The organism is Micromonospora sp. NPDC023633, from assembly GCF_040640035.1.
GTDB lineage: Bacteria > Actinomycetota > Actinomycetes > Mycobacteriales > Micromonosporaceae > Micromonospora.
On sequence record NZ_JBFABB010000015.1, the window covers coordinates 1 to 93742 of the forward strand.

Annotated in this window: 85 protein-coding genes, 2 tRNA genes and 1 pseudogene; 30 read left to right on the forward strand and 58 right to left on the reverse strand. The window is 73.5% G+C overall.

All coding sequences use genetic code 11. From position 1 onward, the window contains the following. A partial coding sequence (gene cydC, locus AB0G13_RS06890) for a thiol reductant ABC exporter subunit CydC (protein ID WP_357870008.1) occupies window positions 1–1760 on the forward strand: 1760 nt, incomplete at its 5' end. Between the two features lie 91 nt (window positions 1761–1851). Continuing rightward, window positions 1852–2511 (forward strand): permease prefix domain 1-containing protein, encoded by a 660-nt coding sequence (locus AB0G13_RS06895; RefSeq protein ID WP_357870010.1) that lies wholly within the window; start codon window positions 1852–1854, stop codon window positions 2509–2511. A 53-nt stretch (window positions 2512–2564) separates the two neighbouring features. On the opposite strand, the gene AB0G13_RS06900 is transcribed toward AB0G13_RS06895, so the two are convergent. After that, on the reverse strand, window positions 2565–2903 hold the full coding sequence (locus AB0G13_RS06900) for a helix-turn-helix transcriptional regulator (RefSeq protein WP_357870013.1): 339 nt from the start codon (window positions 2901–2903) through the stop codon (window positions 2565–2567). A gap of 118 nt (window positions 2904–3021) precedes the next feature. On the opposite strand from AB0G13_RS06900, the gene AB0G13_RS06905 reads away from it, so the two are divergent. From AB0G13_RS06905 to AB0G13_RS06915, 3 genes are all read left to right on the forward strand, one after another. Continuing rightward, the gene (locus AB0G13_RS06905) at window positions 3022–3972 is read left to right on the forward strand and encodes a DNA primase (RefSeq protein WP_357870017.1); all 951 of its coding nucleotides are present in this window, start codon (window positions 3022–3024) and stop codon (window positions 3970–3972) included. Between the two features lie 40 nt (window positions 3973–4012). Next, on the forward strand, window positions 4013–6529 hold the full coding sequence (locus AB0G13_RS06910; protein ID WP_357870020.1) for a transposase: 2517 nt from the start codon (window positions 4013–4015) through the stop codon (window positions 6527–6529). A 129-nt stretch (window positions 6530–6658) separates the two neighbouring features. Then, window positions 6659–7882, forward strand: a complete 1224-nt coding sequence (locus AB0G13_RS06915) for an ABC transporter substrate-binding protein (RefSeq protein ID WP_357870023.1) — start codon at window positions 6659–6661, stop codon at window positions 7880–7882. Window positions 7883–8191: 309 nt separating this feature from the next. Here the strand turns inward: AB0G13_RS06915 and AB0G13_RS06920 are convergent, their stop codons facing one another. From AB0G13_RS06920 to AB0G13_RS06935, 4 genes are all read right to left on the reverse strand, one after another. Beyond that, window positions 8192–8785 (reverse strand): ATP/GTP-binding protein, encoded by a 594-nt coding sequence (locus AB0G13_RS06920; RefSeq protein WP_357870025.1) that lies wholly within the window; start codon window positions 8783–8785, stop codon window positions 8192–8194. A 1-nt stretch (window position 8786) separates the two neighbouring features. After that, window positions 8787–9164, reverse strand: a complete 378-nt coding sequence (locus AB0G13_RS06925) for a DUF742 domain-containing protein (RefSeq protein WP_030329021.1) — start codon at window positions 9162–9164, stop codon at window positions 8787–8789. A gap of 96 nt (window positions 9165–9260) precedes the next feature. After that, a complete protein-coding gene (locus tag AB0G13_RS06930; protein ID WP_067370442.1) occupies window positions 9261–9665 on the reverse strand; it encodes a roadblock/LC7 domain-containing protein in 405 nt (134 codons plus the stop codon). Beyond that, a complete protein-coding gene (locus AB0G13_RS06935; RefSeq protein WP_357870028.1) occupies window positions 9662–13165 on the reverse strand; it encodes a nitrate- and nitrite sensing domain-containing protein in 3504 nt (1167 codons plus the stop codon). Before AB0G13_RS06935 ends, AB0G13_RS06930 begins: the two co-directional genes overlap by 4 nt. Before the next feature lie 277 nt (window positions 13166–13442). On the opposite strand from AB0G13_RS06935, the gene AB0G13_RS06940 reads away from it, so the two are divergent. Continuing rightward, a complete protein-coding gene (locus AB0G13_RS06940; RefSeq protein ID WP_357870031.1) occupies window positions 13443–13964 on the forward strand; it encodes an ATP-binding protein in 522 nt (173 codons plus the stop codon). A gap of 18 nt (window positions 13965–13982) precedes the next feature. On the opposite strand, the gene AB0G13_RS06945 is transcribed toward AB0G13_RS06940, so the two are convergent. The 3 genes from AB0G13_RS06945 to AB0G13_RS06955 all read right to left on the reverse strand — a co-directional run bounded on the left by AB0G13_RS06945 (window position 13983) and on the right by AB0G13_RS06955 (window position 15773). Continuing rightward, window positions 13983–15062, reverse strand: a complete 1080-nt coding sequence (locus tag AB0G13_RS06945; protein ID WP_357870033.1) for an adenosine deaminase — start codon at window positions 15060–15062, stop codon at window positions 13983–13985. Window positions 15063–15228: 166 nt separating this feature from the next. Further along, window positions 15229–15642 carry a PPOX class F420-dependent oxidoreductase gene (locus tag AB0G13_RS06950; protein WP_357870036.1) on the reverse strand — a complete coding sequence of 138 codons (414 nt, stop codon included), beginning with the start codon at window positions 15640–15642 and terminating at the stop codon, window positions 15229–15231. Beyond that, window positions 15639–15773 (reverse strand): hypothetical protein, encoded by a 135-nt coding sequence (locus AB0G13_RS06955; RefSeq protein WP_357870039.1) that lies wholly within the window; start codon window positions 15771–15773, stop codon window positions 15639–15641. Before AB0G13_RS06955 ends, AB0G13_RS06950 begins: the two co-directional genes overlap by 4 nt. A gap of 59 nt (window positions 15774–15832) precedes the next feature. Here AB0G13_RS06955 and AB0G13_RS06960 point away from each other — a divergent pair, with 59 nt between their 5' ends. The 5 genes from AB0G13_RS06960 (at window position 15833) to AB0G13_RS06980 (ending at window position 21366) form a co-directional block, all read left to right on the forward strand. Continuing rightward, the gene (locus tag AB0G13_RS06960; protein WP_357870042.1) at window positions 15833–16306 is read left to right on the forward strand and encodes a MarR family transcriptional regulator; all 474 of its coding nucleotides are present in this window, start codon (window positions 15833–15835) and stop codon (window positions 16304–16306) included. A gap of 111 nt (window positions 16307–16417) precedes the next feature. Further along, window positions 16418–18607: an MMPL family transporter gene (locus AB0G13_RS06965; RefSeq protein ID WP_357870045.1), complete on the forward strand. Its 2190-nt coding sequence runs from the start codon at window positions 16418–16420 to the stop codon at window positions 18605–18607. Beyond that, complete coding sequence (locus AB0G13_RS06970) at window positions 18604–19821, forward strand: sensor domain-containing protein (RefSeq protein WP_357870047.1); 1218 nt, start codon at window positions 18604–18606, stop codon at window positions 19819–19821. Before AB0G13_RS06965 ends, AB0G13_RS06970 begins: the two co-directional genes overlap by 4 nt. Beyond that, the gene (locus tag AB0G13_RS06975) at window positions 19809–20453 is read left to right on the forward strand and encodes a response regulator transcription factor (RefSeq protein ID WP_357870050.1); all 645 of its coding nucleotides are present in this window, start codon (window positions 19809–19811) and stop codon (window positions 20451–20453) included. Before AB0G13_RS06970 ends, AB0G13_RS06975 begins: the two co-directional genes overlap by 13 nt. A gap of 1 nt (window position 20454) precedes the next feature. Beyond that, window positions 20455–21366, forward strand: a complete 912-nt coding sequence (locus tag AB0G13_RS06980; protein ID WP_357870053.1) for a putative RNA methyltransferase — start codon at window positions 20455–20457, stop codon at window positions 21364–21366. Window positions 21367–21375: 9 nt separating this feature from the next. On the opposite strand, the gene AB0G13_RS06985 is transcribed toward AB0G13_RS06980, so the two are convergent. From AB0G13_RS06985 to AB0G13_RS07045, 13 genes are all read right to left on the reverse strand, one after another. Next, entirely contained in the window at window positions 21376–22056 is a 681-nt protein-coding gene (locus AB0G13_RS06985) for a DUF4272 domain-containing protein (RefSeq protein WP_357870056.1), read from the reverse strand. 109 nt (window positions 22057–22165) lie between these two features. Beyond that, window positions 22166–23446, reverse strand: coding sequence for a thymidine phosphorylase (locus AB0G13_RS06990; RefSeq protein ID WP_357870058.1), 1281 nt, complete (start codon window positions 23444–23446; stop codon window positions 22166–22168). 136 nt (window positions 23447–23582) lie between these two features. After that, complete coding sequence (locus tag AB0G13_RS06995; RefSeq protein WP_357870061.1) at window positions 23583–24290, reverse strand: cytidine deaminase; 708 nt, start codon at window positions 24288–24290, stop codon at window positions 23583–23585. Between the two features lie 63 nt (window positions 24291–24353). Next, window positions 24354–25256: a hypothetical protein gene (locus AB0G13_RS07000; RefSeq protein ID WP_357870064.1), complete on the reverse strand. Its 903-nt coding sequence runs from the start codon at window positions 25254–25256 to the stop codon at window positions 24354–24356. Window positions 25257–25496: 240 nt separating this feature from the next. Then, window positions 25497–26777: an ABC transporter permease gene (locus AB0G13_RS07005; RefSeq protein ID WP_357870067.1), complete on the reverse strand. Its 1281-nt coding sequence runs from the start codon at window positions 26775–26777 to the stop codon at window positions 25497–25499. A 3-nt stretch (window positions 26778–26780) separates the two neighbouring features. Next, a complete protein-coding gene (locus AB0G13_RS07010) occupies window positions 26781–28112 on the reverse strand; it encodes an ABC transporter permease (RefSeq protein ID WP_357870070.1) in 1332 nt (443 codons plus the stop codon). After that, window positions 28109–29740, reverse strand: a complete 1632-nt coding sequence (locus tag AB0G13_RS07015; RefSeq protein ID WP_357870222.1) for an ABC transporter ATP-binding protein — start codon at window positions 29738–29740, stop codon at window positions 28109–28111. The genes AB0G13_RS07010 and AB0G13_RS07015 overlap by 4 nt, the downstream gene beginning before the upstream one ends. Before the next feature lie 169 nt (window positions 29741–29909). After that, window positions 29910–30977, reverse strand: coding sequence for a BMP family ABC transporter substrate-binding protein (locus tag AB0G13_RS07020; protein WP_357870225.1), 1068 nt, complete (start codon window positions 30975–30977; stop codon window positions 29910–29912). A gap of 277 nt (window positions 30978–31254) precedes the next feature. Next, the gene (locus tag AB0G13_RS07025) at window positions 31255–31596 is read right to left on the reverse strand and encodes a hypothetical protein (RefSeq protein ID WP_357870072.1); all 342 of its coding nucleotides are present in this window, start codon (window positions 31594–31596) and stop codon (window positions 31255–31257) included. Window positions 31597–31649: 53 nt separating this feature from the next. Further along, window positions 31650–33461 (reverse strand): glycoside hydrolase family 13 protein, encoded by a 1812-nt coding sequence (locus tag AB0G13_RS07030; protein WP_357870075.1) that lies wholly within the window; start codon window positions 33459–33461, stop codon window positions 31650–31652. 143 nt (window positions 33462–33604) lie between these two features. Further along, the gene (locus tag AB0G13_RS07035) at window positions 33605–34414 is read right to left on the reverse strand and encodes an ABC transporter permease subunit (protein WP_357870227.1); all 810 of its coding nucleotides are present in this window, start codon (window positions 34412–34414) and stop codon (window positions 33605–33607) included. A 113-nt stretch (window positions 34415–34527) separates the two neighbouring features. Beyond that, entirely contained in the window at window positions 34528–36168 is a 1641-nt protein-coding gene (locus tag AB0G13_RS07040) for an ABC transporter permease subunit (RefSeq protein ID WP_357870078.1), read from the reverse strand. Next, a complete protein-coding gene (locus AB0G13_RS07045) occupies window positions 36168–37421 on the reverse strand; it encodes a maltose ABC transporter substrate-binding protein (protein WP_357870080.1) in 1254 nt (417 codons plus the stop codon). Before AB0G13_RS07045 ends, AB0G13_RS07040 begins: the two co-directional genes overlap by 1 nt. Before the next feature lie 200 nt (window positions 37422–37621). Between AB0G13_RS07045 and AB0G13_RS07050 the strand changes: the two genes are divergently transcribed. Both AB0G13_RS07050 and AB0G13_RS07055 read left to right on the forward strand, forming a co-directional pair. Further along, window positions 37622–38710 (forward strand): LacI family DNA-binding transcriptional regulator, encoded by a 1089-nt coding sequence (locus AB0G13_RS07050; RefSeq protein ID WP_357870083.1) that lies wholly within the window; start codon window positions 37622–37624, stop codon window positions 38708–38710. Between the two features lie 302 nt (window positions 38711–39012). After that, window positions 39013–40647, forward strand: a complete 1635-nt coding sequence (locus AB0G13_RS07055) for a glycoside hydrolase family 13 protein (protein ID WP_357870086.1) — start codon at window positions 39013–39015, stop codon at window positions 40645–40647. A 308-nt stretch (window positions 40648–40955) separates the two neighbouring features. On the opposite strand, the gene AB0G13_RS07060 is transcribed toward AB0G13_RS07055, so the two are convergent. The 7 genes from AB0G13_RS07060 to AB0G13_RS07090 all read right to left on the reverse strand — a co-directional run bounded on the left by AB0G13_RS07060 (window position 40956) and on the right by AB0G13_RS07090 (window position 46300). Then, window positions 40956–41396 (reverse strand): hypothetical protein, encoded by a 441-nt coding sequence (locus AB0G13_RS07060; protein ID WP_357870089.1) that lies wholly within the window; start codon window positions 41394–41396, stop codon window positions 40956–40958. A gap of 47 nt (window positions 41397–41443) precedes the next feature. Further along, window positions 41444–42121 carry an SRPBCC domain-containing protein gene (locus tag AB0G13_RS07065; protein WP_357870092.1) on the reverse strand — a complete coding sequence of 226 codons (678 nt, stop codon included), beginning with the start codon at window positions 42119–42121 and terminating at the stop codon, window positions 41444–41446. A gap of 49 nt (window positions 42122–42170) precedes the next feature. Continuing rightward, window positions 42171–42539, reverse strand: coding sequence for a GntR family transcriptional regulator (locus AB0G13_RS07070; RefSeq protein ID WP_357870095.1), 369 nt, complete (start codon window positions 42537–42539; stop codon window positions 42171–42173). A 14-nt stretch (window positions 42540–42553) separates the two neighbouring features. Beyond that, window positions 42554–43477, reverse strand: coding sequence for a YihY/virulence factor BrkB family protein (locus AB0G13_RS07075; protein ID WP_357870098.1), 924 nt, complete (start codon window positions 43475–43477; stop codon window positions 42554–42556). Window positions 43478–43610: 133 nt separating this feature from the next. Further along, window positions 43611–44168 (reverse strand): 2'-5' RNA ligase family protein, encoded by a 558-nt coding sequence (locus tag AB0G13_RS07080; RefSeq protein ID WP_357870101.1) that lies wholly within the window; start codon window positions 44166–44168, stop codon window positions 43611–43613. A 47-nt stretch (window positions 44169–44215) separates the two neighbouring features. Then, the gene (trpS, locus tag AB0G13_RS07085) at window positions 44216–45241 is read right to left on the reverse strand and encodes a tryptophan--tRNA ligase (RefSeq protein ID WP_357870104.1); all 1026 of its coding nucleotides are present in this window, start codon (window positions 45239–45241) and stop codon (window positions 44216–44218) included. Window positions 45242–45274: 33 nt separating this feature from the next. Beyond that, complete coding sequence (locus tag AB0G13_RS07090) at window positions 45275–46300, reverse strand: hemolysin family protein (RefSeq protein ID WP_357870107.1); 1026 nt, start codon at window positions 46298–46300, stop codon at window positions 45275–45277. Between the two features lie 175 nt (window positions 46301–46475). On the opposite strand from AB0G13_RS07090, the gene galE reads away from it, so the two are divergent. After that, window positions 46476–47459: a UDP-glucose 4-epimerase GalE gene (galE, locus tag AB0G13_RS07095; RefSeq protein WP_357870109.1), complete on the forward strand. Its 984-nt coding sequence runs from the start codon at window positions 46476–46478 to the stop codon at window positions 47457–47459. Further along, on the forward strand, window positions 47456–48616 hold the full coding sequence (galK, locus tag AB0G13_RS07100) for a galactokinase (protein WP_357870112.1): 1161 nt from the start codon (window positions 47456–47458) through the stop codon (window positions 48614–48616). Before galE ends, galK begins: the two co-directional genes overlap by 4 nt. A 33-nt stretch (window positions 48617–48649) precedes the next feature. Here galK and cysN read toward each other — a convergent pair whose 3' ends face one another. From cysN to AB0G13_RS07145, 9 genes are all read right to left on the reverse strand, one after another. Then, on the reverse strand, window positions 48650–49978 hold the full coding sequence (gene cysN / locus AB0G13_RS07105; protein WP_357870115.1) for a sulfate adenylyltransferase subunit CysN: 1329 nt from the start codon (window positions 49976–49978) through the stop codon (window positions 48650–48652). Further along, complete coding sequence (cysD, locus tag AB0G13_RS07110) at window positions 49978–50889, reverse strand: sulfate adenylyltransferase subunit CysD (RefSeq protein WP_357870118.1); 912 nt, start codon at window positions 50887–50889, stop codon at window positions 49978–49980. Before cysD ends, cysN begins: the two co-directional genes overlap by 1 nt. An 80-nt stretch (window positions 50890–50969) precedes the next feature. Then, window positions 50970–51803 (reverse strand): inositol monophosphatase family protein, encoded by an 834-nt coding sequence (locus tag AB0G13_RS07115; RefSeq protein WP_357870121.1) that lies wholly within the window; start codon window positions 51801–51803, stop codon window positions 50970–50972. Between the two features lie 121 nt (window positions 51804–51924). Continuing rightward, window positions 51925–52515 carry an aminoacyl-tRNA hydrolase gene (pth, locus tag AB0G13_RS07120; RefSeq protein ID WP_334562609.1) on the reverse strand — a complete coding sequence of 197 codons (591 nt, stop codon included), beginning with the start codon at window positions 52513–52515 and terminating at the stop codon, window positions 51925–51927. Between the two features lie 106 nt (window positions 52516–52621). Continuing rightward, entirely contained in the window at window positions 52622–53311 is a 690-nt protein-coding gene (locus AB0G13_RS07125) for a 50S ribosomal protein L25/general stress protein Ctc (protein WP_357870125.1), read from the reverse strand. A 384-nt stretch (window positions 53312–53695) separates the two neighbouring features. Then, complete coding sequence (locus AB0G13_RS07130; RefSeq protein ID WP_357870128.1) at window positions 53696–54676, reverse strand: ribose-phosphate diphosphokinase; 981 nt, start codon at window positions 54674–54676, stop codon at window positions 53696–53698. A 55-nt stretch (window positions 54677–54731) separates the two neighbouring features. Further along, the gene (gene glmU / locus AB0G13_RS07135) at window positions 54732–56309 is read right to left on the reverse strand and encodes a bifunctional UDP-N-acetylglucosamine diphosphorylase/glucosamine-1-phosphate N-acetyltransferase GlmU (protein ID WP_357870130.1); all 1578 of its coding nucleotides are present in this window, start codon (window positions 56307–56309) and stop codon (window positions 54732–54734) included. 32 nt (window positions 56310–56341) lie between these two features. After that, a tRNA-Gln gene (locus AB0G13_RS07140) sits at window positions 56342–56412 on the reverse strand. Between the two features lie 45 nt (window positions 56413–56457). Continuing rightward, window positions 56458–57213 (reverse strand): helix-turn-helix domain-containing protein, encoded by a 756-nt coding sequence (locus tag AB0G13_RS07145; protein ID WP_357870133.1) that lies wholly within the window; start codon window positions 57211–57213, stop codon window positions 56458–56460. A gap of 133 nt (window positions 57214–57346) precedes the next feature. Here AB0G13_RS07145 and AB0G13_RS07150 point away from each other — a divergent pair, with 133 nt between their 5' ends. Continuing rightward, window positions 57347–58303, forward strand: coding sequence for an acyl-CoA desaturase (locus tag AB0G13_RS07150; protein WP_357870137.1), 957 nt, complete (start codon window positions 57347–57349; stop codon window positions 58301–58303). Window positions 58304–58532: 229 nt separating this feature from the next. Continuing rightward, window positions 58533–59222: a TetR/AcrR family transcriptional regulator gene (locus AB0G13_RS07155; RefSeq protein WP_357870230.1), complete on the forward strand. Its 690-nt coding sequence runs from the start codon at window positions 58533–58535 to the stop codon at window positions 59220–59222. A gap of 13 nt (window positions 59223–59235) precedes the next feature. On the opposite strand, the gene AB0G13_RS07160 is transcribed toward AB0G13_RS07155, so the two are convergent. The 7 genes from AB0G13_RS07160 to AB0G13_RS07190 form a co-directional block, all read right to left on the reverse strand. Further along, on the reverse strand, window positions 59236–59712 hold the full coding sequence (locus AB0G13_RS07160; protein ID WP_357870140.1) for a DUF4383 domain-containing protein: 477 nt from the start codon (window positions 59710–59712) through the stop codon (window positions 59236–59238). A 241-nt stretch (window positions 59713–59953) separates the two neighbouring features. Further along, on the reverse strand, window positions 59954–60409 hold the full coding sequence (locus tag AB0G13_RS07165) for a DUF4383 domain-containing protein (protein ID WP_357870142.1): 456 nt from the start codon (window positions 60407–60409) through the stop codon (window positions 59954–59956). 112 nt (window positions 60410–60521) lie between these two features. Beyond that, entirely contained in the window at window positions 60522–62327 is a 1806-nt protein-coding gene (locus AB0G13_RS07170) for an ABC-F family ATP-binding cassette domain-containing protein (protein ID WP_357870144.1), read from the reverse strand. A gap of 260 nt (window positions 62328–62587) precedes the next feature. Continuing rightward, on the reverse strand, window positions 62588–63544 hold the full coding sequence (locus AB0G13_RS07175) for a 4-(cytidine 5'-diphospho)-2-C-methyl-D-erythritol kinase (RefSeq protein WP_357870146.1): 957 nt from the start codon (window positions 63542–63544) through the stop codon (window positions 62588–62590). Further along, on the reverse strand, window positions 63541–63681 hold the full coding sequence (locus AB0G13_RS07180) for a hypothetical protein (protein WP_357870148.1): 141 nt from the start codon (window positions 63679–63681) through the stop codon (window positions 63541–63543). The genes AB0G13_RS07175 and AB0G13_RS07180 overlap by 4 nt, the downstream gene beginning before the upstream one ends. Window positions 63682–63690: 9 nt before the next feature. Beyond that, window positions 63691–64560, reverse strand: coding sequence for a 16S rRNA (adenine(1518)-N(6)/adenine(1519)-N(6))-dimethyltransferase RsmA (gene rsmA / locus AB0G13_RS07185; protein WP_357870151.1), 870 nt, complete (start codon window positions 64558–64560; stop codon window positions 63691–63693). Window positions 64561–64615: 55 nt separating this feature from the next. Next, window positions 64616–65536 carry a TatD family hydrolase gene (locus tag AB0G13_RS07190; protein ID WP_357870155.1) on the reverse strand — a complete coding sequence of 307 codons (921 nt, stop codon included), beginning with the start codon at window positions 65534–65536 and terminating at the stop codon, window positions 64616–64618. Window positions 65537–65624: 88 nt separating this feature from the next. On the opposite strand from AB0G13_RS07190, the gene AB0G13_RS07195 reads away from it, so the two are divergent. Both AB0G13_RS07195 and AB0G13_RS07200 read left to right on the forward strand, forming a co-directional pair. Then, window positions 65625–66851, forward strand: a complete 1227-nt coding sequence (locus AB0G13_RS07195) for a hypothetical protein (protein ID WP_357870233.1) — start codon at window positions 65625–65627, stop codon at window positions 66849–66851. 98 nt (window positions 66852–66949) lie between these two features. Further along, a complete protein-coding gene (locus AB0G13_RS07200; protein ID WP_357870158.1) occupies window positions 66950–67801 on the forward strand; it encodes an alpha/beta hydrolase in 852 nt (283 codons plus the stop codon). A gap of 67 nt (window positions 67802–67868) precedes the next feature. Here AB0G13_RS07200 and metG read toward each other — a convergent pair whose 3' ends face one another. Then, window positions 67869–69671, reverse strand: a complete 1803-nt coding sequence (gene metG / locus AB0G13_RS07205; RefSeq protein WP_357870161.1) for a methionine--tRNA ligase — start codon at window positions 69669–69671, stop codon at window positions 67869–67871. A 149-nt stretch (window positions 69672–69820) separates the two neighbouring features. Between metG and AB0G13_RS07210 the strand changes: the two genes are divergently transcribed. Then, the gene (locus tag AB0G13_RS07210; RefSeq protein ID WP_357870163.1) at window positions 69821–70843 is read left to right on the forward strand and encodes a hypothetical protein; all 1023 of its coding nucleotides are present in this window, start codon (window positions 69821–69823) and stop codon (window positions 70841–70843) included. A gap of 39 nt (window positions 70844–70882) precedes the next feature. On the opposite strand, the gene rsmI is transcribed toward AB0G13_RS07210, so the two are convergent. After that, window positions 70883–71731, reverse strand: coding sequence for a 16S rRNA (cytidine(1402)-2'-O)-methyltransferase (gene rsmI, locus AB0G13_RS07215; RefSeq protein WP_357870166.1), 849 nt, complete (start codon window positions 71729–71731; stop codon window positions 70883–70885). Window positions 71732–71815: 84 nt separating this feature from the next. On the opposite strand from rsmI, the gene AB0G13_RS07220 reads away from it, so the two are divergent. Both AB0G13_RS07220 and AB0G13_RS07225 read left to right on the forward strand, forming a co-directional pair. Further along, entirely contained in the window at window positions 71816–73534 is a 1719-nt protein-coding gene (locus AB0G13_RS07220) for a phospholipid carrier-dependent glycosyltransferase (protein WP_357870168.1), read from the forward strand. Window positions 73535–73980: 446 nt separating this feature from the next. Next, window positions 73981–74634, forward strand: a complete 654-nt coding sequence (locus AB0G13_RS07225) for an HNH endonuclease family protein (RefSeq protein WP_357870171.1) — start codon at window positions 73981–73983, stop codon at window positions 74632–74634. Between the two features lie 45 nt (window positions 74635–74679). Here the strand turns inward: AB0G13_RS07225 and AB0G13_RS07230 are convergent, their stop codons facing one another. Continuing rightward, the gene (locus AB0G13_RS07230) at window positions 74680–74949 is read right to left on the reverse strand and encodes a hypothetical protein (RefSeq protein WP_357870173.1); all 270 of its coding nucleotides are present in this window, start codon (window positions 74947–74949) and stop codon (window positions 74680–74682) included. Window positions 74950–75087: 138 nt separating this feature from the next. On the opposite strand from AB0G13_RS07230, the gene AB0G13_RS07235 reads away from it, so the two are divergent. From AB0G13_RS07235 to AB0G13_RS07245, 3 genes are all read left to right on the forward strand, one after another. Continuing rightward, window positions 75088–76200 carry a crosslink repair DNA glycosylase YcaQ family protein gene (locus AB0G13_RS07235; RefSeq protein ID WP_357870176.1) on the forward strand — a complete coding sequence of 371 codons (1113 nt, stop codon included), beginning with the start codon at window positions 75088–75090 and terminating at the stop codon, window positions 76198–76200. Further along, window positions 76193–76849 carry a 4'-phosphopantetheinyl transferase superfamily protein gene (locus AB0G13_RS07240; protein WP_357870179.1) on the forward strand — a complete coding sequence of 219 codons (657 nt, stop codon included), beginning with the start codon at window positions 76193–76195 and terminating at the stop codon, window positions 76847–76849. The genes AB0G13_RS07235 and AB0G13_RS07240 overlap by 8 nt, the downstream gene beginning before the upstream one ends. 208 nt (window positions 76850–77057) lie before the next feature. After that, window positions 77058–78164 (forward strand): hypothetical protein, encoded by a 1107-nt coding sequence (locus tag AB0G13_RS07245; RefSeq protein WP_357870181.1) that lies wholly within the window; start codon window positions 77058–77060, stop codon window positions 78162–78164. A 99-nt stretch (window positions 78165–78263) separates the two neighbouring features. On the opposite strand, the gene AB0G13_RS07250 is transcribed toward AB0G13_RS07245, so the two are convergent. After that, window positions 78264–78980 carry a hypothetical protein gene (locus AB0G13_RS07250; protein WP_357870184.1) on the reverse strand — a complete coding sequence of 239 codons (717 nt, stop codon included), beginning with the start codon at window positions 78978–78980 and terminating at the stop codon, window positions 78264–78266. 240 nt (window positions 78981–79220) lie between these two features. Here AB0G13_RS07250 and AB0G13_RS07255 point away from each other — a divergent pair, with 240 nt between their 5' ends. Further along, complete coding sequence (locus AB0G13_RS07255) at window positions 79221–79766, forward strand: M23 family metallopeptidase (protein WP_357870187.1); 546 nt, start codon at window positions 79221–79223, stop codon at window positions 79764–79766. A gap of 204 nt (window positions 79767–79970) precedes the next feature. Next, window positions 79971–81326 (forward strand): glycosyltransferase, encoded by a 1356-nt coding sequence (locus AB0G13_RS07260; RefSeq protein ID WP_357870190.1) that lies wholly within the window; start codon window positions 79971–79973, stop codon window positions 81324–81326. Window positions 81327–81960: 634 nt separating this feature from the next. On the opposite strand, the gene AB0G13_RS07265 is transcribed toward AB0G13_RS07260, so the two are convergent. Together AB0G13_RS07265 and AB0G13_RS07270 are read right to left on the reverse strand one after the other, a co-directional pair. Then, a complete protein-coding gene (locus AB0G13_RS07265) occupies window positions 81961–82947 on the reverse strand; it encodes a hypothetical protein (protein WP_357870193.1) in 987 nt (328 codons plus the stop codon). Between the two features lie 372 nt (window positions 82948–83319). Then, the gene (locus AB0G13_RS07270; protein WP_357870196.1) at window positions 83320–83550 is read right to left on the reverse strand and encodes a winged helix-turn-helix domain-containing protein; all 231 of its coding nucleotides are present in this window, start codon (window positions 83548–83550) and stop codon (window positions 83320–83322) included. Window positions 83551–84720: 1170 nt separating this feature from the next. Here AB0G13_RS07270 and AB0G13_RS07275 point away from each other — a divergent pair. Then, window positions 84721–85059: a tyrosine-type recombinase/integrase gene (locus AB0G13_RS07275; RefSeq protein WP_357870198.1), complete on the forward strand. Its 339-nt coding sequence runs from the start codon at window positions 84721–84723 to the stop codon at window positions 85057–85059. An 877-nt stretch (window positions 85060–85936) separates the two neighbouring features. Here AB0G13_RS07275 and AB0G13_RS07280 read toward each other — a convergent pair. Together AB0G13_RS07280 and AB0G13_RS07285 are read right to left on the reverse strand one after the other, a co-directional pair. Continuing rightward, window positions 85937–86632 carry an HAD family phosphatase gene (locus AB0G13_RS07280; RefSeq protein WP_357870201.1) on the reverse strand — a complete coding sequence of 232 codons (696 nt, stop codon included), beginning with the start codon at window positions 86630–86632 and terminating at the stop codon, window positions 85937–85939. Beyond that, window positions 86629–87078, reverse strand: a pseudogene (locus AB0G13_RS07285) (GntR family transcriptional regulator); the annotation flags it as partial. The gene AB0G13_RS07280 and the pseudogene AB0G13_RS07285, both read right to left, overlap by 4 nt. A 117-nt stretch (window positions 87079–87195) precedes the next feature. Between AB0G13_RS07285 and AB0G13_RS07290 the strand changes: the two are divergent. After that, window positions 87196–87579, forward strand: coding sequence for a tyrosine-type recombinase/integrase (locus tag AB0G13_RS07290; RefSeq protein WP_357870204.1), 384 nt, complete (start codon window positions 87196–87198; stop codon window positions 87577–87579). A 64-nt stretch (window positions 87580–87643) separates the two neighbouring features. Here the strand turns inward: AB0G13_RS07290 and AB0G13_RS07295 are convergent. After that, window positions 87644–87717, reverse strand: a tRNA-Ala gene (locus AB0G13_RS07295). 231 nt (window positions 87718–87948) lie between these two features. On the opposite strand from AB0G13_RS07295, the gene AB0G13_RS07300 reads away from it, so the two are divergent. After that, window positions 87949–88692 carry a class I SAM-dependent methyltransferase gene (locus tag AB0G13_RS07300; RefSeq protein WP_357870207.1) on the forward strand — a complete coding sequence of 248 codons (744 nt, stop codon included), beginning with the start codon at window positions 87949–87951 and terminating at the stop codon, window positions 88690–88692. A 61-nt stretch (window positions 88693–88753) separates the two neighbouring features. On the opposite strand, the gene AB0G13_RS07305 is transcribed toward AB0G13_RS07300, so the two are convergent. From AB0G13_RS07305 to AB0G13_RS07325, 5 genes are all read right to left on the reverse strand, one after another. After that, on the reverse strand, window positions 88754–89545 hold the full coding sequence (locus tag AB0G13_RS07305) for a hypothetical protein (RefSeq protein WP_357870209.1): 792 nt from the start codon (window positions 89543–89545) through the stop codon (window positions 88754–88756). A gap of 178 nt (window positions 89546–89723) precedes the next feature. Next, complete coding sequence (locus AB0G13_RS07310) at window positions 89724–90374, reverse strand: GNAT family protein (RefSeq protein ID WP_357870211.1); 651 nt, start codon at window positions 90372–90374, stop codon at window positions 89724–89726. Between the two features lie 105 nt (window positions 90375–90479). Continuing rightward, window positions 90480–91793 (reverse strand): gephyrin-like molybdotransferase Glp, encoded by a 1314-nt coding sequence (glp, locus tag AB0G13_RS07315; protein WP_357870214.1) that lies wholly within the window; start codon window positions 91791–91793, stop codon window positions 90480–90482. After that, a complete protein-coding gene (locus AB0G13_RS07320; protein WP_357870217.1) occupies window positions 91790–92752 on the reverse strand; it encodes a UTP--glucose-1-phosphate uridylyltransferase in 963 nt (320 codons plus the stop codon). Before AB0G13_RS07320 ends, glp begins: the two co-directional genes overlap by 4 nt. A gap of 9 nt (window positions 92753–92761) precedes the next feature. After that, window positions 92762–93742, reverse strand: a 981-nt coding sequence (locus AB0G13_RS07325) for a sensor domain-containing diguanylate cyclase (protein WP_357870219.1), incomplete at its 5' end; no start/stop codon positions are given.

The following is a 93742-nucleotide window of genomic DNA, read 5'->3' on the forward strand; positions in this document are numbered from 1 at the left end:
GATCTCGGGCCGCGCGGGGCCGGGCCGGCTCCGCCGAGCGGGCCGTGCTGCGGCTGGCCCGGCCGTACCTGAACCGGCTGCTCGGGGCCGGGCTACTCGCCGCCGCCACCGAGTTCGCCGGCCTCGCCCTGATGGCCACCGCGACCTGGCTGCTGATGAGCGCCGCCGGCCGCCCCCCGCTGGACCGCCTCACCGTGGCGATCGTGGCGGTCCGGGCGCTTGCGATCAGCCGGGGCGTGCTCCGCTACACCGAACGGCTCGCCGGGCACGACGCCGTGCTGCGGCTGGTCACCGACGTCCGGGCCCGGGTCTTCGGCACCCTCGCCGCCCGCCCGACGGCGCGGCAGCGCTCCGGCGACGCGCTGAGCCGGCTCGTCTCCGACGTGGAGGCGGTCCAGGACCTGCTGCTGCGGGTGCTGGTGCCGGCCTCGGCGGCGGCGCTGGTCAGCGTGCTCGCGGTCGGCGGGGCGGCGCTGATGTCGCCGGCCGCCGCCGGGGTGCTCGCGGTCGGGCTGCTGGTCGCCGGGGTCGCGCTGCCCGCACTCGCCACCGCGCTGACCCGGCGCGCCGCCGCCGAGCTGGCGCCGCTGCGCGGCGCCCTCGCCACCGACGCGGTCGACCTCATCCACGGGGCCGCCGACCTGGCCGCGTTCGGGGCCACCGGGCACGCGCTGGAGGCGGCCGGGGCACGGGCCCGGCGGCTGGCCCGGTTGGAGCGGCGGCTCGCCGCCACCGGCTTCGCGGTCGACGCGGCCGGGATGCTGGTGGCCGGGCTGACCGCCGGCGCGGTGGTGCTCGCCGCGCTCGCCGACGGCGTGGACGGGGTGCTGGTCGGCGTCCTGGCGGTCGGCACGCTGGCCGCCGTGGAGATCGCGCTGGCGCTGGTCGGGGCGGCCCGGCAGTGGACCCAGCTGCGGACCGGCCTGACCCGGGTCGCCGCCCTGCTGGACGCCCCGGCGGGTCCGGCCGCGCCCGACGGCGCACCGGTCGGCCCCGGGCCGTACGACGTGCGGTTCGAGGACGTCACCGTCCGGTACCGGGAGGGCGCCCCGCCCGCCCTGGACGGGTTCAGCCTGGAGCTGCCGCCCGGCCGCCGGGTGGCGGTGGTCGGGCCCAGCGGCGCCGGCAAGAGCACCCTGGCCGCCGTCCTCACCGGCGCGGTGCGCCCCGCGCACGGGCGGGTCACCCTGGACGGGCGGGAGCTGTCGGCGTACCGGGCCGAGGGGCTGCCCCGCGCCGTCGGGGGGCTGCTCGCCGAGGCGTACGTCTTCCACGCCTCCGTGCGGGAGAACCTGCTGCTGGGGCGGCCCGACGCCGACGAGGAACGGCTGGCGACGGCGACCGCGGCGGCCGGGCTGCTGGACTGGGTACGTGAGCAGCCGGACGGCTGGGACACCGTGGTCGGCGAGGAGGGCGGCCAGCTCTCCGGCGGCCAGCGGCAGCGGCTCGCGCTGGCCCGGGCGCTGCTCGCGGCGCCGGGTGTGCTGGTGCTCGACGAGCCGACCGAGGGGCTCGACCCCGCCGCCGCCGACGCGGTGCTCGCCTCCGCGCTGGCGGCCGCCCCGGCCGGGCACTCCGTGCTGCTGATCAGCCACCGGCTCAGCGGGCTCGCCGAGTTGGACGAGATCGTGGTCCTGGACGCCGGGCGGGTGGCCCAGCGCGGCCGGCACGCCGAGCTGGTCGCCGCCCCCGGCTGGTACCGGGACCAGTGGCTGATCCAGGAGGCGGCCGAACGCGGGTACCTGGCGCTGCGCCCCTGACCTGAGTCCGACCTCCCCCGCCCGCCGGTTCCGGGTCGGGCCAGGGTTCTCCCCGACGACGCCCGGCGGCGGCCCGTGACAGGGTGGGGCCATGCGGGGCGAGAACGACGCGACGACGGTGGAGGAACGGCTGCGGGAGCTGGGCGCGCACCTGCGGGGACCGCGCCGGCTGAAGTCGGACCTGCTGACCGAGGCGCGGCACGGGCTGCTGGACGCCGTCGACGCGTACCGGGCGGACGGGCTGCCGGCGACGGAGGCGCAGCGCCGGGCGGTGGCCGAGTTCGGCTCGCCGGCGCAGCTCGCCCCGGCCTACCAGGCGGAGCTCGCGGCGGGTGCGCTGCGCGGGCTGTCGCTACGGGTCATCGCGCTCGCCGCGGTCGCGTTCGTCGCCGGTGACCTCACCTGGCAGGGGTCGAGCTGGGGCGGCTCCCCGCCGCCGGCCGCCTACCAGCTGCTGTCGGCGTCGGTGGACTGGATCTGGGCGGTGGCGTTCGTGCTGGCCGCGATCGGGCTGCTGCGGGCCGGCCGGTCGGCGCTGCGCGGCGGTGCCGCCGACCGGGCGGTGGGGGCGGCCCTCACCGGGGTCCTCGCCCTCGGCGTGCTGGCCGGCTCGGCCCTCTTCGCGTGGTCGGTCGGCCTCTGGGACGCCGCGCTCACCTGGCCCCCAATGATCATCGGTGCGGTGGCGGCCGCCGCCGGCTATCTCTGGCTCGGCCGGGCCGCCCGCACCTGGCTGCTCGCCGCCCGCTGAGCTCCTGGGCCGGGCCGGGCCGGGCCTGGTCGGGCCGGCGCGGCCGGCGGCAGTCAGGCCGGCGTGGCCGGCGCGTCGGTGTCGAGGAACCGGCCGACGGTGGAGCGGAACTCGTGCCACCCCGACCGCTCGCCGGCCAGCGCCCGCCGGCCCTCGTCGGTGAGTTGGTACGTCCGCCGCTCCCGCCCGTTGACGGTGCTCCAGGTGCTGGCCACGTGGCCGGCCCGCTCCAGCCGGCGCAGCGCCGGGTAGATGGTGCCGGTCGGCAGGTCGAGCTGGCCGTCGCTGCGGTTGCGCAACGCCTCGATGATCGCGTAGCCGTGCAGCGAACCCTGCTCGAGCACCGCGAGCAGCAGCGCGTCGAGGTGGCCGTGCAGCGCCTGGGCCTTCATGTGTAGCAACGCTACTTGTCGGCGGCCCGGTCCGCCACCGGGGTGCGGGCACCGGTCTCCCGGAGACGCCCACTAGGGTATGTGCCCAGAGTCACTCGTCGGCGGCGGACGCCGGCGGGTGGGCAACCCGAAGCACACGGAGGTCAGCGTGGCCCGCCAGTCGCCCCAACGGCCCGACGCCGACGAGCCCGAGCTCGACGACGCCGACGCCCCGGCCGAGTCCGGCACCGCAACCGTCTCTGCCGAGGCCGCCCGCGCCCTCTGGGACGAGCTGCGGATCGACCCGGTGGAAATCGCGCTGCCCGCCGGCACCGGCTACACGCTGCGGGCGTACCGGCCGGCGCGGGAGCTGACCCCGACCGACGTCGCCGAGCGCGACCAGGACGACCCGTTCCTGGCCCGCCGCCAGGTCGTGGAGGAGGACGAGGACGACGACGAGGCCGTCGTCATCCTCGACGAGGAGGTCGCCCAGGAGTTCGCCGAGAGCGACGAGGAGGAGGCCAAGGGCCGCCGCCGCGACGCGACCGACGACGAGGACGCCGAGCCGGAGTCCGAGGACGAGGACGAGGACGAGGCGGGCGACGAGGAGGTTCCGGTCTTCCTCAGCCACCGGGGAAAGCTGCTGCTCTTCAAGACGCCCGAGTCGCTGGTCAGTTTCATCCGTTCCGGGGCGCCCAACGACCTGTCTCAGCTGGACAGCTGGAACGAACTGTCCGAACGGGTGGAGCCGGCCGACGTCGCGCCGCTCGACGAGGACATCTACGAGCTCGACCTGGTGGTGGAGAACCTCCGCGGCGGGCACGACACCTGGGACCCGACGCTGCTCATCGAGGCCGGCGAGGTGGCCCGCGACCTGGCGTACGCGCTGCGGCTGCCCGCGGTGCTGGACATGCTCTCCGCCGGCTCCAGTCTGGACGACCTGGACGAGGCGCTGCGCGCCACGGTCGACGGCGGGGTCGGCGGGTTCTTCGGTCGGCGCCGACTGAAGAAAATCGGGGCACAAACCGCAAGTCTGGGTTGGCGCACCATTGTCGGCAAGATCTCTGCGGTCGTGGACTGGCGCGACTGACCCTTTACGGGGAGCATCAGTCTCTGGCAGTGAAAGCCTTGTGTCCCGGGAGGAGGACGACGCCGTGGCGCTCGTGCGCGTGTACTGCGGTCTGGCCTCGGCGGATCCGGCCGACCGACCGGTTTCGGCCGGTTCGACGCTGACGTCCGCTGTGGTCGACGACGCAGGCCGTCTGCTGCATGTCTGCGAGATCGGCGACGACCCCGCTGGCTACGCCCAGCTGGTCGCGCTGCTCGTGGAGCGGTCGGGCGGGCCGAGCGGTGCGGCCATCGCCGCCGACAGCGACGACCACACGGTCACCTCGCTGCTCAGCGCCGCCGGTCGTCCACTGGCGATCGCCGACGACGACTCGGTCGACGACTTCGCCGAGCGGTTCGCCGACGACGACTCCCTGGAGGAGATGCAGTCGCCCCCGGCCGAGCGGCGCGCCGTCGGCCTGGCCCGCGCCCTGCAGGCCGGCGCCCTCTCCGCCGTCACCCTCCCGGCTCCTCGGGACCTCGCCGGCTACAAGCAGGTCCTCGCCGCGCACGCCGCCCTGGCCAGCGGCCGGCACTCCGCCGCCGTCGCGCTGCGGGAGGTGCTCCGCGAGCTCTACCCGGCCGCGTTGCGCGCGTACCCGGACCCGGCCGAGCCGGTCTCGCTGGCCGTGTTGGACGCGTTGCCCGAGCCCGGCATGCTGAGCGGCACCGTGGGCCGCGAGGGCGACGCCCCGGTCCCCGCCGAGGCGGTCGCGACGCGGCTCGCCGCCGACGGGGTCGCCGACGCCGACCAACTCACCTCGGCGGTGACCGCCCTGCGGGTGGCCATCAGCGAGACGCCCCGGCGCGCCACCGTCAACCGCGCCCTCACCTCCGCCGTGGCGGACACCGTGCGGCAGGCGGTCGCCTCCGTCCGGGCCTGCGACGCCGGCTGCCAGGCTCTGGTCGGCGCGCTCAACGACCGGGCCGGCACACCCGCCGCACCGGCCCCGGGGCGCCGCGCCGCGACCCGACACGGCGAGCCCCTCGGCGACGCCCCCAATCTCGCCCCCACCGGCGGCCTGCCCGGTCTCGCCGGCACCGGCCCACGTCCCCTCCGGCCCGCCGAGCTCGAGCCCGCCCCGACCGGTGGCCGGCGGAGCCGGCCCGAGCCCGTCTCCGGCCCGACGCCGCCCCCGGCCCCCCGGCCGCTCGGCCCGCCGCCGGTCGCACCGGCCCCCGTCACCCCGCCCCCGGTCGCGCCGACGCCGGTGACGCCGGCCGCAGTCGCGGGTCCCCCGATCTCCGCGCCCCCCTCGCGACCCGGGTCGCTGCCGAGCCGGATCGACGGCCCGACCAACCGCCCGGTGTCCGCGCCGCCGCCCCCGCCGCCGGGCATCACCCCCATCGCCCCGGCACAGCGGGGCACGGTGCCGCCCGCCGAGGCGGGGGAGCCGTTCCGCCCCACCCTGACCACCGCGGCGATCCAGAGCGCCCGCGCCGAGCGGCAGCGCACGGTGATCCCGCCCCGCCCGAAGACCGGCAGCGAGCCGGCCACGCCCACGGGCGGCTTCAGCGCCACCGACCTCAGCGTTCCCGTGCCCACGCCCCGACCGGGTCAGGAGTCCGCTCCCCCGGCCGCCCGGGCGGAGCCCGCTCCCCCCGGCTCCCGGGCCAACTGGCCGCTGGTCAACAACCCGGAGAACCCGGCCGACAGCTCCGCCAAGAACCCGGTCGCCGGCGCCTACGGCGACCGCGGCGGGCGCGGCGTCGACGCCCCGACCGATCCGGGGGCGGAGCGCCGGGTCACCCCGCCGTGGCTGGCCGACGACCTGCCCCAGGAGCCCCCGGTGCTGCGGCTGGTCGAGCCGCCGCCGCTGGCCGACCGCGCGCTGCGCGGCGGTACGGGCCCGGCTGCCGACGCGCAGCCCGAGACGCCCCCGCTGCGGCTGGTCGACCGTGAGGAGGCCGCGCGCAGTGGCCGGCCTGTCCCCCGTGACGAGCGGCCGGCGGCCCGTGACGAGCGGCCGGCGGCCCGTGACGAGCGGCCGGCGGCCCGTGAGGAGCGGCCGGTGACCGACTACCGGCCGACGTCCCGCGACGAGCGGCCGGTGGCGGAGTACCGGCCGGCGCCCCCGATGGAGCGCCGTCCCCCGCCCGTGTCCGACGAGGGCGACGGCGACCTGCTGATCTTCGCCCAGGCCAAGTCCGCCTGGTTCGTGGGGCACGACGACGAGTCCGACCTGGACTGGTCCACCACGGCCGACACCGGCTGGCAGGCGGCCGAGCAGGCCGCCCGCCCGGCGGTCGGTGCCGAGACCCCGGCCGGGCTGCCCAAGCGGGTCCCCCAGGCCAACCTCGTCCCCGGCTCCCCGCTGCGGGAGGAGCGGCCACTGCGGATCGTCCGCGACGCGGCGAGCCTCGCCGAGAACACCACCGGCTACTTCCGCGGCTGGCGCCGGGGGCAGGAGATCGGCGGGTTCGCGGTCGGCGGCCGGCCCGGTCGGGAGGCCGCCGGCGGCTGGGACTTCACCCGCGACACGGGCGACCGCGACGACGACCGGGAATACGAGTACCGCTCCGCCGGCTACCGCTCCTGATCGCCGGAAAACCGCCTCCCACCTGCGTGTTCCTGCCCACACCCGGATAATTTGACGCCGCCTCGCGGCGGCCGGGAGCATACCGGCGGAACAGCCGGCGGCAGGGGTCGCCGGGTGGGAAGGCGACTCATGGCGACATCGGCAACCAGCCCCTCCGCGTTCACCCGTCGCGGCCTGCTGGCCGCGACGGCGGGCACGCTCCTGCTCAGCGCCTGCGGGCGCGGCGAGGCGGGCGAGGGCGATCCCGTCAGGACGGTCGCGCCGAGTGGTCAGGAACTGCTGGTCGGGGTCAGCCTGGAGCTGACCGGTCCCGGCGCCGCCCTCGGCGTCCTCCAGCAACGGGCACTGGAGATCACCCTCGAGTCGCTCAACGCCAACGGGGTGCCGATCGGCGACCTGCGCCGCGCCGTACGGCTGGAGGTGCGGGACAACGCCGGCGATCCGGCGCTGGCGGCGCGGCAGGCCACCGGGCTGGCCCGCGACACCGGCGTGCACGCCCTGATCGGCGGCACCCTGGCCGAGACCTCGATGGCCCTGGTCGGAGTCGCGCAGAAGGAGCGGGTGCCGTTCCTCTCCCTCGCCTTCGGCGACGGGATCGTGCTGCCGCTGCCGCAGCGGACGTACGTCTACAAGATGACTCCGGACGCCGGCGACATGGCCCGACGGCTCGCCCGGCTCATCGCCTCGCAGCGGCTCTCCCGGGTGGCGCTGCTGGCCGCGGACGGCCTGCACGGCGACTCCGGCGTACGGGCGATGACAGCGGCCCTGCGTACGGCGGGGGTGGCGCTGGCCTCCCCCACCCGGCTACCCCGCACCGGCGGGGACCTCCACCGAGCGGCCCGCGCGGCGGCGGGCTCGCGCCCCGACGGGGTGGTGGTGTGGGCGACCGCCCCGGACTCGGCCGCCGCCGTCGAGGCGCTGCGCCGGGCCGGCTACGACGGGCCGGTCTTCCTCGACGCGGGCGCGGTGGCCGAGCAGACCCTGGAGGGCGGGAACGCGGCCCTCATGGAGGGCGCGTACGCCGTCCACCCGACCTCGCTGGGCGGGGCGATGCTCGCCAACACCACGATGTCCGCGTTGGACCGCAAGGAGTTCGTCTACCGCTACGTCCAGCTGCACGGCGGGTTCAGCGGCTTCGCCCCGTACGCGTCCGACGCGGTGCAGCTGATCGCCGACGCGGCGCGGCTCTCCACCAGCGTCGACCGTGGACGGATCCGGGCGTTCCTGCAGAACCAGGTCACCGAGGGGATGGCGGGGATGTACTCCTTCACCCCCATCCGGCACGGCGGCATGGACCAGGGCTCGCTCGGCGTCTACACAATCAGCGCGGGTGCCTGGACGCGGGTCTCCTGACCCGCGCCGCGGCCAACGACAGCGACCCGCTCTCCCGGCGCCGGCCCGTCGCCGCGCAGGCCGCCCGCTCCTGGTGACCCGGCAGCCTCCTCCCGGCCGTGCCGCGGGCAGAGTCCCTCCGGCCGTGACGCGGGCAGAGCCCCGCAGGCCGTGACGCAGGCGGCGCCCCGCCGGCCGTGGGGGCGCGAGAGGCCGGCGCACGGCGTGGGCGTTCGCGCCGAGGCGCGGGCGCGGTCGTCGACGCCGTGGCGCGGGCAGCGACGAGCGCCCGGTGGCGGCCGAGGCCGTCACCGGGCGCGGTCGCGTCGATCAGGCCGGCGCGACGGCGCGCGAGCGCCGCATGGTCAGCACGTACTCGACCAGCGAGATCAGCACGTGCTTCGTCGACTCCCGGTTACGGGCGTCGCAGGCCACCACCGGCACGTCGCCGGAGATCGCGAGCGCGTCCCGGACGTCCTGCGGGTCGTGGTACTGCATCCCGTCGAAGCAGTTGATGGCCACCAGGTACGGCAGCCGCCGGTGCTCGAAGAAGTCGATCGCCGCGAAGCAGTCGGCCAGCCGGCGGGTGTCCACCAGCACGACCGCGCCGATCGCGCCGCGGACCAGCTCGTCCCACATGAACCAGAACCGGGTCTGGCCCGGTGTACCGAACAGGTACAGGATCAGGTCACGGTCGATCGAGATGCGGCCGAAGTCCATCGCCACCGTGGTCGTCGTCTTGCCCGGCACCTGCCGGGTGTCGTCGACGTCCACGCCGGCGGAGGTCATGATGGCCTCGGTGGTCAGCGGCGTGATCTCCGAGACCGAGCCGACCAGCGTCGTCTTGCCGACGCCGAATCCACCGGCGATAACGATCTTCGCCGACGTCACGCGCCCACTCGGGGTCGGCGGGCGGTGCGACATGTCAGAGCCTGCGAAGTCCACTCAGCACCCTCTCCAGCAGTTCAGTGCCCACCGCGTCGTCCGAGTCGTCCAAGATGGTCGGCTCGTGGACCGCGACCAGGCCGTCCGTCGCCATGTCGGCGATGAGCACCCGGGCCACACCGAGCGGGAGCTGCATCCGCGCCGCGATCTCGGCGAGCGACTGCACACGTCCATCACACAGCGCGGCGATGTACTGGTGCTCGCGACCCTGACCGCCGTTGCCATTGGCAGCGGCGCGGCCGCGCACCGTCGTCTCGACGAGCGCCTCCAGCGCGATGTCGAGGCGGGGGCGGGTACGACCACGGGTCACGGCGTATGGACGGACCAATGCTCCGGTCGGTTCGTCACGATCGGCCATGTCGCCGCTCACCTCCCTCGCACCCGGCACCGGCTCCGGATGGAGCCCGTCGTCGTTGTCGTTGTCGCCCCGCCGACCTCACGGGTCAACAGGTCGTCAGCCCAGCATCCCCGCAGCCGCACGTGGCTGCGGGGTCAACGCGTCGCCCACCCGGTCGACCAGCAGGGCCATCTCGTAGCCGACCTGTCCCACGTCGCAGCTGCGGGCGGCGAGCACCGCGAACGACGACCCGTCCGAGATGGACATCAGGAACAGGAAGCCATTGTCCATCTCCACCACTGTCTGCAGCACCGCGCCTCCCTCGAAGCAGCGGGCCGCACCCTGGGTGAGGCTGACCAGGCCGGACGCGATCGCGGCCAGCTGATCGGCCCGGTCACGCGGGAGGTCCCGTGACGACGCGAGGAGCAGTCCGTCCGCGGAGACGGCGACCGCGTGCGCGACACCGGGTACCCGGTCGGCGAAGTTGGCCAGCAGCCAACCGAGATCCTGCGTAGTTGTCATCGTTCTTGCTCCTTCTGCCCGCTCCCGGCCACCGGGCCTGAGCCAGACTGCGAGGATTGCTGCCCTCCCGGAGTCGCCTCCGGGCTGGTCGGGTTGCTGTCCGACGGGTTCGTACGCCCCCGCTGCACGCCCCGATGGTAGGCCGAAAGCAGGCCCCGGACACCCTCCGGCGTACGCCGCTGCACCGAGGTGGTGGGCTTCTCCACCGCACCGGGCACCAGCTGCGCCATCGGGGTGCGCTTGGGCAGCCCCGTCGAGGTGGTCGCCGCGACCGGCACCTCGGTCGCCGCCGAGGCGGCACGCCACCCGTCGTCGGCCGCGGTCTGCCAACCCGTGGTCTGCTGCTGCGAGGGCCGGCGGTGACCGAAGCTGTCGGCGACGCCGGGGCGGGTACCCCCGTTGACCGTCGGTCCGTTCTCGCGCGGCGCTCCTCCGGCCGCCGGAGTGTCTGCCATCGGCGAGTTACCTGTCGTCCCGGGTGGTGTCGGCTGCACGTCCCGACCGTCGGCGTCGACCCGGTCGAACTGCTGGGTCGGTCCACCGTCGGTCGGCGTCTTCACGGCGGCCACCGCCGCCTCCTCCGACCCCGGGCGGCGGGTACGGAACCAGGCCGACTCGAGCTCCCGGAAGATCGGCAGCTCCATCGTCTCGTCCGCGTACCGCTGCGGGGTCTGGGCCGGCGGCGTGGTGGGCCGCGCCTGCGGGGCGGCCGGGGCCGGCGCCTGCGGAGCGGGGGCCTGGGTCGGCGCGCCGGAGCGCGACACCCGCGGCAGTTCGGTGGTCATGTCCAGCGCGGCGGCCAGACGCTCGGGCACCGGCGGGGTCGCCGGCTCGCGGTCCGCACCGGCGACCGGCGGCCAGGCGGGCGGCGCCGGCGTGCTCGGCCCGGGCGTGCCGGGGGCCTGACGATGGGGCAGCGGACCGTTTGGCGGGGCCGAGACGGGCGAGCCGGAGTACGGGTGACCGGAGACGGGCGACGCCGAGACCGGCATGCCGGAGACCGGCGGGCCGGACACCGGCGGCGCGGAGTAGGGCGCCGGCGGCGTCGACACCGGCGGGCCCGCGTAGGGCACGGGCGGCGCGGAGACCGGCGGGACGGAGTACGGCCGGGCCTCGGGGCTGCTGGGCAGCTGCCGCGGGACGGCCTGCTGCTGGCCCGTGGCGTCCTGGTCGTCGGACCGCCGCTGCGGCAGCGGGTCGATCGGCTGGCCGTTCGAGGTGCGCGGCCGGAAGGCCTCGCCGCCGTTGAAGCCGCTGGCGCCGGTCAGATCGGACCAGGCCGGCATGGACCGCGTCGTGCCGGCCGAGGCCGGCGTGCCGGCCCCGTTGCGCGGCGCCGGGTCGAACGGCCGGCCGCCCAGGGTGACCTGGTTGCCGGACTCGCCGGCGCGCTGCGTGGGCGTCGGGTTGGTCGGGCCGTTGCCGAGCGCCGCCAGCGCGCCGAAGGCCGGGGCCGGACCGAGCGGCTGCGGGCCGGGCGGCGGCAGCCCGGGCGACTGCGGACGGCCGGAGAGCGCCCGGGGCACGAGCACCGAGGTCGGCATGACCACCTCGGCGACGGTCCCCCGGTCGGTGCCCGGACGCAGCTCGACCTTGACGCCGTGCCGGGACGCCAGGCGGGCGACCACGACCAGACCCATCATCCGCGAGACGGCCACGTCCACCTGCGGCGGCTTGGCGAGCCGCTCGTTGAGGTCGTGGAGCTGGTCGGGGCTGATCCCGATGCCCCGGTCCTCCACGTAGAGCGACGCGCGGTCGCCGACGCGCCGGGCCTCCACCATGACGTGCGAGTCCGGCGGCGAGAAGGCGGTGGCGTTGTCGAACAGCTCGGCGACGAGGTGGACCAGGTCGTTCACGGCGTGCGCCGCGACCTCGATGTCCCGGTCGATCACCCCGAACTCGATCCGGGTGTAGTGCTCGACCTCGGACTGGGCCGCCCGGAGCACGTCGATCAGCGCGGCCGGCTCCCGCTGCACGCGGGTGGAGTCGGCGCCGGCGAGCACGAGCAGGTTCTCGTCGTTGCGGCGCATCCGGGTGGCCAGGTGGTCGAGCTGGAACAGCTCGGCCAGCCGGTCCGGGTCCTCCTCGCCGCGCTCCAGCCGGTCGAGGTGACCGATCAGGCGGTCGACGAGGATCTGCGACCGGCGGGCCAGGTTGACGAACATCGTGGCGACGGACGCGCGCAGCGCGGCCTGCTCGGCGGCGGTGCGGACGGCCTCCAGGTGGACCGCGTTGAACGCCTCGGTCACCTGGCCGAACTCGTCCTTGCTGCGCACCGGCAGCGGCTCGGCGATCTGGTTGGCGAGCTGCACCGGGGAGAGCTGACCGGTCACCTTGGGGTCACGCAGCCGGGCGACGGCCTGGGGCAGGCCGAACTGGGCGATGGAGAGGGCGCCCTGACGCAGCTCGCGCAGGGAGCGGGCCATCGAGCGGGCGACCAGGTAGGCGAAGAGGATCGCCAGGAGCAGCATGCTGAGCAGCAGGCCGGTCTCCAGGAACACCTGGCGCTGCACGCCGGAGCGCAGGTCCTCGGCGCCCGAGACGACCTCGCGGTCGATCTTCGTCTCGACCGTGCGGATCAGCTTGGCGTTGGCCACCATCGCCGCGTCCCACTCGTCCGCGTCGAACGGGGCGCCGGCGAGGCTGTCGGTGGTGGTGATGCCGTTGAGCCAGCTGTTGTAGGTGTTCGCCTCGCGCAGGTCGGGGCCGGCCACCACCTGGGCGTAGTACTCCTGCTCCGGCTGGCTGGCCACCACCTGGAAGCTCTGCAGCCACTGGCTGGAGCCGGTGCTGGTGGCGATGTACTCGTTGCGCAGGTTCGGGGTGAGCCGCTGCTGGATGAACGCCCGGTGCACCACGTCGCGGCGGCGGGACAGGAACTCCTTGTTCCGGGCGGTGGCCGTCGACGCGCGCATCTTGTCGCTGAGCTCGTTGTCGCCGGCGAGCTGGGTGGCCGAGTCGCGGATGCTGATCAGGTCGTCGATCAGGCCGTCGTACGCCTGCATGGCCGGGACGAGCCCGAGCTTGCCGTTGAAGACCTGGCTCCGGGTGCCGGGCAGGTCGATCAGCGTCTGGTCGATCTCGCCCAGCAGGGTGTCCAGGTTCGCCGGGAGGTCCTCGACCTCGGCCCGCTGCTGGGAGTACGGCCCCTTGGCCTCGTCGACGCGGGCGTTGGCCTGCTCGTACGCCTGCTTGTAGCGGGCGTTGTCCTGACCGCGCGGCACGCCCAGCAGGCGCAGCGCGTTGGTCCGCTCGTCCTGGAGGGTGTCGACCAGGTTGCCCGAGTAGCCGACGAGGTTGGCCAGGTCGCCGGCCCGGTTGGCGTTGTTGAGGGTCTCCAGGTGGTCGACCAGACCGCTGGTGCCCACGACCACCGTGGCGATGGTCGGCACGATCATGATGAGACCGAGCTTGGACCAGATCGGCATGTCGCGGAGCCGACCGCCCGGCCGGCGCAGACGCGACAGGAAGGAGCCCCCCGCCTTTGGCCGTTTGCTCACGTCACCGCCCTCGCGATTCCTGGACTGCGTTGCCCCTGGACAACGCCCAGCGGCCGACCCTGGGGGTCGGACCATCCGAGATTCCATCACGCTACCCCTGAAAGAGAAAGCCCAGGTTGGCCGCAGCCGGGGGTGTGATGAGATGTTGATGCAATTTGATAGCAATCCGTCTGGGCCGGAGTCACTGAAGGTAATGAATCACCCCCATCGCGTTGTCCTGCTCGCCGGCCCTTCCGGTTCCGGAAAGTCGTACATAGCGCAGCGAACCGGCCTTCCGGTGCTCTGCCTGGACGACTTCTACAAGGACGGTGACGACCCCACGTTGCCACGACGAAACGGTGCCGTGGACTGGGAGTCGCCCCGCTCCTGGGACGCTGCGGCGGCCGTGGAGACGATTGCCCGCCTGGCCAGGGAGGGCAGGGCCGAAGTACCGGTCTATGCGATCGATGCGGACCGTCGGGTGTCCACCCGGCCATTCGAGGTCGCCGGTTCGCCACTTTTCGTTGCCGAAGGGATCTTCGCGGCCGAGATCGTCGAGGAGTGCCGTCGACGGGGGGTCCTCGCCGGGGCGTACGCCCTGCGGCGGCCCCGAGGGGCGACCTTCGTCCGCCGGCTGGCCCGCGACCTCGCCGAGCAGCGCAAGGCGCCCCGGGTCTTGGTGCGCCGCGGCCTGGCGCTGCTGCGCGCCGAGCCGGCGGTGCTGCGGCGGCAGACCGGCCTGGGCGCCGAGGCGGCCCGGGCGGGCGAGGTGCTGCGCGCGGTGGCCGGTCTGCTCGCCGGCCACCCGCACCGCTCCTGACTGCCGCCGCCGTCCCGGTCAGCCCAGCAGCTTGCCGTACGCGGGCTTGATCACCTCGTCGATGATCTTCAGCCGCTCGTCGAACGGGATGAAGGCGCTCTTCATGGCGTTGATGGTGAACCACTGGAGCTCCTTCCAGCCGTAGCCGAAGGCGTCCACCAGCAGGGCCATCTCCCGGGACATCGAGGTGCCGCTCATCAGCCGGTTGTCGGTGTTCACCGTCACCCGGAACCGCAGGTCCCGCAGCAGCCCGATCGGGTGCTCGGCGATCGAGGGGGCGGCGCCGGTCTGCACGTTCGAGGACGGGCAGAGCTCCAGCGGGATCCGCTTGTCCCGCACGTACGCGGCCAGCCGGCCGAGCACCGGCTCCGGGCCGGCCGCGATGTCGTCCACGATCCGCACCCCGTGGCCGAGCCGGTCCGCCCCGCACCACTGGATGGCCTGCCAGATCGACGGCAGGCCGAACGCCTCGCCGGCGTGGATGGTGAAGTGGAAGTTCTCCCGCTGGAGGTACTCGAAGGCGTCCAGGTGCCGGGTGGGCGGGAAGCCCGCCTCTGCGCCGGCGATGTCGAAGCCGACCACCCCGGAGTCCCGGTGCCGCACGGCCAGCTCCGCGATCTCCTGCGACCGGGCGGCGTGCCGCATCGCGGTGAGCAGGGTGCCGACCCGGATCTGCCGGCCCGCCTCGGCGGCCAGCGCGCTGCCCTCGACGAAGCCGGCCAGCACCGCCTCGACCACCTCGTCCAGGGTCAGGTCCCGCTCCAGGTGCTGCTCGGGGGCGAACCGCACCTCGGCGTAGACCACCCCGTCGGCGGCCAGGTCCTGGGCGCACTCCCGGGCCACCCGCCGCAGAGACGAGGCGGTCTGCATGACGGCGACGGTGTGCGCGAACGTCTCCAGGTAGCGCTCCAGGGAACCGGAGTCGGCCGCCTCGACGAACCACCGGCCGAGCGCCTCGGGGTCGGTGGTGGGCAGCTCGTGCCCCACCTCGGCGGCCAGCTCGACGATCGTCGCCGGCCGCAGGCCGCCGTCGAGGTGATCGTGCAGCAGCGCCTTCGGGACCTTGACGATGTCCTCGTAACGGATTGTCGCGACCATGCACAGACCCTAGTCGGCGCCGCCGGGCCGGCCGACGGGACCGGCACGGTTCGGCGCTCGGCGCGCCGCCCCGCGCCACCGGCGGCCCGTTCCGGCCGGACGCCCCGCGTCGCCCGGCTGGAACCGCCGGCGGGTCAGGGACGCCAGCCGGAGCCGCGGGCGGGGGTCAGGGACGCCAGCCGTACACCCGGTCGACGGCGAGCCGGAGCACCAGGCGGCCGTCGGCGACCATCGCCGCCCGGTAGTCGGCCCAGTCGGGGTGCTCGCCGCGGATCCGCCGGTAGACCTCGACCAGCTCCTCGACGCATGCGTCGTCGGGCGCCGCCGCCGGCGGGGTGAGCGTGACCGTCCCCTCCGCGACCGCGTACGCCCCGCCGTCGGCGGTGGTGACGTGCAGGCTGGCCCGGGGATCGCGGCGCAGGTTGCGCACCTTGGCCCGGTCGCCGGTGGTGGAGCAGCGGATCAGGCCGGGCTCGGCGAGGAAGTCGAGGTTGGACAGCTGGGGCCGTCCGTCGCGGCGCAGGGTCACCAGCACGCCCCGGCCGCGCTCGCCGAACAGCTCCCACAGCCGGGCGGTCACGCCGTCACCCGCAGCGGGGCGGGGGCGGCGGTCAGCCGGGCCAGTTCGTCGAGCATCTCCGTGGCGGCTACGCCGAACAGCACGAGGCCGCCCAGCAGACGGGCCAGCCGGCCCGGCAGTTTGGTTGACATGTCACTCACCCTAGGGAGCATCTTGATGACATGTCAACAAGATGGTTAGGATGGCCGGCATGGAGCAACCACGCTGGCTGGACGAGCGAGAGCAGCGCGCCTGGCGGGGCTACCGGCGGATGCGCCGCCTGCTCGACCTGGAGCTGGCCCGGGAGCTGATGCGTGACGCCGGGCTCTCCGAGCCCGACTACGACGTCCTCTCCGACCTCTCGGAGACACCCGACCAGCGGCTGCGGCTCAGCGAGTTGGCCGACCGGATGCTCTGGTCCCGCAGCCGGCTCTCCCACCACCTGACCCGGATGCAGCAGCGCGGCCTGGTCACCCGCGAGGAGTGCGCGACCGACGGCCGGGGCGCGGTCGTCGTACTCACCGCCGAGGGCCGGCGCGCGATCGAGGCCGCCGCCCCCGGCCACGTGGCGGCCGTCCGCCGGAACCTCATCGACCTGTTGACCCCCGACGAGGTCGCCGCGCTGGACGCGCTGACCCACCGGGTGGTCGACCACCTCACCGGCCGGAACGGCGCGCGAGGCTGACCGTGGTGGTGCAGGCACCACCATCGGACCGGCGTACGCGCACCATCGAAGTGCCCCGTCCGGCTGCCTAGCGTCAGTGGCACACGGAAGAGCCGACGCGGGGAGTTGCACGTGTTCACGTCATTGGCCACAGCGGTGGTCCGCCGTCCGGGGCGGGTGATCGCCGGCTGGCTGCTCGCCATCGCCGCGCTGACCGCCGCCACCTTCGCCGTCTACGGGCCGGGCGGACCGCGCCCCGCCGACAGCCAGGCCGACATCCTGCCGGCCCGGTACGAGTCCGCGCAGGCCGCCGGCATCGCGGCGCGGATGTTCCCCGAGCAGCCCGGCAGCAGCGCGGTGCTGGTCGTCCGCCGGGCCGACGGGGCGCCGTTGACCGCCGACGACGGCGCCCGGATCGACCGGCTGCCGCAGGAGCTACGGGTCGCCGGCGTCACCGAGGTGACCCCGGGCGCGGTGGCCCCGGACGGGCGGCTGCGCCTGGCCGAGGCCCGCCTGGCCGGCGACGCGCACGAGGAGGCCACCGTCCAGGCGGTCGGGCGGCTGCGGGACGCCACCGACGACACGCTGGCGGGCAGCGGACTGGTCGCCGGCTGGACCGGTGAGGCGGCCGGCGCCGCTGACAGCTTCCTGCTGGACATGATCGTCAACGGCGCCATGGTGCTGGTGATCCTGCTCCTGCTGCTCGTCGTGTTCCGCAGCCCGACGATCGCGCTGGTCAACCTGTTCCTGGTGCTGCTGGTCGCGCAGGCCGCCACCGGCCTGCTCGCGCTGGGCGCGAAGGTCTTCGGGTACCCGCTGGACGCCTCCACCACGGGCCTGCTCCCGGTCGTGCTGCTCGGCATCGGCACCGACTACGCGGTCTTCCTGCTCTTCCGCTACCGGGAACGGCTGCGGGCCGGCGAGGACCGTCGGGCCGCGATGGTCCACGCGGTCGGCCGCATCGGCGGCCCGGTCACCGTGTCCGCGCTGGTCGTGGCGGTGGCGTTCGGTGCCCTGGTGCTCTCGCGGCTGGCCTCTTTCCGGGTGCTCGGGCCAGCCCTGGCCGTCGCCGTCCTGCTCATGGTGGCGGCCGCGCTGACGCTGTTCCCCGCCGTCTACTCGCTGCTCGGCCGCCGGGCGTACTGGCCGGCGAAGCTGGTCGCGACGGGCGACGGCGGAAAGCCGGGAGACGACGCCCTCGCACCGGCCGGTCCCGCAGCCCGCGCCGGCCGGCTGGTCGCCCGCCGGCCCGCCCGGGTCGTGCTCGCCACGGTTGCCGCGCTCCTGCTGCTCGGCCTCGGCGCGCTGCACCACCGGCCGAGCTACGAACTCGACGCGCTGCCGCCCGGCTCCGAGTCGGCCCGGGCCCTGGACTGGCTCCGCTCCGGACTGCCCGCCGGGACCCTCTCCCCGACCGACGTCTACCTCAGCGGCCCCGGGGTCGACGCCGCCAGCGCCGAACGGTTCGCCGAACGACTCACGGAGGTGCCGATCGTGGCGGCCCCAGCCGGTGTCGAGCTCAAAAACGGCGTGGCCAGGGTGCGGGTGCTGCTCGCCGAGCCGCCGTACTCGCAGCGGGCCATCGACGCGGTGGAGACCGGGTTGCGGCCCGCCGCGCACGCGTCGGCGCCGCCCGGCACCCGGGCGTACGTGGGCGGGGACACCGCGACCTTCGCCGACATCCGTGCCGTGCTCGACGAGGACCTCCGCCTGGTCCTCCCGGTGGCCGCCGGACTGATCGGGCTGCTCCTGCTGCTGATGCTGCGCGGACTGCTCGCCTCGCTGGGCCTCCTCGCCGCCGTCGCGCTCGGCTTCGCCGCCACGCTGGGCGCCAGCGTGCTGGTGTTCCAGGTCCTCGGCGGGCAGGCCGGGCTCAACTTCCAGCTGCCGCTGGTCGTGTTCCTCTTCGTCACCGCGATCGGAACCGACTACAACATCCTGATGGTCGCCCGGCTCCGGGAGGAGCTGCGCGCGGGACGCCCGCCCCGCGAGGCCGCCGAAGAGGCGGTACGCCGGGCCGGGCCGGCCGTCGCCGCGGCCGGGGTGATCCTGGCCGGCAGCTTCGGGGTGCTCGTCGCCTCTCCGATGCTGGCCCAGATCGGGCTCGCCGTCGCCGTCGGCGTGCTGATCGCCACGTTCGGGCTCTCCTGGCTGCTGGTGCCGGCGTCGACCGCGCTCACCGGCCGGGTGGCCTTCTGGCCCGCCCGTACCCGTCCCGAGCCGGCCGTGGCGTCCCTGCCGGCGACGGACGTCCCGACGGAGCGCGCCTCGGCCCCCACGCCGGCGGAGGGCGCCGCGCCGGCTGGGACAATGGCCCGATGAGCGGGGTGCGGCGGGCGCGGCGCGAGCTGACCGAGTTGGCTGTCGCGGCGGGGCTGTCCTGCGCGGGCATCGTGTTCGCGCTGGCCACGCTCCTCACCTCCGGGCTCAGCCTGCTCGGCGTCGGCCTGCCCCTGCTCGACCGCACCCTCGCCGGCACCCGGACGCTGCTGCGACGGCAGCGCCACCGGGTGCCCGGGCCGCCGGTCCGCTCGCCGTACCGGCCCGTGTCCGGCCCGCTGGCGGCCCGGCTGCGGACGGTGGCCGGCGACCCGGCGACCTACCGGGACGTCGCGTTCCTGTTCGCCCACTTCTTCTACGCCCCGGTCGCCCTGGTCCTCGCCGTGGGGCTCTGGCTCGGCGTCGCGCAGGGCCTCGCCCTGCCGGTAATCCACACGGTCGCCCCCGGCGCGGTCGACAACTACCTGGGCCTGCCGATCGACTCGCTGCGCAACGCCGCGCTGGCCGTGGTGCCCGCGCTGCTGGTGGGGGTGGGGGCGTACTGGCTGCCCCGAGGGCTGCTCCACCTGGACGAGGTGCTGACCCGTGCGCTGCTCGGACCGACCGCCCGGGCGGCCCTCGCCGAGCGGGTCGTGGAACTGGCCGACACCCGCGCGCAGAGCGTCGACGCGCAGGCGGCCGAGCTGCGCCGCATCGAACGCGACCTGCACGACGGCGCGCAGGCCCGCCTGGTCGCGATGGCGATGAACCTCGGTCTCGCCGAGGAGCTGCTGGCCCGGGACCCCGAGGCGGCCCGAGGGCTGGTCGCGGAGGCCCGCACGAGCGCCGGCACCGCCCTGTCCGAGCTGCGCGACGTGGTACGCGGCATCCACCCGCCGGTGCTCGCCGACCGAGGGCTCGCCGGCGGCCTCGCCGCCCTCGCCCTCGGCGCGGCCCTCCCGGTCGACCTGGACGTCGACCTGCCCGGCCGGCTGGCGCCCCCGCTGGAGTCGGCGCTCTACTTCACCGCCGCCGAACTGATCACCAACGCGGCCCGGCACAGCGGGGCGGCGCGGGTGGCGGTGCGGCTGCGCCGGGCCGGCACGACGGTCCGGCTGACCGTGTCCGACGACGGCCGGGGCGGCGCCGACCCGGAACGCGGCACCGGGCTGGCCGGCATCCGGCGGCGGCTCGCCGTCTTCGACGGCCGGGTCCGGATCAGCTCGCCCGCTGGTGGGCCTACCGTGGTCGACGTGGAGCTACCGTGCGAGTCGTGATCGCCGAGGACCTGGCGCTGCTGCGCGACGGGCTGATCCGGCTCCTCACCGCGTACGGCGACGAGGTGGTGGCCGCCGTGGAGACCGGCGACGAACTGCTCGCCGCCCTGCTGGAGCACCGTCCCGACGTGGCGGTGGTGGACGTCCGGCTGCCGCCCGGGCACACCGACGAGGGGCTGCGCGCCGCGCTGGCCGCCCGGGAACGGATCCCCGGCCTGCCGGTGCTGGTCCTCTCCCAGTACGTCGAGCAGCTCTACGCCCGGGAACTGCTCTCCGACGGCGCGGGGGCGGTCGGCTACCTACTCAAGGACCGGGTGGCCGACGTGACGCAGTTCGTCGACGCGGTGCACCGGGTCGCCGACGGCGGGATGGCGATGGACCCGGAGGTCGTCTCGCAACTGCTGGCCCGGCCGACCCGGGCCGCGCCGCTGCGCCGGCTCACCCCGCGCGAGCACGAGGTGCTGGCGCTGATGGCCGAGGGGCGCTCCAACGGCGCGATCGCCCAGCGCATGGTGGTCACCGAGAAGGCCGTCAGCAAGCACATCAACTCGATCTTCGCCAAGCTCGACCTGCGCGACTGCGACGACGACCACCGCCGGGTACGCGCGGTGCTGACCTACCTGGACGCCTGACGTGGACCCCCGCATCGTCGACCGGCTCCGCTGCCCGGTCTGCGCCGAGCCGCTGACCGAAGTCGCCACCGGCGGCGCCCGCGCGCTGCGCTGCCCGCGCCGGCACAGCTTCGACGTGGCCCGCCAGGGCTACGTGAACCTGCTCGCCGGCCGCGCCCCGCACACCGGGGACACCGCCGAGATGGTGGCCGCCCGCGCCGACTTCCTGGCCGCCGGCCACTACGACCTGATCTCGACCGCCCTCGCCGCCGCCGCGACGGCGGCCGTGGGCCACCTGGCGGCTCCCCGGCGCCTCCCGAGCGGGAACGAGGCCGGGGCGCGCGCCGACGGGGCGTACCCCCTGGTGGTGGATGCCGGGGCGGGGACGGGCCGGCACCTCGCGGCGGTGCTGGCGGCGCTGCCGGACGCGGCGGGTCTCGCCCTGGACGTGTCGAAGCCGGCGCTGCGCCGGGCCGCCCGGGCGCACCCGCGCGCGGCGGCGGCGCTCGCCGACACCTGGCAGCGGCTGCCCATGGCCGACGCCGGCACGGCCGTGCTGCTGAACGTCTTCGCGCCCCGCAACGGCGCGGAGTTCCACCGGGTCCTCGACCCGGCCGGGTCCCTGCTGGTGGTGACGCCGGCCGACGACCACCTCACCGAGCTGGTCGGCGCCCTCGGCCTGCTGCGGGTGGACCCGGCCAAGGCGGACCGGGTCGCCGAGAGCCTGGGCGGCCACTTCGCCCCGGCGGCGTCCACCGTGCACCGGCGGGAGCTGGCGCTGACCGGCCCGGAGGTCGCGACGCTGGTCGGGATGGGCCCCAGCGCCTGGCACACCGACCCGGCCGGGCTCGCCGCCCGGGTGGCCGCCCTCGCCGAGCCGGTCCGGGTCACCGTCGCGGTGCGGCTGACCGTCTGGCGCCCGGCACCACGCTGACCGCCCCGGTCAGGTGGAGAGGTCCACCTCTTCCCAGCCGGGAGGCTCGTCGTGGTACGGCCCGCGCAGCATCACCGCCCACTCCAGGGCCCAGCGGCGCTGGCCGATCGCGTTCGCGTCCACCAGCCCGGGCGGCGTCCGGCCGGCCCGCTCCGTCTCCAGGTACGCCCAGTCCAGGCAGTAGTGCAGGTCCAGCAGGGCCGCCGCGTCGGCGGGGTGCTGCGGGGCGGTGAGGATCCGGGCCCGCCACTGGCCGAAGGTCTCCCCGTCGGGGATGTGCGGCATCCGCTCCACCAGCCGCTCGTCGACCGGCAGGGTCGGGTCGAGCTGCTTGGTCAGCCCGAGCACCCAGGCCAGCGCGAAGAGCGCGTCGTGGTGCAGCACGAACGACCGGTGGTCGCCCTTGCCGCCGGTCACGAACTGGAACTCCGGCGGCGTGACCATGTCGACCAGGTGCGAGGCGAGCAGCCAGCTCATCGCCGCCTGCGGCGGCATCCCGAAGCAGCGGGCCAGGATCAGGTGCAGCACCGCGATGCGGGCCTCGATCTCCACCGTGGGGCGGAGCTCGATCTGGTCGCCCGGCTCCCACACGAGCGGGAACTGTGCGGGCGGCAGCGGGAGACGCAGCCGGGACAACTCGTCCAGGCTCGCCTCACGCACCTCCCGTGGATCGGGGGCAGGTACGGTCACGGCGGAAAATCCTGTCTGCTCGCGACGACTCGGCGCCGGTTGTCCCCCTGGCCAGGGAGGATAGCGGTCCGAGCGGGACAGCACCATGCCGCCCCGGCGGCCGCCGCGCTCAGCCGATCCGCTCGATGACCAGCGGCGTCGTGGCGGGCGCGACCGGCGAGATCCGCACCGCCCGCGCGGCGTCGTCCCGCGCCGCCGGGATCCGGGCGGCGTCCTCCGCGCGCAGCTCGTAGAGCGGGTCGCCCGCCCGCACCGGGTCCCCCGGGCGCCGGTGCAGCACGATCCCCGCCGGCACGCTGACCGGGTCCTCCTTGCGGGCCCGCCCGGCGCCGAGCCGCCAGGCGGCCACCCCCATGGCGTACGCGTCGATCGCCGCGACGTGGCCGTCCGCCTCCGCGCGGACCACCTCGACCTCGTTCGCGGTCGGCATCGGGGCGTCCGGGTCTCCGCCCTGGGCGCGGATCATCGCCCGCCAGGAGTCCATCGCCCGGCCGTCGCGCAGGGCGGCCTCCGGGTCGGCGTCCGGCAGCCCGGCCGCGTCCAGCATCTCGCGGGCCAGCGCCAGGGTCAGCTCGACCACGTCGGCGGGGCCGCCCCCGGCCAGCACCTCGACCGACTCGGTCACCTCGACGGCGTTGCCGATGGCCAGGCCGAGCGGGGTGGACATGTCGGTGAGCAGGGCGACCGTCCGCACGCCGTGCGCGCCGCCCAGCTCGACCATCGTCCGGGCCAGCTCGCGGGCCTGCTCGACGGACTTCATGAACGCGCCGGAGCCGACCTTCACGTCGAGCACCAGCGCGCCGGTGCCCTCCGCGATCTTCTTGCTCATGATCGAGCTGGCGATCAGCGGGATGGCCTCGACCGTCCCGGTCACGTCACGCAGCGCGTACAGCTTGCGGTCTGCGGGGGCGAGTCCCGCGCCGGCCGCGCAGATCACCGCGCCGACGTCCCGGAGCTGGGCGGTGAATTCGTCGTTGCTCAGCGCCGCCCGCCAGCCCGGGATCGACTCCAGCTTGTCCAGCGTGCCGCCGGTGTGGCCGAGGCCCCGGCCGCTGAGCTGCGGCACGGCGGCGCCGCAGGCGGCGACCAGCGGGGTGAGCGGCAGGGTGATCTTGTCGCCGACGCCGCCGGTGGAGTGCTTGTCGACGGTCGGCCGGTCGACCGTGGAGAGGTCGAGCCGCTCGCCGCTGGCGATCATCGCGGCGGTCCACCGGGCGATCTCCGGCCCGGTCATGCCGCGCAGCAGGATCGCCATGGCCAGCGCCGACATCTGCTCGTCGGCGACCATCCCCCGGGTGTACGCGTCCACCACCCAGTCGATCTGCGCGTCGGAGAGCACTCCCCCGTCCCGCTTGGTCCGGATGACATCAACCGCCGCAAAACCACTCATCACAAAAGATCTCTCTCGTCGTTATGGCGATACCGGTTCGCGGACCGCGCCCACCAGGGCTGGGGCCGACCGTGCCCGGCGGAGGGATCAAGCCTGACCGCCCGGAGCCGGGCACGGTCGGCCCCAGCCCCCAAGCTCAACCACCCCAGCGAACCGGTATCTCCATCGGCGGCTCACCCTCGCCGGCCCAGAAGATGCCGCCGGACGCGTCCACGACCACCACCCGGGGCGTACGGGCGAGGCCCCAGGCGATCGCCTCCGCCGCGTCGTCCCAGCTCGGGCCCTCCTCCAGCACGCCGGTCTCGGCGTCCTCGCTGTCGCCCGCGGACCGCTCCCAGTAGGCCGTCCAGACCTGCTGTCCGGCGGAGAGGTCAGGGTGCACGAAGACCGTGCCGCGCCCGCGCCAGGCGGCCAGCCGCTCCGGCACCACGGGCACCGGGGCCTCCCCGGTCACGGCCTCCAGGTCGGTCACGTCGAAGGCGTGCGGCAGCAGCTCGGCCATCCGCAGCGGCCCGCCCTTCGCCTCGATCAGGCACTCCGGGCCGCCCTGCTCCCAGAGCAGCTGGCGGCACCGGCCGCACGGCATCAGCGGCTCGCCGGTCGCGTCGACGCAGGACAGGGCCACGATCCGGCCGCCGCCGGTGGCGTGCAGCGAGGAGACCACGCCGCACTCGGCGCAGAGCACCACGCCGTACGCGGCGTTCTCCACGTTGCAGCCGACCACCACCCGGCCGTCGTCGACCAGGGCGGCGGCCCCGACCGGGAACTTCGAGTACGGCACGTACGCGTGCCGCATCACCTCGGTGGCGGCGGCCCGCAGCCGCTCCCAGTCGATCTCGGTCATTCCATCATTCTGCCCAATTCGCGCCGGTCAGGTACCGGCAGGGGCGTACCGACGGCTGCTCGGTCACCGGACGGCCAGCTCCGCCAGTTGCCCGGGGGTCACGGCGGTCAGGTTCGTCGCGCCCGCCGCCGCGTCGGCGGAGGACGCCTCCCCACCGGGACTGAGCAGCACGAGCCCACCCTCGCGACGGACCAGGTGCACCTCCTCGCCCTCCTCCGTCCGGACCCAGTGGTCGGCGCCGACTGCCCGGCACGGCTGCGGAACGGACGGTTCGCGGCCGGCGCGCCGGGAGATGTCGGCCCTCGTCGGCCCGCAGCTTCCGGGCGGGGCGAAGTCCGCCGGTAGCGGTACCACGTAGACCGACACCCAGCCTCCTCCCCGGTCCATCGTGATGGAGAGGAGCCGGCGGTCGACGAAGGCTCGGGCGGAGGTGACCTGGTAGCCCTCCACCTGCGGCACGACGAGCGGCAGGCCGACCTGGGCGAAGCCCTCGCGCAGCGCGTCCCGCCGGCTCTCCTTCCCGACCAGCGGCGCCACGAACCACGGCAGGAGCAGCACCAGGGCCAGTACGCCCCGGCCGACGAGTGGGAGGCGTGCCACCACGACGGCGACGCCGGCGGCGAACCCGGCCACGGCGAGCAGCACCACGAGCCACACCGGGGGCGGGACGGAGAACGGCCGGGCGGCCAGGGCGAGCCGGAGGGCGCCGCCCGTGAACGCCGCGCCGAGCAGGGCCGCCGGGGCCGGGCGCCCGACCTCCGTGGCCCGCAGCAGGAGCCACACGGCGGCGACCACCACCACCGGCCCGACGACCAGGGCGGGAAAGGCGAAGCCGAGGCAGGCGCCGATCGTGTCGGACTCGCAGGACTTCTGGAAGCGGACCTGCTCGTGCCAGAGCGCGGCGAGCACGCCGGCCCCGACGCCGCCTGGTATGGCGGCAGTGGCCATGCCACGGAACAACTCCATCGACGACTCCCAGGAAGGGGATGAGGCCCGACGGCCCGGGCCCCGCACAGTAGGCCACCAGCGGTAGGCGTAGCGGTTCCGGTGATGGTCCAGCAGCTCGGCGGGGCGGATGCCTCACCGAACGCGGAGACGACCGTGCCCGGCGGGTGCCTTCCCGCCGGGCACTGGTCCGATCAGGACTCGGTCTCCGGGTACGGCCGGCCGTCTGCGACCCGAGCCTGGCCTCGGGGCACGAGAGGGTCAGCCCTTGATGTACGGCTTGCCGTCGGCGGCCGGCGCCCGGACCCGGCCGACCAGCCCGGCCACGGCCAGGATCGTCGCCAGGTAGGGCAGCATGGCCAGGAACTGGTTCGGGATCACGCTGTTGATGGCGCCCAGGTAGGTGGCGAGCTGGTCGGCGAAGCCGAAGAAGAGCGCCGCGAGCAGCGCCCCCGTCGGGCTCCACCGGCCGAAGATCAGCGCGGCCAGGGCGATGAAGCCCTTGCCGCCGATCATGTTCTTGGTGAACGAGTAGAGCGCCAGCGTGTACGACGCGCCGCCGATGCCGGCGACCACCCCGGCGAGCAGCACGTTGCGGTAGCGCAGCCCGAGCACCTTGACGCCCAGCGTGTCGGCGGCGGTCGGGTGCTCGCCGACCGAGCGGGTGCGCAGGCCCCACCGGGTGCGGAAGAGCGCGATGTGGATGACCAGCACCAGCAGCAGGCCGAGGTAGAGGAAGATGTTGCCCCGGAACAGCGCCGGGCCGAGCAACGGGATGTCCGACAGCAGCGGGATCTCCCAGTTGCTGAACCGGGGGGCGCTGTTGTATTTCTGCGCGTTGGTCTGCATCAGCCGCTCGTAGAGGAAGCCGGTGACGCCGACCGCCAGCAGGTTGAGCACGATGCCCATGACCACCTGGTCGACCAGGTAGCGGATCGAGAAGACGGCCAGCAGCAGCGAGATGAACGCGCCGCCGACGGCCGCCGCGACCAGGCCCACCCAGACGTTGCCGGAGAGGCTGCCGAAGAGCGCGCCGCTGAAGGCGCCCATCAGCAGCTGCCCCTCGATGGCCACGTTGACCACGCCGGAGCGCTCGCAGAGCACGCCGGCCAGCGCCCCGAAGACCAGCGGCAGGGCCAGGATGAACGTGCCCCGGACGACGTTGACCAGCGGCATGAAGTTCTGCCCGGCCGGCGCGGCGGAGACCTGCCAGCAGAGGAACGACAGCACGAAGCCGACCAGGCCGACGCCGAGCACGAGGGTGAACCAGCGCTTCGGCAGCCCGGCGAGCATCGCGACGCCGGCGGCGACCGCGACGAGGCCGAAGAGGATCGCGCCGAGCGTGCCGTCGATCTTCAACGCGGCGCCGGCGGCGTCCTCGCTGAGGGTGAAGCGGGCCTGCTCGCCGGTGGCGAGCGCCCCGAACAGCACCGTCGCCAGCAGGCCGAGCGCGAGCAGCACGGCGCCGACCTTACGGGTGCGGGTCCAGAAGCCCTGGTCGACGGGGGCGACCGCGACGTCTTCGACAGCCATGGTGGACATGAGTTACCAGCCCTTCGCCAGGCTCGTCTGCAACCGGGCGGCGCGGGCGGCCCGGAGCTGGAAGATCGCCTTCACCAGGGCCGGCGCGGCGATGAAGATGACGATCAGCGCCTGGAGCACGGTGACCAGCTCCAGCGAGATCCCCGAGTAGGACTGCATCCGGTTGCCGCCGGCCTGGAGCGCGCCGAAGAGCAGCGCGGCCAGCGCGACGCCCCACGGCTTCACCCGGCCGAGCAGCGCCACCAGGATGCCGTCGAAGCCGATCTGCGCGACCACCAGCGGAGTCAGCGCGCTCGCGGTGGAGCCGAGCACCATGTTGGAGCCGCCGAGGCCGGCCAGGATCCCGGCGAAGACCATGATCAGGACGTACGTCCGGGTGACGCTGATGCCGGCGGTCCGCGCGGCGTCCGGGTTGGCGCCGACGGCGCGCAGCTCGAAGCCGAGCGTGGACCGGTTCAGCAGCCACCAGACCGCCCAGGTCGCCAGCACCGCCAGGATGATGCCGGCGTGCACCCGCAGCCCGTCGCCGAGCAGCCGGGGCAGCTGGGCCGAGCCGTCGACCGGCCGGCTAATCGCGTCCGTGCGGTTCGGGTCCTGGACGCCGTTCTGCACGATGATCCAGGTCAGGAAGTACGTGGCGATGTAGTTGAGCATGATCGTGTTGATCACCTCGTGGGCGCCGGTACGCGCCTTGAGGATGCCCGGGACGAAGCCCCAGATCGCCCCGCCCAGCGCGCCGGCGAGCACCGCGACGAGCAGGTGCAGGCCGGGCGGCAGCGGCAGCAGGAAGCCGGCCAGCGCGGCCAGGATCACGCCCATGACGGCCTGGCCCTGGGCGCCGATGTTGAACAGGCCGCCCCGGAAGGCCAGCGCCACCGACAGGCCGGTGAAGACCAGCGGCGCGGTGTAGGTGAGCGTCTCCGAGATCGGGCTCATCACCGCCTGGAAGCCCACCGCGTCCGGGTCGAAGACCGCGCCCTTGAACAGGTTCCCGTACGCCTCGCTGACCAGCGTCCAGCTCGCGTTCAGCGCGTCGGACGGCCGGGCCGTGATGTAGCTGTAGGTGGCCAGCACCTCGGGGTCGGACACGATCATCAGGACCGCGCCGACGAGCATCGCCAGCACCAGCGACAGCAGGGTCACCGTGAAGGTGTTCGCCGCCCAGAGGTTGTCCAGGAACAGCCGGCCCAGCGAGGGCTTCGCCTCCGGGGCCGGGCCCTTCGGGGAGGTGGCGCTCCCGGCCCGCTCGGTGTTGCCAAGCGCGGTCTGCGCGGCCTGCGCCTCGGTGGCCGGCTCCTTGTCCGGGGAGCCCGACGGGGGGTTGGGATTGGTCATGCCTCGTCCTCGTTGCCAGGGCCCTCGACGGCGGGGGCCGCCGCGGCGCCGTCGGCCGGGGTCGTGCCGGTCGTGGCGGCGGACGCCGCGTCGGGGGTGATGCCGGCCATCAGCAGGCCGATCTCCTCGCGGGGGATGTCCGGGCCGACGATGCCGATGACCCGGCCGCGGTACATCACCGCGATCCGGTCGGCCAGGCCGATCACCTCGTCGAGCTCGCTGGAGACCACCATGACGGCGGTGCCGACGTCCCGCTCCCGGATGACCTGGCTGTGGATGAACTCGATCGACCCGACGTCGACGCCGCGGGTCGGCTGGGCGGCGATGAAGAGCTTCAGCGGCCGGGACAGCTCCCGGGCCACGATGACCTTCTGCTGGTTGCCGCCGGAGAGGGTGCCGACGGGCGCGTCGGCCGAGGAGGTGCGCACGTCGAACTGCGCGATCCGCTCCTTCGCCGACTTGGCGATGGCGTCCGGCTTCAGCGCCAGGCCCTTGCCGAAGGGCGGTCGGTCGTAGATGTCGAGCACCAGGTTCTCCGCGACGGAGAACTCCTTGACCACGCCGTCGACGCTGCGGTCCTCGGGCACGTAGCCGACGCCGGCGCGCAGCACCTTCTTGGTCGACCAGCCGTTGACCCGCTGCCCGTCGAGGGTGACCGTGCCGGCGAGCGTCGGGCGCAGCCCCATGATCGCCTCGATCAGCTCGGTCTGGCCGTTGCCCTGCACGCCCGCGACGCCGAGCACCTCGCCCGCGTGCACGGTCAGGTCGATCCCGTCGACCGCGCGGATCTGCCGGTCGTCGTCGACGACCAGGCCGGCGACCTCCAGGACCGGCTTGCCGGGGGTGGCGGGTTCCTTCTCCACGGTGAGCCGCACGCTGCGGCCGACCATGAGCGCGGCCAGCTCGTCGCGGCTCGCCTCGGGGGAGGCGGTGCCGACGGTCTTCCCGCGCCGGATCACGGTGATCCGGTCGGCGATGGCCTTGACCTCGCCCAGCTTGTGGGTGATGAAGACGATCGACTTGCCGGCGGCCTTGAGCGACCGCATCACGGTGAGCAGTTCCTCGGTCTCCTGCGGCGTGAGCACGGCCGTCGGCTCGTCGAGGATGAGCAGGTCGACGTCGCGGGTGAGCGCCTTGACGATCTCCACCCGCTGCTGGATGCCGACCGGCAGGTCCTCGATCACCGCGTCGGGGTCGACCCGCAGGTTGTACCGCTCGGAGACCTCGGCGACCTCGCGCCGGGCCCGCCGCCGGTCCAGGAAGCCGGCGATGCCGCCCCGGACCTGCTCGGCGCCGAGCATGATGTTCTCGGTCACGGTGAAGACGGGCACCAGCATGAAGTGCTGGTGCACCATGCCGATCCCGGCCGCGATCGCGTCGGAGGGCCCCCGCAGCTTCAGCGGCGCGCCGTCGACCAGGATCTCGCCCTCGTCGGGCTGGTAGAGCCCGTAGAGCACGTTCATCAGGGTCGACTTGCCCGCGCCGTTCTCGCCGAGCAGGGCGTGGATCTCTCCAGGCTCCACCGTCAGGTCGATGTGGTCGTTGGCGACCAGGTCACCGAACCGTTTGGTGATGCCGCGCAGTTCGAGTCTCAGCGCAACCTCCTGGAGTGCGAAGCGATGGTGCAGCGTAGCTGCCGATGTACCGCTCGCGGCGCGGGGCCGTCGTCGGGTGGAGCGGATCGGCCGCCCCGGCGCCGTGGGGGATCCCCGCGACGCCGGGGCGGCCGGATCGTCGTGCTGTACCGCTCGCCGGCCTACCCGGGTGATCGTCTCACCGCGGGCGGCCGGCGGAGCCTCACTTCGGCTGGGCCGCGGAGGTGACGGTGACGGTGCCGGCGGCGATGTCCGCCTTCAGCTTGTCGATCTCGGCCTTCAGCTCGGCCGGGACCTTGCTGTCGAACTCGTGGTACGGGGCGAGCCCGACGCCGTTGTTGGACAGGTTGCCGAGGTAGCCCGGGGTGGCCGACAGCTTCTCGCCGTTGGCGGCCTTGACGACGGCCTCCTTGACGGCGTCCGGGATGTTCTTCTCGACGGTGGTGATGATCGCCGCGCAGTCCTGGGTGCTCTCGCAGCCGTCGACGTCCACCCAGATGGTGTTGTACTTGCCGCCCGACGCCTTGGCCGCGCCGGTGGTGCCAAGGCCGGAGCCGCCGGCGACCGGCATGATGATGTCGGCGCCCTGGGCGACCAGCGCGTCGCTGACCTTCTTGCCCTCGTCCTGCTTGACGAAGTCGTTGGTGAAGGAGCCCTTCTGGGCGGCCTTGTCCCAGCCGACGACCTTGACGGTCTTGCTCTTGGTCTTGTTGTAGTGCGCGACGCCGTCGGCGTAGCCGTCCATGAAGATGGTGACCGGCGGGATCGGCAGGCCGCCGTAGGTGCCCACCGTGCCGCTCTTGGTCATGCCGGCGGCCAGGTAGCCGGCGAGGAAGCCGGCCTGGGCGGTGTCGAACTGCATCGGGTAGACGTTGGCAGCCTCCGCCACCTTCGCGTCGACGATGCCGAACTGCTGGTTAGGGTTCGCCAGGGCGATCTTCTTGGTGGCGTCGCCCATGAGGCCGCCGACGGCCAGGATGAAGTCGCACTTCTGGTTGACGTACTGGGTCAGGTTGACCTCGTAGTCCGCCTCGGCCTTCGACGCGACGTACTTGATGTCGATGTTGTCGTTGGCCTTCTTGGCCTCCTCCAGACCCTTCCAGGCGGAGGTGTTGAACGACTTGTCGTCGATGCCGCCGACGTCGGTCACCATGCAGGCGCTGTACTTCTTGTCGCCACTGCCGGCGTTGTTGTTCTCCTCGGGAGCCTCGCCGCACGCGGCGGCGCTCAGCACGAGCCCACCCATCGCGAAGACGGAGGCAATCCGCATCCCACGCACAGAGCGCAAGACGTCTCCTTCCCATTGCACACCGCGTCCTGCACGGTGGCAGCCCTTTGAGCCGGCCTGCGCTGCGCCGCCGGCGTCCCACGTTACGGACGGGAGCGTACGCCCGCGCCCACCCACCGGCCGACAATCGTGCACGACTGTTGAGCGCCTGTTACCCCTACGTAACCCTTAGGTGGGGCAGATCACTCTCGGTGCTGGTAGGTGCGCGGGGCGGCGTCGCGGAACGTCCGATTCTGCGCGTAGCCCCCTGCCGGTGACGTTACCGCCAGAAGACGGCCACCGCCGCGTTGACCAGGGTCAACCCGACGGTTGCCAGGAAGTGCCCACGGTTGACCACGTCGCGCTTCCGGGAAAAGAACACCATGACGAAGATCAGTATGGCGAGCACCAACTTGGTAACAAGTTTCGCGGGGTCCGGCTCGTCGCCGTCCCGCAGTGGCGCGGAGAGGCCGATCCCGGTCGCCAGCATGATCACGGACCCCCACAGCATGGGTGGGTTGATCCGCAGCTTCCCGCCGACGTACTGGACGATCGCACCGCCGAGCAGCAGGGCGAAACCGATCAGATGGACGTAGCGAAGTATCAGTCTCAGAGCTTCCACGGGCACCATCCTCCCCCATCAACGACGGGTTGTAGTAGCGGGTCGGGTAGGGGTCAGGAGAGCCGCCAGGCCTGGAAGGTGGGGCCGTCCGCCGGGAGGGTGACCGCGCCGTCGGCGTCGGGGCGCAGGGCGGGGGCGCCGCCGTACAGGTTCTCGGCCGGCCGCAGCCCGGTCAGGCGCAGCGGCTCGCCGGCGGCGCGGCGGGCCAGCACCAGCACCGTGCCGGTCGGCGCCTCGCGCAGGAAGACCAGCGTGTCCGCGTCGGCGTGCAGCCAGCGCAGGCCGCCGTGGCGCAGCGCGGGCTCCGCGCGGCGCAGCGCGACCAGGGCGCGGTACGCGGCGAACGTCGAGGCGTCCCAGCTCTCCGGCCGGTGCCACGGCATCGGGGTACGCGAGCCCTCGCCGTTGGTGCCGGTCAGGCCCAGCTCGTCGCCGGCGAAGATCATCGGGGTGCCGGGCATGGTGGCGAGCAGGCCTGCGGCGACCTCCTGCCGCGCGGCGTCGCCGACCACGGTGCGGATCCGGGCGGAGTCGTGCGACCCGAGCAGCTGCCACGAGTGCGTGTACGACCGCCAGGAGACCAGCGAGCGGTAGGCGTTCATGGTGGCGAGCACCGCGTCCGCGTCCCGGCGCACCACCCCGCCCGGGGTGCCGAGGAAGTTCGGCACGGGCTGGTCGCCGTGGCGCAGCCAGGACCAGACCGGGTCGGTGAAGCCGACGTAGTTCATCGTGCCGTGCCAGCCGTTCCGGTCGAGGTCGCCGGTGTGGTCGTGGCCGTGCTCGGCCATCAGCAACGCGTCGGCCCGGGTCCGGACGACCACCTCGCGCAGCAGCGCCGCCACCTCGTGGGTGTACGCGTCGGCGCCCCGCCGCCCGGTCATGTTCGCCACGTCCACCCGCCAGCCGTCCAGCCCGTACGGCGGGCGCAGCCAGCGGCGCAGCAGCGAGTCGTCGGCGGTGGCGAAGCGCCGGCGCAGCTCGGCGCTGCCCCAGTTCAGTTTCGGCAGCGAACGGACCCCGTTCCAGGACTCGTAGTCCCCGGTCGCCCCGTCGAAGTAGTACAGCTCCCGCTCTGGCGCGCAGGAGTCGGAGGCGGCCCTGGTGAACCACTCGTGCGCGTCGCCGGTGTGGTTGCTCGTGATGTCGCCGAGCAGCCGCCAGCCCCGGGCGCGTACGGCGTCGGCGAGGCGGGCCAGGGCGGCGTCCCCGCCGAGCAGCGGGTCGACGGTGTCGAAGCTGGCCGCGTCGTAGCGGTGGTTGGAGCGGGCCGGGAAGATCGGCGTCAGGTAGACGGTGTTCACGCCGAGGCGGTCCAGGTGGTCCAGCCGCCCGGTGACGCCGTCCAGGTCGCCGCCGTAGAACTGCCGGGGGGTCTCGGGGCCCCGCCCGATGACCGGGGTGTCCCAGTCGCACGGGATCGCCCAGTCCGGCACCTCGCGGCCGTCGGCGGCGGCGGAGCGGGCGAACCGGTCGGGGAAGATCTGGTAGATCACCGCGTCGCGGGCCCAGGCGGGCGGCGGGGCGTGGGTGACCAGCTTGAAGTCGCCGTTGTCGGGCACGTCGTGGGCCACCACGCCGGCGGCGTTCAGCCAGCGGTAGCCGCGGCCGCCGGTGAGCATGAACCGGTAGTTGCTGACGGGGTTGCGGGCCTCGACGGGCACCCGCCACCAGACGTCGCCGCCGTCGGTGCGGTCGACGACCGCCTCGGTGAACCGGGGCTCGCCGTCGCCGGTGGTGCGCACGTGCACCTGCCGGACGTCGGCGCCGGCCGGCACCCGGACGAAGACGTCGACGGTGTCGCCGAGCGCGGGTTCCTGCTCGGGGACGTACAGGGCGGAGCCGTCGTGGTGCGGCAACAGGGACATGGCGGTGCCTTTCGCGTCGGTCGGACGGGGAGAGAAAGGGGTCTCCCGCCGCGGCCGGTTCCCCGACCGCGGCGGTCGATCCGTGACTGCTCCGGTGTACGTCGGACGCCGACGCCCTTGCCGCAGCGGTGAGCCGAGGAGGCTCAGCCCTTGACGGCTCCGGCGGTGAGGCCGGAGACGATGTAGCGCTGGACCATCTGGAAGACCAGCACCGTGGGGATCGCGGTGAGCAGGGTGCCCGCCGCGAAGATCCCGAAGTTGTTGTTGCGCTCCCCGGCCACCAGGCCGAACATGCCGACCGCGAGGGTCTTCGACTCGCTGTTGGTCAGGAAGACGTTCGCCATCAGGAACTCGTTGATGGTGCCGATGAAGGCGAGCAGGCCGGTCACCGCCAGGATCGGGGCCACCAGCGGCAGCATGATCCGGAAGAAGACCTGGGCGTGCGTGGCGCCGTCCATCGTGGCCGACTCGTCCAGCTCCCGGGGAAGCGTGTCGAAGAAGCCCTTCATCAGCCAGGTGTTCACGCCCAGCGCGCCGCCCAGGTAGAGCAGCAGCAGGCCCCACGGGGTGTTGAAGCCGATCGCCGGCCACAGGTCGGTGATCGTCGTGAAGATCAGGAAGATCGCCACGATCGCCAGGAACTGCGGGAACATCTGGATCAGCAGGAGCGAGAGCAGCCCGACCCGGCGACCGGAGAAGCGCATCCGGGAGAAGGCGTACGCCGCCAGCGCCGACAGGAAGACCGACGCGAACGAGGCCACCCCGGCGATGAGCAGCGAGTTGAAGAACCACCACCCGAACGCCGTACGGTCGAAGAGGTTCGTGAAGTTCTCCACCGACGCCCCGGTCGGCAGCAGCTCCGTCGAGGAGAGCGTGCCGAGCGGGTTGAGCGCGGCCGAGAGCACGAACAGGATCGGGAAGAGGCTGAACGCGACCGCCAGCACGCCCACCAGGTGACGCCAGCCGACCTGGGCGAACCACCGGTTGCGCCGCCGGCCCGCGTTGCGGTTGACGGCCGGGGCGGCGCCGGTCGCGCCGCCCGCGGCCGCAGTGCCGTGCAGCGAGGTCACGAGTACACCTCCTCCTGCTTACGGGTGCGCCGGAAGCTCACCGCCGACACCACCGCGACGATGGTGAAGATGAAGATCGACACCGCGGCCGCCAGGCCGAACTGGGCGCCCTGCGCGCCGAAGGCCAGCCGGTACGTGTACGTGATCAGCAGGTCCGTCGCCCCCGCGGTCGGGTTGTCCGCCGGGAAGGGACCGCCCTCGGTGGTCAGGTAGATCGCGTTGAAGTTGTTGAAGTTGTACGCGAACGACGCGATCAGCAGCGGGGAGAGCGCGACCAGCAGCAGCGGCAGGGTGACCGACCGGAACGACTGCCAGGGCGACGCCCCGTCGACCGAGGACGCCTCGGTCAGCTCCTTCGGGATGGCCTGGAGCGCGCCCGTGGCGACCAGGAACATGTACGGATAGCCGAGCCAGAGCTGCACCAGGATCACCGCGACCCGGGCCGACCACTCCTGCCCGAACCAGTCCACCCCGATGCCGAACAGGTTGTTGATCAGGCCGAAGTCGGTGTTGAACATGTCCCGCCAGACCAGCAGCATCGCGAAGGACGGCATGGCGTACGGCAGGATCAGCAGGACGCGGTAGAGGTTGGTGCCCCGCATCCGGGGCGAGTGCAGGGCCAGGGCGATGAACATGCCCAGGATGAACGTGCCGCCGGTGGAGCCGATGGCGAAGGCGAAGTTCCACAGCAGCGTGCCGAAGAACGGCCCGGAGATGGCCGGGTCGGTGAGCACCCGGGAGAAGTTCTCCAGCCCGACGGTGACCTTCCAGCCCTGGGCCAGCCGCTCGCCGTCGGCGGCCACGAAGGCCCCCGTCTCCTCGTCCGCCGTCCAGGTCCTGCCGGTCTCGGCGTCGGTGATGCAGTCGCAGCCCGCGTCGTACGACCGGATCGCCTTGCCCTCGTAGGCGCGGGACAGGCCGGCGGAGCGCAGCGCGCCCCCGGACGTCGGCACCACCAGGTCGGTGATCTCCTGGCTGCGGGCGCTGGCCTGGCCGAAGTTGAGCACCGTGTAGCCGTCGGCGGCGGTGACCTTGCCGCCCGGGGCCACGGTGACGTCGGCCGGGTCGAGCTGGCGCAGCCCGCCGGCGTCGCCGGCCGAGACGGTGCCGGTGCCCGGGTCGCTGACCAGGAAGACGAGCGGGCCGGTCGCCGGGTCGCCCTCGGTGGCGACGGAGAGGGCGTACTCGGTGGAGCCGGGCACCTGCTTGACCGAGGCGGTCTGGATGGCGACGACGGCGTCCTGCTTGGTGCCGCGGTGGCCGTCGCCGAAGTTCGTGAAGGCCGTGCTCGCCGTGTAGAGCACCGGGACGATCTGGAACGCGATCAGGAAGAGCGTGCCGGGGACCAGGTACTTCGCCGGGATGTGCCGGCGGGTCAGGTAGAGGTAGAAGAGTCCGGCGGTGGTGGCGGCCAGCAGCGCCAGGCCGGCCCACTTCTTCGCGTCGACGAGCGGGAAGGCCGCCCAGATCGCGATCCCGGCGGTCAGGCCGAGCAGGAGCACCTTGACGAGCAGACCCGTCACGGTGATCGGCGCGTGGTGCCGCGCGGTGCGGGACTTGCCCGGGAGCCCGGGGCCGACGGGCTCCCGGCCCGGGGGCTGTGTGGCAGCCCCCGGGCCGGACAGCGACGTGCTCATTACTTGATCTGGCCGGAGATGGTCTTGCCGGCCGCGGTGATCGTCTTGGCCGGGTCGGCGCCGCCGATGATGGCGGCCTCGGCCTTGCCGAACGGGTCCCAGATGGCGGCCATGGCCGGGATCGCCGGGAGCACCTGGCCGTTCTTGCCAGCCTCCTGGAACTTGGCCAGGTCCGGGTCGGTGCCCTTGACCTGGTCGAGGGCGGCGGTCAGCGCCGGCGGGCGGGGCTCGGCGTTGTAGAGCGCCACGGCCAGCTCGGGGGTGGTGACGTGGTTGGCCACGAACTCCTGGGCCAGGGCCTTGTTCTTGCCCTTCGACGCCACGTAGAACGCCTGGACGCCCACGAACGGCTGGGCCTCCTTGCCACCGGCGAAGCCGGGGACCGGGGAGATGTCGTACTTGATGTTGGCCTTCTTGGCGTCCGCGACGGCCCACGGACCGGAGACCAGGTAGGCGCACTTCTTGCCGGTGAACGTGGCGATCGAGTTCTCGGGGGTGATCGAGCGCTTCAGCGCACCGTCGCCCTTCTCACCGAGCTTGGCGATCTTCTTGAACGCCTCGATCGACTCCGGCTTGCCCACGCCCAGGTCCTTCGGGTCGTAGTCGCCGTTGCCGGCGGTGCCGAAGAGGTACCCGCCGGCGGAGGTGTAGAGCGGGTAGATGTGGTAGGCGTCGCCGTTCTGGCCGGACTGGAGGCAGAGGATCTCGCTGGCCTTCTTCTCGGCCTTGAGCTTCTTGCCGGCGGCCACCAGGTCCTCGATGGTCTTCGGCGCCTCGGGGGCCAGCTCGGTGTTGCGGATCAGCGCCAGGTTCTCCATGGCGTACGGCACGCCGTAGAGCTGGCCGTTGAACGTCACGGCCTTGACGGCGGTCTCGTTGAAGCCGCTCTTCTGCTCGGCGGCGAGCTGCACCGGGTCGATGGCGCCGTTCTGGACGAGGTTGCCGATCCAGTCGTGCGCGCCGACCACGACGTCCGGGCCGCTGCCCTGCTGCGAGGCGGTGACGAAGTTGGTCTGGAGGTCCTTGGAGACGGCCTGGACCTCGACCGTCACGCCGTTCTCCTGACCGAACTTCTCGGCGAACGGCTTGAGGGCGGCGGTGCGCTTGTCGTCGGCCCAGATCACCAGCTTGCCGCCGGCGGCGGCCTTGGTGGATTCCTTCGCGGCCGGCTCGTCGCTGCTGTCGCTGCCGCAGCCCGAGGCGGCGAGCGCCAGGCCGAGGACGGCGACCACACCCGCGGTACGGATGCGCATCGGTACTCCTGTCGTCATGGCGGCACGCCGGGGGAAGGGCGATCCCGCCAGTGGAAGCTCTGTAAATTTCTTGCCAACCGGCGCCTGGCGTGCTGCGCCGCTGCTCTCGCGTGTTGCGGGGACGTTAGCAAGGGGTTTCAGAGAATGGAAGGGCTTGCAAGAGTGTACGCAAGAACTTGCCCGTGAGCTAAAGTGCGCCAATGCGCGCTCGACTGTCCGACATCGCCCAACAGGCCGAAGTCAGCGAGGCCACGGTGTCGCGGGTGCTCAACGACCGCCCGGGAGTGGCCCCCGAGACCCGGCAGGCCGTACTGACGGCCCTCGATGTGCTGGGTTACGAGCGCCCGGCCCGGCTACGCAAGCGCAGCGCCGGCCTCGTGGGCCTGGTGGTCCCCGAACTCGACAACCCGATCTTCCCCGCCTTCGCCCAGGTGATCGAGTCCACCCTGGCCCAGAGCGGCTTCACCCCCGTGCTGTGCACCCAGACCGCCGGCGGGGTCACCGAGGACGAGTACGTCGAGATGCTGCTGGACCGGCAGGTCTCCGGAATAGTCTTCGTCTCCGGCCTGCACGCCGACACCGCCGCCAACCACGACCGCTACCGGGCCCTGATCGCCCGCCCGCTGCCCGTCGTGATGATCAACGGGTACGCGCCCGGCATCCCCGCGCCCTTCGTCTCCTGCGACGACGGCGAGGCCACCGAGCTGGCCGTCGCCCACCTGGTGGCGCTCGGGCACCGCCGCATCGGCCTGATCACCGGCCCGGACCGGTTCGTGCCGGTGCAGCGCCGGGTGGCCGGCTTCCGGGCCGCGATGGGCCGGCTGGTCGGCGTCACCGAGGCCGGCCTCGACGAGCTGGCCGAGCTCTCCCTGTTCGGCGTGGAGGGCGGCGAGGCCGCCGCCGCCCGGCTGCTGGACCGCGGCGTCACCGGCATCGTCTGCGGCTCCGACCTGATGGCGCTCGGCGCGATCCGGGCCGCCCGGCAGCGCGGCATGTCGGTCCCCGGCGAGCTGTCGGTGGTCGGCTACGACGACTCCCCGCTGATGGCCTTCACCGACCCGCCGCTGACCACCATGCGCCAGCCGGTGGCCGCGATGGCGGTCGCCGCCGTCCGGGCCCTGGTCGACGAGATCAACGGGCACGCCGCCCCGCACTCGGAGTACGTGTTCCGCCCGGAACTGGTGGTGCGCGGCTCCACCGCGGTCGCCCCCACCGGCGCCGCGCGACCGGCCCAGGGCGGCGCCTCGCGGCAGCGCCCGGCGCCGCCCGCGCTCGCCGTCCCGGCCTGACCGCCCCGGGGCTCCCGGCCCGCCCGCGCCGGGCTCCCGCCTGCCCGCGCCGGCCTCGCCCTGGTCCTCGCCCGACCCGGTCCTCGCCCAGCCCGCCCGGCCCTCGCCCGGCCTGGTCGCAGGGACCCCGGAAGGGCCGGCCGGACGTGAGCCGGCAGGGTGACGGCACAGCCGTCGCCATTTCTTGCGCAAGGAATGCTTGACTCTTGCAGTAACGGGCGGCATTCTGCTCAGACACCGCCCCCGCACCCGCACCGCGCCGGGTGCCGCCGTCCCGCGCCACAGAACGGGGAACGCCACAGATGACCGTCAGCAACCCCACGCCGCCGACCACCGACGACGACTGGTGGCGCTCCGCGGTCGTCTACCAGGTCTACGTACGCAGCTTCGCCGACTCCAACGGCGACGGCGTCGGCGACCTCCAGGGCATCCGCGAGCGCCTGCCGTACCTGCGCGACCTCGGGGTGGACGCGCTCTGGCTGACGCCCTTCTACACCTCGCCGATGATCGACGGCGGGTACGACGTCGCCGACTACCGCGACGTCGACCCGATGTTCGGCACCCTCACCGACTTCGACGCGATGATCACCGACGCGCACGCCCTCGGCCTGCGGATCATCGTCGACCTGGTGCCCAACCACACTTCCAGCGCGCACCCGTGGTTCCAGGCGGCGCTGGCCGCCGGGCCCGGCTCCCCCGAGCGCGCGCGCTACCTCTTCGCCGAGGGCACCGGCGAGAACGGCGATCTGCCCCCGAACGACTGGGAGAGCATCTTCGGCGGCCCCGCCTGGACGCGGATCGACGACGGCCAGTGGTACCTGCACCTGTTCGACCCGGCCCAGCCGGACCTGAACTGGCGTCATCCCGAGGTGCGCGCCGAGTTCGAGGGCGTGCTGCGCTTCTGGCTCGACCGGGGCGTGGACGGGTTCCGGATCGACGTGGCGCACGGCATGATCAAGGCCGAGGGGCTGCCGGACGTCGGGTTCAGCTCGATGACCACCGGCCAGCGTCAGGCGGAGCTGCTCGGCAAGGGCCGGCTCCCCTACTTCGACCAGGACGAGGTGCACGACATCTACCGCGCCTGGCGGCCGATCCTCGACAGCTACCCGGGCGGCCGGATGGCGGTCGCCGAGGCGTGGGCCGAGACCCCGCAGCGCCTCGCCCGCTACATCGGCCCGGACGAGCTGCACCAGGCGTTCAGCTTCGACTTCCTCGACGCGACCTGGTCGGCCGACTCGTTCCGCAAGGTCATCGACAGCGCGCTCGCCGAGTCGACCATCGTCGGCGCGCCCACCACCTGGGTGCTCTCCAACCACGACAAGCAGCGGCACGTCACCCGCTACGGCGACGGCGCCGAGGGGCTGCGCCGGGCGCGGGCCGCCACCCTGCTGATGCTCGCCCTGCCCGGCTGCGCCTACGTCTACCAGGGCGAGGAACTGGGCCTGCCGGAGGTGCTCGACCTGCCGGACGAGCTGCGCCAGGACCCGGCGTTCCTGCGCACCGGCCAGAGCCGGGACGGTTGCCGCGTGCCGATCCCGTGGAGCGGCGAGCTGGCCCCGTACGGCTTCGGGCCGGAGGGCAGCGAGCTGAGCTGGCTGCCGACCCCGGCGACCTGGCGCGCCCTCTCGGTCGCCGCCCAGACCGGCGTGCCCGGCTCGACGCTGGAGCTCTACCGCACCGCGCTGCGGATCCGTCGGGAGCACCCGGCGCTGGCCGCCGACGCGGGCGGGGTCACCTGGTTGGAGGCCGGGCCGGGCGTGCTCGCCTTCAGCCGCGCCGCCGGCGACACCGTGCTGACCTGCGTGGTCAACATCAGCGGTGCGCCGGCCCTGATCGACGGGTACGGCGCGCCGATCGCCGCCAGCGAGCCGCTCACCGGGCAGGGCTCCGGCCACCTGCTTCCGGTCGACGCGGCTGCCTGGTTCGAACGGCGCTGAGCGGGTAACCCGTCATCGACCTGGTCGTTCGTTGTGCCCCGCGCCGACGGGCGACTGGGCTACCGACCCCTTGTGGTGGGGGGTGAGGTGGCGTCGGCGCCCCCGGAGTCCGCTCCGGGGGTGCCGGCGTCCATCTGGGCGCGTGTCGCCCTCGGCCCGTCCGGGTACGCCGACGTGGGGCAGCGCGGCGACGAGGGTTTCACCGTGCTGACCGATCCTGAGGGCAACGAGTTCTGCGTGCTGCACCGGCCGCCGCGCCGCCCCCGACCGTCCGCGGCCTCGCGGCCCTCGCCCCGGCCCGGATCGGCTCAGCCGCCGCCGGTGAGCTTCGCGGCGATGCGCCCGAAGCCGGCCCGCAGCTCGGCCTCGGTGGGCGGGGCGAGCGGCTCCGCACGGTCCTGTTCCGCTGCCGCCGCCTCCAGTTCCTCGTCGATCGTGTCCTCGAAGTCGCCGTAGAGGTCGGCCTGGTCGAGCTGCGCCGCCTCGTCCTCGGCGGCGACCTGCGCCGCGGCGATCTCGCCCCGGATCTCCTCGGCCGAGAGCGCGGGCAGCAGCGGCTCGACCACCGCCATCAGCTGCTCCTCGGCGACGATCGCCTCGGCCAGCGCGAGGGCGTGCGGTCGCTCGTAGGGGCCGCAGACCACCGGCTCCCACTCGTCGGCGTCGCCGAGCGGGCCGAAGGTGATGATCCACGGCAGGCCGAGCATCGGCGAGTCGTCCGGCAGGTCCAGTGTCACGAGTGCGCCCACGCGCCCATCATGGTCCGTCACGCCGCAGACCCGGGAGGCAATCGCCCCTATTCACCGTCGGGATCCCGCCGCCCGGTCGCCGGCCGGGCGGCCGGAACGCCGACGGCGGCCTGCCACCGGGCCGACCAGACCCGGCGCAGGCGGTCGAGCCCGGCCTCGTCCAGGCCGTAGGCGCTGACCGTCAGGCTGACGGGCGAGACCGCGCCGTCGCCCAGCGGCGCGCCGGCGGCCACGGCGAGCAGCCGCTCCTCGGCGTCCACCACGATCCGCTGGCGCGGGCTGTCGTGCCACCGCTGCGTCGGGCCCGCCGCGTCGAGAACGGCGAGGGCCTGCGCCCCGGTCGCGGTGCCCGTCAGGTGCACGGTGTGCCGCCGCCCCGCCGGTGCCCGCTCCAGCAGGAAGCGCAGCTGCTCGAAGAACGCCCGCCAGCCCTGCGTGATCGCGTCCCACCCGGCGGCGTCGGCCGACGCGGGGACGGCCACCCGCAGCAGCGTCCGGTCGCCCTCGCCCACGAGCTGGAGCTCCTGCCCGGCGGCCAGCGCGATCCGGTCCGGCGGGGCGGGCTCGGCGTGGTCGACGAAGATGAACCGGATCTCGTCGGCCAGGCCCTCGTGGTCCCAGCCGAACCACTGCCGCACCTGCTCCGGCTCGGTCAGGGCCCGCCAGATCCGGTCGGCGGGGGCGGCCACCGCCGTCTCGACCAGGATGGTGTGCGCCTCGCGCATCGGTCTCCTCCTGCTGTCGTCGTCGGCGGCGGCCGGGCCGACCGCGCCGTCAGCCCGGTCGCGCCGCGTCCAACGCCGCGCGGACCAGGGCCAGGGCCGCCGCGGGCGGCACGCCCAACCGGGCGGCCTCGGCGGCGTAGTCGGCCGCCACCCGCTGCAACCGGTCCGTCGCATCATCGCGCCCGGGTGCGACGAAAGTGCCGTGCCGGCCGCGGGTCTCCAGCAGACCGGCCGTCTCCAGTTCCCGGTAGGCCCGGGCCACCGTGTTGACCGCCAGCCCCAGGTCGGCCGCGAAGCGTCGGACGGTGGGCAGCCGGGTGCCCACCGCCAACCGGCCCGTCCCGATCAGCTCCGCGAGCTGCCCGCGCACCTGCTCGTACGGCGGCACCGCCGAGCCCTGGTCGACCGAGATCCGCACGCCCGCTCCCCCACTCATCCGGCCCCGCCCGGGGCTCCGGGATCCGTGTCCGCGTCCAGGTCCACCGGCGCCGGGCCCTCCGCCAGGTCCACCACCCGACCGCGCGGGCTGGTCGCGGCCAGCGCCGCGCCGAAGAGCACCAACTGGTTGAGCAGGTAGAGGTAGAGCAGCAGCCCCACGGCGCCCGCCACCACCGTGTACGCCGGGTTCCGCTCGGTGCGCACCACGTAGAAGCGCCCGACGGTGTTCAGCAGCGTGATGCCGACCGCGACCAGCAGCACCACCGGGCGCAGCCGGGCCCGGCTCATCCGCAGCCTCGGCACCGCCACCAGCAGCAGGGTGGCCAGCACCGCGTTGACCACCACGCTGAGCACCGCGCTGACCGCGGTCAGGCCGACCGAGCCGGTGCTGCGCAGCAGGAAGCGCAGCAGCGACTCCAGGGCGTCCACCGCCGCCACCGAGACGCCGAGCAGCACGAAGATGACCAGCAGCACGCCCAGGTCGACCAGGCGGCGGACCACCAGGTTGCCGGGCTGCTGGTTGAGCCCGTACATGAGCCGCTGGGAGGAGCGGATCGCCTCCACCCACCCGATCCCGGTGAACGCCAGGATGATCAGGCCGATCACCCCGACCGTGCCGCTGCTGTCGGCGATCTGCACGGGGTCGAGGAACGGCAGGTTCTCCCGGAGGAAGTCGGCGGCTGCCGCGCTGACCTCGTCGTTGTCCTCCAGGATGGCCCCGAAGATCGAGTATCCGACCAGCGCCAGCGCGAAGACCGCGAAGAAGCCGTAGTAGGCGATCGCGGCGGCCAGCCGCCCGCCCAGCACGTCGTTGTAGAGCACGCCGGCCCGCCACAGGTGGTCGGCGGCGGACCACCGGCGGCGCGTGGCGCTGATCCGACGGTCGATGCCCGCCTCGATGCGGCCCAACACGTTCACGCCGTCATCCTCGCCGATCTCCCGCGCCCGTGCCGGCAACCGGGCGGCAGCCCGCGCCGGGCGGCGGCCGAACGGCGGGGTCGGCGTCAGCGGCGTGGCCGCCGTGGCGCTGGTGGCGCACCCGGGCGACCGCTCAGCCGCCCAGCCGGAAGTCCCGGCGCGGCTGCCACCGGGTCTGCCCGCTGTGCGAGAAGAGGGTGAACGCCTCGACCTCGAACATGGCCGAGAAGTCGGCCAGGTCCTCGTACGCCCTGTCCAGCGCCTCCGGCGCGACGTCCTGCGCGACGGTGACGTGCGGGTGGTACGGGAAGCGCGCCTCGCGGTGCAGCTCGGGGGCGGCGCGGATGGCGGCGGCGAGCAGCTCGCACTCGCTGATCCCGGCGGCCACCGCCACGAAGACGACCTGGGTCACCGGCCGGAACGTGCCGGTGCCCCGCAGGTGCAGGGTGAACGGCAGGTGGGCGGCGGCAACCGCGCCGAGGTGCCGTTCCACCGCCGGCAGCGTCGCCACCGGGATCTCCGTCGGCCCGAGCAGGGTCACGTGCGCGGGCACGACCCGCGGGTCGCCGGCCTCGACCCGCCGCCGGGTGAGCATGCCACCCCACGGCTCCGGGATGTCCACCGCGATGCCGATCTCGATGGTGTCACCGGCGTCCGGCGCCCCGTCCCTGCGATCCACGCTGTGCGTCATCCCTCCGGCCACCGACCCGTCCGCCCTCACCCGTCGCGCCGGGGGCGCTACTCGCCGCGCACCGGCGGGAAGAAGCCCACCCGCTCGTACACGGTGCGCAGCGTCGTTCCGGCGAGCGCCCGGGCCTTCTCCGCGCCGGCGGCGAGCAGCTTGTCCAGCTGTGCCGGGTCGTCGAGGTAGGTCCGGGTGCGCTCCTGGATCGGGCCGACGAACTCCCGCACCACCTCCCCGAGGTCCTTCTTCAGGTCGCCGTAGCCCTTGCCGGCGTACGCGGCGACCAGGTCGTCGACGCTCCGCCCGCTCAGCGCGGAGTGGATGGTCAGCAGGTTGGAGATGCCGGGCTTGGTCTCGGCGTCGAAGACGATCTCCCGCCCCGTGTCCGTGACCGCGGAGCGGATCTTCTTGGCCGAGCGGGCCGGATCCTCCAGCAGGTTGACGATGCCGGCCGGCGACGAGGACGACTTCGACATCTTGGCCGTCGGGTCCTGCAGGTCGGTGATCTTCGCGGTGTCCTTGACGATGTGCGGCGCGGGCACCGTGAAGGTCTGCCCGAACAGCGAGTTGAACCGCTGGGCCAGGTCGCGGGAGAGCTCCAGGTGCTGGCGCTGGTCCTCGCCCACCGGCACGGCGTTGGCCTGGTAGAGCAGGATGTCGGCGGCCTGCAGGATCGGGTAGGTGAACAGGCCGACGCTCGCCCGCTCGCCGCCCTGCTTCTGCGACTTGTCCTTGAACTGCGTCATCCGGCTCGCCTCGCCGAACCCGGTGATGCAGCCCAGCACCCAGGCGAGCTGCGAGTGCTCGGGCACCTGCGACTGCACGAAGAGCGCGCTGCGCTCCGGGTCGAGACCGACGGCGAAGAGCTGGGCGGCCGCCATCCGGCTGCGGTGCATGAGCGTCTTCGGGTCGTGCCCCGCGGTGATTGCGTGCAGGTCGACCACGCAGTAGTAGGCCTCGTGGGTGTCCTGCAACGCCACCCAGTGCCGCACGGCGCCCAGGTAGTTGCCGAGGTGGAACGAGTCGGCCGTCGGCTGGATGCCGGAGAAGACGCGGGGGCGGGCGGGAACGTCGGACATGGCGGCAATTCTGTCAGCAAGACCCGGTGCGCGTCATGACGGGCCGGCGGGTCGGCTCCGCCCCACCGGCGTCGGGGAGCCGACCTCGCGCCGTGGCTCCGGCAGGCGCCCGGCGGAGACCGTGAGCCGGGCCACCCGTCGGCCCTCCAGCGTGAGCACCCGCAACAGCCAGCCGCCGGGCGGGTCGTCGGGCCCCGCGCCGCCGTCGCCGGCCGGGCCGGCGACCACCGGCACCTCGTCACCGGCGACCGGGAGCCGGCCCAGCGCGGCCATCACGAAGCCGCCGACCGTCTCGTACGGGCCCGGCGGGAGGCTCACCCCGGTGCGCTCGGCGAAGTCGGCGAGGTTGAGCCGGCCGTCCACCACGGCGGGCAGGCCCGCGTGCACCGGGTCGGGGGCGGTGTCGTACTCGTCGTGGATCTCCCCGATCAGCTCCTCGATCAGGTCCTCCAGGGTGACGATGCCGGCGGTGCCGCCGTACTCGTCGACCACCACGGCGAGGTGGTGGCGTTCCCGGCGCATCTCGCTGAGCGCGGCGAGCACCCGTTTGCTGCCGGGCAGCCGCTTCACCTCGCGGGTCAGCTCGCCGACCGTGGTGCGGGGGTCGAGGTCGGGGCGGAGCAGCACGTCGCGCAGGTGCACGAAGCCGACCACGTCGTCGTGGGTGCCGTCGACGACCGGGTAGCGGGTGTGCGTCTCGGCCCGGACCATCCGCTCCGCCTCGGCGAGGGTGAGCCGGGCGGAGAGGAAGACGACCTCGGTGCGCGGCATCATCACCTCGCGGACCAGGCTCGCGCCCGCGGCCAGCACCTCGTCGATGATCCGGCGCTCGACGGGGTCGAGCAGGGTGTTGGCGGCGACCAGGTCGCGCAGCTCCGCCTCGCTGATCCGCTCGCGGCCGGCCGCCGGGCTGGCGCCGAGCAGGGCCGTCACCGCCCGGGTGGCGCCGTCGGCGGCGCGCACCACCATCCGGGCGACGGCCCGGGGCAGCGGCCCGGGCTCGCGGCGTGGCCGGCTCCGGGCGCGTCGCCGCAGCCCGGGAGCACCCGCTTCCCGCATGACAGTGATGGTAGACAGCGCCGGGCCGACGGGCTGCCCATGTTCGGCTCTGTTCGAAGTTGGGGAATCATGATGGAATGGCAAGGTGGCCGACGGAGGGCGGCCAACGGGCGACCGGCCGTAGGGTGATCACGACACGGGCCGTGACCGGGCGGCCAGGCAGGAGGAGACCGACGTGAAACTGCTCGTCACCGGCGGCGCCGGCTTCATCGGCAGCGTGGTGACCCGGATGCTGCTCGACGCCGGCCACGAGGTGGTGGTCCTCGACGACCTGCGCACCGGCCACCGGCAGGCGCTCGCCCCCGACGCGACGTACGTCGACGTGCCCGTCCACGAGGCCGCACGGGTGCTCACCCCGGACGCGGGCTTCGACGGAGTGCTGCACTTCGCCGCGCTGATCGCCGCCGGCGAGTCGATGACCAGGCCCGAGCTCTACTGGCACGGCAACACGGTCAGCTCGATCGCCCTGATCGACGCCGTCCGGGCCGCCGGCGTGCCCCGCCTCGTCTTCTCCTCCACCGCCGCCGTCTACGGCAACCCGACCGAGCTGCCGATCCCGGAGAGCGCGGTCAAGGCCCCCACCAACACGTACGGCGCCACCAAGCTCGCCGTCGACATGGCCCTCACCTCGGAGGCGATCGGGCACGGCCTGGCCGCCGTCTCGCTGCGCTACTTCAACGTGGCCGGCGCCTACCTCGACGGCGACGTCGCGCTCGGCGAGCGGCACGACCCCGAGACGCACCTGATCCCGATCGCGCTGGAGGTGGCCGCCGGCCGGCGGGAGAAGCTCCAGATCTTCGGCGACGACTACCCGACCGTCGACGGCACCTGCGTGCGCGACTACATCCACGTCGCCGACCTCGCCCGCGCCCACCTGCTGGCGCTCGACGCGGCGACCGCCGGGCAGCACCGGATCTACAACCTGGGCAACGGCAACGGCTTCACCAACCGGCAGGTGGTCGACGTGGTCCGCGAGGTCACCGGGCACCCCGTGCCGGTCGAGGTGGCCCCGCGCCGCGAGGGCGACCCCGCCGAGCTGGTCGCGTCGTCCGCGCTGGCGCGCGACGAGCTGGGCTGGGTGCCGCAGAAGCCGACCCTGCCCGACATCGTCGCCGACGCCTGGGCCTTCTACCGCACGCACGTGGTGGGGTCGCGGTGACCGACGACGTGGCGGCCCGCGCCGCCGCCGGCTTCCGTTCGGCGTACGGCGAGCCGCCCGCGGGCCGCTGGGCGGCTCCCGGCCGGGCCAACCTCATCGGCGAGCACACCGACTACAACGACGGCTTCGTGCTCCCCTTCGCCCTGCCGCTGCGCACGGTGGTGGCTGCCGCCCCACAGCCCGGCGACACCTGGACGGTCTGCTCGGAGCTCACCGGCGAGACGGTCACCTTCGGCGCCGACGACGTCGCCGAGCCCGGCCGGGTCGCCGGCTGGGGCGCGTACGTCGCCGGGGTCGTCTGGGCGCTGCGGGAGGCGGGGCACGCGGTGCCCGGCGCGCGCCTGGCGGTCGCCTCCGACGTGCCGCTGGGCGCGGGGCTGTCCTCCTCGGCCGCGCTGGAGGCCGCCGTGCTGGCCGCCCTGGTCGACCTGGGCGGGCTGGACCTGCCCGCCGAGCGACGGCCCCGGCTGGCCCAGCGCGCCGAGAACGACTACGTGGGCGCGCCGACCGGCATCATGGACCAGTCGGCGGTGATCCGTTGCCGCGCCGGGCACGCGCTCTTCCTGGACTGCCGCGACGAGTCCGTCGAGCAGGTCCCGTTCGACCTGGACGCCGCCGGCCTCGCCGTGCTGGTCGTCGACAGCCGGGCCCCGCACCGGCACGCCGACGGCGAGTACGCCGCCCGCCGCGCATCCTGCGAGCGGGCGGCCGGGCTGCTCGGCGTCGCCGCGCTGCGCGACGTCGCGGCCGACGGGCTGGCCGACGCCCTGGCCCGACTCGACGAGAACGAGACCCGCCGCCGGGTGCGGCACGTCGTCACCGAGAACCAGCGGGTGCTCGACACGGTCGCGCTGCTGCGCGCCGGCCGCGTACGCGAGATCGGCCCGCTGCTGACCGCCTCGCACGCCTCGATGCGCGACGACTTCGAGATCACCGTCCCGGAGATCGACACGGCCGTCGAGGCGGCCCTGGCCGCCGGGGCGCTCGGTGCCCGGATGACCGGCGGCGGCTTCGGCGGCTGCGTGCTCGCCCTCGTCGACGCGGAGCGGGGCGACGCGGTCGCCGACGCCGTCACGGCCGCGTACGCCGAGCGGGGCTTCGCCGCGCCCGGCCACGTCACCGTCCTGCCCGGCCCCGGCGCGACCCGGCTGGACTGACCACGGTGGGCGGGCGCCCGCCCACCGTGGGGGTCACTGCGCCTCGACGATCATCCCCGCGCCGACCGTACGGTTGGTGGACTCGTCGATGATCACGAAGCCGCCGGTGGTGCGGTTGCGGCGGTACTCGTCCGCGAGCAGCGGCACGGTGGTCCGCAGCCGCACCCGGCCGATCTCGTTGAGCCCCAGCTCGCCCGCGGACTCGTCGCGGTGCAGCGAGTTGATGTCCAGCCGGTAGTGCAGCCCGCGCACGATCGCCCGCGCGGAGCGGGTGGTGTGCTTGATGGCGTACCTGCCGCCGACCTGGAGCGGACGGGTCTCGTCCATCCAGCACACCATCGCCTCGATGTCCTGGGACACCGCCGGGGCGTTGTTCGGACGGCAGATCATGTCGCCCCGGGAGATGTCGATCTCGTCTTCCAGGCGTACGGTCACCGACATCGGCGGGAACGCCTCCGCGACCGGCCCGTCGGCGGTCTCCACGGCGGAGATCCGGCTGGTGAACCCGGACGGCAGCACCATCACCTCGTCGCCCGGCTTGAGCACGCCGGAGGCGACCTGGCCGGCGTAGCCCCGGTAGTCGGTGACGGTGGTGGACTGCGGGCGGATCACGTACTGCACCGGGAACCGGACGTCGACCAGGTTGCGGTCGCTGGCGATGTGCACCCGCTCCAGGTGGTGCAGCAGCGACGGCCCCTCGTACCAGGGCATGTTCTCCGACCGGGAGACGATGTTGTCGCCGCGCAGCGCGGAGACCGGCACCACCGTCAGGTCTGGCACGTCGAGCTTCGCGGCGAACGCGGTGAACTCGTCCGCGATCCGCTCGAAGACCTCCTGCGAGAAGTCGACCAGGTCCATCTTGTTGACGCAGAGGACCAGGTGCGGCACCCGCAGCAGCGAGCAGAGGAACGCGTGCCGGCGGGACTGCTCGACCAGCCCCTTGCGGGCGTCCACCAGGATCAGCGCCAGGTCGGCCGTCGACGCCCCGGTGACCATGTTCCGGGTGTACTGGATGTGCCCCGGGGTGTCCGCGATGATGAACTTCCGCCGGGGGGTGGCGAAGTAGCGGTACGCCACGTCGATGGTGATGCCCTGCTCGCGCTCGGCGCGCAGGCCGTCGGTGAGCAGCGCCAGGTTCGTGTACTCGTCGCCCCGGGCGGCGCTGACCGCCTCGACGGCGGCGAGCTGGTCGGTGAAGAGCGACTTCGTGTCGTAGAGCAGCCGGCCGATCAGGGTCGACTTGCCGTCGTCGACGCTGCCGGCGGTGGCGAAGCGCAGCAGGTCCATGCGGCGGGCCTCCGGCCCGGCCCCGGTGGCAGCCCGGCTGTCCGCGCCGTCCGGCGCGACGGTCTCGGTGGTCATCAGAAGTAGCCCTCCCGCTTGCGGTCCTCCATGGCGGCCTCGCTGACCCGGTCGTCGCCGCGGGTCGCGCCGCGCTCGGTGATCCGGGTGGCGGCGACCTCCTCGATGACCTTCTCGACCGTGTCGGCGTCGGAACGGACCGCCGCCGTGCAGGACGCGTCGCCCACCGTCCGGTAGCGCACCCGCGCCTTGAACCGGTCCTCGCCCGCGCGGGGACGGAAGAACTCGTTGACCGCGTAGAGCATCCCGTCGCGCTCGACGACCTCGCGCTCGTGCGCGTAGTAGATCGACGGCAGGGCGATGCGCTCGCGGGCGATGTAGTGCCAGACGTCCAGCTCGGTCCAGTTGGACAGCGGGAAGACCCGGATCGACTCGCCCGGGTGGTGGCGGCCGTTGTAGAGCGCCCACAGCTCCGGGCGCTGGTTCTTCGGGTCCCACTGGCCGAACTCGTCGCGGAAGCTGAACACCCGCTCCTTGGCGCGGGCCTTCTCCTCGTCGCGGCGGGCGCCGCCGAAGAGCGCGTCGAACCGGTGCTTCTCCACCGCGTCCAGCAGCACCGGCGTCTGGATCCGGTTGCGCATCCCGTCGCCCGACTCGCGCACCAGCCCGCTGGCCAGCGCCTCCGGCACGCTCGCCACCACCAGTTGCAGCCCCAGCTCGGCGACCCGCTGGTCCCGGTACTCCAGGACCTCGGGGAAGTTGTGCCCGGTGTCCACGTGCATGACCGGGAACGGGATGTTGGCCGGGGCGAACGCCTTCTGGGCCAGTCGGAGCATCACGATCGAGTCCTTGCCTCCCGAGAAGAGCAGCACCGGCCGCTCCATCTCGGCGACCACCTCGCGCATCACGAAGATGCTCTCGGCCTCCAACGCGTCGAGGTGCGACACCTGGTAGGCGGCGGGGGCGGTCATGACACGGGCTCGCTTCGCTCGAATCCGCTCATCGTATTCCAGACCTTTCCGGTCGGGCATGCCAAGAAGTGCCGCTCAGGCTACCCGGAATGACGCTGCAACGCTGCAAGCAACCGACTGGCGAGATCCTTGCGGCAGACCAGCAGGTCCGGCAGGCGCGGATCCGCCTCGTTGTATTTCAGCGCAGAACCGTCGATCCGGGAAGCGTGCAGCCCGGTGGCCGTCGCCACAGCGACCGGCGCCGCCGAGTCCCACTCGTACTGGCCGCCCGCGTGGATGTAGGCGTCGACCTCGCCGGTGACCACCGCGGCGATCTTCGCCCCGGCCGAGCCCATCGGCACCAGGTGCGCCCCCACGTCCTCCGCCAGGTCGGTCAGGAACACCGGCGGCCGGCTCCGGCTCGCCGCCAGGCGGATCGTCCGACCGCCACCCGCCGCCGTCGCCTCCACCGTCATCGGCGGGTACGCCGGCGGATAGTCGGTGCCCAGCACCCGCTGCTGCGCCGGCAGCCCGACCGCCCCCGCGACCAGGCCGTGCGGCGTCGGCGCGGTACGCGACCAGAGCGCCACGTGCACCGCCCAGTCCGAACGGCCCTCCTCGGAGAACTCGCGGGTGCCGTCCAGCGGGTCGATGATCCACACCCGGTCGGCGGCCAGCCGGGACACCGCCTCGGCGTTCACCTCCGCCGCCCACGCCAGCCGCGAGCCCTCGTCCTCCTCGGAGAGGACCGCGTCGCCCGGGCGCCACCTCGCCAGCTCCGTGCGGATCAGGTCGTGCGAGACCTTGTCGCCCGCCGACCGCAACGCCCCCGCGTCGGCGAAGCCCATCTCGGACCGCAGGCCGAGCAGCGCCTGACCGGCCCGGGCCGCCAGCCACCGGGCGAAAGCGCCGTCGATCATCGGAGGACTGCCCATGACTCCTGCTCCCGTCGCCTCGCCACGCTCCGTGCCCGGCACGCCCCGTCGCCGACGACCCGCCCCGACGGTCGCGCGCCGAAAGGCGAAGACTACCGGGCCCCGGCGCCCGACCCGGCGCTCACACCCCGTGGTAGAGGTTCTGCGTCGGCTCCACGCCCCTGGTGACCACCGACTCCACCACATCCGCGGCCCGGTCCACCAGGAACTCCAGTTCCTTGCGCTCGGCCGCGCCGAAATCCGACAGTACGTAGTCCGCCGGGTCCTGCCGCCCCGGCGGCCGGCCGATGCCGAACCGCACCCGGACGTACTCCTTCGTGCCCAGCGACTTCGACATCGACCGCAGGCCGTTGTGCCCGCCCTCGCCGCCGCCGCACTTCACCCGCAACTGCCCGTAGCCGATGTCCAGCTCGTCGTGCACCGCGACCACCCGGCCCGGCGGCACCTTGTGGAACTGGGCCAGGCCGGCCACCGGCCCCCCGGAGAGGTTCATGTACGTCAGCGGCTTGACCAGAACCAGCTTCGGCCCGCCGAACCCGAGCCGCCCCTCGGCGACCTCCGCCACCGCCCGCTTGTGCCGGCCGAATCTCGCCCCGAGCCGGCCCGCCAGCAGGTCGGCCACCATGAAGCCGACGTTGTGCCGGTTGCCGGCGTACTCCCGACCCGGGTTGCCCAGGCCGACCACCAGCCACGGCCCCGTCTCGTCCGTCACGCCCCGCCCCTCCCGCTGCTCGCCGTCACCGACCCCGCCCGGACACCGATACGCCGACAGGCGCCCCCGACCGTGCGGGGACGCCTGTCGCAACGAAGCGAACCGATCAGGCCTCGGTCTTCGCCTCGGCGTTCTCGTCGCCCTCGGCGGCCGGAGCCTCGGCGGCCTCGGCGGTCTCCTCGCCGACACCGGCCTCGGCCTCCTCGGCGGCCTCCTCGACCTCGGGGAGGGTGGCCTCGAGCTGCTCGGCGGTCGGCGCGGCGGTCACCGAAGCGACGGTCTGCTCCGAGTCGGCGGCCAGCTCGACGCCGGCCGGCAGCTGCACGTCACCGGCGGTGACCTGCGTGCCGGCCTCCATGCCCTCAATCGAGGCCTCCAGGTGGTCCGGCACCTTGGTGGCGTCGGCGGTGACCGACAGGGTGTCGTGGTCGTGCACGATCAGGGTGTCCTTCGCGGCCTCGCCGGTCAGCTGGACCGGGACGTCGACGGTGACCTTCTCGCCCCGGCGGACCAGCAGCAGGTCCACGTGCTCGAAGGTGTCCTTGAGCGGGTCACGCTGGATCGCCTTCGGCAGCGCCAGCACCTGGGTGCCGTCGCTGACCTCGATCGCGAAGAGCTGGTTGGCGCCGCCCTTGCGGATCGCCGCGGCGAACTCACGGGACGGCAGCGCGATGTGCTTCGGCTTCTCGCCGTGGCCGTACAGCACGGCGGGCACCTTGCCGGCCCGGCGGGTACGACGGGCACCACCCTTGCCGAACTCGGTACGGGGCTCGGCGCTGATCTTTACCTCGGACACGGGAGAACTCCTGATGCTTTCGCTGCGGCGGCTTGTCGTCTGGCGGTGCTGGGGCGAGGGGCTCGCTGGGGCTCATGCGTCGAGAACGACTGCCCGGAGCACCGCGTCGATGACGGTGCCTCCGTGCGGCGCTTTGTCAGCGGCCCGCCGGGCACCCTCGCCGTGGCAACCGCACCAGTCTACCCGAGCTGATTCCGCGCGCTCCGGCAGTCCCCTTATCACCGTTCCCGCAGGCCCGCAGGGCGATACGGACCCGCCCGGCGGCACCCGTCCCTCCAGCGCGTCGGCTGACGAATGGGCGGCTACGAACGCCGCGCGGGCGCCGGCGCGGCGGCCGACGCCGGACCGGGGGCGGCGGCGCCCACCCGGCCCGGCGTCGGACGGTCAGCTCAGGCCACCGAAGAGGGTGGTCACCGACCCGTCGTCGAAGACCTCGCGGATCGCCCGCGCCAGCAGCGGCGCGATCGACAGCACGGTGATCTTGTCGAGCTGCTTCTCGGGCGGCAGCGGCAGCGTGTTGGTCACCACGACCTCGCTGATCGGGCTGTTCTTCAGCCGCTCGGTCGCCGGGTCGGAGAGCAGCGCGTGGGTCGAGGCGACGATCACGTCGGCCGCGCCGGACTCGCGCAGGATGTCGGCCGCCTTGCAGATCGTGCCGCCCGTGTCGATCATGTCGTCGACGACCAGGCAGACCCGCCCCTCGACCTCACCGACCACCCGGTTCGCCACCACCTGGTTGGGCTTCAGCGGGTCCCGGGTCTTGTGGATGAACGCCAGCGGGCAGCCACCCAGCCGGTCCGTCCACCGCTCGGCCACCCGCACCCGGCCCGAGTCCGGCGCGACCACCGTCATCGGGCGGCCGGCGTACTTGTGCTCGACGTACTCGGCGAGGATGTCCATCGCGAAGAGGTGGTCGACGGGGCCGTCGAAGAAGCCCTGGATCTGCGCGGTGTGCAGGTCGACGGTGAGGATCCGGTTCGCCCCGGCCGTCTTCAGCAGGTCCGCCACCAGCCGGGCCGAGATCGGCTCCCGGCCGCGGTGCTTCTTGTCCTGCCGGGCGTACGGGTAGAACGGCAGCACCACGGTGATCCGCTTGGCCGAACCGCGCTTCAGCGCGTCGATCATGATGAGGGTCTCCATGACCCACGTGTTGACCCCGTGCGTGACGGACTGGACCACGAAGGCGTCCGAACCGCGCACCGAGTCCTTGAACCGTACGAAGATCTCACCGTTGGCGAACTCGTACGCGTCGGCCGGCGTCGGCGCGACGCCGAGCACCTCACCGATCTCCTTGGCCAACTCCGGAAAGCCACGTCCGGAAAAAAGCATCAGGCTCTTGCGGTTTTCGGCGACGATGCTGCCCATGGGCCCGTCTGCTCCCGTTGGTCGGTGGTACCCGGCGGTGGTGGTGGGCCGGGGACTATTCGGTTGCAGTATCCCCCGCGCCCGACGCCGATCCGACCGGCTCGGCATCCCCGTGGATTGCCTCACCTTCACTTGCCCCGGACCCCGGCGCCGACGCACCCTCGTCGGCCGCCCGGGCCCGCGCGGCCGCCTCGGCGGAGGCCGTGCCGGCCCGCTTGCGGGCCACCCAGCCGTCGATGCTGCGCTGCGGCGCGCGGGTCACCCCGAGCGCGCCCGGCGGCACGTCCTGCGTGATCGCGCTGCCCGCCGCCACGTACGCCCCCGCGCCCACCTCGACGGGCGCGATGAGGCTGGTGTCGCAGCCGATGAACGCGGCCTCACCGACCGTGGTGCGGTGCTTGTTCACCCCGTCGTAGTTCACGAAGATCGTCGCCGCGCCGATGTTCGCCTTCGCGCCGATCGTCGCGTCGCCCACGTACGACAGGTGCGGCACCTTCGCGCCCGCGCCCACCTCCGAGTTCTTCACCTCGACGAACGTGCCGACCTTGGCCTTCTCGGCCAGCCGGGCGTCCGGCCGCAGGTACGCGTACGGCCCGACGCTGGCGCCCGGGCCGACCTCCGCGCCCACCGCGTGGCTGCGCAGCACCGTGGCGCCCGGGCCGACGACGGTGTCGATCAGCGTCACGTCCGGCCCGACCACCGCGCCCGTGCCGACCACCGTGCCGCCGCGCAGCTGGGTGTTCTGGTCGACCACGGCGTCGCGGTCCAGGGCGACCGTCACGTCGATCCAGGTGGTGTCCGGGTCGAGCAGGCTGACCCCGGTGCGCATCCAGGCCTCGTTCACCCGGTCGCGCAGCAGCCGGCGCAGCGCGGCCAGCTCGACCCGGTCGTTGCAGCCCAGCGTCTCCACGTGGTCCGCCGCCACGTGCACCGCCACCGGCTCACCGGCCGAGCCCAGCAGGGCGAAGACGTCGGTCAGGTACTCCTCGCCCTGGTCGTTGTCGGTCGACAGCTTGCCCAGCGCGTCGCGCAGCCGGGCGGCGTCGAACGCGTAGATGCCGGCGTTGATCTCCCGGATCGCCCGCTGCGCTCCGGTGGCGTCGCGCTCCTCGACGATCTGCTCGAGCTGCCCGTCGGCGTTGCGCACGATCCGGCCCAGGCCGGTCGGGTCGGGCACCTCGGCGGCGAGCACGGTCGCCGCCGCCCCCGCGCCCTCGTGCGCCTCCACCAGCGCGGCCACCGTCTCGGGGCGGAGCAGCGGCACGTCGCCGTTGATGACGACCACGGTGCCGGTGGCCTCCGGCGCGGCGTCCAGCGCGATCCGGACGGCGTGCCCGGTGCCGAGCTGCTCGGCCTGGAGCACCGGGGTGGCCTCGGGGGCGATCTCCGCGAGGTGCGCGCGGACCTGGTCGGCGCCGTGCCCCACCACGACCACCGTGCGGTCCGCGGCCAGCGGCGCGGCGGCGGCGAGCACGTGACCGACTAGGGTACGGCCGAGCAGCGGGTGCAGCACCTTGGGCAGCGCCGACTTCATCCGCTTGCCCTCACCGGCGGCGAGCACGACAACGGTGCGGAGGTGGGGCTGGGACACGACACGGGCTCCCGTCGGGACGGCGAACAATCTCGCGGCCATGCTAACCAGACATCGTCCGCGACGAGCGGAAGCTCCCGGGAGAGGATTCGAACCCCTACAATCAGGACCAAAACCTGACGTCCTGCCATTAGACGACCCGGGACTGCCTAAAACGGGCAAACTAAACAGCTTGCCGGACCCCTACACCTTAGCGCCCCTCGCCCGTGACGCCATCGCTCATTCCCTTCATGATCCCTTCAACCTTCCAGTAGAGGCGGCTCGATCGCGGGACGTAGACCGTGAGGCAGCCTCGATAGTCCGCACCGATGTTCTGCCGTTTCGTCGCCGGCCGGTGCCGCTTGAGCGACGAACGCTGGAACTCCGCCGCCGGCACCCCGACCACGTCAGCCCACCATCGCACCGCTTCCGCCTCGTCCGCGCTCTCGTGGATGCTGACCCGGAACCGGAGCGCGGTCCGCGCGACTCCGAGCGCCTCGACGAACCGGAGGAACAACAGCACGAGCGTCGGGTCGCTGTTGATGAACTTGAGGCGGCAATCGTTCGGACGCCAGGGTTTCGCCTTGCCGCCCTCACACCAGTAGATCGCCGCGCCCACCAGGACCAACTCCCGATAGCGCAGGCGCTTCACCCAGGCCGCGACCTTCGCGACCGTCTCCGCCCGAGCGGCGTCACGGGCAGCGCGATACTCGCCCCACTGGGCGTCCGTCATCGCCTTGGAGTGCGCCCGCCTGCGCGCCCGAACCTCCTCGGAGTCGAGGTCTATGGGCAGGTGCCGCACCCACTGGTAGGCGGTGGACCGAGCCACCCCGACCCGTTTCGCGATCTCCGGGACGGTGCAGCCCCGGCGTCGCAGGCGAAGCGCCTCCTCGTGCAGATGCGGGGTCGGCCCGCGATAGTCGCGGGCCGGTGGCAGGTGTGGATCGTCGGCGATCGGATCGGTCATGGGCAGCAGATTAGAACGCACGTACGACAGTCCGGGCATTCATCCCCGACGCTGTCCCATGCGCGGTCCGAGAACCTAAGTTACGGTGACGTAGGCGTAACTTCGTGATCATCGCGTCCCTCTGCGAGGTGCCATGTCCGCCACATCCCTCGACCCGACGGCCGGCCCGAAGCCCCTCACCCAGGGCACCCAGTCCCGGGGCATCCTCGTCGCCCTCTGGGCGTTCGTGGTGATCCCCTTCCTGGCCCTCGTCGCCGCCGTACCGGTGGCCTGGGGCGGCTGGCTGAGCTGGACCGACGTGGCCGTCGCCGGGTTCTGGTACGTGGTCTCCGGGCTGGGCATCACGGTCGGCTACCACCGGCACTTCACGCACGGGTCGTTCAAGGCGAAGCGCTGGCTGCGGATCGCGCTGGCGGTCTCCGGTTCGCTGGCCGTGCAGGGCGAGATCATCCAGTGGGTGGCCGACCACCGGCGGCACCACGCCTTCTCCGACCTGGAGGGCGACCCGCACTCGCCGTGGCGGTTCGGGGAGAGCGTCCGCGGCCTGACCAAGGGCCTGTTCCACGCGCACGTCGGCTGGCTCTTCGGCCGCGAGTTGTCCAACCGGAAGCGGTTCGCCCCGGACCTGCTCGCCGACCGGGACATCAACCGGGTGGACCGGCTCTTTCCGCTGCTGGTGGTGGTCTCGGTGCTCGGTCCCGCACTGATGGGCGGCCTGCTCACCTGGTCGTGGCGGGGAGCGCTGTCCGCGCTCTTCTGGGCCGGCCTGGTCCGCATCGCGCTCCTGCACCACGTGACCTGGTCCATCAACTCGGTCTGCCACGTCTACGGGGAACGGCCGTTCGCGATGCGCCAGGGCGACCGCGCGTCGAACTTCTGGCCGCTGGCGATCGTGTCGTTCGGCGAGAGCTGGCACAACCTGCACCACGCCGACCCGACCAGCGCCCGGCACGGCGTACTGCGCGGCCAGGTGGACATCTCGGCCCGGGTGATCTGGCTGTTCGAGAAGGTCGGCGCGGCCTGGGACGTGCGCTGGCCGAAGCCCGAGCGCATCGCGGCGAAGCTCGTCGGGCCGGTCCCCGGGCGGTAGAGCGGGCGGTGGGCGCGGAGGTCGCCTGGCAGTATGGCCGGGTGACCGAGCGAAGCGGGCGCGGCGTCGGGCGGCCCGGCGACACGGGTGCGGGGCCCGCCGCGGATACGGTCGCAGGGGGCGGCGGCGCCACCCGACCGACGACCGGCGAGGGGGCGACGTGACCCAGCGCGGCGGCGGCACCATCGGACGACAGGGCGTCACCGAGCGCCGGCGGAGTGACGAGAACATGGCGGATGTCCCTGGCAGCGACGGCTCGACCGGCCGGCGGCGGGCGGTTCCCGCCGTGGCCCCCAAGCCCTCCTCACGCGTACGCATGTCGGCGGCCCAGCGTCGGGAGCAGCTGATCTCGATCGCCCGGCAGATCTTCGCCGAGCGCGGCTTCGACGCCACCTCCATCGAGGAGGTGGCGGCGCGCGCGAAGGTCTCCAAGCCGGTGGTCTACGAGCACTTCGGCGGCAAGGAGGGGCTCTACGCGGTGGTGGTGGACCGGGAGGTCCGGGCCCTGCTGGACCGGATCACCACGGCCCTGACCGCCGGGCACCCCCGCGAGTTGCTGGAGCAGGCGGCGCTGGCCCTGCTGACCTACATCGAGGAGGAGACCAGCGGCTTCCGGGTGCTGGTGCGCGAGTCGCCGGTGCTGTCGGCCGCGGGCAACTTCAGCAGCGTGATGAACGACGTGGCGCACCAGGTGGAGCACATCCTGGGCGCCGAGTTCTCCAGCCGGGGCTACGACCCGAAGCTGGCCGAGCTCTACTCGCAGGCGCTGGTGGGGATGGTGGCGTTGACCGGCCGCTGGTGGCTGGAGGTGCGCAAGCCGCGCAAGGAGACGGTGGCCGCGCACCTGGTCAACCTGGCCTGGAGCGGGCTGTCGCACCTGGAGGCGAAGCCGAGCCTGATCACGGTGCGGGGCCGCTGACCCCGGCGTCGGGTCAGCGGCTGTGGGCCTCGGAGACCGGGTGGTGCCGGCGCCGCCGCTCCTCCTCGGCGTGCTCGTCGGTGCCGACCTTGTCGTACAGGCCGGTGCCGAGCAGGAGCAGGCCGAAGAGCATCGACACGATGACCGTGGACATCGAGAAGTTGAGGAAGTTGGCCTCGGTCTGGAGCACGGACATCATGAGGAGGCTGGTGACCAGGAAGACGACGCCGGCGGTCAGGTTCATGTAGTGGCCGAGGTTGCCGCGCCGCGACGCCCCGATGATGAGCACGATCCCGAAGGCGACGGAGGCCAGCGAGAAGGCCAGGTTGGTGCGGAGCCCGAGGGCCCAGTTGTCGCCCCGGTCGAAGAGCGGGTCGCCCCACGTCAGGGCGACGCCCCAGACGCCGAAGACCAGGATGTAGAGCCCCACCAGGCCGGCGAGGACCCGGTAGACCGACCGCGCCGGATGGTTCACGGGAAAGTGCGGCATGACCCCTCCGCCCGAGTAGGACATTCGCCCCGATTGTCCCCCGACAGGAGCCGACTGTCCGCCGAACCGCCAGAGGCGCACCCGACAACGGACGGAACGGAAAAGGTCCCACCCCACCGGGCCGCAACGGCCGGGTCGGAGCGGGACCACGTCGGTTGTCGCCGGAGCCCGGCCCGCGCAGGGATCACGCCTGACCGCCCGGAGCGGGTCGGGCTCCGACGAAACCCAACAGCAGAGGAGATCAGAGCACGAGGCGGGCCTTCTGCCAGGCCTCCTGCTCCTGGTCGGTGCCGACCTTGCCGTACATGCCGACCATCAGCAGGACCAGGCCGACCACCATCAGCGCGATGACGGTGAAGATGCTGAAGTTGAAGATGTTGGCCTCGGTCTGGATGAAGGCCAGACCGGCGAGGCTGATCACCATGACGGCGTACGCCAGCCACTGGTTGATCATGACGTCGATGTTGCGGCCGATCGCGGTGCCGGCCAGCACCGCGGCCCCCAGCAGGGCGCTGAGCAGCGAGAAGCCGAGGTTCGTGCCCTGGCCGAGGACCTGGGTGTCATCCTGGGCGAGGACCTCGTTGCCGGCGCTCGCGATGATGCCGAGCACGCCGAAGGCCACCAGGTACAGACCGGTCAGCCCGCCGATCGCCCGGTAGACCGGCCGCGCGGGGTGGTTGACGGGGGTGTGGGCCATGTCTGAGTCTCCAACGCCGTTCGGGTGAGGGGTCGCGGACGATTGTCCCGCACGCCGGGGTGTGACGCCGCACACGGGGGCCTCCGGTGCGGCGTCGCGACCACGTGGCGGCTCAGACCGCCGGGATCTCGTCGGCCAGGGCCAGCCAGGACTCCTCGGTCCGCTCCCGCTCGGCCCGCAGCTCCTTGAGCTGGGCGTCGAGCTCGGCGACCTTGGCGTAGTCGGTGGCGTGCGCGGCGAGCTGGTCGAGCAGCGTCGCCTCCTTCTGCTCCAGCTTGGCGACCTGCCGTTCCAGCCGGGCCAGTTCCTTGCGGGCCTGCCGCGCCTCGGCGGCGGACATGCCGGTCGCGGCGGGGGTGTCGGCGCCGGCGGCGTGGGTGACCTCCGGCATGGCGGGGCCCGGCCGGCCGGCGGCCCGGGCGAGGTACTCGTCGACGCCGCCGGGCAGGTGCACCAGCCGGCCGTCGCCGAACATGCCGTACGCGACGTCGGTGACGCGTTCGATGAGGTACCGGTCGTGGCTGGCCACGATGATGGTGCCGGGCCAGGAGTCGAGCAGGTCCTCCAGCGCGGCGAGGGTGTCGGTGTCCAGGTCGTTGGTGGGCTCGTCGAACAGGAGCACGTTCGGCTCCCCGGCGAGCAGCCGGAGCATCTGCAGCCGGCGGCGCTCGCCGCCGGAGAGGTCGCTGACCGGCGTCCAGAGCCGCCGGTCGTCGAAGCCGAAGACCTCGGCGAGCTGGGCGGCGGAGACCTCCCGGTCGCCGAGTTGCACCCGCCGGGCGACCTCCTCCACCGCTTCGAGCACGCGCAGGTGGCCGGGCAGCTCGGCCAGCTCCTGGGAGAGGAAGGCCGGCCGGACGGTGGAGCCGGTGGCGAAGCGCCCGCCGTCGGGACGGGTGATGCCGGCCAGCATCCGCAGCAGGGTGGTCTTGCCCGCCCCGTTGCGGCCGAGGACGGCGATCCGGTCGCCGGGGCCGACCTGCCAGGTGACGTCGCGCAGGATCTCCTTCGGGCCGGCGTGCAGGGTGACCTGCGCCAGGTCGTACACCTGCTTGCCGAGCCGGGCGGTGGCGAGCCGTTGCAGCGACATGGTGTCGCGGGCCGGCGGGACGTCGGCGATGAGGGCGTTCGCGGCGTCGATGCGGAAGCGCGGCTTGGAGGTGCGGGCGGGCGGCCCGCGCCGCAGCCAGGCGATCTCCTTGCGGAGCAGGTTCTGCCGGCGGGCCTCGGTGGCCGCGGCGACCCGCTCGCGCTCGACCCGGGCGAGGGTCCAGGCGGCGAAGCCGCCCTCGTACGCCCGGACGGTCTGGTCGGCGACCTCCCAGGTGGTGGTGCAGACGGCGTCGAGGAACCACCGGTCGTGGGTGACCACGACCAGCGCGCCCCTGCGGCCGACGAGGTGCTTCGCCAGCCAGTCGACGCCGCCGACGTCGAGGTGGTTGGTGGGCTCGTCGAGGATGAGCAGGTCGGACTCGCGGACCAGCAGCGCGGCCAGCGCGACCCGCCGCCGCTCGCCGCCGGACATCGGGCCGACGGGCTGGTCGAGGCCGAGGTGGGGCATGCCGAGGCCGTCGAGGATGGCCCGGACGCCGGCGTCGCCGGCCCACTCGTGCTCGGCGCCCATGCTCTCGCCGAGCCAGGCCGTGCCGAGCACCACGTCCCGGACGGTGGCCTCGGGGGCGAGCTGGAGGGTCTGCGGCAGCCAGGCGACCCGCAGGTCGCGGCGGTGGGTGACGCGCCCGTCGTCCGGTTCCTCGATCCGGGTGAGCAGCCGCAGCAGGGTGGACTTGCCGGCGCCGTTGAGGCCGACCACGCCGATCCGGTCGGCGTCGTCCAGGCCGAGCGAGACGTCGGTGAGCAGCGGCCCGGCGGCCCCGTAGCCCTTGGACACCCGGTCCAGGTTGACGATGTTGGCCACGACCTCACCTCCCATGATCAAGGCGTCCCGGTGCCGGTCGGCACCTGGGACGCCTGAGCCTCCCAGCGTACGCGGGCGCCGGGGCCCTTCCCGGCCGGAGCCGGGCGTACCGCGGGTCAACCGGCGGGGCGGCCGGCTTGTTCCAGGTCAGCGGGCCGGGCGCCGGCAGCCCTCCGGGCCGGGGCGTCCGGTCGGCGGACCCGGGGCCGCCCGCTTCGGCGGGCCGGGGGCCTCCGGTGGCGCGAAGGCGGCTCGCCCGGTCAGGCGATCCGCGCGCCGGGGACCGGGCCGTGGGCGGTGCGCGCCTCGCGGCACACGTCGGCGGTGGCCAGCTCCGCGGCGATCCGCTCGGCGTCGGCGGCGTCCGCGGCGAGGAAGACGCAGGTCGGCCCCGAGCCGGAGACGATGCCGGCCAGCGCGCCGGCCGCCTCGCCGGCCTTCAGCGTCTCCGCCAGCGACGGGCGCATGGCCAGCGCGGCGTCCTGGAGATCGTTGCCGAGGGTCGCGGCGAGCACCCGCGGGTCGCGCTGGCGCAGCGCGGCGAAGAGCGCGTCGGTGCTGCCCAGCGGCTCACCGGCGGTGCCGGCGTCGCGGAGCCGATCCAGTTCCCGGTAGGCGGCCGGGGTGGAGAGGCCGCCGTCGGCGACGGCCACCACCCAGTGCCAGGTGGTGGGGCGGGCCAGCACGGGGCTGACCGTCTCGCCCCGGCCGGTGCCGAGGGCGGTGCCGCCGTGGATCAGGAACGGCACGTCGGAGCCGAGGTCGGCGGCGATCCGGGCCAGCTCGTCGCGGGACAGCCCCGTCCCCCAGAGCGCGTCGCAGGCGACCAGCGCCGCGGCCGCGTCGGCGCTGCCCCCGGCCAGCCCGCCGGCCAGCGGGATCTGCTTGCGCAGGTGCAGCCGGGCGTGCGGCGGCACCCCGGCGTGGCCGGCGAGGGCGTGGGCCGCCCGGATGACCAGGTTGGTGTCGTCCAGGGCCAGCTCGCCGGCGCCCTCGCCCTCCATGGTGAGGGTGAGCGTGTCGCCCCGACGGGCGGTCAGCTCGTCGTGGATGGAGATGGCGTGGTAGACGGTGTTCAGCTCGTGGTAGCCGTCGCGGCGCAGCGGTCCCACCCCGAGGTGCAGGTTGACCTTGGCGGGCACCCGGACCCGCACCGGTCCGCTGGCTCCGCGCCGCCGCTGCTCGTCCTCGTCGTCCGGTCCCCAGGCCTCGGTCACGGGGCGGTGTCCCGCACGCGCAGGCGGATGTCGAACGGCTTGGTCACGATCAGCTCCTCGGCGGAGTCGGCGGCCGGCTCGTACCGGCCGTCGACCGGGTCGTACGCGTACACGTGCGGATGGCCCCCGGTGGGCACGGCGTCAGCCTACTGCGCGGCGGGTGGGGCGGCCGGGGCCGACGCGGCGATGGCGACGAACTGCTCGACGGTGAGTGACTCCCCGCGCGCGCCGGGGTCGACGCCGGCGGCGGTGAGCGCGGCGGCCGCCCGGTCGGCACCGCCGGCCCAGCCGGCCAGCGCGGCGCGCAGGGTCTTACGGCGCTGCGCGAACGCCGCGTCCACCACGGCGAAGACCCGTTCCCGGGGTACGTCGGCGCGGGGCGGCTCGCGGCGGGCGAAGGCGACCAGCCCGGAGTCGACGTTCGGCACCGGCCAGAAGACGTTCGGCGGGACCTTGCCGGCGGCGCGGGCCGAGGCGTACCAGGCGAGCTTGACCGACGGCACGCCGTACACCTTGGAGCCGGGGCCGGCGACGAGCCGGTCGGCGACCTCCTTCTGCACCATCACCAGCCCGTGCCGCAGGCTGGGCAGCTCGGCGAGCAGGTGCAGCACCACCGGCACGGCCACGTTGTAGGGCAGGTTCGCCACCAGCGCGGTCGGCGGCGGGTCGGCCAGCTCGGCGGCGCGGACGCGCAGCGCGTCGGCGTGGTGCACGCTCAGCCGCGCGGCGTCGGGCCCGGCGTGCCGGGCGGCGGTGTCCGGCAGCGCGCCGGCGAGCGTCGGGTCGAGTTCCACGGCGTGCACGTGCGCGGCGGCCGGGAGCAGCGCGAGGGTGAGGGAGCCGAGGCCCGGGCCGACCTCCAGCGCCACGTCGTCCGGGGCCAGCCCGGCGGCGGTGACGATGCGCCGCACGGTGTTCGGGTCGTGCACGAAGTTCTGGCCGAGCCTCTTGGTGGGGGTGACGCCCAGCCGGGCGGCCAGTTCCCGGATCTCCGCCGGGCCGAGGAGACCGGTCACGCCCCGTAGCCTATGCGGGCGGCTGCGGGGGTGCGCACGCCAGGGGCCCGCCCGCTCACCACGGGCCGAAGACGCGGTCGCCGGTGGCGGAGATGGCGGCGCAGAGCCGGTCCAGGTCCGTGCCGGTCGTCTCGGCCAGCGACCGTATGGTCAGCGGGATCAGGTACGACGCGTTCGGCCGGCCCCGGTGCGGCACCGGGGTCAGGTAGGGCGCGTCGGTCTCCACCAGGATCTGCTCGACCGGGGTCAGCGCGGCGGCCTCCCGCAGCGCGGTGGCGCTGCCGAAGGTGACCGTGCCGGCGAAGCTGAGCAGGTAGCCCCGGCGGACGCACTCGCGGGCGAAGTCGGCGTCGCCGGAGAAGCAGTGCAGCACCACGGTGTCCGGCGCGCCCTCGTCGTCGAGGATCCGCAGCACGTCGCCGTGCGCGTCCCGGTCGTGGACGACCAGCGCCTTGCCGTACCGCTTGGCGATGGCGATGTGCGCCCGGAAGCTCTCCTCCTGCACGGCACGCCCCTCCTCGCCGGTGCGGAAGAAGTCCATGCCGGTCTCGCCGATCCCGCGCACCCGGTCCCGGGCGGCGAGCGCCTCGACCTCGCGCAGCGCCTCGTCCAGGTCGGGCAGGCGGGGGGCCTCGTTCGGGTGCAGCGCCACGGTGGCCAGCACGGCCGGGTGGGTGTCGGCGACGTCGGCCCCCCAGCGGGAGGAGGCGACGTCCACCCCGACCTGCACCAGCCGGTCGACGCCCACCGAGGCGGCGACGGCCACGGCCACGGCGACCGGGTCCTCGGCGGGCCCGCCGCCCGGATCCCCGTCCGCCCGCGGGGGCACGCCGGCCTCGCTGACGGTGATGTCGAGGTGGGTGTGGCTGTCCAGCACGGGGCGGGGCAGCGGTTCGGGCACGGGCGGGAACTCCCCGGCCCGGCGGGCGGCGCGCTGCTTGCGGGTTTCGGTGGGCTCGCTCATCGCGGCCAGCATCACACACCGCCGGTGGCCCGTGTTCCGGGGACGCCATCGGCTGTTCACCAGGGCGGCACATCTCGCGCCTAGCGTCGTCGGCGTGACCATGACCCCTCGGACCAGCGGCGACGGCCCGCGCGTGACGTACGGGGGCGTGGCGTACCCGGCGGAGGAGATCGCCCGGGGGGCGGCGTACGAACTGTTCAGCGCCGAGGAGGCGCCCGGCTTCGACTGGGCGCCCCGGCCCGGCGGCGCGCTGCCGTGGCGCAGGTTCGTGCACGCCACCGAGGTCACCGTCGTGCATCCGGCGGCGGAGCCGGACGACGAGGCGGAGGCCCCGCTGCTGGTGCCGCTGCACCGGGAGCGGGGCTGGGCGTACGTGCAGCAGCTCAGCCAGCAGCCGGCGGCGGCCAGTGACCCGACGCTGGCGGCGGTGCGCGCCTCGGCGGTGCTGCGGCGGGGCACCCGGATGGTGAAGGTGCTCTCCGCGCGGCAGCTCGCCGGATACGTGCGCGGGTGGCTGCCGCACGGCTTCTGCCACCGGGAGCACGACGTGGCGCACCTGCGTACGCCGGCGGCGACGGCCGTGCTGCGCACCGACGGCACGGCCGGGCACGACGGCGCGGACGTGACGTACGCGCTGCGCTGGCGGGCCGCCGACCCGGCGGACTACGACGTGCCGGTCGGCGCGGCGCACCGGGGGCTGACCGCGCTGGCGCCCCGGGACCGGCTGGGCGGGGCGGTGCTCGGCACGGGTTTCGTGCCCAGCAGCGGTCAGCTCGTCCCGGAGTTCGTGACCCGGGACTTCGCGGACCTGCCGATGCCGGCGAACGCCACCCTGCTCGCCTATCCGTCCGACGGCGTGGAGGTGGTGCTCTACGCCTACCAGGCCGAGCAGCGCGGCTGGCTGCGGATGGTCGGCCCGCAGTGGCGGCACCTGCTGGCGGCGGTGCCGGGCCTCAACCCCGACCAGGAGTACGTGCCGACCGGCGAGGCGCCCCGCTCCACCCGCCTGGTCGGCGGCTACGCCGGCGGCGAGTACGAGGCGGTGGCGGACCTGCCGGGCGGGTTCCGGGTGCTGGCGATGACCCGGGCCGCCCGTTACCCGGTGGAGTGGGCGGTCCGCCGGCTGCGACAGGCCGACTGGCGGGGCGTGCCCTGCCTGGTGCTGCGGGAGGAGGCCGGGTGGCTGCGCCTGCGCCTGCGTCAGCCCGGCCCGGACGCGGTGGCGGAGACCGGGGCGCAGTGCCAGGAGCGGGGCGTCTACGAGACGTGGGCGCCCGCGGCCGAGGTCACCGACGACCACGTGGTGGACCTGCCGTACGAGCTCTGACCGATCGACCTTTCTCCGGACGGGGAACGGCCCCGGCATAACGGCGTGCGGGGTGGGAAAGCGCGGGCGTCCGACCGTCACGGGACCAGGAGACGCGCATGCCTTTCATCACCGTGGGGGCGGAGAACTCCGCCCCCATCGACCTGTACTACGAGGACCACGGCTCCGGTCAGCCGATCGTGCTGATCCACGGCTTCCCGTTCAGCGGGTCGACCTGGGAGAAGCAGGTCGGGCCGCTGCTGGCCGCCGGGTACCGGACGATCACGTACGACCGGCGGGGGTTCGGCAACTCCGCCCAGCCGGCGTCCGGGTACGACTACGACACGTTCGCCGCCGATCTCGACGTGCTGATGACCGAGCTGGACCTGCGCGACGCGATCCTGGTCGGCCACTCGATGGGCACCGGCGAGGTGACCCGCTACCTGGGCGTGTACGGCTCGCAGCGGGTGGACCGGGCGGTGCTGCTGGCCCCGCTCGCGCCGTTTCTGCTGAAGACCTCGGACAACCCGGAGGGGGTCGACAAGAGCCTCTTCCAGGGCTTCCAGCGGGCCATCGTCGACGACCGGTTCGCCTACCTCACCACCTTCTGCGAGGCCTTCTTCAACTACCAGGAGAACAAGGGCAGACTGGTCAGCGAGGAGGCGTTCCGGGCGCACTGGGAGATCGGCGCCCGCGCCTCCGCGAAGGGCACCCACGACTGCGTGGACGCCTGGCAGACCGACTTCCGGGGCGACGTGTCCCGGATCGACGTGCCGGTGCTGATCGTGCAGGGCGACTCCGACGCGGTGCTGCCGTACCCGAAGACCGGCCAGCGGTTGCAGCCGATGCTGCCCGGCAGCCAGCTGGTCACCCTGAAGGGCGCGCCGCACGGCACCCCGTGGACGAACGCGGCCGAGGTGAACCGCAGCATCATGGACTTCATCGGCGCACCGGCGATGGCCCGGGCCTGACGCGTACGACGACGGACGGGCGCGGCCCCCTCGGGGGTCGCGCCCGTCCGTCGTGCGGAGGCGGCCGTCAGTCGGCCAGGCGGGCCAGTTCCTCGTCGACGATCGACGGGTCGAGCTTGCGGAAGACCGGCTTCGGCGCGGCCAGCGGCCGGCCGGCCTCCAGCGGCACCGACTCCCAGCGCGCGCCGACGGTGTAGTCGCCGGTCAGCACCGGGTACGCGGGCCCGCCGTCGAGGTCCTCGACCTCCTCGATGACCGGCATCGGGGCGTGCACGCCGGTGCCGCCGAGCAGCTCGTGCACCTTCTGCGCGGAGTGCGGCAGGAACGGGGTGAGCAGGGTGTTGGCGTCGCTGACCACCTGGAGGGCGACGTGCAGGATGGTGCCCATCCGCGGCTTGTCGTCCTCGCCCTTGAGCTTCCACGGCGCCTGCTCGGAGAGGTACCGGTTGGCCTCGGCGACCACCCTCATCGCCTCGCCGATGGCCTGCTTCTGGCGGTGCCGGGCGATCAGGTCGCCGACGGTGGCGAAGCCGGCCCGGGCGACCGCGAGCAGCGCCTCGTCGGCCTCGGTGAGGCCGGCCGGGTCGACCGGCGGGATCGCGCCGAAGTTCTTCGCCGCCATGGAGACGGACCGGTTGACCAGGTTGCCCCAGCCGGCCACCAGCTCGTCGTTGTTGCGGCGCAGAAACTCGGCCCAGGTGAAGTCGGTGTCGTTGCTCTCCGGGCCGGCCGCGGCGATGAAGTAGCGCAGCGCGTCGGCGTCGTAGCGCTCCAGGAAGTCCCGGACGTAGATGACGACCCGGCGGGACGAGGAGAACTTCTTCCCCTCCATGGTCAGGTATTCGCTGGAGACCACCTCGGTGGGCAGGTTGAGCCGGCCCAGCCCGCCCGGCTCGCCGTCCCGGCTGCCCTCGCCGGAGTACCCGGAGAGCAGCGCCGGCCAGATCACCGAGTGGAAGACGATGTTGTCCTTGCCCATGAAGTAGTAGCCGCGGGCGTCCTTGCCCTCGGCGTCGGCGGACCACCACCTGCGCCACGCCTCCGGGTCGCCGGAGCGGCGGGCCCACTCGATCGAGGCGGACAGGTAGCCGATCACCGCGTCGAACCAGACGTAGATGCGCTTGTCGGGGCGGTCCCGCCAGCCGTCGAGCGGGATCGGCACGCCCCACTCCAGGTCGCGGGTGATGGCCCGGGGCTGGAGGTCGTCGAGCAGGTTCCTCGAGAACCGCAGCACGTTGGGCCGCCAGCCCTCGCGGGTGTCGAGCCACTGCCGCAGCACGTCGGCCAGGGCGGGCAGGTCGAGGAAGAAGTGCTCGGTCTCGACGAACTTCGGGGTCTCCCCGTTGATCCGCGACTTCGGGTCGATCAGGTCGATCGGGTCGAGCTGGTTGCCGCAGTTGTCGCACTGGTCGCCGCGGGCGCTGTCGTAGCCGCAGATCGGGCAGGTGCCCTCGATGTAGCGGTCGGGCAGCGTCCGGCCGGTGGACGGGGAGATCGCCCCCATGGTGGTCTTCGGGACGATGTACCCGTTGCGGTGCATCCCTTCGAACAGCTCCTGCACGACCGCGTAGTGGTTGCGGGTGGTGGTGCGGGTGAACAGGTCGTAGGAGAGCCCGAGGCCGTGCAGGTCCTCCACGATCACCCGGTTGTAGCGGTCGGCCAGCTCGCGCGGGGTCACCCCGTCGGCGTCCGCCTGCACCTGGATGGGGGTGCCGTGCTCGTCGGTGCCCGACACCATGAGCACGTCGTGCCCGGCCATCCGCATGTACCGGCTGAAGACGTCGGAGGGAACGCCGAAACCGGAGACGTGGCCGATGTGGCGCGGGCCGTTGGCGTACGGCCAGGCGACCGCCGCGAGAACGTGACTCATGACCAGCAAGCCTAGTGACCCGCTCACGGTGGCCGCGAACCAATAGGGCCCGCGGGTCGGCGGTCCGGCCGGATCGGGTCCGCTGTTTGCCCGATTTGTCGCCGACACGCGGCCTGAGCTGCGGGCCGACGTCGGGGTGGCGGGGTGCAATGAACGTCGTGACTGGCAGACGAGCGGCCCGGGATCGTGACGACCGTCCCACCGGTGAGGCGGACGGCGGCGGGGCGAGGGCGCCGCGTGGCACGGTCGCGCCGCATCCCCGGGTGGTCCCGGCCGCCGCGCCGCCGGAGTCGCCCCCGGACCGGCCCGCCGAGGCGGCCCCGCCGTCCCCCGCGCCCGCCGTCGAGCTGGAGCCAACGACCGGGGCGCCGGTCGACGCCGTGCCGCGCCGGGTCCCCGTCCGGCAGCCGAACCGCTGGCCCCGCCGGGGACGTTCCCCCGCCGTCGGCACGCCCGGCCGGGACGAGGGCGGACGTACGCCGGACGGCGAGGGCGGCGGGCGCACGCCGGACGGCGAGGGCGGCGGCAGGGGCGTGCCCGACGGCGACGACGGCGCGTACTGGCCGCCGATCGAGCTGGTGCACTGGGACGGCACGCCGATCCGGGAGGAGCCGCCGCACGAGCGGCAGCGCTCGACCCGGGACGATGCCGCGCGGCGGCGGGCCCCGCGCACCCCGCGTCCGCCCGATCCGCTGCCGGGGCTGGCCGCGCTGCTGGCCTTGAGCCTGGTCGCGGCGTTCTTCGCCTGGGTCAGCGCCGGCCCGTTCTGGCTGGCGGTGGGGCACGCCACGCGGGGCACCGTGGTGATCGCCGACTGCACCGGGGGCGGGCTCACGCAGCGCTGCCGGGGCAACTTCACCGCCGCCGACGAGACGTGGACCGCGCACGGCGTGCGGGTGGGCGGGGTGACCGTGGAGCGCACCGCGACCGGCACGAGGCTGCCGGCGCGGATGACCGGCCCGGACGGCGGCACCGCGTACGCGGACACCGGCCCGGCCACGCACCTGCGTTGGCTGCTCGGCCTGTTGGTGGTGCTGGGCTGCGCCGCCGGGATCGCCCGGTGGACGGGGTCGACCCGGCTCGCCGACCCCCGCGCCCGCCGCTGGGCGGTGACCGGCGCGCTGGCCGGCCCGCTGGTGATCACCGTCGGATTCCTCGTCGCCGCCTGGTGAACCGCGGCGGGCGCCACCCGACGCGTGCCGGCCGGGTGGTCAGGCGTGCACGACGGCGTAGACGTCGCGGCGGCGCAGGCCGTACTCCGTGGCGACCTCGGTGATCGCGTCCCGGCGGGACAGCCCGGCGGCCTCCCGGGCGGCGACGGCGGCCCGCAGCGTGTCGTCGTCGGGCCGCTCGGGGGCCGACTCGGGCGCGCCGGCCACCACGAGGGTGATCTCGCCGCGCGGCTCCCGCTCGGCCGCCCAGTCGGCCAGCTCGCCGAGCGGGCGGCGGACGATCTCCTCGTACGTCTTGGTCAGCTCGCGGCAGAGCGCGGCGGGCCGGTCGGCGCCGAACACGGCGGCCAGGTCGGCGAGCGCGGCGGCGATCCGGTGCGGCGCCTCGAAGAAGACCAGCGTCCGCTCCTCGGCGGCGAGCCCCCGCAGGCGGGAGCGGCGGGCGCCGGGGGTGCGCGGCAGGAAGCCCTCGAAGCAGAACCGATCGCAGGGCAGGCCGGAGAGCGCCAGGGCGGTGGTGACCGCGCTCGGGCCGGGCGCGGCGGTGACCGGCACGCCGGCGTCCAGGGCGGCCCGGACCAGCCGGTAGCCCGGGTCGGAGACGCTCGGCATGCCGCCGTCGGTGACCAGGGCGACCACGTAGCCGGCGGTCAGCACGTCGACCAGCTCGGGGGTGCGCCGCTCCTCGTTGCCCTCGAAGTAGGAGACGATCCGGCCGCCGACGGTGACGTCGAGGTCCCGGGCCAGCCGGGTGAGCCGGCGGGTGTCCTCGGCGGCCACCACGTCCGCGGCGCCGAGCACCTCGCGGAACCGGGCGGAGGCGTCGGCGGGGTTGCCGAGCGGCGCGCCGAGCAGGACCAGGCGCCCGGTTTCGGACATTTCACCCACGAGATGCAACTCCTTCATCGACGGCGTTACTGGTATCGGGGACGACGGGCGCCACCGGGCACCTTCGCAGCCTACGATCGCCGGGTGACGAGTGCGTCGACAGCACAGAGCGCGGACCAGGCGGGACCGGATCCCACGGCGGGGGGCCCGCCCCAGGGGGCGTCCCCGGCTTCCGGCGACGGGGTCCCCGGCGTGGTCCGGCGGCGGCTGGCCACCGTCGAGGCCCGGCTGGACGGGCGCTCCTGGCTCGCCACGGGCGTGATCGTCGCGATCGCGGCGATCCTGCGCTTCGTCGGTCTGAGCCACCCGCCGGGGAAGATCTTCGATGAGACCTACTACGCCCGGGACGCCTGGGGGCTCGTCGACAAGGGCGTCGAGTGGAACTTCAAGGACGGCGGCCCGTCCTACGTGGTCCACCCGCCGCTGGGCAAGTGGCTGATCGGGCTCGGCGAGTGGGCCTTCGGCTATCAGGACACCGAGCACGGCATCTCGGTGCCGGGGCACCTGATGACGACCGCGCCGGAGTTCGGCTGGCGGTTCTCGGCGGCGGTCGTCGGCACCCTGTCGGTGCTGCTGCTGGTCCGCGTCGGCCGGCGGATGTTCCGCTCCACCGCGCTCGGCTGCGCCGCCGGCCTGCTGCTCGCGCTGGACGGCTTCCACCTGGTGCTGTCCCGCACCGCGCTGCTCGACATCTTCCTGCTCTTCTTCGTGCTGGCCACGTTCGGCGCCCTGGTCCTCGACCGGGACGCCCGGCGCCGCCGGTGGGCCCGGGCGCTGGAGGCCGGCCTGGACCCGGGCCGGCCCGGGCGGGCCGGCCGGCCGGCGGGCGGCTGGCGGAACTGGCCGTGGTGGCGGCTCGCCGCCGGGGTCCTGTTCGGCTGCGCCTGCGCGGTCAAGTGGAGCGCGCTCTACTTCCTGCCCGTCTTCGCGCTGCTGGTGATCCTCTGGGAGGTCGGGGTCCGCCGCTCCGCCGGCGTACGCCGGCCGTGGCGGGACACGCTCCTCGACGAGGTGCCCTGGCTGGTGCTGGCCGGGGTACTGATCGTGGTCACCTACGTCGGCACCTGGTCCGGCTGGCTGCTCGGCGACGACGGCTACTACCGGCTCGCCGAGCGGTACCCGAACGCCCCGCTGAGCGACGCCCCGGTGTTCGGCGCGCTGAACAACCTGATCGAGTACCACAAGGCCGCGTACGGCTTCCACACCGGCCTCGACGACCCGCACAAGTACCAGTCGTGGCCGTGGCAGTGGCTGCTGCTCGGCCGCCCGGTCGCCTTCTACTGGTCCGGCGACGGGTCCTGCGGGGCGCCGAGCTGCGCCTCCGAGATCCTGCTGCTCGGCACTCCCCTGCTCTGGTGGTCGTTCCTGCCCGCCCTGGTGGCGCTGGCCTGGCTGGGCCTGGCCCGGCGGGACTGGCGGGCGGGGGCGATCCTGCTCGTCGTGGCGGCCGGCCTGCTGCCCTGGTTCTGGTTCGCGCTCGACGGCCGGACGATGTTCTCCTTCTACACCGCGCCGGCCCTGCCGTTCCTGGTGCTGGCGGTGGTCTACGTGCTCGGCGCGATCGTCACGCCGGCCGGTCCACCGGGATCGGTCGCCGCGCAGCCGGGCGACGCCGCCCCTTCCGCCGCGCCCGGCGAGCCGGACGAGGCCCGGGACCGCAGGCTGGTCGGCGGGGTGATCGCCGGGGCGTACGTCCTGCTGGTCGCGCTCTGCTTCGCGTACTTCCATCCGATCTTCGTCGGGAAGCTGCTGCCGTACGCCGAGTGGTCGGCGCGGATGTGGCTGGACGGCCGCTGGATCTGACGGACGGCACGGCGCCCGCCGCGCGCGGCGGGCGCACGGGGAACGGGCCCGCACGCGGTGGCGTGCGGGCCCGTTCGACGTAGAAAGCGCGCCCCGATCGCCTGCCACGGGGGAAGCGGGCGATTGGGGCGCGCATCAGCAGCTTAACCACCCCGTACCACTGGCACAACGGGTCGACTTCGGTCAGATTTCCGACCCCTGCCACACCGAACGGATGGTTTACATCCGACATCTCACGGTCCGTCATCCTGCGCAAACGGTACGGATCGGCGACTCCCGCCGGCTCCGGCGTCGGCCACATTGTGCAGATGGCGGGATTCCCACTAGTGGGGAGTTCCCGTAACGTATCGATGAATTTGGTTCCCCAGTCATCCGGGATCCGGTTTCTCGGCACCCGGGCCGGTTGCACTGGCGGCCAATCCCCGATCGATCGGACGGAGTTCGCGATGACCCGTACCCTCCGCTGGACCGGCGGCCTGCTGGCCACCGTCACCGCCGCCACCCTCGGCCTGTCCGCCCCCGCCCACGCGGCCACCGTCTCGGTGCCGTTGCGCACCCTCGTCGCCGACCTGCCGGTGGCCGCCGAGAGCCGCACCGGCTACTCCCGGGACCTGTTCCCGCACTGGACGGATGCGGACTCCGACGGCTGCAACACCCGCTACGAGGTGCTGATCGCCGAGGCCACCACCCGCCCCTCGGTGGGCTCCGGCTGCCAGCTGAGCGGCGGACGCTGGCTCTCCTACTACGACGGGGCCTCCTGGACCAACCCGTCCGACCTGGACATCGACCACATGGTCCCGCTGGCCGAGGCGTGGGACTCGGGCGCCCGGAACTGGACCACGTCGCGGCGGCAGGCGTTCGCCAACGACCTCGGCGACGTCAGGTCGCTGGTCGCGGTGACCGACAACGTCAACCAGGCCAAGGGCGACCAGGACCCGGCGACCTGGATGCCGACCTACGAGAAGTGCCGGTACGTCGGCGAGTGGGTCGCGGTGAAGACCCGGTGGCGGTTGAGCGTCGACAGCGCCGAGAAGAGCGCGTTGACCAGCCGGGCGAGTTCCTGCACGAACATCACGCTCACGGTGACCCACGCGTACTGACCGCCGGGCGCACCGGGGCGGCCGACGGGTCGCCCCGGGCGCGGGTCAGGACACCCGGGGGTTGCGGGGCAGCCAGCCGATGAACCGGTCCTGAAGGCACGTGCCGGGCGACGGCGGCAGGTCCTGCGCGGCGGCCGCCAGGCAGGACCCCAGGTACACGCTGAGCATGGCCCGGTCCGCCCGGTACTCCGCCAGCAGACGGGACCGTTTGGCCGCGCACGGCCAGTCGGCGCCGCAGGTGTCGCAGGTCCAGCCGGGCGCCAGTGGAGCGTGCTCGTCCGTCCCGGACACCGAGGACTCCGCAGCACCGGTCATCGCGCTCCCTCTCCGGTTCACGTGGCGACCGGCCCCGCGCGGGGCGTGGTCGACAATGGATGCCCATCGTCCCCCGGCGACGCCCTGTCAGCGCCGCAGGACGCTCCGGTGTTGCGCCTTGCGGTACGTTCACCAACCATGGCCCTCGCGACGCTGACCGTGGACCAGGTGCTGGCCTGGCGGTCCGGTCGACACCTGCTGCACCGGCCGGCGGGCGTACGCCCCGTCGACGTGGTCGGCCGCCTGGTCGGGGTGCAGGCACAGGTCGCCTCCGCCGCCGAGCAGGCCGTCGCCGCGCGGCAGGCCGACCCCCGGCCCGGCGGGGTCGCGGGTGCGCTCGCCGGGCGGCTCCTGGTGCGCACCTGGGCCATGCGCGGCACCCTGCACCTGATGCGCGCCGAGGACGCCCCGGCCTGCCTGTCCCTGCTGGCCGCCGGCCGGTTCTGGGAGAAGGGCTCGTGGCAGCGCGCCTTCGTGACCGTCGACCGGCTGGCGGCGATCGCCGAGGCCGCCGCCGCCGCGCTGGACGGACGCACGCTCACCCGGGAGCAGCTCACCGCCGAGATCGTCGAACGCACCGGGGACCGGACGGTCGCCGCGCACCTCGACTCCGGGTGGGGGGCGGTGCTCAAGCCGCTGGCCTGGCAGGGCCTGCTGGTGCAGGGGCCGGCCGAGGGCAACCGGGTCACCTTCACCCGACCGGAGACGCTGCTGCCCGGCTGGCCGGGCCTGCCCGAGCCGGCGGAGGCGGCGTCCCGGGTGGTGCCGGCCTGGCTGGGCGCGTACGGGCCGGCCAGCCCGGAGACCTTCGACCAGTGGCTGAGCCGGGGCGGCTCGAAGCGGGCCGCGCTGCGCGGCTGGTTCGCCCGCCTCGTCGACGCGGGCGAGCTGGTGCCGGTGACCGTCGGCGACCGGCCGGCGTACGCCCGGGCCACGGACGTGGACGAGATCGCCGCCGCCCGCCCCGACGACGCCATACGCCTGCTTCCCGCGTTCGACCAGTGGGTGCTCGGGCCGGGCACGAAGGACACGACGATCGTCCCGGCCGACCGCCGCTCCTCGGTCAGCCGGGCCGCCGGGTGGATCTCGCCGGTGGTGGTGCACCGGGGCCGGGTCGTGGGCACCTGGGAGGCCCGCGACGGGGAGCCGGTGGTGGACCTGTGGCCGGAGTCGCCGCCGGTGCCGGCCGACGGGCTCGATGCCGAGCGGGCGCGCGTGCGGTCGTACCTGTCTGGGGGCGGCGATGCGTGACCTGCTGCCGCCGGCCGTGGCGGTGGCCGTGGCCGGGGCGTCGGACTGGACGGGCGAGCTGCTGCCGGCCGAGCGGGCCTGCCTGGGCGAGCGCGCGGTCCAGAGCCGCCGCCGCGACTTCACCGCCGGGCGGGTCTGCGCCCGCCGCGCGATGGCCGCCCTCGGCGTGCCCCCGGTCGCGGTGCCGGCGGCAGCGGACCGGTCGCCGGTCTGGCCGGCCGGCGTGGTCGGCGCCATCACGCACACCCACGGCTACTGCGCGGCGGTCGCGGCCCGCGCCGGCGAGGTCCGGTCGGTCGGCATCGACGCCGAGGGGCACCGCGAGCTCAACGCGGGCGTACGCCGGCTGATCTGCCTGCCCGAGGAGGAGGACCGGTGCGCCCGCCTGCCGGCGGGGACCTCCTGGCCGGCGGTGGTGTTCAGCGTCAAGGAGACGGTCTACAAGGTGTGGCACCCGGTCGTCGGCACGTGGTTGGACTTCCACGACGCGCTGGTGGAGCTCGATCCGGACGCCGGCACGTTCACCGCCCGCATCGCGCCCGCGCGGCGCGACGCCGCCCCGGTGCCCGAGCCGCCCGCGCTGGTCACCGGCCGGTTCAGCGTCGACGACGCCCTGGTCCGCACCGCCGCCGTGCTGCTGCCCCGTTGACCCGGGCAGAGGATCCGAACAGGGGACAGCGCGGCGCTGCCGGAGACGCGAAGATGGTCCGTTGTCCGCGCACGGTAGCGTCAGCCGCGTTTGCCGTCGTCGCCAGGTGCCTAGGAGTACGGTGAGTCACCCCCCGCCCCCTTACGGGCCTCATGATCCGAACCAGCCGAACCCGGAGCAGCAGCCACAGCCGTACCCGACGGCCCCGATGCCGCAGTTCCCCGGCGAACAGGGCGGCTACCCGCCCCAGCCGCCCACCTCCGGCGCCCCGCAGGCCACGGGCGACCCGTGGACCCCCCTCCCGCCCGTGCCGCCGCAGCAGTCGGCCGGCGACCCGTGGGCCGCGCCGCAGCCGCCGGTCTCCGGGGCCCCGCAGCCCCCGGTGTCGGGCGCGCCCGGCGAGCCGTGGGCGCCACCGATCTCCGGAGCGCCGCAGCCCCCCGTGTCCGGGATGCCGCAGCCACCGATCTCCGGAGCGCCGCAGCCCCCCGTGTCCGGGATGCCGCAGCCGCCGGTCTCCGGAGCGCCGCAGCCCCCTGTGTCCGGGATGCCGCAGCCGCCGGTCTCCGGAGCGCCGGGCCAGCCGTGGGCCGCCCCGCACCAGCCGACCTCGGGCACCCCCTACCCGCCGGTGTCCGGCACGCCCGGCTACCCGCCCGGCCCGCAGGGATACCCGCCCGCCGGGCCCGGCTACCCGCTGGGTGCGCCGCATCCGGTCGCCCCGCCGAAGAAGAACAAGACCGTCCTGATCGTCGTGGCCGTCGTGGCCGTGCTGGCCCTGCTCTGCTGCGTCGGCGGCATCGTCGCCCTCGTCGCCGGCGCCAACAAGGCGGCGGACGACCTGGAGAAGGCCCTGCCCGCCCCGGGGACCACCAACCTGCAGCCGGACGGCCCGTCCCCGTCGGCGAGGGACGGCGAGAACTTCAACCTGAAGCCCGGCGCCACCCTGGTGGTCGCCGACGACGAGGGAACCCTCGAGATCACGGTCACCCGGTTCACCACGGAGACCAAGGGCTGCCGGACGTACGCCCCGGACCCGGACAAGGGCATGTACCTGATCGCCCACGTCACCGCGACGGTGACCAAGGGCAAGAGCTCCATCAACCCGTTCTACTTCGAGTGGGTGGCCGCCAACGGCACCACGGCCAACGGCCTGGCGAGCGCGCTCTCCGGCTGCGGCGACACGCTCGGCTCCGGCAACAACCTGCGCGAGGGCAGCAAGCGGGCCGGCACGGTGGTGTTCAACGTGGCCGACAAGAACGGCGCGTTGGAGTACCGGCACAAGTTCGAGACGGCCGGCTCCTGGAAGCCGTGATCCGCAGATGGTGACGGGAGGCCGGCCCCCTCGGGGCCGGCCTCCCGTCTTTGCCGGCCGATCCCCCGGCGGCCGTCCCGGCCCGGGGCTCGCCGCTCGTCAACGCCCCTGCTCCAGCAGGTCGGCGACCGTGACCAGCGGGGTCACCAGCGACGGCAGCAGGGCGGGATCCTCCAGCCGGCCGCGCCGGTAGGTGATCAGCTCCGCCTCCCGCACGCTCCAGCTCGGCACCGCCCCCGCCAGGTGTGCGGCGATCAGGGTCGGCCCGACCAGCGCCTGCTGCCCCGGCGCCGCCGCGGCCACCCGCCACTGCCGGTCGAACTCCTCGTGCCCGGTGGCGTAGGTGTCGCTGCCGAACAGCGCGCGACCCAGCTTCGAGAACGCGTGTCGCGGTCCGACCGCGAGCGCCGGGAACGCCCGGCGCAGCCACACCGAGCAGACGACGTACGTGTGGGTCTGCGAGCTGGTCGTCTGGTTGCCGTCCGCGCCGGTGGAGCTGTGCGTCTCGGTGTACGCGTACTCGGCCACGCAGACGGGGCGGCCGTGCATCGTCCCGGTCAGCGCGAACCGCACGCCCCGTCGGCTCCGGCCCGGCACCCGGTCGGTCCAGGTGATCTCGGGCCGCTCGACGAACGTCCAGCCGTACCGGGCGGCCCACTGTCGCCAGTGTTCCCGCCGCTCCCGCTCCCGCCGGTGGGCCGCCACCACCAGCGCGACGAGGCCCGCCACGAGGAGGACGGCCACCGCCGCGCAGCCACCCAGCCAGAACACGCTCGCCATCCGCTCCACGGGCGGCAGCGTAGTGACCGCCCGCACGCGCGCCGATGGGACTGTCGCGGACCCGGCTGCCGGCTCCGTTACGGGGTTCCCTCGACGCCGCGCCGCGCGTTCGTCACCCCGTGTCGTCGTGACCCCTGCCGACCCACTGATCCCACCCCAGACGTCCACGCGATCCATTGATCCTCATCTGGGGGCGCTGTTTAGCTCACGGCGGCAGCGTCGACGACGAGGCTGAATATCTGCCGACACACCAGGAAGAGATCCACAGTGAACAGAGTGACGACGGTCCTGCGCCGGATCGCCGCGGCCGCGAGCGCCATGCTGGTGGTTGCCGGGGCCGCGGTCGTCGGGGCCACGCCGGCCTCCGCCGCGAACTACTACTACGAGATGCCGTACCCGGCGGGCGAGTCCTACCGGGTCACCCAGGGGCCGGAGGGCACCTACTCGCACGTCGGCCCGTACAACGAGTACGCCTGGGATTTCGGGCTGCCGGCGAACTACGAGGTCTCCGCCTCGCAGGGGGGCACCATCATCATGTCGAACTGGTCGCCGTACTGGCAGAACGGCATCGAGGTGATCATCCGGCACTCGAACGGCCAGTGCACCCACTACGCCCACCTGAACCGGGCGATCTACAACGCCGGCACCTGGGTGCCGCAGGGCCGGGTCATCGGCTGGTCGGGCAGCACCGGCGCGTCCACCGGCCCGCACCTGCACTTCCAGGTCATCAACTGCAACACCCGGGTGGGCATCCCCGCCACGCTCCAGGGCTGGACGCCGTACACCGGCTCCTGGCCGGTGAGCGTGAACTACTACGCCTGATCCGACCCGCCGCGCTCACGTCCGAGCCCGCATCAGTGGGAATCGCGCATCGCCACTATCCCCTGGCTGATAATCCCATCTATTGATGGAAACGCTTCCAGCGCGCCTCGGCGACGGCCGGTCCGGCGCCCGGATGTCGCGGCCGGGGTGTCGGCACGTGCCGGCACCCCGGCCGAGGGGAGCACCATGATGGAGGGAAGTCGGATGGCGGCACGGACGGACGACGCGGTCGAGTTGAGCGTGGTCATACCCACCTACCAGGACGCGCAGTGCCTGGCGCTGACGCTGCGGTCGCTCACCCGGCAGACGGTGAGCCCCGAGCGCTTCGAGGTGGTCGTGGTCCGCGACGGCGGCTCCCCCGCCGGATACGCCGAGGCCGTCGAGGCGGCCGCCGGGCTCGACCTCCGCCTCCTGGAGTTCCCCAGGCGACGGGGACGCTCCGCCGCCCGCAACGAGGCGGTCCGGCGCACCCGGGCGCCGCTGTTGCTGTTCCTCGACGCCGACTCGTACGCCTCCCCGCAACTGCTGGAGCGCCACCTGGCCCACCATGCGGTCGCCGGCCGGCCCGCCGTGCTGATGGGCCGCCGCGACGAGCTGAGCCTGGAACACGTCGAGGCCGCCCTCGACGACCGGGAGCTGACCGACGTCCCCCGCCGCCGCGCGGACCGCGCCGGGGACCTGCGCTTCCCGCACGGTGAGCCGCCGGGGCAGGACTGGCTCCGGGCGGGCTGGGCGCTCGCCTACACCCACAACATCTCGCTCGCCCGGGACCTGTTCGACCGGGCCGGCGGGTTCGACGAGCGCTCCGGGCTGCGCTGGGGCCTGGAGGACATCGAGCTGTTCTACCGCGTGCACCGGCACCTCGGCGTGACCGGGTCGAACTTCGCCTACGACGACGAAGCCCGGGCCTTCCACCTCCCGCACCACCGCAACACCGACCGCAACTGGACCGACTTCGCGGCCAACCGGGGCCTGCTGACCGGGCAGTACCACGTCATCGAGTGGGAGTTCTACGGCCTGCTGGACGTGTACGACTCGCTGGAGCGCATCGTGTACTACCGCGCCGCGGCCACGGACTGCGCACAGCGCTCGGCGTGCCGGATCGGGCCGGCGTACGACCGGCTCGCCGACCGCCTGCCCGGCCCCCGCGTGCTGTGGGTGGGCACCGGCGGTGAGCGGGCCGGCCTGCCGACCGGCGCGCTGACCTTCGACTACGCCGCCCCGCCCGGCCCGACCAACTACCACCTGGTCGGCATGGACCCGCCCATCCCACCGGGCAGCCTCGACGCGGTGGTCAGCGTCGACTTCTGGCGGTACCTGCGGTGGGACGACCTCTGCCGGTTCGTCAACACCTCCGGCCGGCTGGCCCGCGAGGTGCACCTGGTCTGCACCGGCGACCCCGGATCGGCGCCGCTCACCCCCGGGCCGGCGGTGCTGGACTACCTGCGCCGCGCCCTGAGCGACGCGTTCGCCACCAACCTCGCCCACGTCGACGGGCTCGGCGAGGTGCTGACCCTGCGCCCGCTGACCCCGGCACGCAGGAGCCCGGCGCGGGTGTGACGTTTCCGCAGGCGTCCGTCGACGGAGACGGGCGCCTGCCGCCCTGCGGCCGCCGCACGGATCGGAAAAGGCCGCCTCCGACGAGCGGAAACGGCCTTGAGCTGGGTGGAGTTGAGGGGATTCGAACCCCTAATGCCGTAGGCCGGGCGGAGATCGTCTGCAAACGGGCAGATCTGGCCCCTGATCAGGGCTGGAGCCCTCAGCACCTCTCGACGTTTACAGGCGCTTCCGGGCTCAGTTGTGCCGGATCTGTGCCCGATGATCATGCCAGACCATCGAACTTGATCGAGCTGTCGGCGTACGGGTTCCGCTACAGAGTCAAGGTACGCGCTGACGTACAAAGATCCGTCCGCTCCGAGAAGCAGCGTGCCGCTGGCCATCGGCCCAGCCAGCCTCCGTGCCAACACCTACGCTCAGTTACCGGCACGCAGTCGGCCAACGCCCGGATCGCGGCATGAGAATGCACCGATGAATCGGGGCGTGCCGACGATGGCACGCCGATGTCTTGGTTGTTCGCGCTTCGGGCGATGGCGGGTGGAGAGCGGCGCCTGGCCTGGTCGCACGCAACACGGGCTGAACACCTACGCGTGGACGAGGCCCGCCAGTCCCCGCTGGCCGGCCGCGCGGCGTCGAGTCAGTCCTCGTCGGCCAGTTGCCAAAGGTGCAGGGCCGTCCTGTCGTTGGAGACCGTGTACCAGGCGCCCTGCCCTGCCGATCGAGGAGATCCCGAGACAGGGAAGGGGTAGGCGATCCGGCCGCGCAGGGCCATCGTGCGTGGGTCGACAAGCCAGTGGCGGGGGACCTCAGCGTAGTACTCGGTGCCGACCACAGCGGTGTCGTCGTACGGGAACGCCGCCTCGTAGTCCCAACAAACGCGGTCGTCGTTCTCGCTTGAGGGAGGGGGCACGGCTTCCTCGGCGTTCAGACGCCGCAATTCCATGCCATCCTCCGCCCGGTGCAGGTAGAGGGCCCACTGCCCGGGATCGGTGGTCAGGAAGTGGTCCCCGGAGGGGCTCACAGCGAGGAGGACCTCCTCGACGAACCGGTGGACAGTGAGCCTCGTGCCATCCCAGTGTCCCCAGAGCACGGGCGAGTCCTCCTCGCCCTCGCCGACAGTCAGGCCCATGTACGCCGGGTTGGGATGGGGGAAGTGGTAGGAACCCGATCCCACGGTCATCGTCTCGGCCCGGGTCAGCACCGTGCCGTCGGCGGGGTCGAGGATCAGCCATTCCTCCTTGATGTCGGGCCCGGCGTAGTTGCGGATGTGGGCCCAGAAGAGCTTGCCGTCCGAGGAGAATGCCGCCGAGCCGCTGTCCGCGTGGCCGTGGTGGTAGTCGTCGGCGTACTCGGAGAACGAGGCATGGGCCTGGGTGCACACGGCGGCGGACCAGCAACCGTGCCGGATTTCCCACCGTACGGCGCCGGTCGAATCCACGGCTCGCAACGCGTGCAACCCGGCGAACACGGCGACATCACCCATGGGAGAGACCGCCGCCGAGCCGTACCGGCGAGGCCAGGGCGCGGGGAAGCGGACCTCCGTCCCCTCCCCGTCCAGGTCGCGGACGGCCAGCTCGGTGTCCCCGCGCTGCACGAGTAGCCTGCGTCCGGGCCAGTGCAGCACTTGGGGAGGGTCTGCGGACGCCGGTTCCAGCGGTGCGGCCACGGTGGCGACAAGACGAGCGAAGGTCACGGAAGCCTCCGGCGCGCGTGGGGCGCGAAACAGGGGAACTGGGAAGCGTCCCACCATACGGGGAGCACCGGCGGCAACGGGCCGATGGCTGCGACAACGCGACGGAGGTGGACAGGCTCCGGCCGCTCCCGACGCGCTCACATCGGCAGATCAGGACGCCGCCAGGAACGGCCCGTCGCCACTCAACGTAATGATCGATCGTCCGCATCCCGATGTCGTCTGGCTCACTTCGGTGTTGACGGCTGACACTGAGGGCGACAGGGCGACCTGTCACGCCTCGTTCGTCGGCGGCCTGCGGTCTATTCAGTGCGGCTTTACGAACGTGCCCTTCCCAGGCACGACGTAGACCAGGTCCTCAGCAACCAACACCCGAACCGTATGCAGGATGGTGCCGCGCGCCAGGCCGTACTCCTGTTGGAGCCGGGCCACGCTCGGGATCGGCCGGTTGGGCGGCAAGTCTCCGCGCTCGATCCGCTCGCGCAGGATCGCCGCCAACTGCTGGTAGACCGGCACCGGCCCTTCGGGGTCGATCACGTCTCGACAGTAGGTGGGCAGAGTCTGCACTGGTCAGGCTTGGTAGACCATGGACCACCATGTACCGGTTGGGATATGGTGCGGCTACCCGCTGTGCTGGTCGTGGAGAATCCGAACTCGCCCCGGTGCGGCGGCATCCCTGCCCGGCTGGGGCTCCTCCGACTCGGCCGGGCAGGGCAACCTTCGAGCAGGAAGGGCCTTCATGCCTGCCGAACAGGCAGGGCCGAGCGTGGGCCAAGCCGCAGCCCTGCCCGCCCAAGCCTGGTGATGAGCTGTGGATCGGGCCGGGAAGCGTCGGTGCAGTTCGCACGGGGGCAACGCTATCGACAAGCGGGAGATCTTCGTCCGGCTGGCCGGCCTTCACTCTGCCTCACGTCGTGCCGCTGGTCCGGCTACACCTTGACGAGTACGCGGGCACGGAGCGACTGTTCGTGAGCCGGGATGGAACGCCACTGCGGGGCAACACCTTGTACCAGGCGTTCGTCCGGGCACGAAAGAAGGTCGGTCTTGATGATCTGACCTTCCACGACCTGCGGCACACCGGGCAGAACTCGCCGGTACCTGCACGCCGTCGACGGCCGTGACCGCGAGATCGCCAAAGCTCTGTCAGACCTGGCCGCGCACGGTGATGTCGCACGGCTGCCCCGACACATCACGAGGCGGAGCTAATCGCATGGCGGATCGCACGGCGACCTCCGGCGGCTCTCCGACCTGCGAAATGCACGTTCCTGAAATCGGGAGGCTTCCGGTTCTACGCCGGAGGGGGACTCTGCTTCACCTTCCGTGGGGCCGGCGCTGGGTGGCTTCTTCGGAGGCGACGGTCCGGGCAGCATCGACGGCAGGACTGGGCTGGAAGACGTCACCTGTCGCCCCGGCTCCGCTGGGTTTGGTGCGCCTGGCGCCTCTGAGGCGCCGCACCGCCTCGGCTGCGGCCGCTCCCGCCGCAAACAGCCCCGCCATCAGTGGCCATGGAGTACGACGACGCTTCACGGCTTTTTGCCTCTTCGTAGCACGACGACGATCCACGACTGGTTGCCTCTTCAGGTACCTCTGCGCTGTCATTTCCTCATTGTCGGCACTCGCGCCGGACCAGGTGGCTAAATCGAGGCCCGCAAATGGTCCGGCTGACCCCGCCCGCGGGTTGCTGGCGAGAACGAGGGTGGAGGTCAGGTGCTGCGGCTGGTGCGGGGCAACACCCTGTATCAAGCGTTCGTCCGGGCGCGAAAGCAAGCCGGCCTCGACGACCTCACCTTCCACGACCTGCGGCACACCGGACAGACCCTTGCCGCCCAGACCGGCGCGACCCTGGCCGACCTCATGAAGCGACTCGGGCACTCGTCCATGGCTGCGGCTCGCCGGTACCTCCACGCCGTCGACAGGCGCGACCGCGAGATCGCCAAAACATCTCGAGATTCGCCGCGCACGGTGATGTTGCACGGCTGCCCCGGCACGTCACGATGCGGAGCTAGTTGCACGATGGCTGCACGGCGGGCTGCGGCGACTCTCTGACCTGCGGAAACGCGGGTGCCTGTCGATCTGATGGGCGCCTGGGGGCGGAGTCGGCTTTCGTGTCACGGTCCGGCACCCGGCGGACACCGCCACAGCGGCGCTCTTGACCTGAACCGAGACCGGCAGCGGAGCCGGCTCCTGGCCGATCGCCTCGACCCCGGCGGCTGCCCACCCCCTTCCAGGCGATGGTTTTGACCTGACCTGGATTCGGTCGTGGCTGGCACGGGGGGTCATCTGCTCGGCACCGCGGGCGCCGCCCCCATGCTTGGGGCTTGCCGGTCCTGCCCTGCGGGTCATCCTCGGCGCTCAGTCCCCGGCGGCGGCCCGTTCTGACGCCGGGGTCCACGAGGGGTTAGCCCGGTCGGCCGGGGGGCTGCACCGCGGCTGTCAAGGGCTTCCCCTGATACGCCGTGCGCCGGGGCGTGACCGGCCGCCAGGCCGCACGCGCGCCCCGGCGCGAACACGGCGGCGGGCCGCAGGCCCGCCCTTGACCAAGTAAAGAAAGTTTGAACACACTATGCTTCGGCCATAGGTCAAGTCGCTGGCGACCAGTTCATAGCATTGGTTCATGCCGACGTATGCATGGACAGTCCTCGCGATCGCTACCGTCGTTGCGTTGGCCTCAATGGCGTGGCTCCGGCGCTCTCGGCGTGGCAGACCGCGCACAAGGGAACAGCAGCGCCGAGACGCGGTGCGGGCTGCGCGGTCAATACGCAGGAATTCACTCCGCCCGAACCGGGACATCTTCGAGCGGGGCCACAGTGTGCCGGATCGGCACTCTAACGCCATCTTTGAGAACGGCGCCTTGGGTGATGGGGCCGGCGGTGGTGGAGGCGGCGGGGACTAACAAGGGCGAAAGGTTGTGCTTCCCCCGACCTCAGGCGTCCATTCGCTCGACCAAAACGTCAGCAATCTTCCGCATGCTGGTCACCACTACATCGGCTCCGGCTGCTCGGAACCTCTCGACCTTGGCTGGGCGGTTCGCGTACCCAATTACTCGCACTCCGGCCGCACGTGCTCCGTCGATGTCCGTGAGCGAGTCGCCGACCAGCACGCACCGGCTCGGCGGCTCACCTACGGCGTACACGGCTTGCAGGATCGGTTCAGGGTTGGGCTTCATACAAGCGGGGTCGGCGTACGCCCGGCCGACCACTGGGGAGATGTACCCGGCGAGCCGGTGCGCCGTGAGGTAAGCGCTCACTGCACCGGCCGAGTTGTTGCTTACCACTGCCACCGACATCCCGGCCTGCCGGGCAGCCACGATGACCTCTCGGCCGTACGGCGTCGGTTCGGCACTCTCGACGGCCTGGCGCTCGGCTGCACAGAGCGCGTCCTCTACCGCCCACGTGATGCCGTAGTCGCCGGCAGCGCCAATGCGGCGTAGTACCTCAAGCGGATCCGGCTCGCTGACCAGATCCGGCGGTGACTCGATGCCGCGTCGGTGCAGCACGTTGACCAACTCGGCGGCAACCTGCGGTGCGGGGTAGCCCGCAAACACGCTGCACACCGGCCCGTCGAAGTCGAGCAGCACGGCGCCAACCTCGGCAAGCAGCCGGTCAAGGTCGGCGCTCATCCGTCGTACCGGTAGGCGATGGTCGACCACACGGAGTCGAACCACTGGCGGGACGCTTCCACGAACTGTGTGCCGTGGGAAGCGTCATCGTCGGTGACCGCGTAGTGGAACAGCGGCACGTCCTTACCCATCAGGTCGTAGATCGCCATCGGCTCTCCCTTGATGGTGACGGTGCGTTCCACAACCGGGTAGAAGCCGTAGAAGACCTCGTCGCCGTTGAGGATGTAGAGCTCGAACAGCGGGGCTGCCCGATGCATCCGTACCTCAACGGTGGTCGACCGGATGAGCCCGAGGTCGCCCAGCTCAGTGACCTGGTCGATGATGCCGTCTGCCGCTCGGCGGGTGATGCGCTCCGCGCGTTCGCGTACGACCGGATCGTCCGCCTGAGTCTCGGCCCGTGCGGGCAGCGCCATGGGCGTGGTCATGTCGGAGATCAGGACCCGGACCAGTACGGCGGGTTCTACCTCGCTCGACCGAAGTCCGGCTCCGTTGGTGATGTGGACTTGGATGATCACGTAGCGCTAGTGCTCGGGGAGCACGTCCGCAAGTACCCGCCCGCGTTGGTGGAGTTGCCCGACATCACCGGGGGGACCCCCGATCCGGGGAAGCAGGCGAAGCGCCGGGCGGTCTCGCTGTTGTTCACCGACGACCAGGGCAAGCCGATTCACGATCAGCGTTGGTCCGACCTGTGGCGTGGTTGGCACAAGGCTGCGGGTTGGCCCGAGGAAGGCACGTTTCACTCCCTGCGGCACTACTTCGCAACTCGCCTGATCACCTCGGGTGCCGACCCTACTGACGTGCAGAACGCGCTACGGCATTCCAGCCTGCGGATCACGCTGGAGACGTATGTGCACTGGTGGCCGAAGAAGAACCGGCGTCGCAACATCGTCAGCACGGCGCTTCGCGAGGCTGCGGGGGACTGCCCTGGTGTAAGGCTTCCGCGCTGAGTTGTGCCGGATCTGTGCCCAATGATCAATGGCCAGCGTTTCCGCTGGCCATTGGCATATTGGGTGGAGTTGAGGGGATTCGAACCCCTGACCCCCTCGATGCGAACGAGGTGCGCTACCGGACTGCGCCACAACCCCTCCGCCGGCGGACCGGCATCGGTCCCACCCGGCTTTAACCGGGCGGGCCGGCGCCAAGGTTAACAGGTTCACCGCCCCCGCCGCGAATCCACCCCCCGCGCAGCGGGGTCTTGGTGCGAAACCGCCCCTCCAGGGGCCACCAGCTTCCAAGATCGCGGAACAGAGCCCCCCGGCGGCCACCGGGGCGAAAGTCGGTGGACATCGCGGGCTTCGGCGAGCAGCGTGGGGCGCATGCGACAGGAAGACGTCTGGGACGACGACACCGCCCGCCGCTACGACACCCCCGGCACCGGCATGTTCGCCCCCGAGGTGCTGGGGCCGACCGTGGACCGCCTCGCCGAGCTGGCCGCCGGCGGGGCGGCGCTCGAATTCGCCGTCGGCACCGGCCGGGTGGCCGTTCCGCTCGCCGCGCGCGGGGTGCCGGTCAGCGGCATCGAGCTGTCCCGCCCGATGGTGGAGCGGCTGCGGACGAAGGTGGACGAGGCGACCGTTCCGGTGGTGGTCGGCGACATGGCGACCGCCACCGCCCCGGGCGAGTTCTCGCTGGTCTACCTCGTCTACAACACGATCTCGAACCTGCTCACCCAGGCCGGGCAGGTGGCCTGCTTCCGTAACGCCGCCCGCCACCTCGCCCCGGGCGGCCGGTTCGTGATCGAGTTGTGGGTGCCGGAGCTGCGCAAGCTCCCACCGGGCCAGGAGGCGACGGTCTGGTCGTCCGAGCCGGGGTACATCGGCCTGGACACCTACGACGTGCTGCAGCAGCACGTCGTGTCGCACCACTTCCAGTTCGACGAGAGCACGCACGCCCGGCTGTTCCGGTCGCCGCACCGCTACATCTGGCCGGCGGAGCTGGACCTGATGGGTCAGCTGGCCGGGTTCGAGCTGGAGAGCAGGCACGCGGACTGGTCCGGCGCCGAGTTCACCGCCGACTCGCGGTCCCACGTGTCCGTCTACCGCCTGCCGACCCCGAACTGACGCGTCGCGGGCCGGGCGGAACCGACCGCCGGCCACGAACGGTGCGCGGCAGGCCCCCGCATCAGGCCGAGTGGGAGCCGCGGCCGGACTGGTAGGGGCGGCCGCGCAGGCCGCCCGAGCGGCGGTAGGAGACGGAGCCGCCGTTGGCCGCCGCCGGCAGGTCCGCCGGGCGGTCCAGGCCCATCGCGGCGCGGCGTACCACCTCGCGCTGGGCCGCCAGGCGGCGCTGCGCCTCCCGGCGGGCCGCCGCCCGGCGGGCCTGTTCCCGCCGCACCTCGGCCTGCCGGGCGGCCAGCCACGCCGCCTCCCGGGCCCGCGCCCGCCGCCGCCGGCGATCCGCCAGGGCCAGCCGCCGCAGGTGTACGACGTACGCGACCAGCAGCGCGGCGGTGACCCCGAAGCTGATCCAGAAGCCGGGGCTGACCACGATCACGCCGATCAGCTCGACGAAGTTCAGCAGCAGCAGCGCGGCGAGCACCCGGCGGCGCCGGTAGACGGCGGGGGCGTGCTGCCGGCGGGGCGGCGGCCGACGCCGGCCCTTCCTGGCGGCCGGCGGCACGGCGCGCAGCCGCTTCGACCGGCGCGCGGCGGGGGGCGCGGAGACCGGCGCGGAGAGGCCGCCCGTGTTCGCATCCTCACTGAGGGTGATGACGAGGCTGCGGGGCGGGTGCACCGGGCGGCGCCCCGGCACAGTGCGGCGCCGCCGGCGGCGCTGCAGCACCCGCGCCGTCGACTGCGCCCGCTCCGCCACCAGCCGCTCGGTGGCGTCGTACCGGCGAACCAGCGCCGGGGCGAGGGCGAGCAGACCGGCGGCGGCGAGGACGGCGAGGAGCACCGAGGTCGGCACCCTCACCCCTCCCGTCACCGAATTCGGAGCAACCGCCGTCCGACCGCAGGATCTTCCACCGATCGTGGTCGGGTGCGCGGATCGTACGGATGGAGCAGCGCTTGCCACAGCTTGCAGTTACTTGAGGTTACGGGCCGTGGACGCGGATGCTGACACGCCGCGCCGATCCCGTGCGTGGGACGGCTCACCCCGTGGTGGCGCGGATCCGGTGCCAGCGGGCCAGCAGCCCACCCTCGGCGACGACCTCCTCACTGGTCATCGCGTATCCGATGTGGTCCCGCCATGCACCGTCGATGTGCATGTAGCGCACGTGGTACGACTCCTCGCGGAAGCCCAGCTTCTCCACCACCCGCCGGGACGGCCGGTTCTCCGGGCGGATGTTCACCTCGACCCGGTGCAGCCCGCCCACGCCGAACGCGTGGTCGACCGCGAGCGCCAGCGCGGTGGGGATGACGCCGCGACCGGCCACCCGGGAGTCCACCCAGTAGCCCACGTACCCGGAGCAGAACGCCCGCCGCACGATGCTGCCCACATTGAGGTGGCCGACCAGCCGCTCCCGGCCGTCCTCGCGCAGGCAGACGGCGAACGGCATCCCCTCGCCGGTGCGCGCCGACCGGCGCTGGTCGCGGTACACCCAGCGGAACGCGGCCGGCGAGTTCAGCTCGTGCCAGTTCCCCGGCAGGGACGACTCCCACGGCGCGAGCCACTCCCGGTTGGCGCGGCGCACCTCCGACCAGACGGCGGCGTCCGAACGCCGGTAGGGCCGCAGCAGCACCGGCCCGTCGGCCAGCACCGCCGGCCAGCCGGGCGCCCGACCGACCCCGAACAGACTCACTGCACAGACCTTCCGCTCGCGACCGGAGAAACCCATGACCGGGCGGCACTCACCGAGCTGACCTTCCGTTCGCGACTACGGGGCTCGCAAGCTCACTCCTCGCGCTCACCGGCGCCGGTCCAGCAGGAGCACGTCCACCGTGGACCCGGCCGCCGCGGTGGTCACCCGCTCGCCGAGCACCATCAGCCCGTTCGCCTCGGCCAGCCCCGAGAGGGTGTACGGGCCACCGTTGAGCGGCTGCACCGTGTAGCCGCCGCCGCGCCGCTCGGCGACGTGCGCGGGGCGGAACTCGCGCAGCCCCACCGGGGACGAGATCGTCTCCAGCAGGTGCGCGCGGACGCTGGGCCGGAACACCGGTTCCGCCCCGGCCAGCAGGTTGATCGCTGGGCGGGCCAGCACCTCGAAGCCGATCAGGGCCGAGCCCGTGTCGCCGGGCAGGCAGACCACCGGCACCTCCTCGGCGCCGACCGTGCCGAAGCCGAGCGAGGTGCCGGGATAGAGCGCGACCTCGGTGAAGGTGACCGGGCCGGCCCGGCTGCCCTCCCGCCGGGAGAGGATCCGCCGCACCATGTCGCCCGGCCCGGTGCCGGTGCCGCCGGTGGTGATGATCAGGTCGGCGCGCAGCGTCTGGTCCTCCAGCAACCCGCGCAGCCCCTCCGGATCGTCGTCGCAGATGCCCACCCGGTACGCCAGTGCCCCCACCTCGGCGGCGGCGGCGGTCAGCGCGTGCGAGTTGGCGTCGACCGTCTGGCCGGGCTGGCTGCCCCGGCCCACGTCGACCAGCTCGTCGCCGGTGGCCACGATGACCACGCGGGGGCTGGGCCGGACCACGACGTGCCCGATGCCGGTGGCGGCGAAGACCGCCACCAGCGCCGGCGAGACGTAGGTGCCGGCCCGGGCCAGCAGGGTGCCGGCGGGCAGCTCCTCGCCCGCCCGGCGCACCCCGTACCCCCGTTTGGGGACGCGGAAGATCTCCACGGCGGCCATGCCCTGGTCGGTCCACTCGACCGGGACGACCACGTCCGCGGCGAGCGGCAGCGGCGCCCCGGCGGCGACGGAGAAGCAGGCGCCCGGGGTGAGCCGGACCGGCCGCCAGCTCGCCGCGCCGAGGTCGCCGACGACGTTGAGCCGGACGTTGCGCCCGCCCGGCCCGCCGGACTGGGACGGGACGTAGCCCACGCCCCGACCACCTCCGGAGATGTCCTCCCAGCGGGCCGCGTACCCGTCCACGGCCGCCTGGTCGAAGGCCGGGAAGGAGTGCGGCGCGACGACGTCCTCGGCGAGGACGTTGCCGTGTGCCTGGGTGAGGTCGAGGTCGAGCGGAGGCAGCGCGCGTAACCTGCGCAGCACGCTGCCCAGGTAGTCAGCGAGCGGCGTCAACTCGTTCGCGGCCGCCTCGGCGTCGGCCGACGCTGTCATGTACCAGTCACGCCCGACGCGTCGGAGTTGACGAAATCGGTCAGCCACTTGCGGAACTCGGCGCCGAGGTCGTCGCGCTCCGCGGCGATCTGCACCACGGTCTGGAGGTAGCCCAGCGGCATGCCGGTGTCGTAGCGGGTGCCCCGGTAGACGATCGCGTGCACCGGGGTGCCCTCGCTGCGCAGCAGCTCCATCGCGTCGGTGAGCTGGATCTCCCCGCCGCTGCCCGGCTTCGTCCGCCGGATCGCGTCGAAGATGGTGCTCGGCAGCACGTAGCGGCCCAGCACCGCGAGGTTGCTCGGCGCGTCCTCCGGCTTGGGCTTCTCCACCATGCCGGTGACCCGGACGACCTCGCCGACGTCGGTCAGCTCCGCCTCCGCCGGCTCCACCGAGGCGATGCCGTAGCGCTTCGTCTCGGCCGGGTCGACCTCGAAGAAGGCCAGCACCACGCCGCCGGTGCGCGCCTGGAGCTCCAGCATGGCCGGCAGCAGCGGCTCGGACGGCTTGACGAACTCGTCGCCCAGCAGCACCGCGAAGGGCTGGTCACCGACGTGCGACTCGGCGTAGCCGACCGCGTGGCCCAGGCCGAGCTGCTCGGGCTGCCGGCAGCTGTAGATCTCGGCCAGCTCGCTGGGGCCGCGCACGGCGGCCAGCCGCTCGGCGTCGCCCTTCGCCTCCAGCCGCGCCTCCAGGTCGGGGCGGCGGTCGAAGTGGTCCACCATCGACGTCTTGCCCCGCCCGGTGATCAACAGCACGTCACCGATGCCGGCCTGGGTGGCCTCCTCGACGATGTACTGCAGCACCGGGCGGTCGACCACCGGGAGCAGCTCCTTGGGCACCGCCTTCGTGGCCGGCAGGAACCGGGTGGCCAGACCGGCGGCCGGGATGACGGCCTTGACCGCGCGGGAGCGACCGGTTGCGGCGGTCGCCGTTGAGGGGTTCGCTGAGTGCTCCGACATGTCGCGAGACTATCGGCCACGGCTCTGTCGTGGAGGGTGAGGACCGGAAGACGCGCCGCCGCAGGGACCCGGCCGCACCGGGTCGGGTCCGGCCGGCGCGCTCCCCGGGACGGCGTCGGCCGGGTCGCCCGGTTCGGGACGGGTCCGGACCGGCTGGCGGGGAGCGCCGGCGCGCGGCATCCCGTCCTCGGGGGTGACCGCCGCGGCCGGGACGGGGATCTCCCGCGCCGGCGGCCCGGCCCGCACCTCGGCGATCCGCCAGGTGTCCCGGCCGGCCGCCTTGGCGGCGTAGAGCGCGTCGTCGGCGGCGTCCAGCACCTGCTGGCCGGTCCCGCCGTGGTCGGGGTGCACGGCGATGCCGATGGAGACGGTGACTCCGATGGCCACGGCCGCCCCGCCGTGCCCGTCGGCGGCGATCGGGGCGTCCCGGATCGCCGCGCCGAGCCGCTCCGCGACGATCGCCGCGCCCCGGGCGTCGGTCTCCGGCAGCAGCAGCACGAACTCCTCGCCGCCCTGCCGGAAGGCGAGGTCGACCTCGCGGATCTCGCCGCGCACCCGGCGGGCGAACTCGGCCAGCACGGCGTCGCCGGCCGCGTGCCCGTACGTGTCGTTGACGTCCTTGAACCGGTCCAGGTCGAGGGCGAGGACGCTGAGCATCCGGCCGAACCGGCTCGCCCGCTCGACCTCCCGGCGGATCGACTCGCGCAGGTAGCGGTAGTTCCACAGCCCGGTGAGCGGGTCGGTCAGCGAGAGCCGCTGCGCCTCCTCGTGCACCCGGACGTTGTCCACCGCCACCGCGGCGTGGCCGGCGAAGGTGCGCAGGGTGACGAGGTCGTCGTCGTCGAACTCGTCCGCGCCGAGCCGGTCGTAGAGGGCCAGCACGCCGAGCGCCCCGGCCGGGGCGGCCGGCTCCGACCCGTGGCGGCCGGCCGACCCGTCGCGGGCGGTGGCGTCGGGCGGGCCCGCCGTGCCGGGGGCGGCGAACGGCAC

Excerpts from the sequence above, each read along its gene's own strand:
- AB0G13_RS07080 (WP_357870101.1), bottom strand. The coding sequence starts at position 44,168 with ATGACGCACAGCGTGGATCGCAGGGACGGGGCGCCGGACGCCGGTGAC.
- AB0G13_RS07320 (WP_357870217.1), bottom strand. The coding sequence starts at position 92,752 with ATGTCGGAGCACTCAGCGAACCCCTCAACGGCGACCGCCGCAACCGGT.
- AB0G13_RS07130 (WP_357870128.1), bottom strand. The coding sequence starts at position 54,676 with ATGGGCAGCATCGTCGCCGAAAACCGCAAGAGCCTGATGCTTTTTTCC.
- AB0G13_RS07155 (WP_357870230.1), top strand. The coding sequence starts at position 58,533 with ATGGCGGATGTCCCTGGCAGCGACGGCTCGACCGGCCGGCGGCGGGCG.
- AB0G13_RS07090 (WP_357870107.1), bottom strand. The coding sequence starts at position 46,300 with ATGCGGGAAGCGGGTGCTCCCGGGCTGCGGCGACGCGCCCGGAGCCGG.
- AB0G13_RS06895 (WP_357870010.1), top strand. The coding sequence starts at position 1,852 with ATGCGGGGCGAGAACGACGCGACGACGGTGGAGGAACGGCTGCGGGAG.
- AB0G13_RS06915 (WP_357870023.1), top strand. The coding sequence starts at position 6,659 with ATGGCGACATCGGCAACCAGCCCCTCCGCGTTCACCCGTCGCGGCCTG.
- AB0G13_RS07240 (WP_357870179.1), top strand. The coding sequence starts at position 76,193 with ATGCGTGACCTGCTGCCGCCGGCCGTGGCGGTGGCCGTGGCCGGGGCG.
- AB0G13_RS07195 (WP_357870233.1), top strand. The coding sequence starts at position 65,625 with ATGACCCCTCGGACCAGCGGCGACGGCCCGCGCGTGACGTACGGGGGC.
- AB0G13_RS07160 (WP_357870140.1), bottom strand. The coding sequence starts at position 59,712 with ATGCCGCACTTTCCCGTGAACCATCCGGCGCGGTCGGTCTACCGGGTC.
- AB0G13_RS06900 (WP_357870013.1), bottom strand. The coding sequence starts at position 2,903 with ATGAAGGCCCAGGCGCTGCACGGCCACCTCGACGCGCTGCTGCTCGCG.
- AB0G13_RS06990 (WP_357870058.1), bottom strand. The coding sequence starts at position 23,446 with ATGAGTGGTTTTGCGGCGGTTGATGTCATCCGGACCAAGCGGGACGGG.
- AB0G13_RS06970 (WP_357870047.1), top strand. The coding sequence starts at position 18,604 with ATGAGCGGGGTGCGGCGGGCGCGGCGCGAGCTGACCGAGTTGGCTGTC.
- trpS (WP_357870104.1), bottom strand. The coding sequence starts at position 45,241 with ATGTCCGACGTTCCCGCCCGCCCCCGCGTCTTCTCCGGCATCCAGCCG.
- AB0G13_RS07040 (WP_357870078.1), bottom strand. The coding sequence starts at position 36,168 with ATGAGCACGTCGCTGTCCGGCCCGGGGGCTGCCACACAGCCCCCGGGC.
- AB0G13_RS06960 (WP_357870042.1), top strand. The coding sequence starts at position 15,833 with ATGGAGCAACCACGCTGGCTGGACGAGCGAGAGCAGCGCGCCTGGCGG.
- AB0G13_RS06920 (WP_357870025.1), bottom strand. The coding sequence starts at position 8,785 with ATGTCGCACCGCCCGCCGACCCCGAGTGGGCGCGTGACGTCGGCGAAG.
- AB0G13_RS07020 (WP_357870225.1), bottom strand. The coding sequence starts at position 30,977 with ATGCGGATTGCCTCCGTCTTCGCGATGGGTGGGCTCGTGCTGAGCGCC.
- AB0G13_RS06945 (WP_357870033.1), bottom strand. The coding sequence starts at position 15,062 with ATGGTCGCGACAATCCGTTACGAGGACATCGTCAAGGTCCCGAAGGCG.
- AB0G13_RS06955 (WP_357870039.1), bottom strand. The coding sequence starts at position 15,773 with ATGTCAACCAAACTGCCGGGCCGGCTGGCCCGTCTGCTGGGCGGCCTC.
- AB0G13_RS07300 (WP_357870207.1), top strand. The coding sequence starts at position 87,949 with ATGCGACAGGAAGACGTCTGGGACGACGACACCGCCCGCCGCTACGAC.
- cysD (WP_357870118.1), bottom strand. The coding sequence starts at position 50,889 with ATGACCGCCCCCGCCGCCTACCAGGTGTCGCACCTCGACGCGTTGGAG.
- AB0G13_RS06925 (WP_030329021.1), bottom strand. The coding sequence starts at position 9,164 with ATGGCCGATCGTGACGAACCGACCGGAGCATTGGTCCGTCCATACGCC.
- AB0G13_RS07190 (WP_357870155.1), bottom strand. The coding sequence starts at position 65,536 with ATGCTGGCCGCGATGAGCGAGCCCACCGAAACCCGCAAGCAGCGCGCC.
- AB0G13_RS07260 (WP_357870190.1), top strand. The coding sequence starts at position 79,971 with ATGGCGGCACGGACGGACGACGCGGTCGAGTTGAGCGTGGTCATACCC.
- AB0G13_RS07150 (WP_357870137.1), top strand. The coding sequence starts at position 57,347 with ATGTCCGCCACATCCCTCGACCCGACGGCCGGCCCGAAGCCCCTCACC.
- AB0G13_RS07165 (WP_357870142.1), bottom strand. The coding sequence starts at position 60,409 with ATGGCCCACACCCCCGTCAACCACCCCGCGCGGCCGGTCTACCGGGCG.
- AB0G13_RS07000 (WP_357870064.1), bottom strand. The coding sequence starts at position 25,256 with ATGGAGTTGTTCCGTGGCATGGCCACTGCCGCCATACCAGGCGGCGTC.
- glp (WP_357870214.1), bottom strand. The coding sequence starts at position 91,793 with ATGACAGCGTCGGCCGACGCCGAGGCGGCCGCGAACGAGTTGACGCCG.
- metG (WP_357870161.1), bottom strand. The coding sequence starts at position 69,671 with ATGAGTCACGTTCTCGCGGCGGTCGCCTGGCCGTACGCCAACGGCCCG.
- AB0G13_RS06995 (WP_357870061.1), bottom strand. The coding sequence starts at position 24,290 with ATGACCGAGATCGACTGGGAGCGGCTGCGGGCCGCCGCCACCGAGGTG.
- AB0G13_RS07280 (WP_357870201.1), bottom strand. The coding sequence starts at position 86,632 with ATGAGCGCCGACCTTGACCGGCTGCTTGCCGAGGTTGGCGCCGTGCTG.
- AB0G13_RS07235 (WP_357870176.1), top strand. The coding sequence starts at position 75,088 with ATGGCCCTCGCGACGCTGACCGTGGACCAGGTGCTGGCCTGGCGGTCC.
- AB0G13_RS06930 (WP_067370442.1), bottom strand. The coding sequence starts at position 9,665 with ATGACAACTACGCAGGATCTCGGTTGGCTGCTGGCCAACTTCGCCGAC.
- glmU (WP_357870130.1), bottom strand. The coding sequence starts at position 56,309 with ATGGCCGCGAGATTGTTCGCCGTCCCGACGGGAGCCCGTGTCGTGTCC.
- cysN (WP_357870115.1), bottom strand. The coding sequence starts at position 49,978 with ATGACCACCGAGACCGTCGCGCCGGACGGCGCGGACAGCCGGGCTGCC.
- AB0G13_RS07200 (WP_357870158.1), top strand. The coding sequence starts at position 66,950 with ATGCCTTTCATCACCGTGGGGGCGGAGAACTCCGCCCCCATCGACCTG.
- AB0G13_RS07045 (WP_357870080.1), bottom strand. The coding sequence starts at position 37,421 with ATGCGCATCCGTACCGCGGGTGTGGTCGCCGTCCTCGGCCTGGCGCTC.
- AB0G13_RS07030 (WP_357870075.1), bottom strand. The coding sequence starts at position 33,461 with ATGTCCCTGTTGCCGCACCACGACGGCTCCGCCCTGTACGTCCCCGAG.
- AB0G13_RS07225 (WP_357870171.1), top strand. The coding sequence starts at position 73,981 with ATGACCCGTACCCTCCGCTGGACCGGCGGCCTGCTGGCCACCGTCACC.
- AB0G13_RS07115 (WP_357870121.1), bottom strand. The coding sequence starts at position 51,803 with ATGGGCAGTCCTCCGATGATCGACGGCGCTTTCGCCCGGTGGCTGGCG.
- AB0G13_RS07230 (WP_357870173.1), bottom strand. The coding sequence starts at position 74,949 with ATGACCGGTGCTGCGGAGTCCTCGGTGTCCGGGACGGACGAGCACGCT.
- AB0G13_RS07210 (WP_357870163.1), top strand. The coding sequence starts at position 69,821 with ATGAACGTCGTGACTGGCAGACGAGCGGCCCGGGATCGTGACGACCGT.
- AB0G13_RS07055 (WP_357870086.1), top strand. The coding sequence starts at position 39,013 with ATGACCGTCAGCAACCCCACGCCGCCGACCACCGACGACGACTGGTGG.
- AB0G13_RS07005 (WP_357870067.1), bottom strand. The coding sequence starts at position 26,777 with ATGTCCACCATGGCTGTCGAAGACGTCGCGGTCGCCCCCGTCGACCAG.
- AB0G13_RS07145 (WP_357870133.1), bottom strand. The coding sequence starts at position 57,213 with ATGACCGATCCGATCGCCGACGATCCACACCTGCCACCGGCCCGCGAC.
- AB0G13_RS07065 (WP_357870092.1), bottom strand. The coding sequence starts at position 42,121 with ATGCGCGAGGCGCACACCATCCTGGTCGAGACGGCGGTGGCCGCCCCC.
- AB0G13_RS07010 (WP_357870070.1), bottom strand. The coding sequence starts at position 28,112 with ATGACCAATCCCAACCCCCCGTCGGGCTCCCCGGACAAGGAGCCGGCC.
- AB0G13_RS07050 (WP_357870083.1), top strand. The coding sequence starts at position 37,622 with ATGCGCGCTCGACTGTCCGACATCGCCCAACAGGCCGAAGTCAGCGAG.
- AB0G13_RS07245 (WP_357870181.1), top strand. The coding sequence starts at position 77,058 with ATGCCGCAGTTCCCCGGCGAACAGGGCGGCTACCCGCCCCAGCCGCCC.